The sequence below is a fragment of the Flavobacterium soyae genome, from assembly GCF_045348165.1.
GTDB lineage: Bacteria > Bacteroidota > Bacteroidia > Flavobacteriales > Flavobacteriaceae > Flavobacterium > Flavobacterium soyae.
Window position 1 is genome coordinate 1441786 of sequence record NZ_CP150845.1, and the last position, 115343, is coordinate 1557128.

General features: G+C 33.3%; 99 protein-coding genes, 4 tRNA genes and 1 pseudogene (2 of these 104 only partly in view). 43 read left to right on the forward strand and 61 right to left on the reverse strand.

Going from position 1 to position 115343, the window contains the following annotated elements:
* From AABD74_RS06390 to AABD74_RS06400, 3 genes are all read left to right on the forward strand, one after another.
* Positions 1 to 1448, forward strand: partial view of a bifunctional UDP-N-acetylmuramoyl-tripeptide:D-alanyl-D-alanine ligase/alanine racemase gene (locus AABD74_RS06390; protein WP_406845011.1) — the 3' portion only. 1021 nt of this gene lie to the left of the window's left edge; 1448 of the gene's 2469 nt are visible here — the last part of the coding sequence; its start codon lies beyond the left edge, outside the window; the stop codon is at positions 1446 to 1448.
* A gap of 69 nt (positions 1449 to 1517) precedes the next feature.
* Positions 1518 to 1895 carry a large conductance mechanosensitive channel protein MscL gene (gene mscL, locus AABD74_RS06395; protein ID WP_232677521.1) on the forward strand — a complete coding sequence of 126 codons (378 nt, stop codon included), beginning with the start codon at positions 1518 to 1520 and terminating at the stop codon, positions 1893 to 1895.
* 172 nt (positions 1896 to 2067) lie between these two features.
* Positions 2068 to 3057 carry an aspartate-semialdehyde dehydrogenase gene (locus AABD74_RS06400; RefSeq protein ID WP_406845012.1) on the forward strand — a complete coding sequence of 330 codons (990 nt, stop codon included), beginning with the start codon at positions 2068 to 2070 and terminating at the stop codon, positions 3055 to 3057.
* Positions 3058 to 3241: 184 nt separating this feature from the next.
* Here the strand turns inward: AABD74_RS06400 and AABD74_RS06405 are convergent, their stop codons facing one another.
* The 4 genes from AABD74_RS06405 to AABD74_RS06420 all read right to left on the reverse strand — a co-directional run bounded on the left by AABD74_RS06405 (position 3242) and on the right by AABD74_RS06420 (position 5747).
* Positions 3242 to 3559: a 2Fe-2S iron-sulfur cluster-binding protein gene (locus AABD74_RS06405; RefSeq protein ID WP_232677515.1), complete on the reverse strand. Its 318-nt coding sequence runs from the start codon at positions 3557 to 3559 to the stop codon at positions 3242 to 3244.
* Between the two features lie 56 nt (positions 3560 to 3615).
* Entirely contained in the window at positions 3616 to 4095 is a 480-nt protein-coding gene (locus AABD74_RS06410; protein ID WP_232677513.1) for a hypothetical protein, read from the reverse strand.
* 214 nt (positions 4096 to 4309) lie between these two features.
* A complete protein-coding gene (locus AABD74_RS06415) occupies positions 4310 to 4549 on the reverse strand; it encodes a NifU family protein (RefSeq protein WP_053469915.1) in 240 nt (79 codons plus the stop codon).
* Positions 4550 to 4616: 67 nt separating this feature from the next.
* Positions 4617 to 5747, reverse strand: coding sequence for an Mrp/NBP35 family ATP-binding protein (locus AABD74_RS06420; RefSeq protein WP_232677511.1), 1131 nt, complete (start codon positions 5745 to 5747; stop codon positions 4617 to 4619).
* 419 nt (positions 5748 to 6166) lie between these two features.
* On the opposite strand from AABD74_RS06420, the gene AABD74_RS06425 reads away from it, so the two are divergent.
* Positions 6167 to 7786, forward strand: coding sequence for a murein L,D-transpeptidase (locus AABD74_RS06425; protein ID WP_232677509.1), 1620 nt, complete (start codon positions 6167 to 6169; stop codon positions 7784 to 7786).
* 63 nt (positions 7787 to 7849) lie between these two features.
* Here the strand turns inward: AABD74_RS06425 and AABD74_RS06430 are convergent, their stop codons facing one another.
* The 3 genes from AABD74_RS06430 to AABD74_RS06440 all read right to left on the reverse strand — a co-directional run bounded on the left by AABD74_RS06430 (position 7850) and on the right by AABD74_RS06440 (position 12573).
* On the reverse strand, positions 7850 to 10285 hold the full coding sequence (locus tag AABD74_RS06430) for an ABC transporter permease (protein ID WP_406845013.1): 2436 nt from the start codon (positions 10283 to 10285) through the stop codon (positions 7850 to 7852).
* A 137-nt stretch (positions 10286 to 10422) separates the two neighbouring features.
* On the reverse strand, positions 10423 to 11130 hold the full coding sequence (locus AABD74_RS06435; protein ID WP_232677500.1) for an ABC transporter ATP-binding protein: 708 nt from the start codon (positions 11128 to 11130) through the stop codon (positions 10423 to 10425).
* 198 nt (positions 11131 to 11328) lie between these two features.
* The gene (locus AABD74_RS06440; protein WP_406845014.1) at positions 11329 to 12573 is read right to left on the reverse strand and encodes an efflux RND transporter periplasmic adaptor subunit; all 1245 of its coding nucleotides are present in this window, start codon (positions 12571 to 12573) and stop codon (positions 11329 to 11331) included.
* A 157-nt stretch (positions 12574 to 12730) separates the two neighbouring features.
* Here AABD74_RS06440 and AABD74_RS06445 point away from each other — a divergent pair, with 157 nt between their 5' ends.
* Positions 12731 to 14074, forward strand: a complete 1344-nt coding sequence (locus tag AABD74_RS06445; RefSeq protein WP_232677487.1) for a sigma-54 dependent transcriptional regulator — start codon at positions 12731 to 12733, stop codon at positions 14072 to 14074.
* 218 nt (positions 14075 to 14292) lie between these two features.
* A complete protein-coding gene (locus tag AABD74_RS06450; RefSeq protein WP_406845015.1) occupies positions 14293 to 15618 on the forward strand; it encodes a sensor histidine kinase in 1326 nt (441 codons plus the stop codon).
* A 214-nt stretch (positions 15619 to 15832) separates the two neighbouring features.
* Here the strand turns inward: AABD74_RS06450 and AABD74_RS06455 are convergent, their stop codons facing one another.
* The 5 genes from AABD74_RS06455 to AABD74_RS06475 all read right to left on the reverse strand — a co-directional run bounded on the left by AABD74_RS06455 (position 15833) and on the right by AABD74_RS06475 (position 20250).
* Complete coding sequence (locus AABD74_RS06455; protein ID WP_232677468.1) at positions 15833 to 16159, reverse strand: MGMT family protein; 327 nt, start codon at positions 16157 to 16159, stop codon at positions 15833 to 15835.
* Positions 16160 to 16359: 200 nt separating this feature from the next.
* Complete coding sequence (locus tag AABD74_RS06460) at positions 16360 to 16998, reverse strand: LysE family transporter (protein WP_232677466.1); 639 nt, start codon at positions 16996 to 16998, stop codon at positions 16360 to 16362.
* Positions 16999 to 17039: 41 nt separating this feature from the next.
* Positions 17040 to 17717, reverse strand: a complete 678-nt coding sequence (gene trmB / locus AABD74_RS06465) for a tRNA (guanosine(46)-N7)-methyltransferase TrmB (protein ID WP_232677457.1) — start codon at positions 17715 to 17717, stop codon at positions 17040 to 17042.
* A 399-nt stretch (positions 17718 to 18116) separates the two neighbouring features.
* Entirely contained in the window at positions 18117 to 19499 is a 1383-nt protein-coding gene (locus AABD74_RS06470; RefSeq protein WP_406845016.1) for an ammonium transporter, read from the reverse strand.
* A 262-nt stretch (positions 19500 to 19761) separates the two neighbouring features.
* Entirely contained in the window at positions 19762 to 20250 is a 489-nt protein-coding gene (locus tag AABD74_RS06475) for a nuclear transport factor 2 family protein (RefSeq protein ID WP_232677443.1), read from the reverse strand.
* 242 nt (positions 20251 to 20492) lie between these two features.
* On the opposite strand from AABD74_RS06475, the gene AABD74_RS06480 reads away from it, so the two are divergent.
* The gene (locus AABD74_RS06480) at positions 20493 to 21170 is read left to right on the forward strand and encodes a hypothetical protein (protein WP_406845017.1); all 678 of its coding nucleotides are present in this window, start codon (positions 20493 to 20495) and stop codon (positions 21168 to 21170) included.
* A 138-nt stretch (positions 21171 to 21308) separates the two neighbouring features.
* Here AABD74_RS06480 and AABD74_RS06485 read toward each other — a convergent pair whose 3' ends face one another.
* Positions 21309 to 21623, reverse strand: a complete 315-nt coding sequence (locus AABD74_RS06485) for an HPF/RaiA family ribosome-associated protein (RefSeq protein WP_053469929.1) — start codon at positions 21621 to 21623, stop codon at positions 21309 to 21311.
* 347 nt (positions 21624 to 21970) lie between these two features.
* Between AABD74_RS06485 and AABD74_RS06490 the strand changes: the two genes are divergently transcribed.
* On the forward strand, positions 21971 to 22207 hold the full coding sequence (locus AABD74_RS06490) for a hypothetical protein (RefSeq protein WP_406845018.1): 237 nt from the start codon (positions 21971 to 21973) through the stop codon (positions 22205 to 22207).
* A gap of 33 nt (positions 22208 to 22240) precedes the next feature.
* Here AABD74_RS06490 and AABD74_RS06495 read toward each other — a convergent pair whose 3' ends face one another.
* The 6 genes from AABD74_RS06495 to AABD74_RS06520 all read right to left on the reverse strand — a co-directional run bounded on the left by AABD74_RS06495 (position 22241) and on the right by AABD74_RS06520 (position 29982).
* Positions 22241 to 22666: a very short patch repair endonuclease gene (locus AABD74_RS06495; protein WP_406845019.1), complete on the reverse strand. Its 426-nt coding sequence runs from the start codon at positions 22664 to 22666 to the stop codon at positions 22241 to 22243.
* A 99-nt stretch (positions 22667 to 22765) separates the two neighbouring features.
* Positions 22766 to 23170, reverse strand: coding sequence for a hypothetical protein (locus tag AABD74_RS06500; RefSeq protein ID WP_406845020.1), 405 nt, complete (start codon positions 23168 to 23170; stop codon positions 22766 to 22768).
* An 8-nt stretch (positions 23171 to 23178) separates the two neighbouring features.
* Positions 23179 to 25830 (reverse strand): ATP-binding protein, encoded by a 2652-nt coding sequence (locus AABD74_RS06505; RefSeq protein WP_406845021.1) that lies wholly within the window; start codon positions 25828 to 25830, stop codon positions 23179 to 23181.
* Positions 25830 to 27419 carry a DNA cytosine methyltransferase gene (locus AABD74_RS06510; RefSeq protein WP_406845022.1) on the reverse strand — a complete coding sequence of 530 codons (1590 nt, stop codon included), beginning with the start codon at positions 27417 to 27419 and terminating at the stop codon, positions 25830 to 25832. The genes AABD74_RS06505 and AABD74_RS06510 overlap by 1 nt, the downstream gene beginning before the upstream one ends.
* A 99-nt stretch (positions 27420 to 27518) precedes the next feature.
* Entirely contained in the window at positions 27519 to 28430 is a 912-nt protein-coding gene (locus tag AABD74_RS06515; RefSeq protein WP_406845023.1) for an AsmA-like C-terminal region-containing protein, read from the reverse strand.
* Positions 28369 to 29982: an AsmA family protein gene (locus AABD74_RS06520; protein ID WP_406845024.1), complete on the reverse strand. Its 1614-nt coding sequence runs from the start codon at positions 29980 to 29982 to the stop codon at positions 28369 to 28371. The genes AABD74_RS06515 and AABD74_RS06520 overlap by 62 nt, the downstream gene beginning before the upstream one ends.
* Before the next feature lie 237 nt (positions 29983 to 30219).
* Between AABD74_RS06520 and trxA the strand changes: the two genes are divergently transcribed.
* The 7 genes and pseudogenes from trxA (at position 30220) to AABD74_RS06555 (ending at position 36519) form a co-directional block, all read left to right on the forward strand.
* Positions 30220 to 30537 (forward strand): thioredoxin, encoded by a 318-nt coding sequence (gene trxA / locus AABD74_RS06525; RefSeq protein WP_012023423.1) that lies wholly within the window; start codon positions 30220 to 30222, stop codon positions 30535 to 30537.
* Positions 30538 to 30762: 225 nt separating this feature from the next.
* A complete protein-coding gene (locus AABD74_RS06530) occupies positions 30763 to 33336 on the forward strand; it encodes a M1 family aminopeptidase (RefSeq protein ID WP_406845025.1) in 2574 nt (857 codons plus the stop codon).
* The gene (locus AABD74_RS06535; protein WP_406845026.1) at positions 33333 to 34259 is read left to right on the forward strand and encodes a DUF58 domain-containing protein; all 927 of its coding nucleotides are present in this window, start codon (positions 33333 to 33335) and stop codon (positions 34257 to 34259) included. Before AABD74_RS06530 ends, AABD74_RS06535 begins: the two co-directional genes overlap by 4 nt.
* Before the next feature lie 86 nt (positions 34260 to 34345).
* A tRNA-Asp gene (locus AABD74_RS06540) sits at positions 34346 to 34419 on the forward strand.
* A 548-nt stretch (positions 34420 to 34967) separates the two neighbouring features.
* Positions 34968 to 35041 (forward strand) — tRNA-Asp (locus AABD74_RS06545).
* 365 nt (positions 35042 to 35406) lie between these two features.
* Positions 35407 to 35934: pseudogene (locus tag AABD74_RS06550) on the forward strand (HAD family hydrolase); the annotation flags it as partial.
* A gap of 351 nt (positions 35935 to 36285) precedes the next feature.
* Entirely contained in the window at positions 36286 to 36519 is a 234-nt protein-coding gene (locus tag AABD74_RS06555) for a hypothetical protein (protein WP_406845027.1), read from the forward strand.
* A 426-nt stretch (positions 36520 to 36945) separates the two neighbouring features.
* Here the strand turns inward: AABD74_RS06555 and AABD74_RS06560 are convergent, their stop codons facing one another.
* The 4 genes from AABD74_RS06560 to AABD74_RS06575 form a co-directional block, all read right to left on the reverse strand.
* Complete coding sequence (locus AABD74_RS06560; protein ID WP_406845028.1) at positions 36946 to 37791, reverse strand: class I SAM-dependent methyltransferase; 846 nt, start codon at positions 37789 to 37791, stop codon at positions 36946 to 36948.
* Between the two features lie 184 nt (positions 37792 to 37975).
* Positions 37976 to 38539 carry a hypothetical protein gene (locus AABD74_RS06565; RefSeq protein WP_406845029.1) on the reverse strand — a complete coding sequence of 188 codons (564 nt, stop codon included), beginning with the start codon at positions 38537 to 38539 and terminating at the stop codon, positions 37976 to 37978.
* A 322-nt stretch (positions 38540 to 38861) separates the two neighbouring features.
* Positions 38862 to 39323: a hypothetical protein gene (locus tag AABD74_RS06570; protein WP_406845030.1), complete on the reverse strand. Its 462-nt coding sequence runs from the start codon at positions 39321 to 39323 to the stop codon at positions 38862 to 38864.
* 156 nt (positions 39324 to 39479) lie between these two features.
* Positions 39480 to 39561, reverse strand: a tRNA-Leu gene (locus tag AABD74_RS06575).
* 109 nt (positions 39562 to 39670) lie between these two features.
* On the opposite strand from AABD74_RS06575, the gene AABD74_RS06580 reads away from it, so the two are divergent.
* The 3 genes from AABD74_RS06580 (at position 39671) to AABD74_RS06590 (ending at position 43333) form a co-directional block, all read left to right on the forward strand.
* Entirely contained in the window at positions 39671 to 41059 is a 1389-nt protein-coding gene (locus AABD74_RS06580; RefSeq protein WP_232677380.1) for a dipeptidase, read from the forward strand.
* Between the two features lie 490 nt (positions 41060 to 41549).
* Positions 41550 to 41921, forward strand: coding sequence for a BlaI/MecI/CopY family transcriptional regulator (locus AABD74_RS06585; RefSeq protein WP_406845031.1), 372 nt, complete (start codon positions 41550 to 41552; stop codon positions 41919 to 41921).
* Positions 41918 to 43333: an N-acetylmuramoyl-L-alanine amidase gene (locus AABD74_RS06590; RefSeq protein ID WP_406845032.1), complete on the forward strand. Its 1416-nt coding sequence runs from the start codon at positions 41918 to 41920 to the stop codon at positions 43331 to 43333. Before AABD74_RS06585 ends, AABD74_RS06590 begins: the two co-directional genes overlap by 4 nt.
* 119 nt (positions 43334 to 43452) lie before the next feature.
* Here the strand turns inward: AABD74_RS06590 and AABD74_RS06595 are convergent, their stop codons facing one another.
* Entirely contained in the window at positions 43453 to 44817 is a 1365-nt protein-coding gene (locus tag AABD74_RS06595; protein WP_406845033.1) for a saccharopine dehydrogenase family protein, read from the reverse strand.
* Positions 44818 to 45004: 187 nt separating this feature from the next.
* Between AABD74_RS06595 and AABD74_RS06600 the strand changes: the two genes are divergently transcribed.
* Together AABD74_RS06600 and pckA are read left to right on the forward strand one after the other, a co-directional pair.
* Complete coding sequence (locus AABD74_RS06600; protein ID WP_232677372.1) at positions 45005 to 45391, forward strand: DUF423 domain-containing protein; 387 nt, start codon at positions 45005 to 45007, stop codon at positions 45389 to 45391.
* Positions 45392 to 45597: 206 nt separating this feature from the next.
* Positions 45598 to 47202: a phosphoenolpyruvate carboxykinase (ATP) gene (pckA, locus tag AABD74_RS06605; RefSeq protein ID WP_406845034.1), complete on the forward strand. Its 1605-nt coding sequence runs from the start codon at positions 45598 to 45600 to the stop codon at positions 47200 to 47202.
* A gap of 209 nt (positions 47203 to 47411) precedes the next feature.
* Here the strand turns inward: pckA and AABD74_RS06610 are convergent, their stop codons facing one another.
* Together AABD74_RS06610 and AABD74_RS06615 are read right to left on the reverse strand one after the other, a co-directional pair.
* Positions 47412 to 48479, reverse strand: a complete 1068-nt coding sequence (locus tag AABD74_RS06610) for a phytase (RefSeq protein WP_406845035.1) — start codon at positions 48477 to 48479, stop codon at positions 47412 to 47414.
* 75 nt (positions 48480 to 48554) lie between these two features.
* Positions 48555 to 51365 (reverse strand): TonB-dependent receptor, encoded by a 2811-nt coding sequence (locus AABD74_RS06615; RefSeq protein WP_406845036.1) that lies wholly within the window; start codon positions 51363 to 51365, stop codon positions 48555 to 48557.
* A 263-nt stretch (positions 51366 to 51628) separates the two neighbouring features.
* Here AABD74_RS06615 and AABD74_RS06620 point away from each other — a divergent pair, with 263 nt between their 5' ends.
* The gene (locus tag AABD74_RS06620) at positions 51629 to 52729 is read left to right on the forward strand and encodes a DUF4407 domain-containing protein (protein ID WP_406845037.1); all 1101 of its coding nucleotides are present in this window, start codon (positions 51629 to 51631) and stop codon (positions 52727 to 52729) included.
* A gap of 138 nt (positions 52730 to 52867) precedes the next feature.
* Here the strand turns inward: AABD74_RS06620 and AABD74_RS06625 are convergent, their stop codons facing one another.
* From AABD74_RS06625 to ruvC, 7 genes are all read right to left on the reverse strand, one after another.
* Positions 52868 to 53575 (reverse strand): PH domain-containing protein, encoded by a 708-nt coding sequence (locus AABD74_RS06625; protein WP_232677330.1) that lies wholly within the window; start codon positions 53573 to 53575, stop codon positions 52868 to 52870.
* A gap of 109 nt (positions 53576 to 53684) precedes the next feature.
* On the reverse strand, positions 53685 to 54053 hold the full coding sequence (locus AABD74_RS06630) for an MmcQ/YjbR family DNA-binding protein (RefSeq protein ID WP_232677317.1): 369 nt from the start codon (positions 54051 to 54053) through the stop codon (positions 53685 to 53687).
* A gap of 8 nt (positions 54054 to 54061) precedes the next feature.
* On the reverse strand, positions 54062 to 54412 hold the full coding sequence (locus AABD74_RS06635; RefSeq protein WP_406845630.1) for a DUF4260 domain-containing protein: 351 nt from the start codon (positions 54410 to 54412) through the stop codon (positions 54062 to 54064).
* On the reverse strand, positions 54412 to 54810 hold the full coding sequence (locus AABD74_RS06640; protein ID WP_406845038.1) for a GNAT family N-acetyltransferase: 399 nt from the start codon (positions 54808 to 54810) through the stop codon (positions 54412 to 54414). Before AABD74_RS06640 ends, AABD74_RS06635 begins: the two co-directional genes overlap by 1 nt.
* Before the next feature lie 188 nt (positions 54811 to 54998).
* Positions 54999 to 55760 carry a cyclase family protein gene (locus AABD74_RS06645; protein ID WP_406845039.1) on the reverse strand — a complete coding sequence of 254 codons (762 nt, stop codon included), beginning with the start codon at positions 55758 to 55760 and terminating at the stop codon, positions 54999 to 55001.
* A gap of 78 nt (positions 55761 to 55838) precedes the next feature.
* A complete protein-coding gene (gene hemW, locus AABD74_RS06650; protein WP_406845040.1) occupies positions 55839 to 56990 on the reverse strand; it encodes a radical SAM family heme chaperone HemW in 1152 nt (383 codons plus the stop codon).
* A gap of 80 nt (positions 56991 to 57070) precedes the next feature.
* A complete protein-coding gene (gene ruvC / locus AABD74_RS06655) occupies positions 57071 to 57625 on the reverse strand; it encodes a crossover junction endodeoxyribonuclease RuvC (protein WP_053469969.1) in 555 nt (184 codons plus the stop codon).
* Between the two features lie 139 nt (positions 57626 to 57764).
* Here ruvC and AABD74_RS06660 point away from each other — a divergent pair, with 139 nt between their 5' ends.
* Positions 57765 to 58709, forward strand: a complete 945-nt coding sequence (locus AABD74_RS06660) for a lysylphosphatidylglycerol synthase domain-containing protein (RefSeq protein ID WP_406845041.1) — start codon at positions 57765 to 57767, stop codon at positions 58707 to 58709.
* Complete coding sequence (locus AABD74_RS06665; RefSeq protein ID WP_406845042.1) at positions 58706 to 59809, forward strand: glycosyltransferase; 1104 nt, start codon at positions 58706 to 58708, stop codon at positions 59807 to 59809. Before AABD74_RS06660 ends, AABD74_RS06665 begins: the two co-directional genes overlap by 4 nt.
* A gap of 122 nt (positions 59810 to 59931) precedes the next feature.
* Here AABD74_RS06665 and AABD74_RS06670 read toward each other — a convergent pair whose 3' ends face one another.
* Together AABD74_RS06670 and AABD74_RS06675 are read right to left on the reverse strand one after the other, a co-directional pair.
* On the reverse strand, positions 59932 to 60411 hold the full coding sequence (locus AABD74_RS06670; protein WP_406845043.1) for a hypothetical protein: 480 nt from the start codon (positions 60409 to 60411) through the stop codon (positions 59932 to 59934).
* A 48-nt stretch (positions 60412 to 60459) separates the two neighbouring features.
* Positions 60460 to 60840 carry a hypothetical protein gene (locus AABD74_RS06675; protein ID WP_406845044.1) on the reverse strand — a complete coding sequence of 127 codons (381 nt, stop codon included), beginning with the start codon at positions 60838 to 60840 and terminating at the stop codon, positions 60460 to 60462.
* Between the two features lie 45 nt (positions 60841 to 60885).
* On the opposite strand from AABD74_RS06675, the gene AABD74_RS06680 reads away from it, so the two are divergent.
* Together AABD74_RS06680 and AABD74_RS06685 are read left to right on the forward strand one after the other, a co-directional pair.
* On the forward strand, positions 60886 to 61386 hold the full coding sequence (locus AABD74_RS06680; RefSeq protein WP_406845045.1) for a DUF456 domain-containing protein: 501 nt from the start codon (positions 60886 to 60888) through the stop codon (positions 61384 to 61386).
* Between the two features lie 283 nt (positions 61387 to 61669).
* Positions 61670 to 62272, forward strand: a complete 603-nt coding sequence (locus AABD74_RS06685; RefSeq protein WP_232677255.1) for a DUF937 domain-containing protein — start codon at positions 61670 to 61672, stop codon at positions 62270 to 62272.
* 66 nt (positions 62273 to 62338) lie between these two features.
* Here AABD74_RS06685 and AABD74_RS06690 read toward each other — a convergent pair whose 3' ends face one another.
* From AABD74_RS06690 to AABD74_RS06720, 7 genes are all read right to left on the reverse strand, one after another.
* Positions 62339 to 63247 (reverse strand): pseudouridine synthase, encoded by a 909-nt coding sequence (locus tag AABD74_RS06690; RefSeq protein ID WP_053469976.1) that lies wholly within the window; start codon positions 63245 to 63247, stop codon positions 62339 to 62341.
* Between the two features lie 238 nt (positions 63248 to 63485).
* Positions 63486 to 64442: a geranylgeranylglycerol-phosphate geranylgeranyltransferase gene (locus tag AABD74_RS06695; RefSeq protein ID WP_406845046.1), complete on the reverse strand. Its 957-nt coding sequence runs from the start codon at positions 64440 to 64442 to the stop codon at positions 63486 to 63488.
* A gap of 61 nt (positions 64443 to 64503) precedes the next feature.
* A complete protein-coding gene (locus AABD74_RS06700; RefSeq protein WP_232677223.1) occupies positions 64504 to 65094 on the reverse strand; it encodes a DUF502 domain-containing protein in 591 nt (196 codons plus the stop codon).
* A 65-nt stretch (positions 65095 to 65159) separates the two neighbouring features.
* Positions 65160 to 66098, reverse strand: a complete 939-nt coding sequence (locus AABD74_RS06705; RefSeq protein ID WP_232677203.1) for a mevalonate kinase — start codon at positions 66096 to 66098, stop codon at positions 65160 to 65162.
* 15 nt (positions 66099 to 66113) lie between these two features.
* Positions 66114 to 66407, reverse strand: a complete 294-nt coding sequence (locus tag AABD74_RS06710; RefSeq protein ID WP_406845047.1) for a type II toxin-antitoxin system RelE/ParE family toxin — start codon at positions 66405 to 66407, stop codon at positions 66114 to 66116.
* On the reverse strand, positions 66407 to 66625 hold the full coding sequence (locus tag AABD74_RS06715; RefSeq protein ID WP_232677182.1) for a hypothetical protein: 219 nt from the start codon (positions 66623 to 66625) through the stop codon (positions 66407 to 66409). The genes AABD74_RS06710 and AABD74_RS06715 overlap by 1 nt, the downstream gene beginning before the upstream one ends.
* A gap of 31 nt (positions 66626 to 66656) precedes the next feature.
* Positions 66657 to 67739 carry a diphosphomevalonate/mevalonate 3,5-bisphosphate decarboxylase family protein gene (locus tag AABD74_RS06720; RefSeq protein ID WP_406845048.1) on the reverse strand — a complete coding sequence of 361 codons (1083 nt, stop codon included), beginning with the start codon at positions 67737 to 67739 and terminating at the stop codon, positions 66657 to 66659.
* Between the two features lie 151 nt (positions 67740 to 67890).
* Here AABD74_RS06720 and AABD74_RS06725 point away from each other — a divergent pair, with 151 nt between their 5' ends.
* The gene (locus AABD74_RS06725) at positions 67891 to 68367 is read left to right on the forward strand and encodes a TspO/MBR family protein (protein ID WP_406845049.1); all 477 of its coding nucleotides are present in this window, start codon (positions 67891 to 67893) and stop codon (positions 68365 to 68367) included.
* A 17-nt stretch (positions 68368 to 68384) separates the two neighbouring features.
* Here the strand turns inward: AABD74_RS06725 and AABD74_RS06730 are convergent, their stop codons facing one another.
* The 12 genes from AABD74_RS06730 to AABD74_RS06785 all read right to left on the reverse strand — a co-directional run bounded on the left by AABD74_RS06730 (position 68385) and on the right by AABD74_RS06785 (position 84636).
* Positions 68385 to 69050 (reverse strand): MBL fold metallo-hydrolase, encoded by a 666-nt coding sequence (locus AABD74_RS06730; RefSeq protein WP_406845050.1) that lies wholly within the window; start codon positions 69048 to 69050, stop codon positions 68385 to 68387.
* Positions 69051 to 69111: 61 nt separating this feature from the next.
* Positions 69112 to 69684 carry a Crp/Fnr family transcriptional regulator gene (locus AABD74_RS06735; RefSeq protein ID WP_406845051.1) on the reverse strand — a complete coding sequence of 191 codons (573 nt, stop codon included), beginning with the start codon at positions 69682 to 69684 and terminating at the stop codon, positions 69112 to 69114.
* 1 nt (position 69685) lies between these two features.
* Positions 69686 to 70333 carry an HAD family hydrolase gene (locus tag AABD74_RS06740; RefSeq protein WP_232677169.1) on the reverse strand — a complete coding sequence of 216 codons (648 nt, stop codon included), beginning with the start codon at positions 70331 to 70333 and terminating at the stop codon, positions 69686 to 69688.
* A 6-nt stretch (positions 70334 to 70339) separates the two neighbouring features.
* Complete coding sequence (locus AABD74_RS06745) at positions 70340 to 71548, reverse strand: NAD(P)/FAD-dependent oxidoreductase (protein ID WP_406845052.1); 1209 nt, start codon at positions 71546 to 71548, stop codon at positions 70340 to 70342.
* Between the two features lie 200 nt (positions 71549 to 71748).
* Positions 71749 to 72426: a glycerophosphodiester phosphodiesterase gene (locus AABD74_RS06750; RefSeq protein ID WP_406845053.1), complete on the reverse strand. Its 678-nt coding sequence runs from the start codon at positions 72424 to 72426 to the stop codon at positions 71749 to 71751.
* A 251-nt stretch (positions 72427 to 72677) separates the two neighbouring features.
* Entirely contained in the window at positions 72678 to 74339 is a 1662-nt protein-coding gene (locus tag AABD74_RS06755) for an alpha-amylase family glycosyl hydrolase (protein WP_406845054.1), read from the reverse strand.
* A 199-nt stretch (positions 74340 to 74538) separates the two neighbouring features.
* Positions 74539 to 76404 (reverse strand): glycoside hydrolase family 13 protein, encoded by a 1866-nt coding sequence (locus tag AABD74_RS06760; protein WP_406845055.1) that lies wholly within the window; start codon positions 76402 to 76404, stop codon positions 74539 to 74541.
* A gap of 221 nt (positions 76405 to 76625) precedes the next feature.
* Positions 76626 to 78740, reverse strand: a complete 2115-nt coding sequence (locus tag AABD74_RS06765) for a glycoside hydrolase family 97 protein (RefSeq protein ID WP_406845056.1) — start codon at positions 78738 to 78740, stop codon at positions 76626 to 76628.
* Between the two features lie 219 nt (positions 78741 to 78959).
* On the reverse strand, positions 78960 to 81263 hold the full coding sequence (locus AABD74_RS06770; protein ID WP_406845057.1) for a glycoside hydrolase family 65 protein: 2304 nt from the start codon (positions 81261 to 81263) through the stop codon (positions 78960 to 78962).
* A 138-nt stretch (positions 81264 to 81401) separates the two neighbouring features.
* Positions 81402 to 82055, reverse strand: a complete 654-nt coding sequence (pgmB, locus tag AABD74_RS06775) for a beta-phosphoglucomutase (RefSeq protein WP_160780788.1) — start codon at positions 82053 to 82055, stop codon at positions 81402 to 81404.
* 18 nt (positions 82056 to 82073) lie between these two features.
* Positions 82074 to 83429 (reverse strand): MFS transporter, encoded by a 1356-nt coding sequence (locus tag AABD74_RS06780; protein ID WP_111379555.1) that lies wholly within the window; start codon positions 83427 to 83429, stop codon positions 82074 to 82076.
* A gap of 175 nt (positions 83430 to 83604) precedes the next feature.
* Positions 83605 to 84636, reverse strand: a complete 1032-nt coding sequence (locus AABD74_RS06785) for a LacI family DNA-binding transcriptional regulator (RefSeq protein WP_232677132.1) — start codon at positions 84634 to 84636, stop codon at positions 83605 to 83607.
* A 235-nt stretch (positions 84637 to 84871) separates the two neighbouring features.
* On the opposite strand from AABD74_RS06785, the gene AABD74_RS06790 reads away from it, so the two are divergent.
* The 4 genes from AABD74_RS06790 (at position 84872) to AABD74_RS06805 (ending at position 93280) form a co-directional block, all read left to right on the forward strand.
* A complete protein-coding gene (locus tag AABD74_RS06790; protein WP_232677129.1) occupies positions 84872 to 87850 on the forward strand; it encodes a TonB-dependent receptor in 2979 nt (992 codons plus the stop codon).
* A gap of 37 nt (positions 87851 to 87887) precedes the next feature.
* The gene (locus tag AABD74_RS06795) at positions 87888 to 89495 is read left to right on the forward strand and encodes a RagB/SusD family nutrient uptake outer membrane protein (protein WP_406845058.1); all 1608 of its coding nucleotides are present in this window, start codon (positions 87888 to 87890) and stop codon (positions 89493 to 89495) included.
* Between the two features lie 23 nt (positions 89496 to 89518).
* A complete protein-coding gene (locus tag AABD74_RS06800; protein WP_232677106.1) occupies positions 89519 to 90334 on the forward strand; it encodes a SusE domain-containing protein in 816 nt (271 codons plus the stop codon).
* A gap of 72 nt (positions 90335 to 90406) precedes the next feature.
* Complete coding sequence (locus tag AABD74_RS06805; RefSeq protein WP_406845059.1) at positions 90407 to 93280, forward strand: alpha-amylase family glycosyl hydrolase; 2874 nt, start codon at positions 90407 to 90409, stop codon at positions 93278 to 93280.
* A 113-nt stretch (positions 93281 to 93393) separates the two neighbouring features.
* Here AABD74_RS06805 and AABD74_RS06810 read toward each other — a convergent pair whose 3' ends face one another.
* The 3 genes from AABD74_RS06810 to AABD74_RS06820 all read right to left on the reverse strand — a co-directional run bounded on the left by AABD74_RS06810 (position 93394) and on the right by AABD74_RS06820 (position 96069).
* Positions 93394 to 93621, reverse strand: a complete 228-nt coding sequence (locus AABD74_RS06810) for a DUF6814 family protein (RefSeq protein ID WP_232677085.1) — start codon at positions 93619 to 93621, stop codon at positions 93394 to 93396.
* Positions 93622 to 93632: 11 nt separating this feature from the next.
* Positions 93633 to 95129, reverse strand: coding sequence for an MFS transporter (locus AABD74_RS06815; RefSeq protein WP_406845060.1), 1497 nt, complete (start codon positions 95127 to 95129; stop codon positions 93633 to 93635).
* Between the two features lie 864 nt (positions 95130 to 95993).
* A tRNA-Phe gene (locus AABD74_RS06820) sits at positions 95994 to 96069 on the reverse strand.
* 104 nt (positions 96070 to 96173) lie between these two features.
* On the opposite strand from AABD74_RS06820, the gene AABD74_RS06825 reads away from it, so the two are divergent.
* The 7 genes from AABD74_RS06825 to AABD74_RS06855 all read left to right on the forward strand — a co-directional run bounded on the left by AABD74_RS06825 (position 96174) and on the right by AABD74_RS06855 (position 103130).
* Complete coding sequence (locus AABD74_RS06825) at positions 96174 to 96908, forward strand: type III pantothenate kinase (RefSeq protein WP_232677071.1); 735 nt, start codon at positions 96174 to 96176, stop codon at positions 96906 to 96908.
* The gene (locus AABD74_RS06830; protein ID WP_406845061.1) at positions 96901 to 98127 is read left to right on the forward strand and encodes a hypothetical protein; all 1227 of its coding nucleotides are present in this window, start codon (positions 96901 to 96903) and stop codon (positions 98125 to 98127) included. Before AABD74_RS06825 ends, AABD74_RS06830 begins: the two co-directional genes overlap by 8 nt.
* Before the next feature lie 52 nt (positions 98128 to 98179).
* Positions 98180 to 98740 carry an LPS export ABC transporter periplasmic protein LptC gene (gene lptC, locus AABD74_RS06835; protein ID WP_232677055.1) on the forward strand — a complete coding sequence of 187 codons (561 nt, stop codon included), beginning with the start codon at positions 98180 to 98182 and terminating at the stop codon, positions 98738 to 98740.
* Positions 98741 to 98743: 3 nt separating this feature from the next.
* Positions 98744 to 98938 (forward strand): hypothetical protein, encoded by a 195-nt coding sequence (locus AABD74_RS06840; RefSeq protein WP_232677042.1) that lies wholly within the window; start codon positions 98744 to 98746, stop codon positions 98936 to 98938.
* Between the two features lie 2 nt (positions 98939 to 98940).
* Positions 98941 to 100200, forward strand: a complete 1260-nt coding sequence (locus AABD74_RS06845; RefSeq protein ID WP_406845062.1) for a hemolysin family protein — start codon at positions 98941 to 98943, stop codon at positions 100198 to 100200.
* Positions 100201 to 100308: 108 nt separating this feature from the next.
* Positions 100309 to 102408, forward strand: a complete 2100-nt coding sequence (locus AABD74_RS06850; protein WP_406845063.1) for a peptidylprolyl isomerase — start codon at positions 100309 to 100311, stop codon at positions 102406 to 102408.
* A gap of 317 nt (positions 102409 to 102725) precedes the next feature.
* Positions 102726 to 103130: a hypothetical protein gene (locus AABD74_RS06855; protein ID WP_232677015.1), complete on the forward strand. Its 405-nt coding sequence runs from the start codon at positions 102726 to 102728 to the stop codon at positions 103128 to 103130.
* A gap of 22 nt (positions 103131 to 103152) precedes the next feature.
* Here the strand turns inward: AABD74_RS06855 and AABD74_RS06860 are convergent, their stop codons facing one another.
* Both AABD74_RS06860 and AABD74_RS06865 read right to left on the reverse strand, forming a co-directional pair.
* Complete coding sequence (locus AABD74_RS06860; RefSeq protein ID WP_406845064.1) at positions 103153 to 104067, reverse strand: GYDIA family GHMP kinase; 915 nt, start codon at positions 104065 to 104067, stop codon at positions 103153 to 103155.
* Between the two features lie 115 nt (positions 104068 to 104182).
* On the reverse strand, positions 104183 to 105496 hold the full coding sequence (locus AABD74_RS06865) for a hydroxymethylglutaryl-CoA reductase, degradative (RefSeq protein WP_232677011.1): 1314 nt from the start codon (positions 105494 to 105496) through the stop codon (positions 104183 to 104185).
* Between the two features lie 180 nt (positions 105497 to 105676).
* On the opposite strand from AABD74_RS06865, the gene AABD74_RS06870 reads away from it, so the two are divergent.
* The 6 genes from AABD74_RS06870 (at position 105677) to AABD74_RS06895 (ending at position 112964) form a co-directional block, all read left to right on the forward strand.
* On the forward strand, positions 105677 to 107848 hold the full coding sequence (locus AABD74_RS06870) for a S9 family peptidase (protein ID WP_406845065.1): 2172 nt from the start codon (positions 105677 to 105679) through the stop codon (positions 107846 to 107848).
* 35 nt (positions 107849 to 107883) lie between these two features.
* Positions 107884 to 109560: a peptide MFS transporter gene (locus AABD74_RS06875; protein ID WP_232676989.1), complete on the forward strand. Its 1677-nt coding sequence runs from the start codon at positions 107884 to 107886 to the stop codon at positions 109558 to 109560.
* 1 nt (position 109561) lies between these two features.
* The gene (locus AABD74_RS06880) at positions 109562 to 111046 is read left to right on the forward strand and encodes a peptide MFS transporter (RefSeq protein ID WP_406845066.1); all 1485 of its coding nucleotides are present in this window, start codon (positions 109562 to 109564) and stop codon (positions 111044 to 111046) included.
* Between the two features lie 52 nt (positions 111047 to 111098).
* Positions 111099 to 111566, forward strand: a complete 468-nt coding sequence (locus AABD74_RS06885) for a thioredoxin family protein (RefSeq protein WP_232676965.1) — start codon at positions 111099 to 111101, stop codon at positions 111564 to 111566.
* A gap of 228 nt (positions 111567 to 111794) precedes the next feature.
* Positions 111795 to 112247, forward strand: a complete 453-nt coding sequence (locus tag AABD74_RS06890; RefSeq protein WP_232676951.1) for a thioredoxin family protein — start codon at positions 111795 to 111797, stop codon at positions 112245 to 112247.
* Positions 112248 to 112514: 267 nt separating this feature from the next.
* Positions 112515 to 112964, forward strand: a complete 450-nt coding sequence (locus tag AABD74_RS06895) for a thioredoxin family protein (RefSeq protein WP_232676949.1) — start codon at positions 112515 to 112517, stop codon at positions 112962 to 112964.
* Positions 112965 to 112971: 7 nt separating this feature from the next.
* Here AABD74_RS06895 and AABD74_RS06900 read toward each other — a convergent pair whose 3' ends face one another.
* Positions 112972 to 115008 carry a ComEC/Rec2 family competence protein gene (locus AABD74_RS06900; protein ID WP_406845067.1) on the reverse strand — a complete coding sequence of 679 codons (2037 nt, stop codon included), beginning with the start codon at positions 115006 to 115008 and terminating at the stop codon, positions 112972 to 112974.
* Between the two features lie 44 nt (positions 115009 to 115052).
* Positions 115053 to 115343, reverse strand: partial view of a C40 family peptidase gene (locus AABD74_RS06905; RefSeq protein ID WP_406845068.1) — the 3' portion only. 195 nt of this gene lie beyond the right edge of the window; only the last 291 of its 486 coding nucleotides appear in the window; the start codon falls outside the window, past its right edge; its stop codon occupies positions 115053 to 115055.

Sequence of the window (115343 nt, forward strand, 5' to 3'; positions counted from 1 at the left end):
ACAGCTCAGATTTTCAATCGCTGAAAATTGCTTTGGATTTTCTGGAAAGCCAAAAAAAGAACGCTTCAAAAACGGTTATTTTGTCGGATATTTTTCAAAGCGGATTTTCAAATGAAGAACTCTATTCAAAAGTTGCTCAGTTAATTTCAGATAATAAAATCAATCGCATAATTGGTGTCGGGGCAACTATTTCATCTTTTGCAGCCAAGTTTCCAAACAGTACCATGTTTCAAAATACTGCCGAATTTATTGATGCAGTCGAGGACCTGAATTTCAATAACGAAACTATTTTAATAAAAGGTGCACGATCATTTCAGTTTGAGGAAATAGTTTCGCTGCTTGAAGAAAAAACACATGAAACGGTTCTTGAAATTAACCTTGATGCCATAAATCATAATTTAAATTACTTTAAATCAAAACTGGCCGACGATGTAAAAATCATGGTTATGGTTAAAGCTTTTGGTTACGGAAACGGCGGACTTGAAATTGCAAAATTACTCGAACATAATAAGGTTAATTATTTAGGTGTGGCTTTCGCCGATGAAGGAATTTCGCTGAAAAACGGCGGAATCAAACTGCCAATTATGGTTTTAAATCCAGAATCGACCAGTTTTCCGTCCATCATTCAATATAAATTAGAACCTGAAATTTACAGTATAAAAGGATTAAATGCCTTCTTGAAAATTGCCAGAGAAAAGAATTTGAAAGATTTTCCTATTCATATAAAACTCGATACAGGAATGCATCGTTTGGGGTTTGAAGATGATACTATAGATGAATTGATTGCAACCTTAAAAGGAAATTCGACCGTTCGTGTTCAGAGTATTTTATCGCATTTGGCGACGAGCGACGATTTGAATCATTATGATTTTGTCATTTCGCAGATTAATTTATTCGAGAAATTATCTTCAAAATTAATGATGGAATTAAATATAAAACCAATTCGTCATATTTTAAATACTTCCGGAATCAGCAATTTCCCAGATGCACAATATAATATGGTTCGTTTGGGAATTGGTTTATATGGCGTTTCCAATGACCCGCTAGAACAAAAATATCTGGAAAATGTAGGCACGTTAAAATCGATTATTTCGCAGGTTCGTACCATTTCAGTAGGCGACAGCGTAGGTTACGGGCGTCGTTTCATGGCCGAAAAAGAAACAAAAATTGCCACAATCCCAATTGGATATGCAGACGGAATTTCGAGATTATGGGGCAATCAGGTTGGTTTTGTAACCATTAAAAATCAAAAAGCCTATATCGTAGGAAGCGTCTGTATGGATATGCTAATGGTTGATGTAAGTCATATCGACTGCAAAGAAGGCGATTCGGTAATTATTTTCGGCGAAAGCCCAACAGTTATTGAAATGGCCGATGCTTTAAAAACCATTCCGTATGAGATTATGACGAGTATTTCGCAGCGTGTGAAACGAGTATTTTTTAGGTAGATTTAAGAAACTTTCAGGTAATTTACGTATTTTCGTATTAAATTATTTATAAATATAAACAAGTCAATTATGGGATTTTTTTCAGAATTTAAGGAATTTGCAATGAAAGGCAACGTTGTTGATCTGGCTGTCGGTGTGATTATTGGAGCTGCTTTTGGTAAAATTGTGAGCTCATTTATAGAAGATGTTATTACACCACTGCTATTAAAACCGGCTTTAGATGCTGCACATTTATCAACTATCGAAGAACTAACAGCATTTGGGGGTGTTAAGTACGGTTTGTTTGTTTCGGCAGTAATTAACTTTATAATTGTTGCTTTTGTTTTGTTTCTGATAATTAAAGCAATAAACCATGCAAAAAAGAAAGGTGCTGCACCGCCGCCGCCAGCAGGACCGACACAAGAAGAATTGCTTACACAAATTAGAGATTTATTAAAAAATAAATAAAAATATACCGCTGCACTAATTCTAACTTAACCGCTTCTTGATTGGAGCGGTTTTTTTAATGAATTGTTTAATTTGTAACATTTTGTTATTTTTTGTGAAGCATGTTGTTTTCGTTTTTATTATAACTATTTTTGCAGAGTAAATTAGATTAATTGATATTAAAAATATAAAAATGAGAATAGCGGTTGTAGGTGCTACCGGAATGGTTGGCGAGATAATGCTTAAAGTTTTAGCAGAAAGAAATTTTCCTGTTACAGAATTAATTCCTGTTGCATCTGAAAAATCAATTGGAAAAGAAATTGAATTTAAAGGGACAAAATATAAAGTTGTTGGAATGCAGACTGCTGTAGATATGAAAGCAGATATCGCAGTTTTCTCTGCAGGTGGAGATACTTCATTAGAATGGGCTCCAAAATTTGCTGCAGCCGGAACAACTGTTATCGACAACTCATCGGCATGGAGAATGGACCCAACTAAGAAATTAGTAGTTCCAGAAATCAATGCATCTGTATTAACAAAAGAAGATAAAATTATTGCAAACCCAAACTGCTCTACTATTCAAATGGTATTGGCTTTGGCTCCTTTACATAAAAAATACAACATTAAAAGAATCATTGTTTCTACTTACCAATCTATCACAGGAACTGGTGTAAAAGCAGTGAAACAATTAGAAAATGAGTATGCAGGAATTCAGGGTGATATGGCTTACAAATATCCAATTCATAGAAATGCAATCCCGCACTGCGATAGTTTTGAAGAAAATGGGTACACTAAAGAAGAAATGAAATTAGTTCGCGAAACTCAAAAAATCCTTGGTGATAACACTATTAGAGTTACAGCTACCGCAGTTCGTGTACCGGTTGTTGGTGGACACAGTGAAGCAGTAAATGTTGAGTTTACAAATGATTTCGATGTAAACGAAGTTCGCGAAATTTTACACAATACTGATGGAGTAGTGGTACAGGATAATTTAGATACATTCACTTACCCAATGCCATTATATGCAGAAGGTAAAAATGATGTTTTTGTTGGAAGAATTCGTCGTGACGAGAGCCAGCCAAATACATTAAACATGTGGATAGTTGCTGATAACTTAAGAAAAGGCGCAGCAACAAATACAATTCAAATTGCTGAATATTTAATCGCAGCAGGTTTGGTATAACTAGAGATTAAAGAAAATTGTTATAAAGAAAAAGCCGTAATTGCAGCAATGTAATTACGGCTTTTTTGATGCCTTCTATTTGTATATTGTAAACAGAAACCCTACAGGTTTTAAAACCCTGTAGGGTTTAAATCGTAACGATAAAAAAAAGCGAGAACCAATTTGATTCTCGCTTTTGTATTTTTTAATATTCCGGAGCCAGTTCTAATTCGAGTCCTTCTAATTCTTCAGTAATTGGGATCTGACAGCCTAAACGGCTATTAGATTTAACATAAAACGCTTCCGAAAGCATAGCCTCTTCTTCATCTCCCATTTCTGGTAATGCAATATCATTTAGAACATAACACTGGCAGGAGGCACACATTGCCATTCCTCCACAGGTTCCTTCAACAGGAAGTTCGTATGCTTTGCATAACTCCATTATATTCATTGCCATATCAGTCGGAGCCTGTAATTCGTGTATAACTCCTTCTCGATCTTTAATTTTTATTAATACATCCATTTATTATGGGAATTTTATGATAGGATTTTATAACGTGAAAAAATCCTTTATTTATACTAACTTGCAGGTTTTGTACTAAATGCGTATTCTTTTCCATTGCTTTCTTTAAGACGCATTTTTACGCCTAAAATACTATCGTTTTTTTCAAGAATAGTAATAATTGCAACTACTGAATAATAATCTCTATCAGATTGAAAAGTTAATGTGCCTTCGTAAGTAGAGTTTAAAACTCCTTGTTTATCTGTTGTTGCAGAAACCTTTCTTGGATTCAAAAACTGAGCGGAACTGTAGGTTGCTTTGTTTGCAAATTTTCCTTTTCCATCGACAAAATCGTATAAGAAATCATAATTTCCAATACTTAAAGTTCCAGGTACATCAGCAGGGTTAATTGAAAATACAATTTTTCCAGCGTACGTAAAATCTGACCATTCTTCAGCTTCGCTTATCCATGCTTTGTCAACAACAATTGTTTTATTTTGCGCATAAATGCCTGACGCAAAAAGCATTAATAAAAATAGAACGTAAAATTTCTTCATAAAATATAAGATTAAGGGTTATGTCACAAATTTAAGTTAAAAATGCAACAAATAGTTAACTAAAACTCTTAAATCTTTACATTGTTTTTTATGAAATCCTCAAAAAACAGCAATAATAAAGCTGATTTATTGATATTTTACAAACATTAACACTTAAAGCCTATTATTCTTGTTAATTCAGTAAAACAAAACAGGACGATAAATATCCTTTTTATTACATAATATTTACCACAGTCTCAATTTGCGGTGCATATTTTTTTATAGTTGTTTCTACTCCGGCTTTAAGTGTCATTTGATTTACGCTGCAGCTTATGCAAGCACCCTCAAGACGAACTTTTACATGTTTATCGTCATCTATAGAGATTAGCGAAATATCTCCGCCGTCAGACTTTAAGAATGGCCTGATTTCGTCTAAGGCCAATAAAACATTATTTGTTAATTCTTCTGTTGTCATAATTAATGTGTCAATTGTGAAAATGTGTCAATTAGATAATTATCTAATTGTCGTATTATCTCATTATCTAGTTCTTTTTTACTGCAGAACATCCTGCCATGGTTGTAATTTTAATTGCTTCAGTAGCAGGAAGGCTTTCGTTTCTGTTTACTACTTCCTGAACTACGTTTCTGGTGATTTCTTCAAAAACGGCTTCAATAGGTGATGCTGTCTGCAAAGCAGCAGGACGTCCGTAATCGCCTGCTTCACGAATAGACTGTACAATTGGAACTTCTCCTAAAAACGGAACATTTAAATCTGCAGCAAGATTTTTTGCTCCTTCTTGTCCAAAGATATAATATTTATTATTTGGCAGTTCTTCAGGCGTAAAATAAGCCATGTTTTCGATGATTCCCAAAACAGGAACATTAATATTATCCTGCATAAACATCGAAACTCCTTTTTTAGCATCGGCAAGAGCCACAGCCTGTGGTGTACTTACTACAACAGCTCCCGTAATTGGTAAAGACTGCATGATAGAAAGGTGAATATCTCCGGTTCCCGGAGGTAAATCAAGAAGCATAAAATCTAATTCTCCCCAGTCTGCATCAAAAATCATCTGGTTTAATGCTTTTGCAGCCATTGGTCCTCTCCAGATTACTGCCTGGCTTGGTGCTGTAAAAAATCCAATAGAAAGCATTTTAATTTCATAACTTTCGATTGGTTTCATTTTCGATTTTCCGTCAATTGTAATTGAAACCGGTTTTTCATTTTCAACATCAAACATAATCGGCATCGAAGGACCGTAAATATCGGCATCTAAAACTCCAACTTTAAAACCCATTTTTGCAAGCGTAACGGCAAGATTTGCAGTAACAGTCGATTTTCCAACTCCTCCTTTTCCGGAAGCAACGGCGATAATATTTTTGATTCCCGGAATTGCACGACCTTTAATTTCGACTTTTTCAGGAGTTTCTACTTTAATATTTACTTTAATTTTTGCATCAGCAGATATTAATTCGTGAATCGTTTTTTTAATATCATCCTCAGCCCTTTTTTTGATATGCATGGCTGGCGTGTGCAATACTAAATCGACTACAACTTCGTCGCCAAAAGTAAGTACGTTAGCAACCGCACCGCTTTCGACCATATTTTTTCCTTCTCCCGCTATAGTGATTGTTTCTAAAGCTTTAAGAATTTCTTTTCTATCTAATTTCATTTTATTGTACTATTATGTATGGAAAGAAATCGATTTAAAATTCTATATTAATTTAAACTGATTTCAGACTGCAAAGATAACAGATTAAGTTCGGATTTGAACTTTTTTAAATTGTATTTATTGATATTGAGATTAGTCAAAATGATGAATACAAAATTTTAAAAGTATCGAAATAAGATTGAGATGTTTTGAAATCTTTTTTTGTTATGATTTTTTTAAAATAAGATTTGTTTAAAAATGTATGAAATTTATGATAATAAATATAAGAATTGTCGATTATCTTGATTAAATTTGAGTGCCTTAAATCTAAGATTTCCAAACAGTACAAAAAAGTATGAAAACTTATTTTTGGAGCTTCTTTATGAGTTTTCGATATTTTTTGAAACGATTTTTATTTTAAAAATTTAAACTTTAAAAATATGCGAAATTTTACTTCCCTTTCTGTAATTATTGCTTGTAGCTTTTTAATGTTTTCTATTAATGCGGCAAGCCATACTCCGAACATTAAAAATGAAAATTCAAAACTTGAAAACGTTTTTAAATTTAAAAACAAGTTTGTTTTAGGTACAATTGATGCCGCTTCAATAAACAGCTTTTATGCGAAGTACCCCAAGCTGAAAAAATATCAAAAAGATGTAGAAGATCTTTATAAAAAGAAAGATTATAATACGATTTGGTATGATGATAAAAGTGTCAGCGAATTTGGGGCTTTATTATATCATAAAGTAAGTCTGTTGGAAGAACAAGGCATAGACGCCGAAATGCCTTATATGAACTTGGTCGATGATGTTTTTAATGAAAATGTTTCTAATAAACTTCCACAGATTGATATAGAACTGCTGTTGTCTAATATGTATGTATTTTATGCAAGTAATGTATATTCTGGCGTAGATGCACAGACTTTGAAAAAAATTGGCTGGTATCTTCCAACCAAAACAATTTCGTATGATCGAATTTTAGACTCCTTAATGGGTGATCCAAGTCGATTGAATAAGGATGAAAACCTTCTTTTCAGCCAATATTATAAACTTCAGGATGTATTACAAAGATATCGAAATATTGAAAAAAAGGGCCTTTGGAAAAAAATAGCGATTGACGAAGCAAATTTCAAAGAGTTAAAACCTCTTGACAGCGGAAAAGTTATCCAGCAAATAAGAGAACGTTTGTTTGTGGTTGGCGATTTAAAAGAAGATTCTAAAAGCCAATATTATGATCAGGAAATGATGGACGCCGTTTTAAAATACAAAAAACGATACGGACTTAAACTGAATTATACTTTTACAAAAGAACAAATCGACCAGATGAACGAACCAATTGGAAACCGAATCCGCACTATTATGCTGAATATGGAGCGCTGCAGATGGATTCCAACAAAACTGGCAAAAGCTGATGAATATGTAATGGTAAATATTCCGTCGTTTAGATTGGTTTATGTAAAGAATGGAAAATATGATTTGGTGTCTGATGTTTTTGTAGGGACACGTATGACCGAAACGGTGATTTTTAGCGGTAATATCGACCGAATTGTTTTTAGCCCGTATTGGTATGTTCCAACAAGCATTATTCAAAATGAACTAAAGTTAAAAATGGCCGAGGATAAAAACTATCTCGCAGATCATAATATGGAATGGAATGGAGGCCATGTAAGACAAAAACCAGGCCCGGAAAATTCTTTGGGATTAGTCAAGTTTTTGTTTCCAAATCCAAATGATATTTACCTGCACGACACACCTGCAAAAAGTTTATTTGAATTTGAAAAACGTATTTTCAGCCACGGCTGTATTAATGTAAAAGAAGCCAAACAACTGGCAATTGAGATCTTAAAAGATGATCCTGACTGGCCGGTTGATAAAATTAACCAGGCGATGAGCGGAGAAAAAGAAACTACTTGCATGCTCAAAAATAAAATCCCGATTTATATAGGATATTTTACCGCCTGGGTAAACGATGACGGAGAAATTGGTTTTTATCCAGATGTTTATGATCGCGATAAACGTTTAGATAAACTGCTCTATTCGGATTCTGTTGCATTAAAATAAAAACAAATCCCCGTCAAGATTCTCATATCTGACGGGGATTCTTTAAAAAAATGGTCTACAAGCTTATTCGTATTTTAAATATTTTAGAACGTCTATTTTAGTAACCTGATACGCTTTTGCCAAAACAATCAGCAAAGTAAGAACTAACAGCGAAACAAGTGCAATACTAAAAGGAACGGTGGAAACATTGATTCTGAAAGCAAAATCTTCCAGCCATTTCTGCAATAAAATATAAGCCGGAACAATACCAATTGCAAATCCTGTAAAACAGAAAATAATGTATTGTTTGGATAATTCTTTCAATAAAACATCTGTTTCTGCACCAAGCGTTTTTCTAATTGCGATTTCCTTTAATCTTCTCTCCATCGAAAATGATGCCAAAGCAAACAATCCAAAAATGGCAATTGTAATAACAACCAGATTCAGGATAAAAAATAAATCTTTTTGTTTGACTTGCTGCTCATAAGTTTTTGCAAATCCTTTGTTTACAAATTCATAATCAAAAGGATAATCAGGGTTTACATTTTTCTCCCAATATATTTTTAATTTATCTAATGTTTCAGATAAATTATTTGGAGAAACTTTTAAATAAACATTATTAAAATTGTTCCATTTTAAAGTTTTAAGATTGACAAAAACCATTGGCGGTACCTTATCCTGCAATCCAGTAATATGAAAATCTTTTACAACCCCCACGATTTTTAATTTCAAATTTCCTTGCTTTTCGTCTCCAAACCCAGATGTTATAACCGTATTTATTGGATTTTTTAGGTTTAAAGTTTTAACCAGGGTTTCATTTATCAGCATATTACTAACCGTGTCTGATGCAAATTGCGGTGACAAATCACGACCCTGAACAATTTTAATCTTCATCATTTCAAGAAAACCAAAATCCATTTCAACATTTCTGGGCTGAACCATAATACCATTATGATTAAATCCTGAACTTGAGTTTGTACTGTTTCCAAAAGTTCCGGCGAAAGTAGAGATATTTTGAACGCCAGATATTTTAAGGATTTCCTGCTTCATGGCAAGATATTTATCTGTTCTTTGTTTGCGTTCAGGATAATTAAAAGGAATTCTAATTACCTGATCACCGCTAAAACCAAGATCTTTCTTCATCATATAGTCTACCTGAGAATTTACAATCAAAGCACCAATGATAAAAAATGCAGCAATACCAAACTGAAAAATAAGCATCGAATTTCGAATCCAGATTCCGCTTTTGCTTCTGGAGAAATTACCTTTTAAAACTTTTAATGTTTCAAAATTAGAGATATAAATGGCAGGGAATATACCCGCAAGAATGATTACTAATCCAAAAATCAAAATGAGCTGCAGGTAAAATTCGCTGCCATTCATAGTCAAAGTTTTCTTCAAAAAAGTGTTGTAATAAGGCAGAGAAAGTTCTACAATTGCTAAAGCAAAAATTATAGCAAGAGCAACAATTATCGCAGTTTCAAAAATAAATTGAGAAATAATCTGACCTTTACTGGCACCTACAATTTTGCGGACACCCACTTCTTTAGCTCTTTTTATAGCCGATGCTGTTGCGAGATTAATATAATTTACTAATGATAAAACCAAGATTAAAATGGACAAACCAACCATGATATAAAGCAATTGCAAATTGCCTTTACCTTCAGGAAAATTAATTCCTTGCGAAGATTTTGTTCCATGTAAACGAGCCGTTTTTAATTGATCGATTATAACAATTGTTTCGCCATTTTCCTTAAGGAATTTTTCAACTGTCTGACCACTTTCTTTCGCATCTTTTAATGTTCTGTTGACAAAATTTACATTTTGCATTTTCTTTAAAAGAACAGCAGGATCTGTTCCTTTTTTGGCTTTTACCATAAGCCCATAATTGAAATTTCCCCAACTTGTTTTGTCACCTTCACGTCTAACACCGCCAAAAACGTAATTAGGCTCAATAGATGATGGTCTCATTAAACGATAAACAGCCTTTACAGTATAATATTTAGTGTTATAATTAATTGATTTACCAATTGGGTCTTCATCCTTAAAAAGTAATTTTGCAGCTTCTTCAGATATAGCAACGCTGCTATCTTCTTTTAAAATATTGGTTTTAGCACCTTGTATAATCGGAAACGGAAAAACATCAAAAAAACCATTATCAGCAACTGTGATTTTATCAGCCATTAATTTTTTATTCCCGTATTTTATTGGCGCGTTGTCATACCAGGTATTGTTAAAAAAACAAATAGATTCAATTTCAGGAATTGTAGCTTTACAGGTTTCTCCAAAGGGTATTGAATTTGATGCCCATGTATTGCCAGTCATTCCAATTTTGTTTAGAACCTGATACGTGTTTTCCTTTTCGGGATTCCATTGATCGTAAGCGTGTTCATTATTCCAGTATAAAATGGCAAAAATCACGCTGGCAACCCCAATGCTTAATCCTAAAACATTTAAAAGCGAAAACAATTTGCTTTGCCTTAAATGATAAATAAATATTTTAAACCAGTTAAAAATCATGGTATAAGTTTTATAATTACATTAATTATTTTTTGGTCTAAAGGCTGGTTTTGCCTTTTATAGAAGAGTAAAAATTTTGCAAACAAATCCCACCAGAACTAAGATTGCAGTAATAACAAATTTTATCATTTTTTCGATTATTTAGCGTCCATAAAAACATCAACATTTCTCTGATTTAGTTTTTCAGAGAATATAACACCGTCTTTCATATGAATCGTTCTTTGCGAAAAAGAAGCATCATAATCAGAGTGGGTAACCATCAAAATTGTGGCACCTTTAGCATGTAAATCAGTTAAAAGTTCCATTACCTCATTACCGTTTTTACTGTCCAGATTTCCTGTTGGTTCATCGGCCAGAATAATTTTCGGATCATTAACCAAAGCTCTTGCAACCGCAACCCTTTGCTGCTGACCTCCCGAAAGCTGCTGCGGAAAATGTTTTAAACGGTGCGAAATATTTAATTTCTCGGCAATAGCCTCAATTTTTTGTTTTCTGTCTGATGCTTTTACATTGTTATAAAGCAAAGGCAGTTCGATATTATCATAAACTGAAAGCTCATCGATCAAGTTGAAATTCTGAAAAATAAAACCAATATTTTCTTTGCGAACTGCAGCTCTTCCTTTCTCTTTTAAGTTAATCATTTCCTGATTCAGCAATTTGTAACTCCCGTCAGTAGCGCTGTCTAAAAGTCCGATAATATTTAGTAAAGTAGATTTCCCGCAGCCGGAAGGCCCCATAATCGTTAAAAAATCTCCTTTTTTAATTTCTACATTAATACCGCTTAAAGCAGCAGTTTCAACTTCTTCGGTTCTAAATACTTTGGTTAAATTTTGTATCGTTATCATATTTTAAAGATTAGTTATTAATTACGTTTTTTGATTGATGATTGATGTTTTTATATTTTTTGTTTCGCCACGAATTTCACGAATTTTCACGAATGAATATTTTTCGTAATGCTCATAATAATTAGTGCAAATTCGTGGCAGACTTTTTTTATTAAACCGCGACTGAACACTAAAATCTGAACACTGATTACTTAAAAATTACTGCGACTGAATCGATAATTCCTCAATATCTTTATAATCTGAATAAGAAGAAATAATCACAGATTCACCTTCTTTCAAACCTTCCAGAACTTCATAATACGAAGGATTTTCTCTTCCTAATTTTATATTTCTTCTTTCGGCTTTATTTCCTTTTACTACAAAAATCCATTTCCCTGCAGTTTCCTGGTTAAAGCTTCCTTTTTGTACTACCAGTATTTTGTTTTTCTCAGATAAAATCAATTTAACTCCAAAACTTAAACCGTCTTGTAAAGCAATATCTTCTTTAGAAGTAAAAGCTAATTCTACAATAAAATGCCCGTTTTTAACTTCCGGAATTACTTTAGTAACCACAACTTCAAGTGTTTTTCCTTTAAATTCAACCTGACCTTTTAAACCTTCGCGAATTTTCTCTAAATAAAACTCATCAACATCGGCAGATAATTTATATCCTTTTTTAGAATCAATTTTCCCGATGCTTTCCCCAGCCTGAAACGTTTTTCCTAAAACAGGTTCAAAAGAAGTCAATCGGCCAGATTCTGGAGCAGTAATCAAGAAATTCTTTTTGTTATTTCTTAAAATATCCAAGCTTTTTTCCATCGTTTGAATCGAACGGTTAATTTGAGAAATCTGCAATTGATTCGATTGTTTTTCCTTTTGAATACTTTGCTGAATCGTTTTTTTACGCTCTTCCTGAAAACGAAGACTTTCCTTAAAAGTATTCCAGTCGTTTTTTGAAATCACATCTTTGGCAAACAATTTTGCATTCAAATCATATAACCTTTTGGCGTCGTTATAATCGTGTTCAATTAAAACTAAATCTTTGGTCAAATTCAATTCCTGATTTCTAATGTTTAGTTTTCCTGTATTCAAATTGTTGATCTGTTCGATAATTGCTGTTTCCTGAGTCAAATAATTCAATTCAGTATTCGGGTTGTACAAACGAGCCAGCGATTGCCCTTTTGTAACCATTGCACCGTTTTCTACAAAAATCTCTTTTACAGATCCTCCTTCTGTAACGTTTACAAGCATTACATTTAACGGCTCAACTTTTGCCTGGAAAACCACAAAATCTTCAAAAAAAGCTTTTTCAACTTTATGTATCGAAAGTTCCTCTGCTTTTACATTTAAACTTCTTTTTGAATTAAAAGAAAAAAAGAGAATTGCAGCCAAAACTAAAAAAACTACAATTGCTATTGTGAGATATCTAAATTTTCTATTTTTACGAGGAATTATCGTGTCCATTTTTTAAATAATTTACTGATAATCAATAGGTAAATTCTGTGCCATAAAATTTATTTTTTGCAAAGCCCTGATTTTAAAGAGGCTTTAAAAAACATCCAAAAAAAGAGTGTTCGATAATGAACAGTTGACCGTTCAAAATCGGACGAAAAAATACAGCATGAGAAAAAAACAAGCCCAAATATTAGTTGTTGACGATCAGGAAGAAATTCTTTTTTCGGCAAAAATGATTCTCAAAAAACATTTTGAAACGATTTTTACGACAAACAGCCCTAAAAAAATCATTTCAATTTTGAGTGAAAATGAAATAAATGTTGTTTTGCTGGATATGAATTATAGAATTGGTTTTGAAGATGGACGAGAAGGAATTCATTGGCTCAAAGAAATAAAAACACTTTCACCAAACACAATTGTGATTTTGATGACCGCTTTCGGGAAAATTGATACAGCTGTTGAAGGAATAAAAATTGGCGCTTTTGATTATGTTTTAAAACCCTGGCACAACGAAAAATTACTCGAAATAATTGATAAGGCTGTCGCCGAAAGCCGAAAAAACAGCAAAAAACAAGTTGTTGAAAAAACAGAGAAACGGTATTTTGTAGGCACATCTCAAAAAATAAAACAAGCTTATTCTATTGCAGAGAAAGTAGCCAAAACAGATGCAAACGTTTTGATTTTAGGAGAAAACGGAACCGGAAAATATGTTTTTGCGGAGTTTATCCACCAAAATTCAGCCAGAAAAAAAGAACCTTTTATTCATGTAGATTTAGGCTCCTTAAGTGATAATTTATTCGAAAGCGAACTTTTTGGATACGCAAAAGGCGCTTTTACAGATGCCAAAACCGATACGCCCGGAAGATTTGAAATGGCGCAAAACGGAACCATTTTTCTGGATGAAATTGGGAATATTCCGCTTCATCTGCAATCAAAATTATTGCACGTTTTGCAGACTAAAACCGTTACACGCTTGGGAGAAAGCAAAGCAAGACCTTTAAATGTCAGAATAATTTCGGCAACAAATAACGATATCAAAGCTGAGGTAAAAAGTAAAACCTTTAGAGAAGATTTGCTTTATAGAATTAATACGATGGAAATAAATCTGCCGTCGCTTCGGGAACGAAAAGATGATATTGTTCCGATGGCTAATTTTATTTTAGAAAGTATTGCCGAAAAATACAATCAGGAAAACTGGCGTTTTGAAGAAAATGCTGCACCATATTTAGAAAAATATCCATGGAAAGGAAATGTTCGTGAAATGGAAAATAAAATTGAACGCGCTCTTATTTTAGCCGAAAACAATACCATTTCTGTAACCGATTTAGATATTCTGGATTTTGAAGAAATTCAGGAAAATGATGATAATCCATTATCTGAAATGGAAAAAACAGCAATCGAGAAAGCACTTTTTAAACATCACGGAAACATCTCAAAAACTGCCGAAGAATTAGGATTATCAAGAGCCGCTTTGTACAGGAGGATTGAAAAATACGATTTAAAAAACTAAGATAATTTATGCCACAGATTAAAAGGATTAAAAAGATTTTTTTATCTGCTTAAATCTGTAGAATCTGCGTGAAACTAAAATAATTAGGACCACAGATTTCACGGATTAAAATGATTTTCCTCTTGTATTTGAAATTTAGTTTCACACAGATTTGAAAAAAAATCTTTTTAATCCTTTTAATCTGTGGCAAAAAATAATCTGTGGCTAAAAAACATTAAATGAAAAACTGGAAATTTTATAACGCCTTGTTCGTAAGAGTCTTGTTTGTCATGATTCTCTTTTTTATTTGCGTTTTTTTAATCTATAAAATGTTCTATTACAACGCACTTTTAGTTGGCTTTTTTGCTTTTATATTCTTAGCCGAAATGTATTTTTATGTAAAAAATGAACTCCAGTTTTACGACAGAACACTGCTTTCGATTCTTCAGAATGATTTTTCTACCAATTTTCCCGAAGAGAATAAAAAAGACAATTTTAAAAACCTCTATCTTTTATATGAAAATTTAAAAGTGCAGCAGCAAGAACAGACATCAAAAGAAATGATTTACCGTTCGCTTTTAAATAATATTGACACAGCAGCGTTAATCCTTGAAAGAGAAAACGAAGATTGGGATATATTTTTGATGAATGACTGTTTCTCTGATTTATTTAAAGTTCCAAAAGTAAGCCATTGGAAATATCTTAAAAATTACCTGCGATCACTTTGTAATGAAATTGAAAAAACAGATTTCAGCGAATTAAAATCGGCAATTTCGATTAAAATAGAAGAGGAGGATCTGCAGACTTTTATGCTGCAGACTTCCCGAACACAAACATATAACAAAGAATATTTTATTATTTTGTTAGACAGTATCCAGCGTGTTATTGAGAAAAAAGAAAAAGAAGCGTGGATTAATTTGATGAAAATTATTTCGCATGAATTAATGAATTCCTTGACGCCAATTCGTGCGCTTTCGCAGAATTTACTCCATATTGTCGATCAGGAAAGTTTAGAAGAAGACGATTTTGACGACATTAAAAGCAGTATTTCGACTATAATAAACCGAAGTGATCATTTGCAGGTTTTTGTAGAGAATTACCGTAAACTCGCCATGCTGCCAACGCCGACGAAACAAATGACGCCAATAAATGCTCTTTTCGAAGACTGCCTCCGAATTATGAGTCCGATTTTGAAAGCAGAAAATATCGAATTGATAAACGATATTCACAGTTCACGTTCTATTATGATTGATAAAAACCAAATGGAACAGGTAATTATTAATTTGATTACCAATAGTGTTTATGCTTTAAAAGAGAAAAACGAAAAGAAAATGTATGTTTCGAGTTACACCGAAAACAATCGCTTTTTCATTTCAATTTCGGATAACGGAAAAGGAATCGATCCAGAAATTCAGGACAAAATATTCCTTCCTTTCTTCACCACCAGAAAAGACGGCGCCGGAATTGGACTTACGCTTTCTAAAAACATTATCGAAGCGCACGGCGGCTACTTAAGCTACCAAACAGATGAAGATAAAACAAGTTTTGTAATCTGCTTGATTTAAAATGAACCATATAAGTTATATAAGTTCATTTAAAAAGTATTAGTATTCAATTTTTAAAAAGTTTCATTCGGGTCTCCTGCAAGGTTTCCAAAACCTTGTAGGTATTTTTATAGTTACCAATTATAGATTATTTGAAAGAATTTATGCCTGCAAGGTTTTAAAAACCTTACAGGAAGCTCTAAAATGAACTTATATGACTTATATGGTGAAACATTTAATACTGTACTTCAGGTTTCCAAAAGTGTTTTTCGAAATCGACGATTTGATTGTTTACTACTTTAATCCCTTCGTTTTCTAAAAGCTGCTGCATTAAATTAGTTCCGTCAAAATGATGTTTTCCAGTTAAAAGCCCTTTTTGATTTACAACCCTGTGTGCCGGAACGTCATCCATATTATGGCATGCATTCATTGCCCAGCCCACCATTCGTGCTGAACGTGCAGTTCCTAAAGCCTTTGCAATTGCTCCATAAGAAGTTACTCTTCCAAACGGAATTTGTCTGGCAACGATATAAACTCTTTCGAAAAAATTTTCCTCAGCCATAATTATTTTTTTTGCCACAGATTACAAGGATTTTTTACTTTCTCTATAAAATTTAAGTTTCCCGCAGATTTTGGAGATTTAAACAGATTAATATTAAATAAAAAAATCCTTTTAGATATGCTAAATAAATCCGTGTAAAACATTTAACCACAAAGTAAAAAAATCATTTTAATCCGTATAATCTGTGGCCTATAAAATTTTTACCCGAAATAATAATTCAAAATATTAAAAAGCGTTACAATGGCAACTAACCCTGTAATACTTCCAATAATAGTATTCATGTTTCGCATTAAGTAATCGGTTTTCTTTTCTATCTTTCCAAAGAAAGCGATATAACTGTACAAAACAGCAAACGAACCCAAAACAGATCCTAAAACAAAAGTGAAAATAATGCTGTTTTCAAATACAAAAAGATTGTAAGACGCCAAAGTTACACTTACTACAACATAATACGGAATGGGAAAAAAGTTTAGTGCAGAAAGCAGGATTCCCAAGAAGAAACGACTTTTTTTACTACTCTTTTTAATCTTCGATTTCTTTTTGGTTTTTGGCTCTTTGGCAATAAACAAAAAGTATATTGTTAAAATCGAAAAAATAACAAAACCTATTTCACGTAACAAAGTAACAACATCTGGACGATTGTCGATTACCTGTGCAAATAAAACCGCAACATAAACCTGACAAAAAATCACCAAAACTGCACCGATAACAAACCATAAAGCATTCTTTTTTCCTTCTTTAAGGTTTGTTTTGGCTGCCGTCATATTGATTAATCCCGGCGGAATAATACCAATTGCAGCGGCAATAAAGCCTGAAAGTAATGGAGTAAGATATACCATTCAGTTGTTTAAGCGATTAAAAGATGTTTTTCAAAATTAAATTAGTCTTTAATTTTAAAACGAATATACGTAATTGCCTTGTTAATTTCTAAATATTGTTTTTCATAAAATGTTTGAAAAGCAGTAACTTCCTCCGGGCTTCCTTCATTTCTGTATACATTATGGTTGGCATACAAAACTTCATGGCCTTCTCCGTGAAGCAGTCCAAGCGTATAACCGTGCATAAATTCGCTGTCGGTTTTAAGGTTTACGACACCGTCTTTTTTAAGGATTTTTTTATACAATTTCAAGAACTCAGAATTCGTCATTCTGTGTTTTGTTCTTTTGTATTTTATCTGCGGATCCGGAAAAGTAATCCAGATTTCATCCACTTCATTTTCATCAAAAATATGATTGATAAGTTCGATTTGAGTACGAACAAAAGCAACATTATGAAGACCGGTTTCCACGGCAGTTTTAGCACCACGCCAGAAACGAGCACCTTTAATGTCAATTCCGATAAAATTTTTGTTGGGATATTTTTCTGCTAATCCAACTGAGTATTCACCTTTTCCACATCCTAATTCTAAAACCAGAGGATTATCATTTTTAAAGAAATCCGAATTCCATTTTCCTCTCAAAGGCATTAAATTGCCTACAACTTCTTCTCTTGTTGGTTGAAAAACGTTTTGAAATGTTTCGTTTTCTCTGAATCTTTTTAGTTTATTTTTACTTCCCACTTTTTACAAAAATTTTCAGCAAAATTAAGCAATATAAACGAATGAAAATAGTGCAATTGGGTTTTAAAGTTTTTTGCCACAGATTTTAAGGATTAAAAAGATTTTTCTAAACATTAATCTGTGTTGTCCCGTAGGGACAACTTCAAGATGCAGATTATTTGTTTTTACCAATATTCAATCTCTACGAGATACTTCTTAGTCGTGAAATATTGTTTTAAATATACTCCGTTAGGAGTAAAATATCGGTAGAAAAAAAATGGATATCGATAAAAATGTCCCCTAGGGACTATATGTTTTTAAATTGTTTGCCACGAATTACTAATTTCCACGAATTAATTTAATCGGTATGAGTGAAAAAGATTCGTGGAAATTCGTGTAATTTGTGGTAAAACTTTATTTTCAACCGTAATGCGGTTCTGTAATTGGTTTTAATTTTGGATCTAATGTTTCGTCGTGCTGCGATAAATCCAATCCGATATGTTCGTTTTCTTCAGAAACACGAAGCGGAATAATGAAATTTGTTACTTTAAATAAGAAATAAGCTCCGAAGAAAGTAAAGATTGAAACCAGAACTAAGGCAATCATATGATGTGCAAATACATTCCAGCCTCCGTGTAATAAACTTGCATTTTCACCATGCGCAAAAATTGCGGTTAAAATCATCCCCATAATTCCTCCAACACCGTGACAGGCAAAAACATCAAGAGTATCATCAAATCTTTTTGATAAACGGCAATTTACAACAGAGTTTGAAACCAAAGCCGTAACGAATCCGAAGAACATACTTTCAGGAACTGAAACAAATCCTGCGGCTGGAGTAATCGCTACCAAACCTACAACAGCTCCAATACAAGCTCCAAGAGCAGAAACTTTTCTTCCGTTCATTCTATCGAAGAAAACCCAGGTTAACATGGCTGCTGCCGATGATGTTGTAGTCGTTGCAAAAGCCATAGCAGCAGTTCCGTTGGCTGCAAGCGCAGAACCAGCGTTGAATCCGAACCAGCCAAACCATAACATTCCCGTTCCTAATAATACAAACGGAATATTGGTTGGAATATGCTGACTGTTTTTTCTTTTTCCTAAAACCAAAACTCCCGCTAAAGCTGCAAAACCAGAACTCATATGAACTACGGTTCCTCCAGCGAAATCTTTAACTCCAAAATAACTTCCTAAAATACCTGTAGGATACCAAACCGAATGACACAAAGGCGCATAAATAAAAATGGTAAACAAACTGATGAAAAGTAAATACGATATAAAACGAACACGTTCTGCAAACGAACCCGTAATAATTGCAGGAGCGATAATGGCAAACTTCATTTGGAACAATGCAAACAACATAAACGGAATTGTATTCGCTAATTGCTTATGAGGCAAGATGTTTACATAATCCATAAAAGCAAAAGTGGCTGGATTTCCGAAAAAACTATAAAAGTGATCTCCAGAACCAAAACCTACAGGTTCTCCAAATGCAAGACTAAAAGCCACAACAACCCATAAAAGTGTAACAACACCAAGACAGATAAAACTTTGTAGCATTGTCGAAATCACATTTTTGCGGCCTACCATTCCGCCATAAAAAAAAGACAATCCTGGTGTCATGATTAAAACCAGGCAACAAGAAGTCAGCATCCAGGCAACATCCGCAGGAACGATATGATCGGTTGTGTCAAATTCAGATAATACATAACTGTTTTCGGTAACAGTTGGCCAAAATGCGCCAATAATACAAACAATGCTAATAATGATAAAGGAAATGATCCAGCGCTTTTCTATTTTCATTTTTCAAATACTTTATTTAACCCTATTTTTTTTGGGGTCAAAGTTAAAAAAAATTAAATATTTAGATTTTAGGGGCTGTTAAAATAGTGGTTGTGTTTTAATTTTGGTTGAATTTGTAAAATATTGATCGCTTTTTTAATAGTTTTTCATTTTATGATTCCAAAACACACCTAATATTATCAATTATATTATAATTAATTTAATAGCGATGCTAATAAAGCCTTATAAAAGTTATGTTTATAAGAATAAAGCATAAAAATGTTTATTTTTTTTGAAGCTTCGCAATCAAAATATCTTCAATTGGTGCTTTTATTTTGGTTACGGCATCAACTTCATTATTCGGAATTGTCATTGATAATACATAATGCTGAATTTTCCATTCTTTCCCCACTTTTACCAAAACTCCAGAACCGCGGCAGATTTTCATTTGTGTATCCAATAATTCATCAAACCAAGCTGTTTTTCCTGATTTGTCAAAAAAGATATGACGTTCAAGCGCTTTAAAATTCCAGGTTGTCCCTTTGTCGAAAAACGGTTTTGCCCAAATTTGAAATTCTTTTTTTGTCCAGTTTTCGGTTGCATCAGTTCCTATGTAAATCGCATCATTGGCCAAAGTATTAAAATAAGCATCAAATTTTACCTCGCCGGCAGCTTTGTGCCACGCATCAAGAGTTTGATTGATTTTGTCTTTGTCGGTTTGAGCATTTGCAAAAGAAGCAACGAATAAAAGTAGTAGAATTGTTTTTTTCATGGAATATAGTATTTTATTTTAAAGGTAAGGAATTTTTAAACCGTTGTGTAATGGCACACGGATTTTGCGGGTTTAAACAGATTAAACGCAGATAAATTTTTCAATAACCTGCCTAATCTGTGAAATCTGTGGGCAAAAAAGCTTTACGATATTGTGAGACCTAAAACTTAAATTATCTTACATAACTTATATGGTTTAATCTCAAAAAGTGATTATATTTGAGTGCTTTAAATATCCCAAATATGAATCCGAAAATCTTTATAAGCTCACTCGCTATAACCTCATTACTTTTTGTTTCCTGCAAAAAGGAATTGGAACCACAGGAAAGTACTGCAACATCTGAATTGGTAAGACTTGGACTTGCAAAAGATACAACGAAAACGCCTTCAGTAGTTCAGCAGACTCAGGCTTCACCTTCAAATCCGAATACCGTTTTAAGCGATACAAAAGGATTAAATCCGGCTCACGGACAGCCGGGACACCGCTGTGATATTGCAGTTGGAGCACCTTTAAATTCTGCGCCAACACAACAAGTGCAGCAAGTACAACAAGTTCCAGCGCAAGCAGGACAGACAGTACAAGTAAATCCGAATCAAAAAAATGTGGTTACTACTACAGTAGCTACGCCTGTAAAAGTTGGAAAAGGAATGAATCCATCGCACGGACAGCCGGGGCATAGATGTGATATTCCGGTTGGAGCGCCTTTAAATTCTCCAGTAGCGGCTAAAACTACTCCTGCAGCTTCGACACCACAAGGCGGAACAATGACACAAAATGTAACCGTTCCTGCAGGAAATCCAGTTCCGGCTCTATTAAGCACAGATGCCAATAAAACAGTTGCAGAAGGAATGAATCCGGCACACGGACAACCAGGCCATCGCTGCGATATCGCCGTAGGAGCTCCGCTGCCAAAATCATAAGAAGAGTTGCAAAGATGCAAAGTGACAAAGGTGCAAAGTAAAACAAGCGCAAAGAAAACTTTGAACCTTTGTACCTTTTCAAAATACATAAAAAAAGACGTTTCAATCTGAAACGTCTTTTTTTATGTATTTTGAAATTTAGTGTGCTTTCAGTTTTTCGAAAGTTGTAGTAAGTGTTTTTTTAGCTTTGCTCAAAGCACCGTTAAAAGCTTTTTCAAGAGTTTCGGCATGTTCAGTTACAGTGATTGGCTGTAATTTTGCTGTACGAACTTCAAGAACACATTTTTTATCATTCAGGCTGAATTTCTCGCCATTTTCATCTCCAAAATGTACTTCAATGCGTGTGATTTTATCCTCAAAACGGGCTAAACCTTTTTCTAATTCTTCAGAGAAATATTTTTCTAATCTTTGGTGTCCTTCGATGTTTTTGTCGGTATTGATTTGAATTTTCATAACGGTTTATATTTAATGTTTGTTTCTCAAATCTATTTATTTTAGAAAGAAAAGCCAAGCGAGTTAATAAAACATTATGAAATTTTTAGTGTTAATTTTTTATTCTGAAGAAGGAAGAATCGCACTAGAAACTCCACAACAACGAGTAAACTAAATTGTAAGAAAACCACATAATTCACTCGGGTTTTTTGATATATTTGCAATTCCTAAAATGCAAAAAATATGAACTTGAAAAATCTTCTTGCCCGTGTGGTATGGTGGCGGTATTGGAAACAACCGCAGCGCTCTTTTTGCAGCGTAGGACACCTATAGCTATGCGGGTTTTATATTTCCTAAAATGCAAAAAAATGAGTACAAACACCCTTTCCAAAGAAACCGAATCTCGTTTAACAGATTTCTTCAACCAAACAGTTGATCCAGAAAGTCTGGCAAAAGCTATTCGACAAATCAATTATTTAATTGCTTTAAGTATAATTCGGGATTGCGAAACCTTTCAGACGGAAAAAATAAATCTTGAAAAAGGTTATTATTGGCTGAATGAATTAGCCGAGATTTTGAATCCTTATTTTGAGGTTGAAGATTAAGAAAATGTAAAAAGCCACTGCGAAGTGGCTTTTTTATTTTGTGGATTGTCTTCCGTTTATTGCGTTTTGAATTTCGAGAATACACGCATCTAAATTCTTTTTGATATCGTTGCTCCAGAATCGTAAAATCTTCCAGTTTTGAGATTCTAAATAGGTGTTTACTTCGATATCTCTTTGCATGTTTCGTTCGATTTTTTTGATCCAGAATTCGCTATTTGTTTTAATACGATTTCTGTCAATATCCCAGTTTTTTCCATGGAAAAATTCTCCGTCAACAAAGATCGCTAATTTGATTTTTTTGAATGTGAAATCGGGTCTTCCAAAAACTGTTTTATTATTTCGACGATATCGATATCCTAATGCCCATAAAGCTTTTGCTAAACGAACTTCGTCTTTTGTATTGGTGCTTCGAATAGCACTCATTAGTTTGGATCGTTGTTCGGGAGTTAGGAAGTCCATAATGAGTAAATTTTAATTACAATTTACTCATTATTAATGAAATATAAACGCAAGTTATGTTTTAAATTTTATTTTCTTATTTTGGTATGAATTTGATATTTAGATGATTTCCTCTTCAAGCAATTCTCTCAATTTAGACATAAGATTTGGTCTATATACGCAGTAAGTAAAGTTATCTTCATTAGCTAATAATTCTCTTAATTCAGTTTGGTTTAATTTAGCACTATAAAAAACAATTTTGCAGTTTGGATTCACTGATCGGATGTTTTGAATAACTTGGTCTCCATCTATTCCATGACCTTCATTTTTTAGATTATAATCTACACAAAATAATAATTCACTAGGTATATTAGATGCTATATTCGAAAATTCATTAGAATCGTTCTTTTCTGTAATACTTAATTTTACTTTAAATTCCTTTTCCAATTCTTTAATCTCATCTTCTACTGAAGGAAGGTATTCGATTTTGTCTTCAACCCAAATAATATCAATTACTCTAATCATACGTTACTTTATTTTTTAAATGTTAAAATTAATTCTACTCCTTTTTTTATTTTATTATTCACAGTTATATTCATGTTTTCCGAAGATTCAATAATACTATTAACATGGAAAAGGCCTAAGCCGGAACCTGATGTAGTTGTAAAGCCCAAGTCAAATATATTTTTTACAGATTCTTCGGGTATGCCAATTCCGTCATCTCTGAAATTAACATTTAAATTTTCTTTTGTAATTTCATAATCGACGGTCATTCTTGTTGATTTGGCTCTTATTGAATTACTGACAAGATTGTCAATTATTATAGTAATTTCAATTGGCTTAAAAGTACAAATAAATGAATTTTGATTAGAGTTCAGATTATTCGAGATAATCTCAATGTCTTCCGATCTTATAGGTATAACAATATTTTTAAGATATTCATGAATAAATTCAAGTATATCTCCTTCAACTTCTTCTGCATAAAGTTTAAAATTAGCCTTTGTTGCAAATTGAGAAATAGCTAAGATTTTTCTGTTTTCTAAACTCATTTGCCTTAATTTATTTCCAATAACTTCATTAGGAATTTTTTCTCTTCTATTAATCCTTTTGTGTAAACCAGAAATGTAATTATTTAAAATGTCGGCTGAAATACCAATACTGTGCATGAAACTTACTATTTCGTCAAGTTCTTGTGACTTCACAGATTTTAAAAACAGGTTTTGAGATTCTTTTTCTTTTAAAGAATTTTCTGCTTCTTTACGTTTATTTTCCTCATCTATGGCTTTTTTTTCAGCTTCTTTCCTTCTGTTTTCTTCATCTATGGCTTTTTTTTCAGCTTCTTTCCTTCTCTTGATTTCTTTTTTATAATCACTTTCTTGATTGTCAATAATTAATAATCCTTTTTTATCATTTGCGCGAATTGCAATTTCTCTAAGGGTATCAAATTGGGGTAAATTTTGTTCTTCGACATTCTCTGTAATATAATTTATTAGCTCATCAGAATATTCTATTAGTTGAATATTTTTTTTGCCCGCTATGTTTTTAACAAAATCTAACACTTGATTTTTAGCAGTAAGATCTAGTGTTTCTTGATTGTCGCCAACCCTTTTACTTATTTTCCATAAAATTGGAGCTACAAAGCTCTCTAATTTTTTTAATGATTCAATAAAAAAATCACGTAGTTCTTCTGTACCAGGGCTATTAAGCAGACCACCATCGCGACTTGAAGTTTCTTGAAATTGTTCGGTGTTTTCTGAAATTGAAACTTGCCCAATTAACTCTCGGGTTCCTAGAAATCTCGCATAACCTTGAGCTTTTCTTTCATTTATATTAAAGGGATCATTGTTCGGTTCACCAAAAGGTAATACTCTGAATCCATTATTAAAAAGGAATATCGAACCAAATTCAGCGGAAGTTATGCCCATTGTTTTTGTGAAACTTGACTTGGCATGTGTATTTAAATAAAAAAGTAAAATATTTGATTTGGAAGGAATGTGCTTATATTTATTAGGTTCTTTTATCTTATATATTAGATTTCCTCTATCTATTAAGGTTGTTTCGATAAAATCTTCATCTTCCATAATAGAAACTTTGATTTGAGTTGTAGCGATATTTAATGCTTCGAAAACAAAGTTTTTTACTTCTCCGTTCACAATATCAATTGAATTAGCGGATTCAAGATCCTTTTTTAATTCTCTTTGACTAATAAATTCAATAGAAAATTCATTCTGAAGAGTAAATGGGTTAATTAATTTGGCCAAGGATTTTTTGAGATCAAGAATTTTTTTTCTCGGCCATACATTTCGAAGATTTGAAATTTCTAATATTAATCCATTTTCAAAATTTTTAAATTTTGTGGAATTAGCATTACTGTATTTAATTTCGATATCTCCAAATTCATCTAAAGCATCATTTTCATATTCATCCCAGTCAAACTTTAAGTTCCAATAAATTGAATCATTTATCTTTTTTGTTGTCATCTCTAGTGTTGAACCTAGTCGATCGCTACCCATTCTTCCGATGCCCTTTTGACCAGCATAGCTTCTGTTTGGATTTATTCTATCTCTATAGGATTTGTTTTTGTCTTCTTCAAATTCTACATCTTCAATACCTTCATTTTTTGCAGAATACGCAATAAAGAGCCATTTGTCGATAATATCTCTCCTGTTCATTCCTTTCCCATCATCCCAGATCGTAATTTTATCTTGATCGAAAATTATTTTTACTTTTTTTGCATGTGCATCAAACGAATTTTTTACTAGTTCAAAAACAGCAACAAAGTCATCTGTTATTAAGTTTTTCCCTAATATGGTTTTTAACTGAGAACTTATTCTAAATTTAAATTCATCAAAAAGTTCCCTTTCTTTAATTATTCTATTTTTTTCTGGAGAAATTTTTATTTCAGAGTTTTTTTCTTCCCAAATTTCTGGAATTAAGGAATTGTAATTTTTTCGACCAGATTTATTTGTTACATATGCTCTAAAACCTAATAGTTGATTTTCAACTGAACGAACAGTTCTGTTTAGTTCATTTGCTAGAATATGAATTTTTGGATTGTTTTCATGAATTCCTTTTCCATCTATTTCAATATATAACTCACATATTTTTTCAAGCTCTTTTTTATTAAAAGGCTGCCCAGTTAGGTCATTCTTTTCTCCGCCAGGAATTCTTTCATATTTTGCCATTATAAAATTTCTTTTAAATGTTTTTGAATGGTTTCTCCAATAACTTTTGCTAATAATGGAGGGACTGCATTTCCTACTTGTGTATATTGAGGCACTTCAAATTTTCTCATATCTCCCCCTGTTGTTGTTTTAGATCTAAATTCATACCAATCCGGAAATGATTGAAATCTGGCCATTTCACGTACGGTTAATGTACGGGGTTCGCTTTGATCATAATGGCATAAGTCATCAGGGATAGTTAATTGTGCTGGTGCTGGTTCTGATCTTCTTAATGCCCTTTGTGAATGTTTACGAGTTGGAATAGATTTAATTAATGTTTCAATTGTTTCAATGTTGGCGGGAACTTTTGATATTTCTTTTCCATTTTCAATAAATAATAATTTATGCTTTGAAAATTCTGCTGTCAGTTTATTTAATAATTCTTTTGGAATGTCTTTACCTGTCAATAAATCAGTAGCTCCCTTTTTTAACCCGTTTTGAAATTGTTCAATAACTTGATAGAATCTAAATCTTGATTTTACCATAAAATTATGTTTTCTAACTTCGTGATTTTTGATGTAAATTGGATTGTCTACGCCTTTGGAAAATGCATTATTAATGAAGTTAACATATTTATTTTCAGTGTTGTTAAGTTTGTATTTGATGAATGTGTTTTTCAAATCTTCGATCGCATCGCTTGTGTTAATAAAGTTATTATTAGAATGAGAGATCTTTGGGAGAATTACACCATCAAATAAATTGGGATGATTTTCAATATCGTAATACTTAAATTCTTTTTCAGAAATGTTTTCTAAATTTTCCTTATTTTCAATTACTAAATCATAGAATTTTTTAGATGTTAAAAGAATTTCATTATTTGGGTAAAATTTTATTAGTTTATTAAATATGTCTTTCCTGTATGCCTGTAAAATAAATCGAGGTCTATTTTGAGGAACTCCAAAATATTTAGAGTTTAACATCATACAAACAGGAATGAATCCCTCTAAAACAAATGCTTTGGAAACTTCTAACCATGCATAGTATTTTTTTTTGTTTTCTGTAAATGGAGAAGTGATTCCTTTTACATTTTCTAATAAAACAGTTTTAGGTTGTACCATTCCTGCAAATTTTGCAAAAGAAAGAGGAAGAAGGTTTTTATCATTGTTTTTTTCTCTTCTACCTGCTAAACTAAAACTTTGACAGGGTGGCCCACCAGAAATTAGATCGATATTTTTTGCTTTAAGCTCTTTTACAATTTTTGGATTTTGAGAAAAAAAATCTAACAAATCATCAATATTTCCAATTAATAATTTTTCTTCTAAACTTGTATTTTTATTTAAATCCGAAAATTTTCCTTTTGAAGTTGAAAAGGGATTTTCACGTAATCTATTTTCTAAATCTTCTGAAATGTAATTACTTTTAATCCAAAGTGATCTACTTGCAGTTTTTTTTTGTTTTGAAAGAGAATGTAAATCTTCTTTTAATATATTATAAGCAAAAGTTTCTCCTGCCATAGGAGATAATTCATTAGCAAAAAACAATTCGAATCCAGCGGCTTCTAATCCTAGACTCATTCCTCCGCATCCTGCAAACAACTCAATATGTGTCAATGTAATATAATAATTTATTTTTAGAGATGTAAAGATAGTTTAAGATACTAACTTTTAAAAAAAAGTTTAAGTTTATTTTAATAACAAGAAAAAACTTATTTATCTCTCCTTCTTCCCCCACTTAATCTTCATTTTCCCATCATCATCAACAGCAAGTAAATGAAGCACAATTCCACGTTCCCGAACCGCATCGCGTTCGGCTTTGCTGGCGAGTTTCGCATCGTTTTTAGAATTTCTTAGTGGGATTGTGAGGGCGAGATTGGTTCCTCGGCTGAAAGAATAAATTCCGTCAACATCGATGTTTAGGACGTTTGAACTTATGGTTAGATTATTAATGTCAATTTGTTCGCCGCGCATATTAAGGTGACCGGATAAATCGCTGAAAGTTATATTATTGACATCGCGAAACGGAAAAGCAAATTTGCCAATTTTTACGATAGGCTCAAAGTTGAGTAACGCACCTTGATTGACTTTGAAATCTAGTTTTCCATGCATTGAATTGGTTAATAATTCGCCTTGACTGTTGATAAAACCGTTTACGTTTGCTGTGCTGGTCAATCTGCCTTTTATGCTATTTGGATTAAAAGATTTGATTCCGAAGTTGTTGAACGATTTTAAAAAACTCGCAATATCAACTCTGTTTACCTGAGCGTTTGAGCTAAAAGCATAATTTTTCCCGCTTGGTAAAAGCTCGCTGTTAAAAGTAATGCTTCCGCCAGAAGTTTGAAGCGAACCATTTTTTATAACCAACTTAGAATCCTGCATTGAGATCCTTGCAGTTGTGTTAGTTGCGGTTAGTTTGTTATAATTGATTTTATCTGCTTTAATATCAATTACAACAATACAATTTTCGATTACGTTTCGCAAATGACTTGAAATAGTTGTTTTTTTATTATTTTTTACAGCTGTTTTCTTTTTTTGAGAAGTTGCCAAAACACCAAGAAATTGTTTAAGATCGATATTGGGACAGTAAATGTTCCAGTTCACAACCATAACTTTCGGGTGCATCATAATATAAATTTAAGAAATTATCGATTTTTCCTTCTATAAAAATTGTATTCTTTTTGTGTTTGTAAGCGATTTGTTTAATAAGCAAAGCCTTCTCTGTAAAATCAAGATGAATGTTTGTTTTTACTGCGTGAACATTTTTCGGGATATAATGAAACGAAGCGTTATCGACATCGACATTTCCTATAAACTTTGGTTTTTTAATGTATAGATCAACAATATCAAACTGAAATTTTAAATTTGCTTTGGCGTGGCCTTCAGAGAAATGTATCCACTTTTCGTTGCTTACTTCGTTGAGTCTTTCGATATCAAAATCAGAACTTACGATTCCGGTTGCGATGGGCTTCTCGAGATTGCTAATTACAACTTGCGGAATTGAAAGCGGGATATTTTGATATTCTCCCGAAAATTGGGTTAAAATTACAGCCGAGTTTGGATCGTTAAACCCATTTTTTGGTTTGAAATTGTTTGTAAAAATTCCTCTGAAATTACATTTGTCAATTCGTCCGTCGGGAATGGTGAGTTCGTTGTTTTTGGCTACAGCCTGAACCACGATTTTAGGATCATCGTGAACATTTAAATCACCTTTCAGATCGCAGTTTACATTGATTGGTTTTTTCAAATCAAATCGATTCAATTTAGAACTAATATTTCCAGATAATAAATGTGAAGCGTTACTCCATAAAATACGCGTATTAATATTGATTCCGAAAAGGGAATTGGTTTTACCCACGTTAAAATAAGCCGCAATATCAAATGAATCAGAGCCAATTTTTAAGTTTTTGGTTGAAACATCGATTTTTTGTTTGTCGGCTTGATAAGAAACAGCCAGAGTTCCTTTGAGTTCTTTTTGTTTGGCAAAACTTCCGTGAACGGTATTAAAGGCTAAACTGTTTATTTGAGTATCTAAAAATAAATCGGTATTCCAGTCGTCTCCGTTATACTCAACTTTTGAGTTTAAATTATGAACACCAAAATCAAACAATTTATTTCCTAATTGATTATCAATAATAATATGAACATCATTGAGGTCAATTTCGTCGATTGTAGTTTCGGGTTTTGATTTATTTTTGGGAGATTTTTTCTTTTTTGGTTTAAAAATATCAGAGTTTGTGTAGCCATCTTTGGTTTTATAAATATAAATATCGGCGTCGTTAATCAGTATTTTATGAATGTTGATTTCTTTTCGCAGTAAATTCCAAACATTTAAACGTGCTTCAATTTCCTGTGCTTTTAGTAAAGTATGGTGATGGGTATCCCATTTGTTGTCTTTGAGTTCGACATCTTTTAAAGCTAAAGTGAAATTAGGTAAACCGGTTAGAAACTTATATTGAAAATCGCCAATATGAAACTTTCCGTTTATGTTTTCATTAATTTTTGTGTTTATTTTAGCTATAATTTCTGATTTATTTTGGTTGAAATATAAAGCTAATCCGCCGCAAGCCAGCAAAAGTATTCCAACTAAGGCAATGACAAAAATACCAAATCGTTTGGCGTATTTTTTAAACCCTGCCGATTGAAAAAATGTTGTTACGTTATGTAATGTTGTGTGCATTTTGATGAATTTCCTGCCCATTATAGATAAGATAAAATTGAGTAATTTCAAATATAAGTTAAAACTTACAATTATTTTAATTTTTAGCAATATAATTATTGACGATACTTTTATAATCAAAACTAATTTGCTTATGGTGTATGATTTGTTTTTAATTTTTAACTTTGTACCTCAGTTTTGCAAGTATTAAAAGTCTCCCGAGACGAAAGCTGAGAATAACTTTAAAGAAAAATAATTATGGCATTAGCAATAACAGATGCTACTTTTGACGAAGTGGTTTTAAAATCAGATAAACCAGTAATGGTAGATTTTTGGGCAGCATGGTGCGGTCCTTGTAGAATGGTTGGTCCAATCATTGACCAATTAAGCGATGAATATGCAGGTAAAGTTGTGGTTGGTAAAGTAGATGTAGATGCTAACCAGGAGTTTGCTGCTAAATATGGTGTGCGTAACATACCAACCGTTTTGGTGTTTCATAACGGTGAAGTAGTAGGAAAACAAGTAGGAGTTGCTCCGAAACAAACCTACGCTGACAGCTTAGACGCTTTGTTGTAATCGTAAGATTATAATTTATATAAAAAAGGTTTGACGAGAGTCAAGCCTTTCTTATTTTTTAAATATTTGAGATTTTTTTGCCGAGAATTTCACGAATTCCCACTAATTTTTTTATTTCAGATTTGATTGGTTTTTATCATTTCAGCCAATACTATAATTTGTAAAAATTCATGCAATTCGTGGTAAACTTTTTTTATTTTTAACGCGTCTTATATTCCTTTAAAAATGAAAATTCTATACACTTTTTTTTCTTTTATTATATTGATTTCAATTGGTTTTTCTCAATCAAAAGAAAAAGAAAGTGTGTTTTTAGAAAATGGGGTTTCAGAGCAATTGGCACAATTTCGAAAAAAACAGATTTCTGATATTCGATACGAATTGTCTTTTGAAATTCCGAATCAGAAAGAAGAAAACATTAATTCTCATTTGAATGTAAACTTGAAATTGTCTGATTTAAGCCAGCCTTTGCTTTTAGATTTTAAAGAGAAATTTCAAAACATAAAAACGCTTGAAGTAAACAGAAAAAGTATCGCAATTGTTTATGAAAAAGGGCATATTATAATTGCTTCTTCGGCTTTAGTTTTAGGAAAAAATACAGTCTCTGTTTCCTTCATCGCAGGCAATTTATCTTTAAACCGAAATGATGATTTTCTTTACACACTTTTAGTTCCTGATCGTGCGAGTACATTATTCCCTTGTTTTGACCAGCCAGATATAAAAGCGACTTATAAACTGAGTCTTTCTGTGCCAAAAGATTGGTCGGTTTTGGCTGGAGCCGATGTAAAAGAGAAAGTCGAAAAAGGTGATTTTACGAATTATGTTTTTGGGGAATCAGATAAAATGAGCACATATTTGTTTTCTTTCGTTGCCGGAAAATTTAAAAGCGTTACGAAAAAACCAGGTTTAGAGATGACAATGTTGTATCGCGAAAATAATCCTGAAAAGATAAAAACCAGTACTGATACTATTTTCGATCTGCATCAACAGTCTTTAGATTTTTTAGAAAAATATACCCATTATAAATTTTCGTTTCAAAAGTTAGATTTTGCTTCAATTCCCGTTTTTCAATATGGCGGAATGGAACATGTTGGCGCGATTCAATATAGAGAATCGACTTTATTTTTGGACAACAGCGCAACTGACAGTGAGAAATTAAACCGAGCGAAACTTATTGCTCACGAAACTTCTCACATGTGGTTTGGTGATTTGGTAACGATGAAATGGTTTGATGATGTTTGGATGAAAGAAGTTTTTGCCAATTTTATGGCCGATAAAATTATGAATCCAATTTTCCCGAAAGTCAATCATAATCTGCAATTTTTTACAGCGCATTATGCTAGTGCTTTCGCAGAAGATCGATCTTTGGGGACACATCCAATTAAACAGCATTTGGCAAATTTAAAAGATGCCGGTTCGCTTTATGGATCCATTATTTACAACAAAGCTCCAATTATGATGCGCCAGCTTGAAGCTTCGATGGGAAAAGAATCGTTTCAAAAAGGAATTGAAAAATACATTAAAAAATACGCCAACGACAATGCCGACTGGAATAATCTCGTAGAAATTCTGGATGTCGAAACGCCGCTTGATATGAAAAAATGGAGTGAAGTCTGGGTCAATAAATCAGGCAGGGCCGTTTTTACAGATAAGATTGAATACGATTCTAAAGACCGAATCAAAAAATTTGAAATTCAGCAAAACGCCGAAGATAAATCCAATAATATCTGGCCTCAGGTTTTTCAAATTGGTTTCGTTTATGATGATGATGTGAAAGTTTTAAACGTTAATATTAAAGACAAAGACCTTATTTTAAAAGAAGCTGCAGGACTTGAAAAGCCAAACACAATTATTTACAATTATAACGGTTTTGGATACGGGGTTTTTCCGCTTGACGGAAACAATTTAGATTATATTACTGCTTTAAAAGATGAGGTTGCGAGAGCTTCGGCTTACAGTAACCTTTATGAAAATATGCTGATTGGAAATGTTTCTGCGGATGAGACTTTTAATTGTTTTTTTAAAGGAATCCAATTCGAAGAAAATGAATTGGTTTTGCGAATTGTATCGAATAATCTGAGCTCTATTTACTGGAGATTTTTAACCCAAAAACAACAAGATAGAGTTCAAAATTTACTTAGTTATACTTTATACTCACGCCTGCAGACTAATTTATCTGCTAATATAAAAAAGACCTTATTTGGTTTGTTTAGTTCAACTGCGTATTCCGCTTCGGCGAAAGCTAAATTATATCAAATTTGGAATAAAGAAATCGTAATTCCGGGTTTAAAATTAAATGAAGACGATTTTACCAACATAGCGATGAATTTAGCGATTTTCAAACATGAAAAAGCAGATGAAATATTAGAAAAAACAAGAACAACTATTACAAATCCAGACAAACAAAAACGTTTTGAATTCCTGCTCCCGTCATTGTCAAAAGACGAATTGGTTCGCAATGCTTTTATGGAATCTTTAAAAGACGATAAAAACCGTGAAAAAGAATCGTGGGTTTCGGTTGGTTTAAGTAATATTCATCATCCGCTGCGTCAGGAAAGTGCGCAAAAGTATATTAGATTTTCATTAGATTTGGTTGATGAAATTCAGCGCACGGGAGATATTTTCTTTCCGAAAGACTGGCTGGATAATATCGTTGGGAAATATTCGTCGAAATTTGCTTTTGATGAAGTACAGCGATTCTTAAAAGAAAACCCTAATTTTAGTCCGATTCTGAAGAGAAAATTATTCCAGGCAGCAGATTTGCTTTATAAAGCACAAAATATTAAAAAAGAAACCGAATGAAAATCGAATCGGAAATAGAGAAAGTTTCAAGTTTTCAGCACCTCGAAATGCTGGCAAATCAAGTTGTAGAAGGTTTTATATCCGGAATGCACAAAAGTCCGTTTCATGGATTTTCGGCTGAATTTGCTGAACATAAAGTCTACAACGCAGGCGAAAGCACTAAACATATCGATTGGAAATTATTTGCCAAAACAGACCGTTTGTATACGAAACGTTTTGAAGAAGAAACCAATTTACGGTGTCATTTAATTGTAGATAATTCTTCGTCGATGCATTATCCTGAACTAAAAACGGATCAGCCATTTTATGAAAAGAAGATTGGTTTTGCAGTTTTGGCTTCGGCGGTTTTAATGAATATTTTAAAGAAACAGCGCGATGCCGTAGGTTTAAGTGTTTTCTCTGATAAATACGAATATTATGCTCCAGAAAAAGGAAGCGATCGTCACCACAGAATGCTTTTGAATAAACTGGAAGAATTATTAGTGCAGTCAAAAGTCAAAAAAACGACCGATACCATTACGTATTTACATCAGATTGCAGAGAAAATGCACCGTCGTTCGATGATTATTTTGTTTACAGATATGTTTCAGGCCGAAGATGACGAAAAGCTTTTTAACGCTCTACAGCATTTAAAACACAACAAACATAAAGTAGTTTTGTTTCATGTGGTTGATAATGAAACCGAATTGAAATTTGATTTTGATAATGCACCAAGAAAGTTTATCGACTTAGAATCGGGAGAAGAAGTTTCGATTTTTGCCGATAATGTTAAAGTTGAATATGAAAAAAGGGTAGAAGCTTACTTTAAAAACCTGGCTTTAACCTGCGCAAAGAATCAAATTAAGTACGTTCCGGTAAATGTTGGCGATAATTTTGAAAAAATATTGACTACATATTTGGTTGAAAAACAAAACTTTGGCTAAGAATTTAAAAATTTATTTCATTTTTTTTATCAAAACACTTGCAGAAACGAAATTCTGTACTATCTTTGCAACCGCAATAACGCAGAGGTTTGGTAGTTCAGTTGGTTAGAATACATGCCTGTCACGCATGGGGTCGCGGGTTCGAGTCCCGTCCAGACCGCAATATTGGGAGAAGCCTTTCTTAACAGAAAGGCTTTTTTGCCCAAATACGGTATCTAAGATTAGTTGTGTTGTTTTGCTGCGACTTTGTAACTCGCAGCTGGTTTAGTAGTTAGACCAATGAAAAGCTTTCCACTTTTGTGGATGGCTTTTTTGATTTAAGACATATTGAGTTTAACCGCAAAGAGCACTATAATTTACGCAAAGTCCGCAAAGTTTTTTTAAGCTTTGCGGATTTTTTGCTTATAATGATTTATTGAATTAGATTTTAAACATAGCCCGTGGTTTAACCACGGAAATACAAATTGTGATCATGATTGCGTCCCTGTGGTTGAACCACGAGCTATGTTTACAAGAATAAAAAGCACGAAAAATCTTTGTTTAAGCGATAGGCTTTGATGAAGATTGTCATTTTTAATTTGAATTTGGAATTTCATAAGATTGGAATTTATTTAAAATCAACCAATTAAAATTTTCTCAATTTTAATTCATCAAAACCCTTGCAGAATCCAAGTTCTGTTGTATTTTTGCATTCACAATAACGCAGTAGGTTTGGTAGTTCAGTTGGTTAGAATACATGCCTGTCACGCATGGGGTCGCGGGTTCGAGTCCCGTCCAGACCGCAATATTGGAAAAAGCCTTTCTTAACGGAAAGGCTTTTTTGTTTTAACTGCAAAAGAGCTAAGACTAAGATTTACACAAAGCCCACAAAGGTTATTTAAGTTTTGGGGGTTCTGTTTGGGATATTGTAGTTCAAATATAGTCCAAGGTTTCAACCTTAGACGTATTGTAATGATTTATATTGTGGCAATGCATTGCACTCCAATGATTGAAACCATTGGTTATGGTTTTAATAAAAACTTTGCGTTTGTGTGAACTTTGCGAGATTAAAAAAATTCTGCGAATCTTCGCAAAAAACCTTTGCGGATTACTGTGGAATAACGCTTTATTACCCTATCTTGCAGCCGTTAAAAAACAAAAATATAGAATGAAACAGCAATGTGTAATTTTTGATATGGATGGCGTGATTTCTCACACCAATCCGCATCATGTGAAGGCTTTTGAGGCGTTTTTCGATAAATATCAAATTCCTTATACCAACGAAGAATTTGAAGAACATATGTACGGAAAACATAATAGTTATATTATGACGCATTTCTTCAAGCGCCCAGTTGCGGGAGAAGAACTTCTAAAACTTGAAGACGAAAAAGAAGGAATGTTTCGTGAAATTTACAAAGACAAAGTCGATACGATTCCGCATTATTTGGATTTTTTAAGCGAATTAAAATCTCGCAGTTTTAAAACCGCTGTTGCAACATCGGCGCCGCGTGCGAATCTTGATTTGATTATAAATACATTACAAATTGCCTATAAAATGGATTCGATGATGTCCAGCGAAGATGTTAAGTTTCATAAACCAAATCCAGAAGTATATCTAAAATCGGCAGAGCGTGTAGGTGTTTCTCCGTCTGATTGTGTGGTTTTCGAGGATTCTTTTTCGGGCATTACAGCGGGATTAAATGCCGGAATGAAAGTAGTTGGCGTTTTGAGTACGCATACAAAAGAAGAGCTTCCTGTATGTGATTTTTATATTAATGATTATAGTGAAATTAATGCCGATAAAATTTTGGAATTATTAAACAGCTAAAATTTTAAGCCATATAAGAAATATAAGTTCATTTAAATAAATGAGTATAATTTGAATTGCCTCCTGCTTTAGCTGGAGGTTTTTTTGTGTTTGAAAAGGAAAGGCTTTAGCCGAAAATTTGATTTTCTATATGAAAAAAATAATTAGAATTGAAGGTATATTTGCCTATATAAAATAAATGTTCCTGATGATTTTTGCAATATTTTAAATTATAAAATTATGAGTACAAATCATTTTTCAGAAGAAATTGAAACAAGAATAAAAGACTTTTTAATTCATTCCATCGGACGAAAAGATTTAGCAAAAACAATACGACAGGTAAATTACGCTCTTTCGTTATGCTCAATGCGAGGTTGCGAAACCTTAGAATCTGAATTACCAAACATGGATGATAATTTTTATTGGCTAAATAGATTAGCAGAAGTTCTTGATCCTTATTTGGATGTTGATTAAATAAAAGATATTATTTTCATTTCGACGAAAGGAGAAACTAAAACAGCAAATCGACAAAAATTGAGATGTTTCCCAATAATTTTTTCATGTGTACAACCCGTCGTGGTGCTAAAATCTCCATTCGTCAAGATGATAATCTTTGTGGTTACTTTGTCTTCAATGGATTAATCCCGAAGCTTCGGGACGTTGCTGCAAAACAAATCATTCCTTTGGAATTTTATATAGCGTTCCGTAGGAACAAATTATATTATAGGGATGGATTTTAATCCATCTTCGCAATCATAATCGTCATTTTTTTGTCATTCCGAGGAACGAGGAATAGCACTAGTAACTCCGCAAAGAAAAGCGCCAATCTTTGTAGATCTGCGCGTGAGATTCCTCGGAATGACAAACTAGATGGATTTTGGATTGTTTATAGGTTATAAATCATTTCTCTGCTGCAATCACAAGTGCGTTCCCGTCGATAATGACATTTCCGTCAGGGAATTTTTCATTTACTAAAGTAAAAACTTCTTGTTTGATTTTTTCTTTCATCGAATCATCAGCATTGCTGAGCGCAGCAACAAAAGGTGCGGCAATTTCTGTGATCAGATTCCAATAAACGTCTGCAGTACCGCAATTTAATTTGCCAGTTAGTTCTGTTTCGGTAGTATTTTTAAATCCGGCCTGTTTAAAAATATCGGTCATTAAACCGCTTTTCGAACAGCGAAACATACCCGGAGCTTCGGGAGGCGGAGGAGTGAGCTGCATGTTTCTGTTAATTGTTCCGCCAACAGCAGTGACCCAAAAATTTTTCTCAGGACCGCTCCAAACTGCAGCTGCGATTTTGCCGCCAGGTTTCAGAACCCGATACATTTCTTTTGCCGCTAAAAGCATATCTGGAAAAAACATAAAACCCATTCGACAGCTTATGGCATCGAAGGTATTGTCGTAAAAAGGAAGTTCGCTTACATCGCAAGCAGTAAATTCAACATTTGTAATTCCTTTTCTAAAAGCATTTTCGCGGGCAATTGTAAGCATATCGTCAGCGAGATCTGTAATAACGACTTTTCCGTCAGAAAGCATCGTGGCAATGCTCAAACCCGGTTCGCCAGTTCCAGCCGCGACATCTAAAATTACGTCTGATTCTTTTGGGTTTATTGAACGAATGATTTCATCGGCAAAAGGCCTCATAAAATCCAGAATTTCATGATCCCATTTTTTCCAGCCTGGAGAAAATTTGTTCCAAGATGCTTTCTGCTGTTCTCGAATTTCTTGTAGTTGTGGTTCCATTTTGTTTATTGTTAGGTTGTTGAAAAATGAATTTTATAACCGAAACAAAATTTGGGGAATTTGTTCTGTAATAGGCAAAGAGAAGAGTTTTTTGGCAGATTTTTTTTGATTGGCAAAGATACGGAAGAAATCTTTTTGTTGGATTGGTTTTGGTGTTAATTGTTTTATTATTAGTATTTTGTGTTTATGTTGACACTTCGTTATTTTTTATTTTTCGAATAATTTCTTTAGAAACATCACTGATGTTTTCGCTGATTCGGAAAGTATAATTTTTTCCATCTAATCTGCATTTATGGCAATCTGCTGAATGATAACTATAATCATCTAAATCCATTGTTGTATCGCAAACAGGACAGTTAGGTTTTAAGTCGGTAATTTCAAATGATTGTCTGTGAGCCAACCATTTATAATCCCAGCTCCATTTTGAGTTTTTTACTCCAAAAATATCACTTTTATAATTTTTGTAATGATTATATGGAGTTTTGCTTTCGTGTGATTTTTCTGAAGTAAATCCACGTTTTAGTCTTAACTTTTCAAAACGAGTAATGATAATTAAAAAAAGCACTATCAAAATTGCAAAATATAAAGGGATTTGCATGTTGAAAATTTCCTTTAACCATCCAAAATTAAAAAAATTAGATTTTGAATCTTCTGGTAATTCGATATATAGCTTCAAGATAAAAAAGAAACTTGCTGTTATAAAACCTGCTAACCATTTATCGATAATCCATGAGTATATTTTTTTCATTTATTCTATGTTGAAATTCGTTATGTTATTATGTTTGGTAGTTAATTTGTGCTATGTACAAGTCTATAGAATTTTTTCCCCGTCTCAGTTACTACATATAAAGTGTTTGGTTGTCGACTAACTATATCGTAAGATTCTAACAATGCTAAAAATTTTGTAGAAACGTCTGAAGACTCTGCTGGGGAATATCCTTTTTGAATATAAAATATGATATTTTCATATTGTTTAAGCTCTTCAGGATTACTTTTTACTCTATCAGCAAAAAGAGATAGTTCATCTGAAGGGGTGATACTATTGTCTGTTTCAAGAAGTTTTTCTAAGGTTACAGTTGGTTCTTTTTTTGATATTCTTGTATTTGTAAATTCAGTTGTTTTATTTCGAGGTTTTTATCTTCTACGAGTTTGGCAAATCTTTCTTCTTGCTTAGAAATTTGTTCTCTTAATTCAATTGATTGTTCTATGCTTAACAATTGTTTTCCATCGACTAAATTTTTTTGGTCGACCCTCCATTTATTGAATTTTAATGAAAGCCAATATGCACCATTGGTTATAAAAGGAACCAGAGTTATAATGAAGATTGAAGAAAGTAGAGGGAAAATAAATATGTTTTTAAAAGCTGAAAAATTAGTGACTATGTAATCAATTTTGTCTTGGGAAACAAAAAAGGTCAGATATATAATTTTCCAGTTCCATAAACACCATGAAATTATAAAAGAACCATAAAACGGGCTAGTCGTTCTTTCGTATATAATTTGATCAAATGACTTTTTTAAATCGTCTATCATTTTTACGTTGTAAGTTAATTTTGAGAGTTTCAAAAATAAAAATAGAAACCAATAAAATGATATTGTAGTAAATTGCTTATCAACAATTTTAATAACAAAAAGTAAAATGCACCAAAAACAAAAAAGCTTCTGAAAAATCTTCAGAAGCTTTTTTAGTGCGGATAATAGGACTCGAACCTACACGCCTTGCGGCACCAGATCCTAAGTCTGGCATGTCTACCAATTTCACCATATCCGCGTAATTGTGGGTGCAAAGATAAGCATACTTTCGAATATTCAAAGAAAAATTTCAAAAAAAATATTAATTCTCTTTTTTGTACTTTTGGTTTTCTATAAAAATAATTTAAATGGAAAATATTAAGTCCTACGTTCAACAACATAAAGATCGGTTTATCAATGAATTGATCGAATTATTAAAGATTCCGTCGGTAAGTGCTGACACCGCATATTCTCAAGATGTTATTGACACAGCAGAGGCTGTAAAAGAAAGTTTATCAAAAGCAGGCTGCGATTTAGTTGAAGTTTGCGATACTCCGGGTTATCCAATTATTTATGGAGAAAAAATAATCGACCCAAATCTTCCAACAGTTTTAGTTTACGGACACTACGATGTTCAACCGCCAGATCCATTAGAATTATGGACTTCACCACCTTTTGAACCAGTTATAAAAACAACAGATATTCACCCGGAAGGTGCAATCTTCGCCCGTGGAGCGTGTGACGACAAAGGTCAGATGTTCATGCACGTAAAAGCACTTGAATATATGGTGCAGAACAATGTGTTGCCTTGTAACGTAAAATTCATGATTGAAGGTGAAGAAGAAGTAGGTTCTGCAAGTTTGGCCTGGTTCGTAGAACGCAATCAGGAAAAACTGAAAAATGACGTTATTTTGATTTCAGATACTGGAATGATTTCTAACCAGCAGCCATCGATTACGACAGGTTTAAGAGGTTTGAGTTATGTTGAGGTAGAAGTTACAGGTCCAAACCGCGATTTACATTCTGGTTTATACGGCGGGGCAGTGGCGAACCCAATTAATATTTTGGCAAAAATGATCGCTTCTCTTCACGACGAAAACAATCATATTACAATTCCGGGATTCTATGATAAAGTTCAGGAATTATCTGCAGAGGAAAGAGCTGAAATGGCAAAAGCGCCTTTTAGTTTAGAAAAATATAAAAACGCTTTAAACATTGCTGATGTTTATGGCGAAAAAGGTTATGTAACAAACGAGCGCAATTCAATCCGTCCGACTTTAGACGTAAACGGAATTTGGGGCGGTTATACTGGCGAAGGTGCTAAAACGGTTATTGCGAGTAAAGCGTTTGCTAAAATCTCGATGCGTTTGGTTCCAAATCAGGATTGGGTTGAGATTACAGAACTTTTTACAAAACATTTCACAAGTATTGCTCCGGCTGGAGTTAAGGTAAAAGTTACACCTCACCACGGCGGACAAGGTTATGTTACGCCAATTGACAGTATTGGATATCAGGCTGCAAATAAAGCGTATACAGAAACGTTTGGAGTTCCGGCAATTCCGGTTCGTTCTGGTGGAAGTATTCCAATTGTGGCTTTGTTTGAGAAAGAACTAAAAAGCAAAACGATTTTAATGGGATTTGGTTTGGACAGCGACGCAATTCACTCGCCAAATGAACATTTCGGAATCTTTAATTACTTAAAGGGAATTGAAACTATTCCATTGTTTTATAAATATTTTGTGGAGCTTTCTAAGTAGTTTTTAACCGCAAAGTTCGCTATGGTTTTTGCTCGCAATCCCGGTAGTTATCGGGAGCAAGGTCGCAAAGATTAATTTTTAAGATATAGAATCCGTTCAGAAATGAACGGATTTTTTTTGGAAAGAAACAAAGATTTTTTCAATTGCCTCCAGCTTTAGCTGGAGGTTTTAAAAGAGATTAGCATTGGCTTTAGCCGAATTATAAGTATTGTTTTTATATAAATGCAGTGGAAATTTGGCTAAAGCCTTTTTTCTTGTATTCCTTCTATACCTCCAGCTAAAGCTGGAGGCAATTGAAAAAATATCCTTTAAATCTCTGTTACTTTGAAACTTAAAAGAAATTTTTCTTAAAAAAATTTGCATATTAAAATTTTAACTCTACATTTGTAGAGCAAAATCTATGAATGTAGAACAATAAAGGATTGTTTAAATCCTAAGAGAAAAAAACTTAGAACCTTAGCAACTCAGAATCTTAGAACCTTAAAAAAAAATGCAGCTATCAAACTCAGAAGAACAATTAATGGAACATCTTTGGAAGCTTGAAAAAGCTTTTATGAAAGATTTACTGGGAGCGTATCCAAAACCAAAACCGGCAACAACAACCGTAGCAACGCTTTTAAAACGAATGATTGACAAAAAATTTGTTGCTTACAATGAATTTGGAAATTCGAGAGAATATTATCCTTTGGTAAAAAAAACAGATTATTTCTCAAAACATGTAAAAGGACTTATTAGCAATTTCTTTAATAATTCAGCTTCGCAGTTTGCTTCGTTTTTTACAACCGAAACAAATCTATCCGCTTCAGAATTAGAAGATCTTAGAAAAATTATCGATTCAGAAATTCAAAAAAAGAAAAAATGACAGACTTTCTAATAAAATCAGCAGTTAGCTTAAGCGTTCTTTTGGCTGTATATCATTTGTTCTTGAAAAAAGAAAAAATGTTTCGTTTCAACAGGTACTTTCTATTAGTCAGTTTATTGTTTTCAATAGTGATTCCTTTTATGTCTTTTGAAATTCAACAAGATATTCCTATTGTGTACAATAATGCAATTCCGTTTCCGACTAATACAGATCATCTTCCGATTCAAACAGAATTAATAAATATAAACACAGAAGAACAAACCAATTACTGGCTTTTACTATTACGGATAACTTATGGTTTAATTACTTTAATACTAAGTTATCGGTTTGTTCAAAATATTCATAAAATCACATCTAAGGCTAAAGTATCTAAAATCATTGTGCATCAAAACATAAGAATGGTGTTACTATTAGAGGAAACATTGCCTTATTCTTTTTGGAATTCCATTTACATGAATCAAAATGATTTTGAAAATGGACTAATAGAGCAAGAATTGTTTACGCATGAAATTGCCCATGTAAAGCAAAAACATACTCTTGATGTGATTTTTATAGAAGTTTTGAAAACGTTATTTTGGTTCAATCCTATCTTTATTTTTTACAAAAAAGCCATTCAGCTTAATCATGAGTTTTTGGCAGATGAAAATGTAATAGCATCACATAATGATGTTTATTTATATCAGAATCTTTTGCTCAACAAATTCAACATTTCCCAACCAATTTATTTAACTAGTAATTTAAATTTTTTATCAACAAAAAAACGACTTATTATGATGACAAAAATCACTTCAAAAACAAAAGCTTTAATGATGCAGTCTTTAGCTGTTTTAGGCCTTTTAACCATCTTTTTGATATTAGCTTTCAAACCATTGCCATTGAACAGCAAAAAAACTATAGTAATTGATGCCGGACATGGAGGAGAAGATATTGGAGCGCAAATTGGTGCCGAGCAAGAAAAGAAAATTGTAGAAAATATTGCGAATAAAATAAACTTATTGAATGGTAAAGATGAAATTGAAATTATTTTGCTTAGAAAAGATGACAGCTTTATTCAATTAAGCGAAAGAGTATCGAAAATAAATAAGATAAACCCAAGTTTGGTTATTTCTTTACATATAAATAGTTCAAAAAATTTGAATGAAAATGGGATAAATGCATATGTTTCAAAACAAAATGCTTTTTATGAAGAATCAAAGGAGAAGGCTGAAAATTTAGTTGATAAAATCTCAAATGGAAAACTTGCCAGAGGTGAGGTTAAAGATGCAAACTACTTTGTACTCAAAAATTCAAAATGCCCTGCATTATTAGTAGAAATTGGCTATTTGTCAAATGAAAATGACAGAACTTATCTGATTAGCGAAAATGGACAAAATGAAATTGCAAATAAAATCATTGAATTCATAAAAATATAAACGTCTGCCAAGAAACCCTATGGCTCTGTCCCTTTGAACCTAAAAAAAATCCGCTTCTAAAAAGATAGAAGCGGAAAAATAAACTAAAAAAAATTCTAAAAATAAAAGCGGGATCTAGATTAAAATAAATCAGGATTGTATCCAAAATAAGGTACAGTTTGTTCGTTAAAAATAACACCGTACTCCTCTAATTCCTTTAATATAGGTTCGTAAACTTCTTTTTTTATAGGAAGCTGAACGCCTGGAGTTGTGATTTTTCCGTTTAAAATAAGCAAAGTTGCCATCGCAACTGGAAGCCCGACTGTTTTTGCCATCGCTGTATAAGTCTGATCGTCGCCAATACAAACCATTTTTGAATCGATTTGTTTTTTCTCGCCATTTAATTCATAACCAAATTTATGATACATTACGATCATATCTTTATCATTTGGTTCCAGAGCCCAGCTGTCGGTTAAGATTTTTTCTAAAATTTGAGCCGGAGTTGCATTTGGCAGACCCACTTTTTTGTTTGGGTTGAATAAATCCAGTTCTAAAAGTTTATCCCACATAATGTCGTCCTGATCGATTTTAAGGATAAAGCGGGTTTTAATTTCAACAGAATCTGTTGGATGATAAGGAAGAAACGAATTCATGAATTGGCGATAACTCATGTTTTCAGAATCTTCGATAACATAACTGTCATCTGTCATTCCTAGCTGCACGAACATATTCCAGGCTTTCGAAAAACCAACTCTTCTAATTGTTCCTCTATATAAGGTCAGGACATTGTCAAGTCCGTAAATTGATTTGTATTTTAAAGAATCGCGGTTTGAATATGCTTCAAATTTTCCGTAACCTTCGACTTCAAGAAATTCAGTCCGGCGAAATAAAGCACTGTATGGAATATATTTATAAGTGCCTTCCTGAATAAATTTTGCTGCTCCGCCTTGTCCGGCCAAAACTACATTTCGCGGTGCCCAGGTAAATTTGTAATTCCATAAATTATTATCAGATTCGGGAGCAACTAAACCACCGCAAAATGATTCAAACAAAAGCATATTGCCGCCTTTTGAGGTAATTTCGTCAATAACTTTCATGGCACTCATATGGTCGATTCCAGGATCAAGACCAATTTCGTTCATGAAAATTAAGTCATTCTTTTTGGCGTCTTCATCCAAAGCCTGCATTGCATCACTTATATAGGATGCAGTTACAAGATGTTTTTTGAACCGCAGACAGTCTTTTGCAATTTCGATATGTAAATGTGCCGGAAGCATCGAAATTACAATCGAAGCGTTTTCGATTGCAGCACGTCTTTCTTCGGTATTAAATATATCTAAAGCAATTGGAGTTGCATTTGGATGTTTTTGTGTTTTTTTCTCGGCCAAAGCCAAAGATAAATCGGCAACAACAAGATGCAGGTTTTCAGTTTCTGATTTTGCCAGTAAATAGCGAATCAGCGAAGATGCTGATCTGCCGGCTCCAATTATTAAAACACTTCTCATAAACTCTAATATTTAACACAAACATATTAAAATGTTATAAATATAACAAATTTAATTTAAAAAATGATAATTATTTAATTCGTAAATTAATCAAAAAAGTCATTTTTAGGACTGAAATATTTTAAAAACTAAAATGAAAATTGAATAGGATGAAGTATTTTTGTTTTAAATTAAAAGTCTGGAAAATATGAAAAGAAGAATAGTTTTGACTGGAGCCTTTATAGGAATGCTGGCCATTATTTTTGGTGCTTTTGGAGCCCATTTATTAAAGAAATATCTGGCCGTCGAGGAGTTAAACACTTTTGAGGTTGGTGTTCGTTACCAAATGTACCACGCTCTTTTTTTACTTTTTCTTTCAACCCGAAAAGACATCGCTGAAAAAACCGTGAAAACAATCTATAATCTGGTTGTTGCAGGTGTTGTTCTCTTTAGCGGATCTATTTATTTATTAGCTACAAAAAGTCTTACAGTTTTTGATTCTAAGATTATCGTATTCGCAACACCTTTGGGCGGATTCTTATTAATTATTGGCTGGGCGGTATTATTTCTTACTATTTTGAGGAAAAAATCATAAAATCCAGAAAAAAAAATTCTGTGTAAAAATTAATCTTTAATTTTGTCTCATAATTAACATATAACGTTACTTATGTGAATTTTTATTGCTTTTTATCTGCTTTGATAAAAAATATAACAATTTGCAAACTTGGGTTTTACGCTTAAGAACTAGTAAAATTATATTTTGTTGCACCAAAAAATAACATACAACACAACATTAAATTTATGGACAATAACACACTTTTCGCGCAATCGATTTCGTTAAAAGAATTAGGGATAGAAAATGCAACGGTTCGTTACCAGTTATCAGCAGATGAACTGCATGCAATAACTGTGCAGTCAGGACAAGGTGTTGAGGCCTCTACAGGTGCTTTGGCAATTAATACAGGTGAATTTACAGGACGTTCTCCACAAGATCGTTTTATTGTAAAAGACAGCATTACAGAAGATAAAGTATGGTGGGGAAATGTAAATATCCCGTTTGCACCAGAAGCTTTTGAGAAATTATATAATAAGGTAACCAAGTTTTTATCAGACAAAGAGGTTTTTGTTCGTGATGCTTACGTTTGTTCTGATCCAAATTACAGACTAAACGTTCGTGTTGTTACCGAAACAGCATGGTCAAATTTGTTTTGCTACAATATGTTCTTAAGACCAGAAGAGTCTGAACTTGCTAACTTTACTCCAGAATGGACTGTAGTTTGTGCTCCAAGTTTTATGGCAGATCCTGCTGTAGACGGAACACGTCAGTCTAATTTTGCTATTTTAGATTTTACTAAAAAAGTAGCTTTAATTGGCGGAACTGGTTATACTGGAGAAATGAAAAAAGGAATTTTCTCTGCCTTAAACTTCATTTTACCGGTTTTTGAAAATACATTACCAATGCATTGCAGTGCCAATGTTGGTAAAAATGGAGATACTGCTATTTTCTTCGGATTATCCGGAACAGGAAAAACCACTTTATCTGCAGATCCGGAACGTAAATTAATCGGTGACGATGAACACGGATGGACTGCTGAAAACACAGTTTTTAACTTCGAAGGCGGATGCTACGCTAAAGTAATCAACTTAACAGAAGAAAATGAACCAGATATTTTTAGAGCGATTAAAAAAGGTGCGCTTTTAGAAAATGTTGTTTTTAAAGCTGGAACTAAAGAAGTAGATTATGATGATATTTCGATTACTCAAAACACTCGTGTAAGTTACCCAATAACACATATTGACAATATTCAGCCGGGTTCTATTGGCCATAACCCAAAAAATATATTTTTCCTTACAGCAGATTCTTTCGGAATCCTGCCTCCAATTTCAAGATTAACCCCTGGGCAGGCTGCTTACCACTTTATTTCTGGTTATACAGCAAAAGTTGCCGGAACTGAAGCCGGAGTTACAGAACCACAGCCTAATTTTTCTGCTTGTTTTGGAGCGCCTTTCATGCCTTTACATCCAACAAAATATGCTGAAATGTTAAGCAAAAAAATGAAAGATGCTGATGTAAAAGTTTGGTTAATCAACACAGGTTGGACAGGCGGTGCATACGGAACAGGAAATCGTATGAAACTAAAATACACACGTGCTATGATTACCGCTGCATTAAACGGAGAACTGGATAATGTAGAGTATGTAAACCACAAAGTATTTGGAATTGCAAAACCACAATCTTGTCCAAATGTTCCAAGTGAGATTTTAAATCCTAGAAATACTTGGGAAGACAAAGATTTATACGATAAAAAAGCGCTGGAATTAGCTCAGAAATTCAAAGCTAATTTTGCCAAATTTGAAGAGTTTGCCAATGCTGAAATCTTAGCCGGAGCACCGATTACAGAATAAAAGGAATTATTTAATTCAAATTAAAAAAGCTGTTCAGTTATGAACAGCTTTTTTTAGTATTCAGTGTTCAGATTTTTAGTGTTCAGTCACGGCTAAATGTCACCCTGAGCGAAGTCGAAGGGCTTTTACGTTGTTGGGCTTCGACTTCGCTCAGTCTGACAAAATTTATCGTCATTTTAAAAACTGATCACTAAAAAACTGACCACTGATCACTTTATTTCTTTCCCTTCATCAATACGTTTCTGAATCAAATCCCACGCATAATAATGAAACGTCATTCCGTTGCTCATGGCTATGAAAAGCCCGTTTTTGTATTTTGGGCCTAAGTTTACGCTTGTAACATCGGCACCATCGCATTCAATTGTTGACGTTGGAACTTCTGCCAATAAATTGTGCTTGTTTGGATTTCCTTTTACGCCTTCTCTCGGATAAACCATAAAAGAATTTGCCTGTTGGTTTGAAACTAGAATATATCCTGTAGAATCGGTTTTTTTGTAAATCGCAATTCCTTCGTGGTCTGACTTGAAATCTTTTTGACCAAAAAAAGCTAATTCTTTATTATCATTTAAAGCAGGATCAGCTTTGTATTTTCTAATGCCAACTTGTTCGTCGCAATAGTAAACAAAACCTAATTCGTTATCAACTGCAATTGCTTCAATTTCTTTTTTACCGCTGTAAGTTCCAAATTTACGGACCACTTTTGCAGCAGCAAATTTTCCGTTTCCAGAAGAAAGTTCATACTGCCATAAATAACTTCCTGTCGGACCCGTTTTTCTTCCCACAATAGCAAAAATCTTCTGATCGCCTGGGCGTGTGTATAAAGAAACTCCCATCGGATCTCTTTCTGCATCACCTTCAAAAACCGGAATTCCACCATTGTCAATCGGCTCTAAATCTGGCAGACTAAAGATTCTTATTTTGTTGGTTTCACGTTCTGTTGTAACGGCAATATCTATTTTTTTTCCGTCAATGATTAATCCGTAAGCGATATCAACATTGTTTGGACGTTGTAAAACAATTGATTTTTTAAGGATTTTTCCATTCAAATCAAAAGCATACAAACCGCCGTCGGTATCTTTGTCCGTTCCCACAATAATACTTTTTGAAGCATCGGCGGGGTTAATCCATATTGAAGGATCATCTGTATCGTGAGGCAACGCTTCAGTAACCGTTGTTGGTTTTACCGCATTTGGTTGGATTGGCGCTAATTTATCGTCTTTACAAGCTGTAAATGAAAGGCTTAAAAATAAAAAAGCAAGTATAGATTTGTTTTTCATTAGGTATTTTATTTTAAATAAAATTAGACAGAACGGTAAAGTCCTGTCTAATTTAAGAAATTTATAAATGGATTATTACAAGTCTAATTTCAACCCAAAATTGTAACGGGCTTGGTAATATTCTACTTGTTTTGTGTGCGTTTCAATTCCTTGGTAGTAACGCAATGGCTGATTTGTTAAGTTATTCGCTTCGGCAAAAAGACGAAGTTTTGGCGTAATCTTGAAAGCAACGTTTGCATCTAAAAAGAATTGTTTGTCATAATAACTGTCTTTATACGACTCAGAACCTAATTCATCTAAATAATCTGATGTAAAGTTGGTTGATATTCTTGCAGAAAAACGTTTGTTTTCCCAAGATAAAGACCCATTAAACATATGCGGAGTGGTTCCCGGAAGGCTGATGTCTTTTCTCTCGTTTCCATCTTCATCGGAAATTCCTTTTGCTTTAGATTTTGTGTACGTATAGTTTAAATAAACAGCAAAACCTTTTAAGAATTGACCCGGAAGGAAATCTAACTGACGTTGAAAAGCAACTTCAAATCCGTAAACATCAACAGTGTCACCATTTCGTGATTGTAAAAATGACCAATTTTCGCCAACCGGAATTGGGTTTGTCTGATTAGGGAAATCATTTGCAAATTTTACACTGTCGTATTCATTATCACTGTAGTTGTAAATGAAATCGTTTAATCTTTTGTAGAAAACTCCTCCCGAAATTAAACCAACAGATTTGAAATAATTCTCGGCCATGAAATCATAATTGTATGAGTATGTTGCATCAAGATCCGGGTTTCCGGCTGTAATCTCTTTATCTGAAGCAATATTGTTTACATAAGGAGCTAATGCATAATAGTTTGGTCTTGCTAAAGCCGTAGTTGCAGCAGCTCTTAAAACTAAATCTTTTGTAGCATTATATTGAAAAGAAATACTCGGCATTACATTAGTATAAGAGTTTGTTGTGTTGATTTTACTCTCTAATTCTTCTTCATCTAAAACTCGGTTTCCTGTATAATCAATATGAGTATTCTCTAAACGGAAACCTAAAACCATCGAAAGTTTATCGTTAAAATCCTGATCCCATCTTACATACGCAGCATAAATACTTTCTTTTGCATTATAGTTTACCGCTAAAAATTCTGATGGATCTGATTCTTTATCAAATAAAGCTGCATTATTTAAATCAAGATTTCCTAAAAAACTAGCCGAAGCAAAAGTTCCCGGTATATATTTAGTTCCCGGATTGAAATTTTTACCATCAAAAGAAGTTGTTTGGATTTCAGATAATAATCCCATTCCGTCGTTAATTGGTTCATAAGTAAAGAAAGTATTGTTTCTTTCTTTTTCTTTTAAACGAAGTCTAAGACCAGTTCTCAATCTTCCTTTTTGAGCCGGAATAATGGTAAAAGGAAAACGGATATTAACTTTTGCACCAAATTCGCTCTCGCTTGTTTCATCTGTATTTTCAGAAACCGAATCAAATTCGAATTGATCCAAAGCTTCTCCAGTTGTTGTAACCAATGGGAATTTTAAATCAGAAAAATTTTCAGTCATTTCTAAACCTGTCTGACGGTATTCGATATAACGCTCTCCCGGACGGTATTCTCTTGCTTTTGCATAATTGGCAGACCAGTCTAAATCTAATTTTGAGTTGATTAAATGCTCTCCGCGAATAGAATAATTTTGTACTCTTTGATCTTCAAGTCTTCTGTTTTTGTTGCGGCGGCTGTCAACACCGCCTTTAGTTTCACGCTTTACACGACCTTCAAATCCTGTAATTTGTTCACCATTGTAAATAGGTTCAATATCATCGTAAGTCGTTCTAAAACGATTTTCTCTATCATCTCTCCAGTTGTAAATTGCATTGGCGAAAATGGTGTTATTTTCATCAAATTTATAATCTAATGCAACAGAACCGCTGCGGCGAATACGCTGTACATTATATTTTCTAATTTCTGAAGCTTGTAAATATTCATTTCCAAAATCATCTTTTACCCATTCGTTTTCTACGTTATCAGACCCGTAATCAACATTATTATACGAGCCGCTAAAAACAGCACCTAATTTATTATCGAAAAAACGATTTCCGTATACAAAACCTGCCGTGTAACTTGCGTGTTCACGTATTGGTAAATAACCTCCCGCAAGCGTTGCAGAAATTCTTTCCCCATTTGGAGTTGCTCTTGTAATTAAGTTTACAGAACCTCCAATAGCATCTGCATCCATATCTGATGTCAAAGTTTTGTTTACTTCAATAGTCGAAATCATATCAGACGGAATCAAGTCCATTTGTACGTTTCTGTTATCACCTTCAGCAGAAGGAATACGGTCTCCATTTAAAGTAACTGAATTTAAGGATGGTGCCAAACCTCTAATAATAATATTACGGGCTTCGCCCTGGTCATTTTGCATTGTAATACCCGGAACACGTTTTAAAGCGTCTCCAACATTGGCATCTGGAAAACGTCCCATTTGATCTGATGAAATTACGTTTCCGATGTTTTTATTGTTTTTTTGCTGATTTAGCGCTTTTGCCTGACCTTTTAAGATATCTCCAACTACAACTTCGCTCAACTCTGTTCCTGAAGTTTTAAGGGCAAAATCTAAAACATTGTTTTTTCCTTGTTCAACTGTAATTTCGTGAGTAATTGCAGTATATCCAATATATTTTACTTCAACTTTATAAGTTCCGACATTAATATTTAATAATTCGAAACGACCATTGTAGTCAGAAACAGTGTATTTGTTTTCACCAATAATCTGGATCATCGCACCAGGCAAAGGAAGTTTATCATCTATATCAAGCACTTTTCCGGAAATTATGGCTTTTTGAGCATAACCAGAAAGAGCTAAAAATAAGAACATTAGTAATAAATGGATTTTTTTCATTGTAAGTTTAGTTTGATTCCTTGCGAAACTATACTCTTTGTATTACTAAAACCCTTTGAAAAAATTAACATAGTGTTATGATTAGTCAGTTATTCCTTATTCTTATTAATGTTTAACTAACATTTAAGTCTCAAATAATTGATTTGCAGCTAAAAACAAATCGATATTTTGAACGTAATTGAAAATTTGGCGTTAAATTTGCCGTAATCACACGAGCCTGAAAGGCGAACTGACGAAGTAATCACAATCAAAAATCATCAATCATGTTAAAACAATTTTTTATCCTTTGTTCCGGTGCTGACCGAGATTTATTAGAAGGATGTTCAGAAGGCGAACAAACCAAATATGTTGGTATTGGTGCCACCGTATTCTTTACCGCTGTAATGGCGTTTTTAGCCAGTGCCTATGCGCTTTTCACCGTTTTTGATTCTATTTATCCGGCTTTAATTTTTGGGTTTGTATGGAGTTTACTTATTTTTAATTTAGACCGATTTATCGTTTCTACAATTAAAAAGAGAGACCGCTTTATGGATGAATTCCTGCAGGCGACTCCACGTATTATGCTTGCGATTATTATTGCTATTGTAATTTCGAAACCTTTAGAAATTAAAATCTTTGAAAAAGAAATCAATACCGTTTTATTGAAAGAGAAAAACGAAATGGAATTGGCCAATAAAAAGCAAATTGGGACTTATTTCAAAACAGATTTAGATAAAAATAAAGCAGAAATAGCGGCTTTGAAAGCGGATATTGTAAAGAAAGAAAAAGAAGTAAATGCATTATATTCAACTTATATTACAGAGGCCGAAGGAACAGCCGGAACTAAAAAACTAGGAAAGGGTCCGGTTTATAAAGAAAAACGAGAAAAGCACGATGCTGCTTTAAAAGAATATGAAACTCTGAAAAAGACAAACGAAGCTAAAATTGCCGAGAAAGAAAAGGCTGGAAAACAACTTCAGGCCGATTTAGATAAAAAAGTTTCGCAGACACAGCCAATAATTGAAGGTTTCGACGGATTAATGGCACGTATAAATGCGTTAAACAAACTGCCATGGCTTCCGTCATTTTTTATAATGTTGTTGTTTCTGGCAATTGAAACTTCTCCAATTATAGCCAAATTATTAGCTCCAAAAGGGGAATTTGATTTTAAACAAGAAGAAGCCGAAACAGCAATGAAAGCTACTTTGGAACAAAATAAATACCAACGTGAATTATTAATGAAAACAAGTGCAGAAATGCATGACAGAGTATACGCTGATATTGCCGAAGATAAAGGTCTTTACGATTTGCAGCGAAAAAATGCAAAAGAGTTATTAGAACTGCAATCGCATAATTTTTTAGACAAACAGAAAGCTACGCTTTAGTCGAAAGTTGGAAAGTCGAAAGTCTTAAAGTCATATAAAAAAGTAAAAGCCAGAAATAGAATTTCTCTATTTTTGGCTTTTTTATTTTAGACAAAGTCAAAAACTTTAAGACTTTCAACTTTTGACTTTAAGACTTACTTACATGTAGCTTAAAATCTCTTTTTTGTAAGCATCATATTCTCCCTGCATGATTAAACCATTGTCAAGAAGTTTTTTGTAATTCTGTAATTTATCAAAAAGTTCTTCTTTAGATAATTCGCTTAATTTGCGTTCTCCGGTTGAAGGCTGTGCTGGCTGAATTGTTTCAAAAGTTTCAGTATATACTGGTGCTGCTGGTAAAATTTCAGCAAAGTTTGTTACCTCTTCAGTTTCAACTTCTTCAATTTCTTCTGTTTCCTCTTCAAAAACTGGTTCAACAACTTCCTGAACAGGAGTTCCTGCAGAAACTGGATTTTTTAATAAATCCAATTGCTCTTTAGCGTAAGTATAAATTTTTCTAGCCTGAATTTTTGGAATATAATCAATAGAAACAGCTAAATCTGTTTTTGTACCAAATGAAAATTCAGAACCTAAGATGTTTTCTTTTACAAAAGTGCTGGCAATATCATCCCAGGTATAATCTGTAAAATCCATAGAAAGACCTAAATTTTTAGGTTTACAGATAATGATACGTTTGTTTGTTAATACAATACTATCAGGAAAAACAGTAATTGCAGGCTTTTTTTGCACTGCGATGTATCCAACTTCTTCGCCTTTCATCAATAAATCGTTAAGTTTCGAAGTGATTTTTTCAATCGCTTTTGGATCCTGTTCTTCGTTTAGAAATTTTTTAAATTGTTCTTTCATGGTTGTATAAGTTGCTAAGTTATATAGTAACTAAGTTGCTAAGTTTTTTTTCTTATCGTGCAAATGTAATGCCTAATTTTCTAATTGCTCCGCCAGTTCGGTAAAAAATTTACCTCGGGTCGATAATTTCATTCTGAATTTTCTTTGTCAAACTTTTGAAAACCAATTCATATGAATGATCTATGAGTTCTTTGATAAATTTCACTGGGAGATTTCCGTTTAATGCAACCGTATTCCAATGCACTTTACTCATATGAAATCCTGGTTTTATCTCATCGTATTCAGCTCTGAGTTCCTGCGCGCGTTCTGGATCGCATTTTAAATTTACCGATGGTTCATTTTTTTCCCATTGTGATAAAGAGGATAAAGCAAACATTTTACCGCCCACTTTAAAAACCAAAGTATCTTCATCAAAAGGAAAATGCTCGCTCACACCTTTTTTCGAAAGACAATATTCGTAAAACGTTTCTAAATTCATATCATTTATTATTTACCAATTTCACCTAAATGCGTGTATTTAAAACCCTTTTCATATTTCAATCCGTAACCAAAAACACGATCCACTGCCGAATGTGAAAATAAAATAATTCCAGCTAATTGAATACTTTCAATACTCAAATAATATCCTAAAGCATAAATTAAAAGCGCAATTCCTTTATGATGAAAGAGGTTATACAGAAATGCACCTGTTTTATTGCCAAAAACATATCCAATCATAGATAAATCCGGAGCTAATATTAAAACCAAAAACCACCACCAGTCGTAATTTAAGCGGTTAAAAAGAAATATTCCGAGAATAAATAAAGCCGTTTCTTCGAGTTTAATAATTGTGTTCATCATATTATTTTTTCCATCATTTTTTCAGGATGATTCAGTTTTGTAAATCCAAATTTCTCGTATAAAAAGTGAGCATCCGTAGTTGCCAATCTCCAAATTTTAACATCTTTAAGTAAAGGGTCGTTCATCATCGTTTCAATTAAAATCGATGAATATCCTTTTCCTCGATGTTCTTCGGTTATAAAAACATCCATTAAATAAGCAAAAACAACATAATCTGTAATGACACGCGCAAAGCCAATTTGTTTGTCATTTAAATAAATTCCAAAACAAACGGAAGCATCAATTGTCGTTTGTACTTCTTCAACAGTTCTTCCCGCTGCCCAATAAATGTCTTTCAAAAAGTTTTGTATAAACGGAACGTCGAGTTTGGTTTTATCTGTTGAAACACTAATCATTTTAATTTTAGATTTTAGAGTTAAGATTTTAGATTTTTTGCCACGTATTACACAATTCTCACTAATTTCTTTTTTTATCTGCCACAGATTAAAAAGATTTACACAGATTTAATCATTTTTAATCCTTTAATCTGTGGCAAAAAAAGTAGGATTAATTTGTGAAAATTAGTGAAATTCGTGGCAAACTTTTAAATTTTATATAAAATCGGTTTGCTCGGACTTGCATCGTTTTCAAATGAAGCAATTTGAAGATTTAGTATATAATTTCCATCTTCAATTTCGTCTGGAACATAAATCATTTCGGTAATTGTCGCATTCAATCTTGCATCATTATTTAGATTATGCGTGTCTTTTACATTCCAAAACGCTTTATGTGCCAATAATTTACCTTCGTCATGTTCTTTATCAACACTTGGTAAATCGATCAATAAATGCTGAATTTCGCTTTCGCAGATAAAAACCGCAGCTTCTTCCGACAAATATGGCGGATTTGTATTGGAATATTTCCTTGATTTTTTTTCCTTTTCATTTGAAAGCGTTCGAATTACTAAAGCTGTCACGCTGAGCGAAGTCGAAGTGCTCAACGCCTTTTCAAGTAATTCTTTTGTAATCACTAAATCATCTCCAATTTCCTCTGGCTCAACCGTAATCAATTTAGCAAAAAAGAAAAACAGTTTCAACGATTGATTAATGCTGTAAAAATCATTGGTAATGTGTCCCAAACACTCCGTATGCGTTCCATGCCCATGCGGATTGAAGAAAATATTATTAAAATTCGTAGATGATTTTCCTTCCGAAACTTTCCCAATCCAATCGCCAAAAACTACTGGTTCAATAACCGGTTTTTCGATATACCAGGCAATAGGGTTTTCGTCTGTATTTGTTAATGGAATAGAGATATCAATAGGTTTTGATAAGTCGATTTCGAAGTCGTTGATTTTGGCTAACACAAGTTTAGGTTTTATGCCGCAAAGACGCTAAGTCACAAAGTTTAATTGATTTGTGCCTTTGTGCCTTCGTGGCTAATTTTAGTCTTCCAAATTTAGATAAAATAAATCTGAAGCAATTCCATCCGTTAAAAATTTTCCTTTTGGAGTTGGTTTTAGGATGTTGTTTTCGATGGAAAGTAAATCGTCATTTAAAAATTTCTGAGATTGTTTTTCTAGATAATTCAAATATTCCAAACCAAATTCGTTTTCAATTCTTTCTAGAGAAACGCCCCAAATCGTTCGTAAACCCGTCATAATATATTCATTATAACGATCTGAAACGGTTAAAACTTCAGTTTCTATTGGAAGTTCATTGTTTTGAATTGCTTTTAAATACAATGAATTATTTGCAATATTCCAGCCTCTTTTTATGCCATCATAACTGTGAGCTGAAGGCCCGATTCCGATATATTTTTTTCCTAACCAATAAGCCGAATTGTTTTTGGAGAAATAATTCTCTTTTCCAAAATTGGATAATTCGTAATGGATAAATCCATTTTTTTGAAGCCTTTCAACCAAAATCATAAAATGGTTTGAAGCTGCTTCGTCTTGTGGTTCAGCAATTTTTCCGGTTTGAATTAATTTGCTTAAAGCTGTTTTTGGTTCAACAGTCAAGGCATAACTCGAAATATGCGGAATACCAAAACTCAAAGCTGTTTCGATATTTTGTTTCCACATTTCATCGCTCATTCCCGGAATCCCGTAAATCAAATCAAGCGAAATATTATCAAAATACTTTGTCGCTTCTTCTAAACATTTTTTGGCTTCCGCCGAATTATGAGCGCGATTCATCATCTTCAAATCTTCTTCATAAAAAGACTGAATCCCAATACTTAATCTATTTATTGGACTTTTAGATAATTCCAAAATTCGTTCAGCAGATAAATCATCGGGATTTGCTTCCAATGTAATTTCCGGATTTTCTGAAACTTTATAATTTTTATAAACGTCTGAAATTAAAAACTTTATCTCGTCATTTGATAATACAGAAGGAGTTCCGCCGCCAAAATATATGGTTTCTATTTCGTTGTCACTTCGAGCGGAGTCGAGAAGCTCATTTTTACGCATGCCAATTTCTTTAGCCAAAGCCAAAACCATTTCGTCTTTCTTTTTCATTGAAGTAGAAAAATGAAAGTCGCAATAATGGCAAGCCTGTTTGCAAAATGGAATATGGATGTAGATACCGCTCATTTTTAATTAGATAATGTGTCAATTTGATAATTAGATAATGAAAACTAGTCTATAAGAAATTTTCTAATTGACTAATTTTCTCATTTCCTAATTTTATCCTCGTTCTGTTTCACAAAAGCATCCCAGCCTGTATAGCTTTTTCCAGCTACAATTTTCCCTGAATTAAAGAAATGACAAACTGCTGCCGCCAAACCATCGGTTGAATCCAGATTTTTAGGTAATTCTTTTAAGCCTAAAAGCTGCTGCAGCATTTTTGCAACCTGTTCTTTACTCGCATTTCCGTTGCCGGTAATTGCCATTTTTATCTTTTTTGGTTCGTATTCCGTAATCGGAATATCTCTTGAAAGTCCCGCAGCCATTGCAACGCCTTGTGCGCGGCCCAATTTCAACATCGACTGTACGTTTTTCCCAAAGAAAGGCGCTTCAATCGCAATTTCATCTGGATGATGCGTTTCAATTAATTCAATAGTACGTTCAAAAATGATTTTTAGTTTCTGGTAATGATTGTCGTATTTGGACAATTGCAATTCGTTTAACTGCAAAAATTCCATTTTTTTGTTGATGACCCTAATCAATCCAAAACCCATAATTGTGGTTCCGGGGTCAATTCCTAATATGATGCGTTCTTTTGTCATTCTTTGTTGGGTTACACAAAGTTTCGCTAAGTTATCACAGAGATTCACAAAGTTTTTATTATCTCCGTGTGTCTTTGCGATTTTTTCGTGAATCTTTGTGAAATAGCATTTTCGCAATACTTTTGCTTACTTTTGCAGCATGATTTCAATTCCTCACAAAGCTAAGCAATTCCTTGTTCTTCTAGTCAAACTTTTGATTGTAGGCGGTGCATTTTATTTTATTTACGATCAGCTGGCAAATAATGACAAACTTGACTGGCAGAAGTTCATTGCTTTGTTCCGAAAAAATCAATCGGTTTTAGGGATTTCTTTTATTCTGCTTTTGAGTGTTTTGAATCGTTATTTTGAGATTTTAAAATGGCAGAATCTTGCCAAAGTAATTCATGAGATTTCAGGTTATGAGGCCACAAAACAGGTTTTAGCAGCTTTAACCGCCGGAATTTTTACACCAAACGGAGTAGGAGAGTATGCCGGAAAAGCGTTATATTATCCAAAAGCTGAAACCAAAAAAGTAGTTTTCCTAAACTTAATCTGCAACGGAATTCAAATGATTCTGACCGTTATTTTCGGAATATTTGGATTGATGTATTTCAATGCTAAATACAATGTAATTACCTCAAAAACCGTAGCCATTTTGTTTGGTGGTTTTATTGTGATTTTGATTGTTTTATTTTCTCTGAAAAAGATCAAAATCAAGGGATATTCAATTGAAAAATTAATTCATAAAATCAATGAAATTCCAAAGTCAATTCATCAAAAAAATATTCTTTTAGGAGTTTTAAGATATTTAGTTTTTTCCCATCAGTATTACTTTTTGTTTTTAGCTTTTGATGTCGAACTGCCTTATTTTATTTTGATGGCAACTATTGCATCGGTTTATTTTTTAGCTTCCTCTTTGCCGACTTTTCAGTTTTTAGATTTTGCGGTAAAAGGGAGCGTTGCTATTTATTTCTTCGGAATTCTGGGTGTAAATGAATGGATTGTAGTTTTTATAAGCACCTTAATGTGGTTTCTAAATGTGGTTTTGCCAGTAGTTTTAGGAAGTTATTTTGTGCTGAATTTTAAAACCAAAAAAACAGCATGATTTTTGGTTTATTTGAAATATTGACCATATACATAATAAGTATCAGTTCACTTATTCAGGGCTTTTTTAAAGTGAAAAACTACCAAAATAAAGGTTTAAGTCCAAAGACGAGTTTTACAATTATAGTTCCGTTTCGAAATGAAGAAGAAAATCTTCCAAAACTTTTAAATAGCTTTTCAAACTTAAATTATCCCACAGATTTATTTGAAGTAATTTTAGTTGATGATAGTTCTAAAGAGAAATTCCAAATTTTAAATTCCAAATTCCAAATTTCGATAGTTGATAATGTTAGGAATTCAAATTCGCCTAAAAAAGATGCGATTACAACAGCAATGCAGCATGTGAAAACCAATTGGGTAATTACAACAGATGCCGATTGTATTGTTCCTGAAAACTGGCTTTTGACTTTCGATAATTATATTCAGGAAAATAAAGTTTCAATGCTTGTTGGTGCGGTTTCGTATGAAAGCGAAAATTCTTTTCTACACCATTTTCAACAATTAGATTTAACCAGTTTACAAGGTGCAACCATTGGAAGTTTTGGTTTAGGCAAAGGATTTATGTGTAACGGAGCTAATTTTGCCTATACGAAATCAATGTTTCAAAGTTTAAGCGGGTTTGATGGAAATGACAAAATTGCCAGCGGAGATGATGTTTTTTTACTGCAAAAAGCAGTGGAAAAATTTCTAAATGAAGTTCATTATTTAAAGGCTATAGAAGCAATTGTGCTCACAAAACCAACCGAAAACTGGAAATCATTATTCTATCAAAGAGTTCGCTGGGCGGCAAAAACAAGTTCTTATAAAAGCGCATTTGGAAAATTTTTAGGAATAATTGTTTTTTTTGGAAATTTGAGTTTTGTGATCGCGTTTTTCTTATTTCTTTTAAGAATCTGGCATTATCCATTTTTTGTCTTATTTGCTTTTTTAAAATTCGCAACAGACTTTATTCTGCTTTATAAAACCAATCAATTTTTGACAAAAACCAGAATCAAAAGCCTTTTATTAAGTAGTTTATTTTACCCGTTTTTCAGTTCAGCTGTAGCTTTGTATAGCTTATTTGGTTCATATGAATGGAAGGATCGCCGTTTTATAAAATAGTTTAAACCATATAAGTTATATAAGAGCTTTAAGTTAAAGCCAAATCTAATTATGTTTTGTTTTAAGTAAAATTTCACACCAAGTTTTAAATGAACTTATATCACTTATATGGTGAAAAAAAACTATTCTTTAGCTTTAATAATTACAGGCAGGGTAAACTGTGTTTTTACAGGAAGACCGCGTTTTATAGCCGGATTTACTTTAGGGAAATCAACTAAACGAGCATGTAGAACACTGTCAATTCTGATAGTGTCGTAAACAACAGAATCTTTTTGAAATTCAGGTTCGAATTTCATTTTTGAGTTAGGAAAAACAGTCACTTTTACCTGTATAGTGTCAAGATCAGGATATAAAATAGATAAGCTGTCAACGTTTAGTTTTTCCTGAATAAGCTGTGACATTACTTCAAAAAAGCATTTTTGGCGCTGTTTTTTATCGCTGATTGTTTCGCATTCAGCAACAGTTGGATACTCGTCAACCTCTTTCCAATTTATAGATTTTAATTCCTTTTGCAGTAATTCTTTTTCAGAAGGGACCTTCTTCTCAAAATATTGACAAGAATTTAAAAATAGTAAAAGAATAAAGATAGAAAACTGCTTCAAGGCTTTGATGTTGAATTGGATAAATTAAACTGAAGTATAAAAATACAATTATTTTTTTTGAGAATCTTTGTATTCTAAATAATCTTCATACCTTTCTGAAAGCCAATGTTCTTTGTTTTGTGCAGCAACTTCCTTTTGGTCAGGATATAATTTTGCAAGGCGGTCAGAAAAGGCTGCAATTTGAACCGTATAATTGTAAAACTCGGTTTTTGTTAAAAGAACATCCGGGTCATTTTTACGAGTAAAAAATTCAAAAAAAAGAGTATCAAATTCTTTCATAGAAAAGTTTAATATCTTCTTTTTGTTGCTTTTATAAATACTGTCTTGCAGTAATTGATCGTCGACGGAGAGTTTTTTGGTTTGCGCACATGCCGTATTGATTGAAAAAATCAAAGACAACAAAAGAATAAATTGCAAATAAGGACGCATTTTTAATTTTTATAAAAGTTTGTAAGGGCAAAATTACAAAAATATATGGATTTACTATTATTAACGTTAGGTTTTGTATGCATGATTGTGGGTATTTTAGGAAGTTTTTTACCTGTCTTACCCGGTCTTTCAAGTTGTTGGGTTGGCTTATTGCTGCTGTATTTAACAAAAGCAGTAGAAAATAATTACTGGTTTTTAGGAATAACGCTTTTACTCACTATAATAATTACGGTTTTAGATTATATAATTCCGGCAAAAGGCACCAAAAAGTTTGGTGGAAGCCCTTACGGTGTTTGGGGTACAAACATTGGGTTAATAGTTGGAATTCTGGCTCCAATACCATTTGGAGTTATAATTGGCCCTTTTGCCGGGGCTTTAATAGGTGAATTAATTTACGATTCAACAAATCATAAACGTGCAATTAAAGCTGCAACAGGCTCTCTTCTTGGTTTCCTGGCATCGAGTTTTATTAATTTCTTATTCTGTATTATATACTTCGGAATTTTTCTACACACAATATGGGAATATCGGAATATATTGTTTTAATTATATAACAAATAATTAGCTTTTTTCTTATTTTTTATTTTTTTTAAGAAAAACTTGAAAAAAATTAAGAAAATATTTAGCTTTTCTTTGATTACGAAAAGGTTATATTTACTGGTATTTAGAGTTTTTTCTGTTAAAGTGCTTATAATCTAACGTGTAAATTCTCCACTTATTTTTTGGATATGTTAAAATATTTTATATTTTTATCCTGATAAACGATAAAAAGCCCCACTTTATCGATTATTTTGAATGAGTATAAATTATTATCTAATAAGTTATGAGTATGACCCCAAACCTACAAATTGAGCTTAGACGTTTTATTTCTTCTAACGTTGTTTCAAAACTAAACAAATTTTATTTTGAAAATGATGCACTCCTGATAAAGGGAATTGATGTTTCGATCGGTACAGTTTTAATGGGTCTCTACAATAAGGCCGAAGAATCAGGCTTTTATAAAGAAATTGTTTCACTAATTGAAGATAATTCCGGTTTTTACCAGGAAGTCGATTTTGCTTCGGGCAGAATTTTATCAGTCGACGACTGTTATCGTATAGAAGGAAATGCACTGCTAAAAGAAATCTTCACTAATAAAAAAGGCAGAATTTCTGAAATGATTTCAAACGAAGTCGGAATTAAAAGCGAAACTGCCCGCGAAATACTTAACTTCTCTGCACTACTTGTAGTCTCTTATCTTAAAAACAATATACAATTACTTGACAGTTTAAAATTACTGCTGGAAGAACAAAAAAGAGACATTTTAAACAGCATTCAGCCAGGAATCAAAATCATCTTAGGATTTTCATGTTACGAATCTGTTGAAGACAAAAATCAAAACATCGGGAGATCAATCTTCACACTTTTTGGACATAACTTTTTTAGTTTCTGAATAAAAAAAATCCCATTTTACAACGTAAAACAGGATTAATATTTAAATCAAATTTGAAAAAATCTACTAAGAATTTTTCAAATTGATAACTTCTTGATCTGTTAAAAAGCGCCAGTTTCCTCTAGGAAGATTCTTCTTAGTTAAGCCAGCAAAAGCCACGCGGTCAATACGCAAAACATCATAATCAAAGTGTTCGAAAATGGCACGAACTACTTTTACATTAGATGATTTTAGTTTAAGACCAACTTCACTTTTTGCTTCTTTTTCAATGTAGCTGACTTCTTCAACAAACACACGATGCCCGTCAAGAACTAAACCTTTGCTGATTTTTTCTAAATCCTCAAATTTCAAATTTTTGTCTAAAGATACCTGATAAATTTTAGACGATTTCTGATTCGGTAAAGTAAACTTACGAATCATATCAGTATCGTTTGTAAACAACAATAATCCAGTTGTATTTTTGTCCATTCTTCCAACTGCAGCAATTTTTGCATTGGTAGAACCACGTACTAGTTCCAGAACGTTACGGTATTCCTGACCTTCGTCAAGCGCAGTTGTAAAGTTTTTAGGCTTGTTTAGTAAGATATATTCTTTCTTTTCAGGAGTTAAAACAACACCGTCAAAATTTACAACATCATTCAATTTTACTAAATAACCCATTTCAGTAACCGGAACACCATTTACTTTTACGTTTCCAGACTGAATATATATATCGGCATCACGACGAGAACAAACCCCAGAATTTGAGATGTATTTGTTCAAACGAATTTCGTCAGAAGCCTTTTGTCTCTTTGCCGGCTGATTTTGTTTTCTAATTTTTTCAGCTGCTGCTTCCTGCGCTGCCTTAACTTCAGGTTTCACTTTTTTAGGCCCTTGCGCACGCTTAGCCATAGGAGGTTTTGGCTTGCTTGAGTTTGATCTTGAGCTATTTGGTCTTGATCCGCCTCTTTTATTATTGCCTTCCTTATTGTTCATAAATTCTGTAATTTGTGCAAAGATAGTTTTTTCCTGCTAATAAATCTTAAGTTCAATGTTCTTAGATTGATAGCTTTCAAATTTAAGATAATCTGAAGCATCATAATTGGCTTTTTTAAAGATTTAGTTATTTCACAAAGCTTCTCAAAGTCAAGCACAAAGATGCACAAAAGAAAAATCGGCAAGAAATGAAATAACCAGCGAGAACCCGTTCAACCTATAAAATCAGCGGGTCAATTTAAAATGTAGAAATCAATTGACGTCCATGCCACAAAACACTCGGATTAATCAAAACGATACAGAAAACCCCCGAAACAATTAAAAATTTCAATACGTTATGCAGTAATAAAAATTGCTTTTTAGAATTCGATCTCCATAAATAAAGCAGGAAAAAAAGCAAAACAATAAAACATACATAAAAGTAAATATCCATATAACCTACATCATAAATGTTTACCAAAATATAAACCGGAATTACCGTTAAAAATGTCAAAACAGTAATAATTTGTTTTGAAACCTTTTCATTATAGGTAATGGGAATTGTATGATAATCATTTGCCAAATCGCCTTTTAAATTCTCCAAATCCTTTATCATTTCCCGAATCAAAAGCAATAAAAACAAAAACATGGCGTGTGCCGAAATTACAGCAAAATGACTTCTGTGATTTTCAATTTCTTCAAAAGAAATCGAATTATAGAAATATAATAAAATTGCAAAAAACGGAATTACAGCCATAAAAGCCGCAGTCAAATTCCCTACAATTGGATATTTCTTAATTTTATGAGAGTAAAACCAAATCAGGAAAATATAGGCCGAAAAGAATAAAAAAGCACGCCAGGAAACAATTGAAGCCATTAAAACCGCCAGAAAATTCAGGCTGAAATAAACTGTCAGTTTTGTTTTCTGACTCACCAATCTATCCAGCATAGATTTGTTAGGTCGATTGATTAAATCTTTCTGACTATCGTAAAAATTATTGATAATATAACCCGAAGCAATCGTAACCGCCGAAGCAAATACAATCAAAAACAAATAAAAATCCAGCAAGATATCCAACGCTCTTTTTTCTGGAGCCAGAATAAAAATTGCCGATAAATATTGTGCTAAAACAATAATAGGAATGTTGTAACCGCGTACCACAGAAAACAAACTAACAATTTTCATTACTAAAAGTTTGTGCTGTCTGCTTAACATAAATTATTGTGGTGTTGGATTAGATTAAGGGAAGTTAAAGGATATTTTTTAAACCTGAAATTTAGAGTCTGTTTTTTAACAATTCTTTAGAGCCATAACCTAGTTTTCGAATGCAGGCCAACGCTTCTTTTTGTGTTATATTAATTTCTTTAATGTCTTTTTTTTCTACAAAACAAACAGAACCACTCCACGGATTTGGCGCATTGGGAATAAAAACAGTAAAATTGTTTTCATTTATTTGTTCTATTAAAAAAGCAAATTGCCAGCCTGCATCTGTAGGAACTAAAATGACTTTTAAATCTTGTTTAGATTCAAGTCCCATAATATTTTCATTCATGTTTTTCATAAATGAATATCCGGGAACAAAACTTAAAATGCCATTTTCTAATTTTTGGATTATTTTTTTTGCACCGGCAGTTCTGGCTAGTAAACCCGCTGTAAAACAAATAAGAATTAAGATTATGGTTCCAACAAGTTCCTGAAGTGCAATTCCTAAAACGTGTACTCTTGGAAGGAAATTTACAAGCGGAAGTGTGATTTTTTGAATTATGCCGTATCCTTTTTCAAGAATAATAAGCAGTACGACTAAAGGTGCTAAAAATAGAATTCCTCCTAAAAAAGTTGCTTTGATTATTCTTAAAACACTTTTCATAATAAGTAACTTTTTAGGATTTAAAACTTATGAAAATATACTCAAATAACCTTAGTTTTTAAGAGTTAAAACTGATAAACTACTTCCAGTTTATAATCTTTTAATGAGGCTTTTGCACGTTCCAAGTCTTCAGTAAAGCCAAGGATATAACCACCTCCGCCAGAACCACAAAGTTTTAAGTAATAATCGTTTGTGTCAATTCCATTTTGCCATATTCCATGAAATTGTTCCGGAATCATTGGTTTAAAATTGTTTAAAACTACTTTTGAAAGTTTTTTAGTATTGGTAAACAAAGACTTCATGTCGCCATGTAAAAAGTTTTCTACACATGCGTCAGTATATTTTACGAATTGGTTTTTAAGCATAGTACGGAAACCTTTATCTTTTAGGTTTTCCATGAAAATGTTAACCATTGGAGCGGTTTCACCAACAATTCCAGAGTCTAATAAAAATACAGCACCTTTTCCGTCAAAACTCTGCGTCGGAATTCCGGTTGCTTCAATATTATCTTTAGAATTAATTAAAATCGGGATACTCAAATAGCTGTTTAACGGATCTAAACCAGAACTTTTTCCGTGGAAAAAACTCTCCATTTGAGAAAATATATTCTTTAACTGTAATAGTTTTTCACGTGTTAAATTCTCTAAAACCGTGATTTTATTATTTGCATATTTGTCATAAATAGCTGCCACAAGCGCGCCGCTGCTTCCAACTCCGTATCCTTGTGGAATGCTTGAATCGAAATACATTCCGGTTTCGACATCATTTTTAAGAGCTGCTAAATCAAAAGTAACCAATTCTGACTGCTGTGTCTGTAAGACTTCAAGATAAGAAGCAAAGCTTTTTAAGCTTTTGTTTGATACAATTGCTTCTGCCGAAGGCTCTTCAGACTTCTTTAAAGCACCATTATAAAAATTATAAGGAATAGAAAGTCCTTTAGAGTCGCGAATAATTCCGTATTCTCCAAAGAGTAATATTTTTGAGTAAAATAAGGGTCCTTTCATGATTTATTTTATGTCTTACTTTATTTTATTTGGGTTTTGTCTGGTGTCGAAAACATTATGAATTCTAATTTCATTTGCGCTAAAACTATATAATAGACTTGATTGTTTTGTTATAACACATTTTCGGTATTTCTTGTTTATGGATGATTTTGGAAAAATTTCTGGATTCATCACCATTATTGAAATTGCTTTATCAAATTTGATAATAAACATCTTTTTTGATTTTTCAGACCATCTTGCTTCAATGAACATTAAAACTGAATCTAAATTTTTCTCCGCTGTTTTTGAAAAACTTACTTTAAGATTCACTATTTGTATTTTTTCATCACATCCTCATAGCTCGTAAATTCTCCTCTTTCAAATTCTAATTCACTTTGAGCTATATCCTCTTTTTGTTGATCAGTCAAATCGTCCCACCAATCTTTTTTATTTTTTCTAAGCAATTTCGCAACTGCCATAATGATTGAAGGATCATCAGTTTTTTTCAACATCTCCATCGCTTCGCGTTTTTCTAATTGAATATCCATAACCAAAAATTTAAACTAAAGATACGGAAAATTATAATGCAATCGCACCGTGTCCAATTTTGTCGCAAATGTATTGACTATTCTGACAAAATACAACTAATTTGTCCTGAATAAATTGTAATACTTTTTCGCTAACGTTTTCGGGATAAAGGACATGCACATTTGCTCCGGCATCAAGGGTAAAACATACTGGAATTTGGGTTTCTTGCCTAAATTTCCAGATCGCATTTATGATTTCCAGCGTGTTTGGTTTCATCAAAATAAAATACGGCATTGATGTCATCATCATTGCGTGTAAAGTCAATGCTTCACTTTCTACAACTTTAATGAATTCGTCTAAATTTCCGTTTTCAAAAATGGCAATTAATTTATCAAGATTTTCGTGTGCCTGAGCAAAACGTCTTTCGGCATAAGGATGATTGTGCATTAAATCATGTCCAACAGTACTCGAAACTTGTTTTTCACCTTTATCAACTAATAAAATTGTATCCTGATAATTTTTGAAATTCTCATGAATCGTATACGGAAATTCAACTCCAAATAAATCAGTGCTTCCTTGAATATTTGCCTGATTTCCCCAAACAACAACATTTCCTTTTACACTTCGGCAGGCACTTCCTGAACCTAAACGAGCCAAAAATGAAGCTTTTTGATAGAAATAATCCTCTGTCATTTCTGGGTTTAGTTTTCTTTCTAAACTCATAAAATTCATTGCCAAAGCTGCCATTCCAGAAGCCGAAGATGCAATTCCCGAACTGTGCGGAAATGTATTCTGCGTATCAATCGTAAAATGATAATCTTTTAAAAACGGCAGATAAACTTCAACTCTTTCTAAAAACTTCTTAATCTTTGGTTTAAAGTCTTCTTTTGGTTTTCCTTCAAAAAGTAAATCAAAAGAAAAGCTTCCTTGATTTTCTTTTTTAGAAAAAGCCAATTTCGTAATCGTTTTACAATTATTCAAAGTAAAACTTACCGAAGGATTTGCCGGAATCTGGTTGTCTTTTTTCCCCCAATATTTAACCAATGCAATGTTGCTGGGAGCGCTCCATTCAAAGTTTCCGTTTTCGATTGTTGAAGTATATTTATTTGGAATAAAATCAGCTGCTGTAAACATGAAATATAAATTTTGGCAAAGATAGTTTTTAAAATATTTCACCATATAAGTTATATAAGAAATTATAAGTAAGCTTTGCTAAAATGAACTTATATGACTTATATGGTTTCCAAATATCTTTTGACTATTTTTGGATACAAAATTTGATAAAATGAACAAGACGGTAAAAATCATTATAGCTTTAATTATTTGTTTAGCAGTAGGATATTCTGCAAGTGTGGTAACAAGACCGAGTGTAGAAAGCTGGTATCCAACAATTGCGAAACCTGTTTTTAATCCGCCAAATTGGATTTTTATGCCCGTTTGGACTACGCTTTATATTTTTATGGCCATTGCGGCAGCGCTGGTTTGGAATAAAATAAAAGAACAAACCGAAAAAGTAAAAACGGCACTTCTTTTCTTTTTGATTCAATTAACCTTAAATGCGATTTGGTCGTATTTATTCTTCGGATTAAAAAATCCGCTTTTAGCTTTAATAGAAATAATTCTTTTATGGCTGATGATTTACGAAACTTATTTAAAATTTACCAGAATAAATAAAATTTCAGGTTATTTATTGATTCCGTATTTAGCATGGGTTGGATTTGCAACGGTTTTAAATGTGAGTATTTGGTGGTTGAATAAATAGTTTTAAAAAAAACTAAATCAAAACCTTTTGACTAGTTTCTTCAATTCACCTTTATCAAACAGAACAGGTCCGTGACCAAAGCACAATATTTTGGGTTGTAATGAAGCCAATTTTAGAATGGATTTTCTATTGGTTTCTTGGTTTGAAGTAAATAAATGAGGTGGTTTGTGTAGCCCAACTTTTGTAGTCAGCAAATTCATATTGGTCATAACATCACCGACAATTAATACGCCGTCTTTCTCTCTGAAAAACGACAAATGACCTCGTGAATGTCCTGGAGTTTCAACAACTGTAAATCCGCCGATTTTATCTCCTTCTTTTAAAGTTTGAGAAACCAAATGCCCTTTTCCAGCCCAGAAATTCTTCTGAAATTTTGAGATGACATGATTCGGATTTGGGTATTCTGTGGTTACATTTCCGTTTTCGGCGAATTCTTTTTCAGGTTCACTGCACAAAAGTGGAATGTTCAAAGTTTCACAGATTACTTTACTGCTTCCTTGATGATCTGCGTGTGCGTGTGTTAGTACGTGTTGGGTAATAGATTTGCCTTTTATTACTTTTAATATTTTATTGGCAGAAGTTCTAATTCCGGCATCAATTAAGACATCTTCAATCAAATAACAATTTATGGCATTTCTTGGAAATAACGGAATGTGGTAAACGTCTTTGGCGATATTGTTCATCTTTTCAAATTTTTATTTTGACAAAGATTCGAATTCGGTTTCTCAATTCACTTGATAAATGTTAAGAAATGCTTTGACGAATTCGGCTTAAAGATTCAGGAGTAATTCCGAGAAAGGAAGCGATATAAATTAAAGGCGTGCGCTGAATTATTTTGGCTGGAGCCGAAGCTAAAAAAGTCTGGTATTTTTCTTTGGCAGGAATCATTTGAAGTTTTAGAATTCTGTCTGCCATACAAAGATAATTCTGCTCTGCTAAAATTCTCCCGACACGTTCCCAATTCGGAATTTCGTTATATAGAAACTGCATTTTCTCAAAAGTAATCGAAAGAACTTCGCAATCTTCAATACACTGAATATTTTCAAAAGAAACGGATTGATTTATAAAACTGGAATATGAAGCGATAAAACCCTCATCACAACTTAAATAAGTGGTAATTTCTTTGCCATCTTTTAAGTAATAAACACGAGCCAAACCTTCAATAATAAAGAAAATCTTATTGCTGATTTTTTCCATTGATGAAAGATATTCTTTGGCATTAAACGTTTCATATTCAAAACAAGAAGCAATTGTCCCGATTTCATTTTCAGAAAAAGAGGCAATTGCTGTGATTTGTTTTTGTAATGAAAGATGCATTTTATAAAATCTCAATTAATTCTGAAGCCTTATTGACAACTAATTTTGCACCGCTGTTTTTCAATTCTTCTTCTGTTCTGTAACCCCAAGTAACGCCAACAGGAAACATATTGGCATTTACAGCTGTTTGCATATCGATATCAGAATCGCCGACAAAAAGGATTTCTTCGGGTTTTAAATTCCATTTCTTGCCAATTTCTAAGGCCTCAAACGGATTTGGTTTTTTAAGCGCTTCTGTGCTTAAACCAACTGTCGCATCGAAATGATTTGGGAATATTTCTGATGCTATTTTCTTCGTTAATTCATCGGCTTTGTTCGAGAAAACAGCCATTTTGATATTTTGTGAAGTCAGGTTTTCCAACAACTCAACAATTCCGTCATAAGGTTTTGTTTTCAACGTACAGATTTTAGTATATTCTTCAACCATACATTCAAAACAACTTTCGATTTCATCATCAGAACTGTTTGCAGCGGGTAAAGCTTTGCTAACTAGATTTCGTAAACCGCTCCCAATAAAATATTGATAAGTATCGTAAGTATGTGTGGGATAATTTAAAGCAGTAAGCACTTTATTCATTGCATCTGAGATATCATGTAATGAATCTACAAGCGTTCCGTCTAAATCGAAAATAATTCCTTTAAATTTCATTTTGTATTAAATATTTTGAGCCAGAATAAACCCGCTTGTCCAGGCATTCTGAAAATTAAATCCTCCTGTTATGGCATCAATATTGACAATTTCACCAGCAAAATAAAGGTTCTCGTGTATTTTGCTTTCCATTGTTTTAAAGTTGATTTCCTTCAAATCGATTCCGCCAGCTGTTACAAATTCCTCTTTAAAAGTGCTTTTTCCGTTGACTTTAAATTCGGCTTTTGTGAGTTGTGAAGTTAGGTTCTGCAATTGATTTTTAGATAGATCTGCCCATTTTGTTTCCGAATCAATTCCAGAAGCTAAAACTAAACTCTCCCATAAACGATTCGGAAAATCGAAAGGAGATTTTTTGGAAACTGCTTTTTTAGCGTGTTCTTGTTTTAAATCTTTTAGGATTTTTTCGGCGTCTTCAAAATCAACATCATTTAACCAATTCACAAAAATGGTAAACTGATAATTTTTGTCGTGCAGAATACGTGCGCCCCAAGCTGAAAGTTTTAAGATCGCTGGTCCGCTCATTCCCCAGTGCGTTATTAGTAAAGGTCCTGTCGATTCTAGTTTAGTGTCTTTTACATTAACCGTAACTTGCGCGGCAACACCTGGTAATTCTTTAATTCTGGAATCTTTGATGTTGAAAGTAAATAGGGAAGGAACAGGGCTTACAATTGCGTGTCCGTGTTCCTGAAGCATTTCCCAGATTTTAGGATTACTTCCTGTTGCCATTACTAATTTTTCGGCAGCGAAATTGTCGCTTTGTGTATCAATTTTCCAGTGATTTTCTTTTTTGAAAATGGATTGTACACTTTGTCCTGTCAATACTTTTATGCCTAATTTTTCGGTTGCTTTTAAGAAACAATCGATAATAGTTTGCGATGAATTAGAAACAGGAAACATTCTTCCGTCTTCTTCAATTTTTAATTCTACTCCATGTTTTTCAAACCATTCGATAGTATCGCCCGAACAAAATTGATGAAAAGGGCCTCGAAGTTCTTTTTCACCGCGAGGATAAAATTTTACCAGTTCGTTAGGTTCAAAACAAGCGTGCGTGACATTGCATCGTCCGCCTCCGGAAACGCGGACTTTAGAAAGTACTTCTTTTCCTCTTTCTAAAATGGCGATTTTCAGTTTTGGATTTTTCTCCGCAATATTAATTGCAGTAAAAAAACCTGCAGCGCCTCCGCCAACGATGATTATGTCGAAATTTTTGATCATATTTTTATCTTTTTGCCACGACTCGAGCGATAGCGAACTGGCGTAGCAATTCCACGAATTGGCACTAATTTTTCTGCCACAGATTAAAATGATTTACACAGATTTAAGCATGGATAAATTGATTCGTGAAAATTAGTGAAATTCGTGGCGAAAGAAAAATCCTTTTAATCCTAATAATCTGTGGCTGAAAATTTTAAACTTTATATTTTGTCTGGATTATCAGAGATAATTCCATCTACATTATGACTCTTTACTTTCTGAATTTCTTCTTCTGAGTTTACCGTCCAGGGTAAAACAAGAAATCCTTTTTCTTGCATTTGATGGACGTTCTCTTTATTCAATAATTGAAAATCTGGATGAATGGCTTTTGCTTTTATTTTTTTGGCGAAAGCCAAAGCTATATTTATATCTTCTTCTGTTAGAACACCAATCGGGATATTTGGATTTAGGCTTGATGTTTCCTCCAACATATTCCAATCGAAACTTGAAATGATGAAATGCTCGTATTTCCAGCCCTTTTCAGAAATATATTCTTCAATTAACGAGACAACTTTATTTGCAGTTCCTAAACCTTTTAATTCGATATTGATGAGACATTTTTTGTCAACCAGATCAAAAACCTCGTTTAAAGTTGGGATTTGGTATTTTTCGTCAATTAAAAATGACTTTAATTCTGCTAAAGTAAAATCATTTATAAGACCTTTTCCATTAGTAGTTCTGTCGATGGTTTCATCATGAATTACGATTATATGTCCGTCCAAACTCAGGTGAACGTCGAGTTCAATTCCGTCTGAATTTAAGTCTAAGGCTTTTTGAAAAGCTTGTAAAGTATTTTCAGGTTCGTAGGCTTTGGCGCCTCGATGTGCAATTTTTAGCATTTTGCAGTGTTTTTTCTAACCGCAAAGGTCGCAAAGTTTTACGCAATCCCGATAGCTATCGGGAGCAAATATTATAAAAAAAAATATTAGCCACAGATTATAAAGATTAAAAGGATTTTTTCTTTAGCCACGAATTACACCAATTTTCACAAATTCAAATAGAATAAATTAATTCGTGAAAATTGGTGTAATTCGTGGCAAACAAATCTGTGTTAATCTTTATAATCTGTGGCTAAAAAAAATCTTTGTGGTTAAATCAGTTCCAGTAAAACAATATCAAAATCATTGTCAATAACCACTTTTCCATCAACAACTTCAACTTCTTGATTTGAATAAGTATCTTTTAGTTTTGTTCCGTTTGGGAAGACGTCGCCAACAGGAAGTTCTTTTCTTCCTTTTGGTAAATCTACTCCCATAACTACTTTATCTGTAAAAGAACCTTTTGTAAATGTTCTGGAAAAAGTATAAGGATACGGATTAATTAATTTATGAATACCAGCTCCAACAGCAGGATGATTTCGTCTAAACTGACCTAATTTCTGCCAGTGTAAAAGTGTTTTTTGTGTTTCAGAATTGTTTTGAATATCTTCCCAATTCATATTAGAACGTAAGGTTGCGTCGCCCTGAGTGCCTTCAATAACTAAAGATCTAGCCGATTCATCTCCGTAATAAACCTGCGACATTCCTGGAGAAAGCAGTAATTTATTGGCGGTTTCAATGCTTTTGGTTCTATTGGCATCAAAAGGCTGTCCATCGTCATGAGAAGACATATAATTAAGGACAGAATATCCTTTTAAATCATTGTTTAAAGCGTTTGAATATTTAGAAAATAAACCTTCATAATCGTTTTGAGCGACATTCCATTTAAATTCAAAATTGATCATGCTGTTAAATCCATTTTGGAAATAATTTACTTTTCGGTCTCCAAAATCATAATCCTGTCCGCCGCTTATTCCGTAACCATAAACTTCGGCAATGGTATAAAATGGGTTTTGATCTAAAACTTCCAACGGATGATGTTTTTTCCAAGTTTCAAAAGCGTAATCACATTCTTTTTTGAAATCGGCCCAAACCTTTTCGTCGGTATGTTTTACGGTGTCACCTCTGTAGCCATCAATTCCGAATTCTAAAATATAATCGGTAAGCCATTTTATGATGTAATATTTCGGAGTTCTTGGGTAACCTGTTCTTTTAAAAAATTCGTCTAACGAAGCAATTTCTTTTTCATAACGTCCTTCTTTTTTCCATTTTTCAGCTAAAAAAGGAGGGAGCGCTACTTCTTGATTACTTTCAGTTCTAACATCCGGAAGATTGTCAACCAAAGTACACATGGTTGTATTTTCGAAAGATTTATAATCGCAGACAACACCAGTTCTAACCCAGTCAGAAGGCCAAACTGGATCTTCTGGAGTTACTGGCCCAGTGTGATTGATAACTCCGTCAAGAACTATTCTGATACCTCTTTCGTGTGCTTTTTTTACCAGATTTGCTAAGTCTTCTTTTGTTCCGAAGTTCGGATCAAGAGCTGTCCAGTCTTTTGCCCAATAGCCATGAAAGCCATAACTCAATCCAGTTCCTTCGTCAACGCCATCGTGAATCTGTTCTACAATCGGCGTAAGCCAAATGGCATTGATTCCTAATTTTTCAAAATACCCCGATTCTATTTTTTTAGTGATTCCGATGATGTCCCCGCCTTCAAATCCGCGGAGTTTTCCGGGAGTTTTGGTTCGGTTAAAATTGATGTCGTTTGAAGGATCTCCATTGTAAAAACGATCTGTAAGTAAAAAATAAACATTTGCTCCTTCCCAAACGAAAGGTGTTTTCGAAGTATTATTCATTGTAACTGATTTTGAGCCAGAACAACTCATTGTTAAGTATACTAAAGATAAAAAAAGGGAAGTGTATTTTTTCATTATTTAAGAGTTTTTTAGATAAACATCATGTTGAAAAAAATAGCCACAGATTACACAGATTAAAATGATTTTTTTCTTTTGCCACGAATTACACGAATCTCCACGAATTAATTTATCATATTTAAATTTGTGAAAATTAGTGAAATTCGTGGCAAACAAATCTGTGGCAAAAAGATCCTGCGAACTTCGCGGTTAAGCTTTATTCCAATTCTAAAACCAAAGCTGATTTTGGTTCTAAAGTAATTTCAGAAGTTAAGTCGAATGTTTTTCCTGAAATAACATCTTTTCCTGACTTGTAGTTTTTGATATTTTCTTTGAAACGATTTGTTTTTACAACCTGTTCTTTTGCATTGTTATTGAAAACTACCATAACCGTTTTAGCATCTGTATATCTAAAATATACATAAGTGTTGTTCTCAGGAATGTAATGCGTCATTTTTCCGAAATGAACCGCTTCGTTTGTTTTTCTCCAGTTGAATAATTTTGCACTGAAATCAAAGTAAGCCGTTTGTTCTGCAGTTCTTCCTTCTTTTGTAAACGCATTGTTTTTGTCGCCAGCCCATCCGCCTGGGAAATCCTGACGAATATCGGCATCTCCGCCTTTGCCTTTATCACCACCCATTCCTATTTCTGAACCGTAGTAAATTTGTGGAATTCCGCGAACTGTAGCCAATAAAGTCATAGCCAGTTTATATTTTGGCAAATCATATTTGAACTTTTCGTTCATACGATCTGTGTCATGATTTTCAGAAAAAACCAAAATATTATTGGTATTTGGATATAAAAAATCCATGGCAAAATTGTTGTAGAATTTAATAAGTCCATTGTCCCAGCTTGGCTCATTTTCGTTGAAAGCAGAAGTAATTTGGCTTTGAAGCGTAAAATCCATTACACTTGGAAGGTTTGAATTGTAATTTTCGATCGCACCAATTTTACTGTCTTTTTGCCAAAAAGCTAAATTTGCCTGATTGTGCATCCAGATTTCGCCCACAATATTAAAGTTTGGATACTCATCTGTAATAGATTTTGCCCAATTTGCCATGGCGGTTTTATCCGAATAGTTATAAGTGTCTACTCTGAATCCGTCAAGATTAGCGAATTCAATCCACCAGATTGCGTTTTGAGTTAAGTATTTTGCAACTAAAGGATTTCTTAAATTCAAATCTGGCATCGAAGGCACAAACCATCCATCAACACAAACTTCCTGATCTATTTTTGAGGCGTGAATATCTGTAATTACTTCACGACGGTGATGTGTTTGTGTAAAAGTTTCGAATTGATTGAACCATGTTTTGGTTGGAATATCCTTCATCATCCAGTGTGTAATTCCCCAGTGATTGGTTACATAATCCATAACCAGTTTCATGTTCTTTTTATGCATTTCTGCCGATAAACGAGCATAATCTTCGTTTGTTCCATAACGCGGATCAATTTTATAAACATCAGATTGCCCGTAAGTATGATACGAATGCTGTTTGTCATTGTCTTCGCATAAAGGCGTGCTCCAAATTGTAGTTGCACCAAGTGACGAAATATAATCTAGGTTTTTGATGATTCCTTCGATATCTCCGCCGTGACGTCCGCTTGGATCTTGACGGTTTCCTTTTTCAGTTAAAGAAACATCGCTGTCGTTTTTCGGATTTCCGTTAGCAAAACGATCTGGCATGATTAGGTAAATTAAATCAGAGGCATCGTAACTCTTTCTGTCCGCAGAATTGGCTCTTCTTTCTTTAAGAACATATTTTTGTTTAAAGGCAACTTTATTATTGTTTTTAAAAGAGAAAATCAATTCAGAAGCTTTTACATCTTTTGTATCAATAGTTACGAAAAGGTAGTTTGGATTTTCTGTTTTTTCTACATTTTTAATCACAACATTATTAGATACAGAAGCTTCGTATTGTGTAATATTTTTTCCGTAGAACATAATCTGCAGTTCCGAATTTTTCATTCCTGCGTACCAAAACGGTGGTTCTACTTTTTGGATTTGCGCTTTCGCGGAAGCGGAAAACAACAAAATAAACAACAGGATTAGTTTATAGATAAGTGATGTTTTTTGGTTTTTCATAGTTTGTATTTTTTCGATTTCCTGCAAGGTTTTTAAAACCTTGTAGGTATCAATGAGTAGAAGAGAAGTTATAAAAAACCTACAAGGTTTTGGAAACCTTGCAGGACTGTTGCCTTCATATAATATACCTAACAGGTTTTAAAAACCTGTTAGGATAAGCTTTTTGAAATTTAAAAAAAAGACAAGTAATCTATGGGGGAAATTACTTGTCTTTAAAAAAATTACTTTGTTTCAATAATGCTTATCGCATAACCTCCTCCCGGAGCAGAAAACTGAGATAATTTTGATTTGTTTGTTACAACAATTTTCTTGATTGTATAAGCTTGCGGATTAGTTTTGTAATGCGCATCTTTTGCATCAGCATAAATTGTTGCAGTGTATTTTTTACCTTTTTCAAGGAAGCTGAAATCGATGTTTGAAGTACGTGGAGTTTCTCCGTTTACGTTTCCAACGAACCAGTTGTTTGTTCCTTTTGCTTTACGAGCAACTGTAATGAAATCTCCTGGTTCAGCTTCAATATATTTGCTTTCAGACCAGTCTACAGCCACATCTTTAATGAATTGGAATGCATCTGGAAAACGGTTGTAGTTTTCTGGAGTATCAGCTGCCATTTGCAACGGACTGTACATTGTTATATATAATGCCAATTGATTTGCAATTGTACTGTTTACATGCGATTTGTTGTCAGGATTCATTTTACTGATATCCATTTCGAAGATTCCCGGAGTATAATCCATTGGACCACCGATTAAACGTGTAAATGGTAAAACCGTTACGTGATTTGATTTAGAACCTCCAAAAGCTTGGTATTCTGTTCCTCTTGCTGCTTCGTTTCCAATTAAGTTAGGATACGTTCTTGCAATTCCTGTTGGGCGAACTGCTTCGTGAGCATTCACCATAATTTTATAATCTGCTGCTTTTTCGATTGCATATTGGTAATGGTTTACAATCCATTGGCTGTAATGGTTTTCACCTCTTGGCAAGATATCACCTACGTAACCGCTTTTTACAGCATCGTATCCGTTATCATTCATGAACTTGTAAGCAGCATCCATGTGGCGCTCGTAGTTACGAACAGATCCTGAAGTTTCGTGGTGCATGATGATTTTTACACCTTTCGATTTTGCGTATTCGTGCAAACCTTTTACGTCGAAATCCGGGTAAGGAGTTAAGAAATCAAAAACATAATCTTTAGAATGTCCAAACCAGTCTTCCCAGCCTTCGTTCCAACCTTCAACTAAAACAGCGTCGAAACCATTTGCAGCAGCGAAATCAATGTATTTTTTTACGTTAGCATTGTTTGCACCATGCGTTCCGTTTGGTTTTGCTTTCGCGAAATCTGTAACCCCCAATTGAACTGTTGGATAATCATTTGTGTAAGACCAAGAGCTTTTTCCTGTAATCATTTCCCACCAAACACCAACGTATTTTACAGGTTTAATCCAAGAAGTATTGTCAATTTTTGATGGATCGTTTAAGTTGTAAGTCATTTTTGAAGCTAAGATTTCTCTAGCATCATCGCTCACGATAATCGTTCTCCAAGGCGAATGATTTGGCGCCTGCATGTGACCTTTGTCTCCTTTTGCATCTGGTGTTAACCAAGATTCGAAAACTAAGTTTTTATCGTCTAAATTCAAGTGCATACAAGAATAGTCGATCAAAGCCGCTTCGTGTAAGTTGATGTAGATTCCTTCATTCGTTTTCAACATTAAAGAAGTCTGAACTCCTGTTGGCGAAAAAGATTTTTGAGAAACGTTTGCCGTATATGCTTTTTGAGATAAACCTCTAATTTCAGATAATTTTGATTTTGTATAATCGTATTCCTGTGTGTCATAATCTCCCGGAATCCAGAAAGCAGTATGATCTCCAGTCATTGCAAATTGAGATCTTTCTTCTTTGATTACAAAATAAGTAAGATTTTTTTGTGCTGGAAACTCGTATCTGAATCCTAAACCGTCATCAAATAAACGGAAACGAATTACGATCTGTCTGTCTGTTCCTTTTTGGTTTAAAGTTACAGCCAATTCATTATAATGATTTCTGATGTGATCTACTTCTCCCCAAACTGGTTTCCAAGTTTCATCAAAAGTGGAAGTTTTTGTATCAGCAATTGTAAAGTCGTTCAACAAAGATTTTTTATCATCTTTAAGCTCAAGACCCAATTTACTGGTTTTTACAACTTCTTTGTTTTTGTATTTTAAATTGTACGTTGGAGTTCCGTCGTTTTGAAGAGAAAATTCCATTACGAACTTTCCTTCGGGTGATTTTAATTGCTGCGCTTTTGCAACAGTGCTGAACGCAAACAAAATTAAACTTGCGAAAAATAAGTTTTTCATGTTTTTTAGATTTTTAGTTTGTAGTAATGTGTTTTGGGCGTAATCATTTTAACACATAGAAACATAGATATTTATTTATAAAAAAAGAAGATAAAGAGAAAACTGTTTCTTTCACATAGCGCACTATGTTTATTTTAAATAAGTGAAACGCCTTTTTGAGTAATCTAAATCTATGTTTCTATGTGTTTATTTTTTTAAAATTATCCCGAATTTATTGTATTAATTTATTTGTACAAATTTACTTGCAATTACAGGATTTCCATTTACGATAATTGTTAAATCTTGATCGCCGTCTACAGTAAAAGTTGTTTCGTTGTGATTTACAGCTACTTTTAAAATTTGATTTCTGAAATTGATTTTAAAAGAATAACCATTCCATTCTTTCGGAATTTTTGGAGAGAAATGAAGCTGGTCATTTTTCACACGCATTCCTCCAAAGCCTTCCACGATACTCATCCAAGTTCCGGCCATTGACGTGATATGACAACCTTCTTCCACTTCTTTATTATAATCGTCCAAATCCAGACGAGAAGTTCTTAAATAAAATGTATATGCCATGTCCATTTTATCTAAAGCTGCTGCCTGTATCGAGTGAACGCAAGGAGAAAGTGAACTTTCATGAACCGTAAATGACTCATAGAATTCGAAATTGCGTTTTAATTCTTCTTTAGAAAAATGATCTTCGAAGAAATAAAAACCTTGTAAAACGTCAGCCTGTTTGATGTATGGTGAACGCAATACGCGATCCCAAGACCATTTTTGGTTAATCGGGCGCTGTGATTTATCTAAATCTTTTACAGGAACTAAATCTTTGTCTAAGAATCCGTCTTGCTGTAAGTAGATTCCAAGTTCTTCAGAAATAGGGAAGTACATGTCATCTGCTACTTTTTTCCATTCTTTAATCTCTTCTACAGAAAGATTTACTTTTTCAAGAATTCTTTTATGATCTGCAGGATATTCTGAAGCCACTTTTTCAATTTGTTCAGCAGCAAAATCAATACACCATTTTGCAATATAATTGGTATAGAAATTATTGTTGATATTGTTTTCGTATTCGTTTGGCCCTGTAACTCCAAGGATTACATACTGATTTTTATCTTTTGAGAAAGAAGCTCTTTGGTGCCAGAAACGCGCAATTCCGATTAAAACTTCTAATCCTTTTTCTGGAATATAAGAGTAATCTCCTGTATAACGGTTATAGTTGTAAATCGCAAAAGCAATCGCACCATTTCTGTGGATTTCTTCATGTGTGATTTCCCATTCGTTGTGGCATTCTTCACCGTTCATGGTCACCATTGGATACAACGCTGCGCCGTTTTTGAAACCTAAATTATCTTTAGCATTTTCAATCGCTTTGTCCAATTGATTGTAACGATACGTCAATAAGTTTCTCGCAACTTGCTGATCTTTTGTAGCCATATAAAACGGAATACAATAGGCCTCAGTGTCCCAATAAGTTGATCCGCCGTATTTTTCTCCGGTGAAACCTTTTGGTCCGATATTTAAACGAGAATCTTTTCCTGAATAGGTTTGGTTCAATTGGAAGATGTTGAAACGAATTCCCTGTTGTGCTTTTACATCGCCTTCAATTGTAATATCCGACATTTCCCAGATTTTTGCCCAAGCATCGATTTGGTTTTGAAGCAAGGTTTCGTAACCTAAAGCAACAGCAGATTTGATTACTTTTTCGGCTCCAGTCAAAGTATTTTCGTGGTTTAAAGAAACCGTGTAACCTCCAATTTTCTGAATTGTTGAGGTTTGTCCTTTTGCAATTATAGTTCCGTAAGTGTACTGAACTTTATCTACAGTTGAATCGATTGTCGATGGCGAAACATTTATATTTTCTCCATTTGCCAAAATCGTATTGTGCATGAAAGTTGTAACCTTAAAATGCGTTTTAAACGTTTGAGCGGTTACAAAAGCTTCGTTTGTACCTTTTTTAACTTCAAGCGGTTCCCAGAATTTTTCTTCCCAGTTGGCATCTTCATTAGTTACACCAGCATCGATGTAAGGTTTGTAAACGATTTTTGCATCTTTGTTTAAAGGTGTAATATCGTATTTGATAATTCCGGCTTCGTCTAAATCTAATGAAAGAAAACGACGAACGTTAACTGCGATTTCAGTTCCGTTTTTTAGAACAGCTTCAAAAGAACGATTGTACCATCCTTCTTTCATATTCAATTCTCTGCGGAAGTTTCTAACTTCGGTACACGTATTTAAATCAAGATTTTCCTCGTTGATTTCTATATCAATTCCAATCCAGTTTGGAGCGTTAAGTACTTTGGCAAAATATTTCGGATAACCGTTTTTCCACCAGCCCACTTTTGTTTTGTCTGGATAGTAAATTCCTGCGATGTAACTTCCCTGAAAAGTTTCTGCAGAGTAAGATTCTTCAAAATTCGCACGCTGTCCCATAGCGCCGTTCCCGATACTAAAAAGACTCTCAGAAGATTTTACTCTCTCTGCATCAAATCCTTCTTCAATAATAGACCAATTGTCTGGTTTTATATAATCTTGGTTCATCTTTTAAATTAGATAATTCGGCAATTTGGTAATTAGATAATTGCCTTGGTTTCTTATTAACTTTTTACATTCATTTGAGAAATTGTTGATTAGAATATTTGTCGATGAGCAACATTATCTCATTGACACATTTTCTAATTATCCAATTAACTCTTCAATAAAGCTTGTTTCGATTTGGGTAAAATCTTTAAAAATATGATCAGCTTCATGTAAAATTGTTTCCTCACCAATTCCCACACTTACCATTTCTGCGATGTTTGCTGCCTGGATTCCAGCAACAGAATCTTCAAATACAATTGAATTTTTTGGATCAATGTTTAATAATTGAGCCGCTTTTAAGAAAACTTCAGGGTCTGGTTTTGCATTGCTGACATCGTTTCCGTCAACAATAACATCGAAGTAAGACAGAACGCCTGTTTTTTCTAGAATTGGTCTTGCATTTTTACTGGCAGAACCCAATGCAATTCCTTGATTTTTATCTTTTAATAGTTTTAGAATTTTTAAAACTCCTGGAAGAACCTCACTTTCATCCATGTCAACTAAATAAGATAAGTAGTCTTCATTTTTTTGAATTAACCATTGATCTTTTTGTTCTTGAGTAGCCTGAACATTGCCTAACCCAAGTATAATGTCTAGCGAACGAACGCGGCTAACACCTTTTAGAAGTTCGTTATCTTCATGGGTAAAATTGATATTTAACGATTTGGCAATTTTCTGCCAAGCCAAAAAGTGGTATTTAGCGGTATCAACGATCACTCCGTCAAGATCGAATATGAATGCTTTTTTGCTCATTGTGTGGAAAATTCTTTATTATGATTTTTGAGTAAAGTCGTCTACGTCTTTTACTTTAGATACTAAAGCTGCGGCGATTAAGAAACTAACTCCGCTAGTAACTAAGGCATAAATTGCGTCTCCGTTGTAAAGGTATTTTACAATTGGACCACCAATTAGAGCATTTACAATTTGAGGAATAACAACAAAGAAGTTGAAGATTCCCATGTAAACTCCCATTTTTTTTGGTGTAATAGAACCCGCAAGAATTGCATAAGGCATGGCCAAAATACTTGCCCAAGCAACACCAATTAAAATCATTGGCAATACAACCCAGTCTTCATTTGGCATGAAATAGATAGAAATTAATCCAATTCCTCCAATGATTAATGAAAGTGAATGTGTCGCTTTTCTTCCGATTTTTTTAGCGATATAAGGCAAGAAAAACAAAGCGACAATGGCAGAAACTAAGTTGTAAACGCCAAATAGGATTCCGACCCAGTCACCAGCGTCTTGATATTGCTGGCTTGACGTATCTTCTAATGGTAAACCGTAAATGTGGTGTGCGATTGCCGGAGTGGTAAAAACCCACATTCCGAATAATCCGAACCAAGAGAAAAACTGCACCCAGCTTAACTGACGCATTGTAACAGGCATTTTTGCAAAATCGGTAAAGATGTCTGTGATTTTTGATTTTTCTTCAGAATCAGGAATTGCATCATTTTGTGGATCTTCAAATTTTGCTAATTCTTCTGGCGAATATTCTTTTGTTGTGAATAGCGTAACCAAGATTGAGCCGATTAAAACCGCCGCTCCGATAATAAAAGACAACGTTAGATTTAACGGAACGCTTCCAGGAACTGTGCTGTTTGGCACGCCAAAATATTTCGTAAGAATGTATGGCAATGCAGAACCAATTACGGCTCCAAAACCAATTAATGAAGTTTGAATACTAAATCCTGCAGTACGCTGGTCTGTTCTTAAATTGTCTCCGACAAGAGCACGGAAAGGTTCCATTGCAATGTTGAAAGAAGCGTCCATAATCATTAACATTCCAGCTCCAACCCATAAGGCTGGTAAAACAGAAATGAAAATGTTAGCCTGCGGCATTAGAATTAATCCAACCGAAGCTAAAACAGCTCCTACTAAAAAGAAAGGTTTTCGTCTGCCGAATCTTCCCCAGGTTTTGTCGCTGTAATGACCAATGATAGGCTGAACTATTAATCCCATAAGAGGAGCAATAATCCAGAACCACGAAAGTTCATGTACGTCGGCACCAAAAATTTGAAGAATTCTGCTGGCATTTGCATTCTGAAGTGCAAACCCCATTTGGATTCCTAAGAATCCGAAACTCATGTTCCAGATTTCCCAGAAACTTAATTTACGCTTTTCCATTATCGTAATTTGTGAAAATTATACGATAAGCGCTTTGCTTATCAAAACTTTGTTCCTTTCGAAGTAAAACTAAAAGCCTTGACGGGCGTAAAATTATAAATTATTTTTTTATATATGCTAATAAAAAAGTCATAAATATTTTTTATGGCTATAGAAAGTATTGATTTTAAGAAAATTAGTCAGTAGATTCTCTTTTAATAAGATGAGTTTCTATGACTTCTGTAATATAATTTTCATTGTGTTCTTCGTCGTCATCTTCTTCTGCTTCTATTCTTTCTATAAGCATTTTAGCGGCTTTATTCCCCATTTTTTCACCGTTTTGGCTTACAGTTGTAATACTTGGAGTTGAGTATTTTGAAATAATTCCATCGGTAAATGCAATTACGGCCAAATCTTCAGGAACTTTTAATCCCATTTTATTAGCTGTTTTGATAATAGTTACTGCAAAAAGCTCATTTACAGCAAAAACAGCATCAAAAGCACGATCGTGCAATAGCTGACTGATTGTAATTTCGCAGGTATCTACATCCTCAATTTTGATAATAAGATCCTCATTAAATGGCAGTCCATTATCTAGTAAGGCTTTTTCGTAACCATCAGTTCTAAGTTTTCCAACGCTTACATAATCAACTGTAGTTACCAAAGCAATCTTTTTGCGACCATTGTCAATTAAACTCTGAACAGCTTCGTATGCTGCAGATTTATCATCAATAATTACTTTATCACATAAAATGTCGTTGGTAACGCGGTCAAACATTACAACAGGCATCCCTTGATTTATAACTTCAGTGATATGATGAAAGTCGCCTTTAAATTGTGTTTCTTTAGAAAGGGACATGATAAAACCATCGATACTTCCGTTGGCCAACATCTCCATATTTAGAACTTCTTTATCAAAAGAATCGTCTGATACACAGATAACTACGCTATATCCGTATTCGTTTGCCACTTGTTCAACTCCATTAATGACAGTCGAGAAAAAATAATGTACAATTTCCGGAATAATAATGCCAATACTTTTGGTTTTTCGATTTTTTAAACTAAGGGCAATATTGTTTGGTTTATAGTTGTAAAACTTTGCAAAAGCCTGCACTTTTAATCGTGTTTCTTCTCCGATTTCAAGGCTGTTTCTAAGTGATTTTGAGACAGTTGAAATAGAGACATCGAGTTCCTTTGCGATCTGTTTTAAGGTTATTTTGCGTTTCATGGCGTGAATTGAAAAAAATCTAATTAATAATAAAGGTATCTGAAATTTTTATAATTGACAATTTTTGACTTAAAAGATTACAAAAAATAGAAAGTTTTCAACACTACCACGTTTTCGTAAACCAATAAAAATCGTGAGTGGTTGGTCGTGTTAATAAATTCCTAATTTTGAAATTCGAAGTAAAATTAAAAACTTAACTAACAATCACAAACTCAAACTAATTTAAACAAAAAGTATGAAAACAATTTACAAAAAGTTGTTATTTTTATTCCTATTGTTGCCGTTTACTGTGTTAGCTCAAAACACTCTAAATGGGACTGTTGTTGATAAAGCAACAGGTCAGCCAATACCAGGAGTAAATATTAATGTACAAGGTGCCCCAAGCGGTGCATCTACCGGATTTGATGGTAATTACCAGCTGTCAAATGTTAAAAATGGAAATAAAATAGTAGTTTCTTTTATTGGCTACAAAACACAAACCATTGATTATACCGGACAAAAAACTCTTAACGTTTCTTTAGAAGAAGATACGAATCAACTTAAAGAAGTTGTCGTACAGGTAGGTTATGGAACTGTTAAGAAAAAAGATGCAACAGGGTCAGTATCTCAAATTTCTGCTAAAGAATTTAACAAAGGTATCAACGTAACTCCAGAAAGTTTAATTAGTGGTCGTATCTCTGGTGTAAACGTAGTAGGCGGTGGAGCTCCTGGAGCAAAAGCTGATATCAGGATTCGTGGAGGATCTTCCTTAAGTGCTTCAAATGAGCCTTTAATCGTTTTAGACGGCCTTCCTTTAAGTAATGATGTACCTAGTGGAGCTACAAGTATTTTATCTACTATTGATCCTAACGATATTGAATCTTTTACAGTATTAAAAGATGCATCGGCTGCTGCAATTTATGGATCTCGTGCAGCGAGTGGTGTAATCGTTATTACGACTAAAAAAGGTTCAAAAGGTGGTGTAAAAGTTAATTTCAGTTCTCAAGTTGGTATTAATACAGTTGCAAATCAGGTTGATGTTTTAGATGCTGATCAATTTCGTGCGTTAGTTAACGAAAAAGGTTCAGCTGCTCAAAAATCTTTACTTGGAACAGCAAATACAAACTGGCAAGACGAAATTTTCCATACTGCTTTAACAACAAACAACAATATCTCTGTAAGTGGTGCTTTATTTAATAAATTACCTGTTAGATTATCTGTTGGTAATGTTGATAATCCTGGAATCTTAAGAAATACTTCTTTTGAAAGAACTACGACATCGATATCGTTAAATCCTGTTTTATTTGATAATCATTTAAAAATTGACATTAACGGAAATTTATCTTTTGGTAAAAACCAATTTCAGGACGAAGGAGCAGTTATTGGAAGTGCAATCGGATTTGATCCAACACAGCCAGTTTATGAAGCAGGTTCTCGATATGGAGGCTATTTTGAATGGTTAGAACCTACTGGAAATGTACCATTATTGCCAGCAAGAAACCCTGTTGCAAGATTAAACCAGGATCAAAGAAGAGCTACTTCAACAAGAAAATGGGGAAATGTTAGATTAGACTACAAATTCCATTTCTTCGAAGATTTAAGAGCTGTTGTTGAAGCTGGTATCGACAGATTTGACAGTAACGGAAATACTACAGTAAGTACAGAAAGTATTTTAGGGTATCAGCCAAAGCCATTTAATGGCCCTGATTATGTGAATTTAGGGAACTACTCTAAATACACAGATATGCTTCAAAATAAAAACTTGAATGCTTATTTTAATTATACTAAAGATTTAGGAAAATTTAAAGTTGATGCAACGGCTGGTTATAATTACCAATTATTTTCAAGAGAAAGATACCAGTCTGGGGAGTTAAGACAGCCAAATCCTAATGAAGATGTAAATACTAGTCCAGATATTAATTTACAGTCTTATTTTGGACGTGTTAATTTAGGATATGATAGTAGATACTTAGTAACTCTGAATTATAGAAGAGACGGAAGTTCTCGTTTTTCAGAAAAATACAGATGGGGAGATTTTGGTGGAGTTGCTTTAGCATGGAATGTTGCTGAAGAGGCTTTCTTAAAAGACAATTCAACATTATCAAGTCTTAAGTTAAGGTTTGGTTATGGATCAACTGGTCAGCAAGATGTTGCTAATGCCTCATATGATTATTTAAAAAGAGTAACGCTTGGAACTATTAATACACAGTATATTTTTGGTGGTCAGGTATATTCTACTGCAAGACCAGAAGGATATAATGAAAATATCAAATGGGAAGAGTTAACTGAGATGAATGTTGGTATTGATTTTGGATTTTTAAATGATAGAATTACTGGAACGGTAAACTATTTTGATAAAAAATCAAGTGATTTATTAGCAGATGTTGTGGTTCCTGATGGAGCTAATATCAGAAATCAGGGTACTTATAATATTGGTAGTGTAAGAACAAAAGGTATTGAGTTTAATATTCAATCTGATATTATTAAAAGTGATAATTTAACTTGGAACTTAGCTTTTAATACAACATATATTGATCAAAAGATTGATGATTTAGGTATTACAGTTCCTGGTTTTCAAGGTTATTTAACAGGAGACAATATTGCCGGAGGATCTGGAAATCAAATTCAGGTAAACTCTGTAGGGTATGCACCTAGATCATTCTTGGTATACGAACAATTATATGATGCCAATAAAAAACCAATCGCAGGTGCTTATGTAGATAGAAATGGTGATGGAAAAATTGACGCTTCAGATCGTTACAGATTCCATAAACCAGCTCCAGATTATACATTTGGTTTGTTCTCTACTTTAAACTACAAAAAGTTTGATTTTACAATGAACTGGAGAGCAAGTTTAGGAAATTATATTTTCGATAACGTAAGTTCTAATTTAGGATATTCTGATGCTGCATTAAGAAGAGATACAGATTTATCAAATGTGAGTGCAGATTATCTAAACACAGGTTTTAGATATGAAGATAATGGTACACAACGTTATTTATCTAACTACTACATAAAAGATGCTTCTTTTATAAAATTAGATAATATTACACTTGGTTATACTTTCGACAAATCATTAATCAAAGCTGCTTCTTTAAGATTTACAGCGGGAGTTCAAAATGTTTTTGTACTTACGAAATATAATGGTTTAGATCCTGAAAGATTCAACGGAATCGATAACAATGTGTATCCAAGAGCTAGAACTTTCTTGTTTGGAGTAAATGCAAGCTTCTAGTAGAATATTGAAAAAACAAATTTTAAAAACACACAAAATGAAAATATCATTTAAATATATATCTTATTTTTTCCTACTTGTTTTAGGATTAAATATGACGCTTACTTCATGTACGAGCGACTTGGATGTTACTCCGGGAGATGATGATGAATTTTTATCAGAGCAGTTCTTTCAGGATCCGGCATCATATAAACAAGTTCTAGCAAAATTATATGCAGGTTTGTATGTTGGAGGTAACGATGGTGATGGTCAGCCAGATATTTCTGGGATTGGAGGAGATTTCAGCAGTTATTTACGTTTACTTTTTGTAACACAGGAGTTCACTACAGATGAAGCTATTATTGCCTGGGCTGATGGAACATTACCTACGTTGAATTCTCAAACCTGGTCTCCGGCAAATGAATTTTTAGCAGGAACTTATTCAAGAGCATTCTATGAAATTAGTGTTGCTAATGAATTTTTGAGACAAACTACTGATGAAAAACTAACTGCAAGAGGTGTTGATGCTAATTTAAAAGCTGACATTGCTGCATTTAGAGCTGAAGCACGTTTTTTAAGAGCGTTTTCATACTATAATTTAATGGATTTGTTTGGAAATGTACCAATTACAACTGAAGCAGATCCAGTTGGTTTCTTTTATCCTGTACAAAAATCAAGAGCTGAAGTTTTTGCTTTTGTTGAAGCAGAATTAAAAGATTTAGATAATAGCCTGGCAGCTCCAAGAACAAATGAATACGGAAGAATTGATAAAACAGCGGCTAAGTTTTTATTAGCTCAGCTTTATTTAAATTCAAAAGTTTACACTGGAGTTGACAAATTTAATGATGCAGGTACTGTGTGTGCGGATATCATTAATAATTCAGGATACACATTTGCAAATGTTCCTTACAGTTATTTATTCTCTGCTGATAATGATGTGAATGGTGCTCAGTCTGAATTTATTTTCCCAGTTATCAGCGATGGAAATGCTATCAGAGCAACTGGAGGAGGAATGAGTTTTATCCTTCACGCTTCAATCGGTGGAAGTATGGATGCATCTTCTCGAGGTATGGATGGTGGATGGCAGGGAATCAGAACTCGTAGAGAGTTTGTGAATTTATTCCCTGATGAAACGGCAACTGGAGATAAAAGAGGAACATTCTACACTAATGGTCAATCTAAAGACATTAAAAATGTTGGAACATTTACAGACGGTTATGCTGTGACAAAATACATCAACAAAAAATCTGATGGATCTGCAGCACAAAGAAATGATATTCCTGATACTGATTTCCCAATGTTCAGATTGTCTGATGTGTACTTGATGTATGCAGAAGCAGCTGCTAGAGGAGCAGCATCTGCAAATACAGGAACTGCAGTTGGGTATATTAATCAACTTCGTACCAGAGCAAATGCAGCAACAATCAATGCATCTCAATTAACTCTTGATTTTATTTTAGATGAAAGAGGAAGAGAATTATTCTGGGAATGCCACAGAAGAACAGATTTAATTCGTTTTGGTAAATTTACTGGAGCCTCTAAAATCTGGCAATGGAAAGGTGGTTCTATAAATGGAATTGCTACAGAATCTTATAGAGATTTAATGCCAATTCCTTCTAGAATCATACAAGCAAACCCAACTTTAAAACAAAATCCAGGATACTAACTAACCTTATAAAAATATTAAAAATGAAAAATATACATAAAATCTTAATCGCTTTCATCGGTGTTTTAGCAGTTTCGTGTAACGCAGATGACGTAGAAGACAGACCAGTAATTGAAGCAGCGACTGCGCCGGTATTATTGACACCTAAATCTGATTTCACTATTGTACTTTCTAAAGAAACAGAAAATGAAGTGGCAACAACAGTTGTGTGGAATGACGCAGCATACAGCGGATCATCGACAGTTGTAAACTATACAGTAGAAGTTGCAAAAGCAGGAACAAGCTTTGCAGCACCTGTAACTGTTACAAATACAACTGAAAGATTTGTAGCTTTAACGGTATCTGAATTAAATTCAGCATTAGTTAACGGAGGATTTGTTGAAAAAGAAGCAAACAAAGTTGATATTCGTATTAAAGCTGTTGTAGGTGCTTCTGGACTTCCTCAATATTCTAATGTTTATACTATTACAGCTACTCCTTATCACGTACCATTAGCTAGCTCCCACTGGTTAGTTGGAGCTGCAACTCCAGGAGGATGGACATGGGCTGGTGATGCTGAAACTGAATTTCCATTAGTAGTTGGTACAACAAATGTTTATAAAGTAACTATCGTTCTTAAAAGCGGAGAAGCATTTAGAGAATTCTTAGGAAATAACTTTACAAGCGATGGTAACTGGGATTCTAGTCATAATTATACTTACTATTCAGGATTAGGATTTACAATCGATCCAGAGTTAGCAAATGCAGGAGATGGAGACAGTAACTTTAAATATACTGGACCAACAGGACCAAGAGTTTTAACAATTGATAATGGTGCAAAAACTATAACATTAGACTAGTTTTTAATGTAGTTACACAAAAGGGCTATCTCCAGATAGCCCTTTTTTAATAATTAACCTAACCGAATTATTATGAAAAAAACTTTACTATCAATATTTCTTTTATTGTCAGTGGCAGGTTTCGCACAATTGCAAACAGTCACTTACTCTATAAATCCATCAACTTTTGAAGATACTACACCAATTACGATAACAGTTAATGGTACAAGTATTAATGAAAGTACTTGGGGGGTAACGGGGAATGCATTGTATCTTTGGTCATGGTCTTATGATGTAAATGATGCAAGTCAAATGGATTCACCGTCTAATGGCTCTTGGACTGTTTCGGCTGAAGCTAGTAAATTTACCTATAATGCAGGAACAGATACTTACACAAAAACATTTACACCTTCGGTATATTTTAATAGAAACGGAATTGGAAGGATAGGATTTCTTATTAAAGCAAAAGACGGATCTGGTACAAAACAATCTCAGGACATTGTTGTTGAAGTTGGATCTTTTCAAGTAAATCTAACTTCTCCTGTAGAGAATAGTGCTGCAATTATTGCATCAGGATCTAACTTTAACATCACAGCGACAAACACAAACGGAAATGCAAGTTATTCTTTAAAAGCAAATGGAGCAGTTATTAATACAAATGCAAGTACTACAAGTTATTCGTATTCTCATACTAATATTGCCGATAATCAAAGCTATGAATTGAGTGTAACTCAGGGAGCCGTTACGATTGTAAAAAAGTTTTCGGTTGTAGTAGATCCTAATACAGTTTCTGCAGCGATGCCTGCAGGTTTGGTTGATGGAATTAATTATAATACTGCAGATGCTTCAAAAGCAACTTTGGTTTTAGATGCACCTTTAAAAGATTTTGTTTATGTAGCGGGAAGTTTCAATAACTGGCAGCCAACTTCGGCGTATGCCATGAAAAAAGATCCAACTTCTGGGAAATTTTGGCTGGAATTAACAGGCTTGATTTCTGGTGTAAATAATACATATCAATATTGGGTTGTAGATGCTACACCGCTTGCAAATTCACCTTCAATGGTAAAAACTGCCGATCCGTATTCAACTTTGGTTTTGTCTCCTTATGATGATCCGGGAATTCCTGCAGCCTCTTACCCAAATATTCCTTCTTATCCTGCAGGACAGCAATTTGAAGTTACGGTTCTTAAAACAGGTCAAACTCAGTATAATTGGCAGGTTGCAAATTTTACAAAACCAGAAAAAGAAAAATTAGTAGTTTATGAAGTTTTAGTTCGTGATTTTGATGCGGCTCGTAATTATCAAAGCTTAATAGATAAGATCGATTATTTTAAAAACCTTAAAATAAATGCTGTCGAGTTAATGCCGGTAATGGAATTTGAAGGCAATGAAAGCTGGGGGTATAATACTTCATTTCACATGGCTTTGGATAAATTTTATGGATCATCAGATAAATTAAAAGAATTGATCGATGTATTTCATCAAAACGGAATCGCGGTTATTCTTGACGTGGCGTTAAACCATGCTTTTGGAAGAAACCCAATGGTGAGAATGTGGATGAATGATCCTGATGGAGATGGTTTTGGATCTCCAACAGCTGAAAATCCTTATTTTAATATGGCTGCAAAACACAGTTATAGTGTTGGAGAAGACTTTAATCATCAGTCACTTAAAACGCAATATTATGTTAATCGTGTTATTAAGCAATGGATTGAAGAATATAAAATTGATGGTTTCCGTTGGGATTTAACGAAAGGATTTACGCAAGCTTGTACAGCATCTGATGAATCTTGTACAAACGGATATCAGCAGGATAGGGTTGATATTCTGAAAAAATATGCTGATTATTCATGGAGTTTAGATCCAACACATTATACCATTTTTGAACATTTAGGAACTGATGCTGAAGAACAGCAATGGGCTAATTATAGAATTGCAGAAACACCAAGTAAAGGTATTATGATGTGGGGAAAAATGACAGATCAGTACAATCAATTATCTATGGGATACGCTTCTGACAGCAATGTTTCAAGAATGTTAAGTTCAAATCGTGGTTTTACAGCAAACCGTTTAATGGGTTATGCAGAAAGCCATGATGAAGAAAGACTGATGTATAAAAATGTGCAGTACGGAGCTTCAAATGGTTCATACAATGTAAAAACATTAAATACAGCTTTGTCTAGAATGTCTGCTATTGGAGCAGTTTCTTTATTGGTTCCGGGGCCAAAAATGATTTGGCATTTTGGCGAATTAGGATGGGAAAAATCTATTTATACATGTAATGATGGGACTGTAAATGATGCTTCAGGAACAATATCTGGAGATTGTAAATTAGATACAAAACCACAGCCGCAATGGGTAAACAATTGGTTAGGAGATTCAAATCGTAATAAAATCTATAACGATTGGGCAAAAATGATTACGCTAAAAACTGTCGAGCCGGTTTTTTTAGGAACTGCAGCAATGACAAATGCTAATTCATTGACGGTAAACATTAAAATTACAAATGCCAGTTTAGTTTCAACACAATTAAAAGATGTTGTGATCTTAGCCAATTTTGATACTTCAGCACAAAATGTTGCAACAGGCTTCCCGTATACAGGAACATGGTACAATTTAATGGACAATACAACAATAAATGTTGCCGACGTAAATGCTGCGATAAATTTACCAGCAGGAGAATACAGAATTTATGGTAATAAAACGGCAAATCTTGCTATTGAAGATTTTGAAAAAGGAAATACAGTGAGTTTATACCCAAATCCGGTTTCAAATTACTTTACTTTAAATACGGCCTTTACAAAAGTTCAGGTTTATTCAATTTCTGGTCAATTAGTAAAAAGTTTTGCTTCAAATGGTAATGCTGATTTTCAATTTGGCGTAAGCGAATTACAAACAGGATTCTATATCGTAAAAGCTTCAGATGAAAATAACAAAGTTCAGGTAATGAAGTTTATCAAAAAATAAAACTTGGAAATATATCTAAAAGATTAAAAATTTGGTTTGGTTAGTAATGAGAAAGGGCTGTTCTATTGAAAAATAGACAGCCCTTTTCTGGTTTAGTTATTTATTGTTTTTGTTTATTTCTTTTTATCGTTGTATTCTCCAATCACGGCAAAATAACCAAAAGTGCCTAAGCCCAAAACGATAAGAGGCGTTAGAATAAAAAGAATAATAATACCAAAGACTAAATCATCTTGCTGGTCTGATAATAATTTAGGTAAGCCAAATTCAAACACGCAAAAATAAGCGGCTGCAACTGCTAAAATAACCCATAAAACGCCTAAAACTTGTTTGATTTTGTTCATGTTCTTAAATGTTAAAGATGATTAATTTTATTTTTGTTGTCTATGTAAATCATTCCAATCACAAAACAGACTGAAGCAATAATAATAGGATACCAAAGGCCGTCAAGATAAAAATCACTTTTTCCGGCTGCTTTTGCATGTGTTACAAAATAAGTTGAAATCGCCGGCAGCAAACCTCCAAAAATTCCATTTCCCACATGATAAGGAAGTGACATCGAAGTATACCTGATTTTAGTTGGAAACATCTCAACCAAAAACGCAGCAATCGGCCCATAAACCATTGTAACAAATATAACCTGAATGAAGACTAAAAAAATTAATGTCCATTCATCACTGGAATTGATGCTGATAATAATATTGCTTTGAGATTTCTTTTTATTAGCAAAATCTGTCTTCTTTTCTATATACTTAGTTCCATCAGTATAGATTTTTGAAACTGAGGTAACTGCATCATTGTTTTTTGCTGTTTCAACATTTTGAGTTCTTTTTTCTACGATTTCGGTTTTGTAATTAACATCAGTTGTGTTGTACATCATCTTATATATAGGCCTGTAAAACAAAATAGCGAGCAGCATTCCAGACATCATAATATATTTTCGGCCCACTTTATCACTCAGCCACCCAAAAACAATAAAAAAAGGAGTGCCTAATAACAATGCAATTCCGAGTAAACTGTCAACTTGAGAAGACTCAATATTCATTACAGTTTTCATAAAACTCATGGCATAGAACTGCCCGGTGTACCAAACAACACCTTGTCCCATTGTGGCACCAAATAGAGCCAGCAAAACAAATTTCAGATTATATCTGTTTCCAAAACTTTCCTTTAGCGGATTTGTACTTGTAGTTCCTTCCTTTTTTGCTTTTGCAAAAACAGGCGATTCATCCATATTTTTCCGAATCAAATAAGAAATCCCAACCATAACAATAGAAACCCAAAAAGGAACACGCCATCCCCAGGAATCAAAAGCCTCGCTTGAAAGTATATTTTTAGTAGCCAGAATTACCATTAAAGAAATAAATAAACCAACAGTTGCAGTGGTCTGAATCCAGGAAGTCCAATATCCTTTTTGGCCAACCGGAGCATGTTCGGCAACATAAGTAGCCGCGCCGCCATATTCTCCGCCAAGTGCCAAACCTTGCAATAAACGTAAAATCAAAACTAATAAAGGTGCAAGAAAACCAATGGTTTCATAACTTGGAATACAGCCTATTAAAAAAGTAGAACCTCCCATTAATAATAAAGTAGCCATGAAGGTGTATTTTCGGCCGATAATATCTCCCAATCGTCCAAAAAATAAAGCGCCAAAAGGTCTAACAACAAATCCAGCGGCAAATGTGGCTAATGTAGATAAAAATGCTGCTGTTGGATTATCACTCGGAAAGAATTTAGTTGAAATCACAACGGCCAAACTTCCAAAAATATAGAAATCATACCATTCAATCATAGTTCCCATAGAAGAGGCTGAAATTACTTTCCAAATGCCTTTAGTAGAAGTTTTACCCATAAAAAACGTTCTGTGTTTTTGATAATAAATAAAAAATTAAAATACGATTTCACGAATATAAAAGATATTTTGTTATTTAGTTGGTACTTTTTTAACAAAATATGTTTAATTATTAACTTTCTGTTTTTTTGGTAATTAAAAGTTTACAAAGAGAGAAGATAAAGGGAGGTAACCGCAAAGCACACAAAGAAAAAACGCAAACTTTTGCGTAAATCCTAGCGCTCTTTGCTGTTAAATTTCAGGAAAATATAAAAACAAAAGAGGTTGTATCAAAAGTCGACACAGCTCTTTTATAATTATTTTGTTTGTTTTTAGTGACTTAATTGATCACTTTTTGATATCCGATTTATCATTCCATAGGAATGTTTCATAGTAGAAAAAAAATAAAGATCAGCTGCATTTGCGTTCCGTAGAAACGTTTGATAGGTCAGATTCTTAAAAAACAATCTCAAAATCAAACGTTTCTACAGAACGTAAACCATTATAACATATAATTTTTCTACCAATGAAATGTTCCTACAGAATAAGGAAACATGTAAAACACCAAAGAGGCTGTCTCGATTTTTGATACAGCCTCTTTGGTGGTACCCCCAGTCCCGAGGCTTCGGGAGAACCAGTGGTACATTATGATTTTCTTTTAGATAAAATGTCTTTCAAAATAGAAGGGCCAGCTATTATTTTATTGTTAAAGAAGAAACATAGAATTTTTCCTTTTTAGGCTAACTAATATTTATGCGTAAATTTTATCAATCCACAGGTTTTTGTATTGATCCACAACTTGCCAGTCATTGGTAAAAATTTTTTTTTGCGAACCTTTGCGGTTAAAATATAAAACAAAAAACCCGAATATTGCTATTCGGGTTTTGGTGGTACCTCCAGGGATCGAACCAGGGACACATGGATTTTCAGTCCATTGCTCTACCATCTGAGCTAAGGTACCGTGTGGTGCTTATTGCGGGTGCAAAGATAGAATCATTTTTCGTTTATCCAAAACATTTTTTTAAAAAAATCAATTCGTATCTTCGCAATGGTAAAAAAATAAATATGACTTTAGCAGTTGATGTTGGAAACACTCGAATTAAAGCAGCTGTCTTTGAGGGAAGTACTGTTCTTGAGAATTTTGTTTTTGAGAAAAACGAACTCGAAAAAAAAATCACAAAAATTCTGGATAAATTTCAAAACTGCTCTGATTTGGTTGTCGCTTCAGTTGGGAATGTCGAAAAACAATCATTTTTGACTTTCGAAAATCAACTCAACATTCATTTTTTTACCCATGAAGATATTTTTCCCTTCACCAATAAATATGCAACGCCAAAAACGTTAGGAATCGACAGAATGATTTTGGCTGCCGGAGCAACTTTACAATTTCCGAAGCAAAATAGATTAGTAATTGATGCCGGAACTTGCATAACCTACGATTTTATCGACGAAAATGATAATTATCTGGGCGGTGCGATTTCTCCGGGACTTCGTTTGCGTTATGAATCTTTACATAATTTCACAGCCAGACTGCCTTTGTTAACTTTAGAAACGCCTGATTCCTATATAGGAAACTCGACTGCACAGGCCATTCATTCTGGAGTTGTTAATGGGTTCGTCTATGAGATTGACGGTTTTATCGATGAATATCGGGCAAACTTTTCAAATTTTATAATAATTTTAACGGGAGGCGATGCAGAATTTTTGGCTAAACGATTAAAAAATACCATATTTGCCAATTCAAATTTCCTTCTGGAAAGTTTGAACCAAACATTTCAATATAAAATCGACAATGATTAAAAAAATTATAATAAGCGCTTGTCTGCTTATCTCGTTCGTTTCATTTGCTCAGCAAGGTACTTCGTCGCCATATTCTTTTTACGGAATTGGGGATACAAGATTTAAAGGAACTCTTGAAAACAGAACCATGGCAGGAGTTGCGGTTGAACAGGATAGTATTCACCTGAATATTGAAAATCCGGCAAGTTATGCCAGTCTGGGTCAAACTACTTTTTCTGTTGGAGGAACTTTTGGAACTAATACGATAAAAAGCAGTACAGAATCTTCAAAAGCACAAAGATCAACTTTCGATTATTTGGCATTAGGAATACCTATGGGAAAGTTTGGAGCTGGTTTCGGTTTGGTTCCTTTATCATCAGTTGGTTATAAAATTACGGATATTAATACCGGAGAAAATGAAATTAGCAGCCAGCTTGAAGGAAAAGGCGGTGTTAATAAAGTATTTTTTGGGTTAGGATATAAAATTACGCCAAAGTGGAATATTGGAGCAGATTTACAGTACAATTTTGGTAAAATCACAACAACTACTATAGAGGCTGTAAGTGGTGTGCAAAATGCAACCAGAGAAACAAACACATCTGAATTATCTGGTGTGAATTTTAATATTGGTACAATGTATCAAACTAAAATTACTAAAAAGTTAAACATTTATACTAGTTTAAACTATACTTTCGGCAGTACATTAAATTCAGTTAGTACAAGAGTGACTGAGGTTGATGGAGATCCGGATGCAGTAACTGAAGATCCCGTAGACACAGAATTAAAACTTCCAAATAAATTAACTTTCGGAGCTGGTATCGGACAGGCAAGAAAATGGTTAGTAGGTACAACACTTGCTTTTCAGGGAACAGGACAGCTTGCTAATGATTACAACTCAAGCCCAAATGTTAGATATGAAAAATATACTAAATATGCTGTAGGGGGTTATTATATTCCAAACTATAGCTCATTTGCAAGTTATTTTAGCAGAATTACCTATAGAGCAGGTTTAAAATATGAAAAACTTGGTTTAATAGTCAATAACGAATCAATCAACGATGTTGGAATGTCATTAGGAGCAGGATTCCCAATAACAGGAACTTTTTCAAATGTAAATGTTGGAGTTGAATTTGGTAAAAGAGGAACAACTTCTGCAGGACTGGTTCAGGAAAACTATATGAACTTCAGCGTAAGCTTCTCGTTTAATGACAGATGGTTTGTGAAGAGTAAATTTAATTAAACTTAAATTTACATGGTTTTTTAACCTCGTCACAATTTATTACATTTGGCAGATGAATTTACCAAAGAGATATATTATAAACGTTGTCACAGTTATTGCTGTGACACTGTTTTTTGGATGCGAAAGTAATTTTAAGGATGTCCAAAAAATTAACTTCTCAGAGTTCGTTCCAGGAAGTGATGCAGATACCGTAAACATAAAATATACAGATTCAGGAAGAATAACCGGCGTTTTAATAAGTCCAAAAATGCTTGATTATTCTAATCTTGACTTTCCTTTTACAGAATTTCCTAAAGGACTCGATGTTACTTTATACGATAAAAAACAAAAGCGTACTTTTATAAGATCAAATTATGCTGTTTCATACAAAACTACCGGTATAATTGATTTGCAGGGAAAAGTTAAAATTACATCAGAAGCAGGTCAGGTTCTGGAAACAGAACAATTGTATTTTGATCAGAAAAATGAATGGTTTTACACCGAAAGAAAATTTAAGCTTACAGATGCAAAAGGGGTTTCTTACGGTCAGGGAATTGATTTTAGCAAAGATTTTAAAGTGATTAATTCACAGCGAATAAGCGGTGAAATCGAATCAAATGATGATAAAATATAAATTATGGGTTACTTAAAATATACACAATACGTTTACATAGCATTTGCAGTTTTCTTTATTTACGACGGTGTGACCAAGTTAAATGAAGGAAATGAAAATTATCCGTTAAGCTTTTTAATTGCAGGAATGGCAATTTTTATGTTTTTCTTTAGAAGAAGATTTACCAAGAGATTTGACGATCGTAATAAAAAACAATAAAAATGGAGATTAGTATTATAATATTATGTTTAATACTATCAGCTTTTTTTTCAGGAATGGAAATAGCTTTTATTTCCTCAAATAAAATTTATCTTGAAATTGAAAAAAAACAAGATAATTTTTTGTCCCAAATTCTAACTAAACTTACCGAAAATCCTTCAAAATTTATTGCGTCAATGCTTATTGGGAACAATGTAGCACTCGTAGTCTATGGATTTTATATGGGAGATGTTGTGCTTCACTGGATAATTGGTTTTGGGTTTCAATTTTCTTATTTAACGACAATTTTGGTTCAGACTTTAATTTCAACTTTTATAGTTTTAATAACGGCTGAATTTTTTCCGAAGGTATTTTTTCAAATTTATGCCAATTCATTAATTAAGGTTTTTGCAGTTCCGGCGTATCTTTTCTATCGGCTGTTTTACTATATCTCCACATTTTTTATCTGGATTTCAGATTTTGTTTTGAAGAAATTTTTCAAGACAGAAGGCGATCAGGTGCAATTATATTTCAGCAAAATAGAGTTAGGTAATTATATCACAGAGCAAATGAATTCTGTTGAAGATGATGACGAAGTCGATTCAGAAATACAGATTTTTCAAAATGCGTTAGAATTTTCTGGTGTAAAAGCGCGCGATATTATGACGCCGCGTACAGAGATTGTTTCGATAGATTTATTTGACACAGTATCAGATCTAAAAGAACTTTTTATTGAAACAGGATATTCTAAAATCGTGGTAAGTCAAAATTCTCTAGATGATATTGTGGGATATGTACATTCATTTGATTTATTTAAAAAGCCGAAAGCTATAAAATCGGTTTTAATGACTGTTGAATTTGTACCGCAAACCATTTTAATTAAAGATGCTTTAGATCTTTTAATTAAAAAACGAAAAAATGTTGCCGTAGTTTTAGATGAATACGGAGGAACTTCAGGAATTATAACCATAGAAGATATAGTTGAAGAGCTTTTTGGAGAAATCGAAGATGAGCACGATTTAGACGAAGAATTGATCGAACAGGAATTAGGAGAAGATAAGTATTTGTTTTCGACACGATTAGATGTTGAGTATTTAAACGAAACCTATAAATTGATGATTCCGGAAGAAGATTCTTACGGAACATTAGGAGGATTTATTGTAAATTCGACCAAAGAAATTCCGCAAAAGGGCGAAAAAATTGTAATTGGCAAGTATCATTTCGTGATAGAACAGGCGTCAAACAACAAAATTGAATTGGTCAGATTGACAATAAAAGAGTGAATTTTTAAATAATTAAAAAAAATTGTGTAAAATAAAACGCTAGTTGTATTGTTATTAACTAGATAATTGTATTTTCGCAAACTGAATATAAAATTAACGATAATTAAAATGGCAGTTTTAGCAAAAATTAGACAGCGTTCCGCTTTATTGATAGGAGTTATTGCACTTGCATTATTTGCATTTATAATACAAGATCTAATCGGTAAAGGAACATTTAGTCAAAGTTCAAAAGATGTAGGAAGCATCGATGGAAAAGATATTTCATTTGAAGACTTTAGAGTTAAAGTTAGTAATCTTGAAAAAAGTGGTCAAGGAATTACTTCCACTGAAGCTGCAAACAGAGTTTGGGATCAAGAAGTTTCAATCGCATTATTGTCAACTCAGTTTGATAAATTAGGATTGAGAGTTGGTGAAAAACACTTAATTGAAGTTTTAAAAGCAGATCCTAATATTGGAAAAGCTCCTATGTTTTTAAACGCAGCAGGAATGTTTGATGTTACAAAATTTAAAGACTATATCAAAACAAATCCTGAAGCGGCTCAATTTATTGCTGCAAAAGAAAAAGACGCTGAATTAAACGCAAAATTTCAAATTTACAATACTTTAATAAAATCTGGACTTTATACAACTGCTAGTGAAGGAAAGCTGAAGTATGAAATGGAAGCTAACAAAGTAAACTTTGCTTATGCCGGAGCTTTATATTCGTCTATTAAAGACAGCGAAGTAAAAATTTCTGATTCAGATATCGTAGATTATATGAAGAAAAACGAGAAAAAATTCAAAGCGGATGCAACTCGTGAAATTCAATACGTTTTAGTTGAAGATAAAGCTTCTAAACAAGACGAAGCTGATATTAAAGCTAAGATTACTGCTTTATTAAACGGTAGGGTAGAATACAATGCAAAAACAGGTAAAAACGATACATTACCAGGTTTTAAAAACGCAACTAATATTGCTGAATTCGTAAACGCAAATTCTGACGTTCCTTATGATTCTACATATGTTCCTAAAAATGCTTTACCAGCAGTAGATGCTGATAAATTATTCAGCTTACCTGCCGGAGCAATTTACGGGCCTTATGTATACGGAAAATATTATGCTATTTCTAAATCTTTAGGATTTAAAGCTGGTGTTAACGCAAAAGCAAGCCATATCTTAATTGCTTATGAAGGTTCTCAAACTCCATCTCCAAAAGAAAAAAGGACTAAAGAAGAAGCTAAAGCTAAAGCTGAAGAAATTTTAGCACAAGTTCAGGCTAATCCAGATAGTTTCATGATGCTTGCTTTCACAGCTTCTGATGATTCATCTGCACAGCAAGGAGGTGATTTAGGATACTTTGGTCAAGGCCAAATGGTAAAACCATTCAATGATTTTGTATTCAATAACGGTATTGGAAAAATTGGTTTAGTAGAAACTCCATTTGGTTTCCACATTATCAAAGTTACTGACAAACAAGACGGAATTCGTTTAGCTACAATTGCTCAAAAAATCGAGCCTTCTGAAGCTACTTCTGATAAAGTATTTACATTAGCAACTAAATTCGAAATGGAAGCTGCAGACAAAGATTTTGCTGCTACTGCAAAAGAATTAGGTTTAAAAGTTGCAGCGCCGGTTTCTGCAAAAGCTATGGATGAACAATTTGGACCATTAGGAAACCAAAGAAACATCATTAGATGGGCGTTTGATAAAGAAACAAGTACTGGAGACGTAAAACGTTTTGAATTAGCTAACATTGGCCATGTAATTGCTCAGTACAAAAGCGAAAACAAATCAGGTTTAGTATCTGTTACAATGGCAAGACCTTATGTTGAGCCAATCTTGAAAAACAAGAAAAAAGCTGAAATCTTAAAAGCGAAAATGACAGGTTCAACCATCGAAGCTATTGCAAAAAGTGCTGGTGTAGCGGTTCAGCAAGCGGCAAACGTAACTCTTGATAATCCGGTTTTACCTGGTGGTGTTGGACAAGAACCAAAAGTAGTAGGTAATGCATTTGCTTTAGCTGCAAACAAAATTTCTGCTCCAATTGAAGGAAACACTGGAGTTTATGTTGTGAAAAACATTAGCACAGTAAAAGCGCCTGCAATTGCAAATCATGCTGAATATGTTGCTAAAGTAAAAGCTCAAAGCGCATCAGATGCAAACAGAATTTTACCAGCGTTGAAAAACAATGCTAAAATTGAAGACAACAGATTACAATTCAATTACTAGTTTAGTAAAATAAAATTATATTCAAACCCGAAACATTCAACCGAATGTTTCGGGTTTTCTTTTTATAAGTATTTCTTATAACTGTTTTGTAGTAAATACTTTATGTGTTTTTCTTAACTATATGGGAATAATGGAAATATAGTTTAAAAAATTTGTGATATTCAAAATATTACAGTTAATTTGTCGGAATTTTAGTTGTAACAAGGTGTGTTTTGTTTACAAGATGTAAATAAAAACTGAGAGAGAATGATGAACAAATACTTTAAAAATTGGGGCATTTAATGTTTATGTTTAATCTATTGAGAAAAAAGCCTAAAGTGTATTCCAAAATTGAGAATCATATTTTTGGAATAATTACGGAACTTTTGAAAGTGAGCAGTACTGACATCAATGTTGATGAATTAGGAGGTAAGTATTATTTAAGCAATGAAGAACAGCATTTTAAAGTTACAATATTAAGTAACGATTATGTCATCAGGCTTACTAATACTCGCGATTCTGTGGCTGAAAAGTACGATAAGGTTTTTGTTGAAGATGTTTTAAAAGCAGTAAAAGAAGAAAAACATCGCAGAATGGAATTGGTTTATGATTCTATTACGAATAGTATAGAAAAAATGGCCGAACGCCTGCACAACACGCTTATCAAATCGAATGAACAGGAAAACGAAAAAGTTCGACGTCTGGAAGCAGAACATGTTAGTGATCAGAAAGTAAATTTTTAATTTTAGTTTTTGATAAAATTAATTACTCCTGTAAAATCATTTCATTGTACGTTAGAATTGTATCATAACCTTTTGATGCAAAATAATTTTTTGGATTTTCTTTAGAAATTACCATTACAAAATCTCCGCCCCATGCGCCAAGACTTTTAACTGTACCATTAAAATCAGGAAAAGCGATTTCTTTAATGGTTTGTATTTCCAGAATATTACTTAAATGTATTTCGTGTTTTTCTACAGCATGTGCAAACTCTTTTAGAGTTTTAGCATTCAAAATGGCATGTGTTATTTTATTGTTTTCAAAAACACTTTTAGCCAGATTTTGATGTTTGTGCTTGTTGTAAGCATGTATTGCTGCTTTGCTGTTTTGCTTTTTATTTAGATAAACAAAGAAAATATTTTTTGTAAAATCCGGATTAAAAGTAACAGGTTCAACAAAATTATTTTCTATTCTGTATATAATAGGAGTATTGTTTTGCGCGCAGGCTATGTCATAACCGCTTCCGCCGAAACTATTTCTAAGAAGTGTAAAAGCATTAATTTTTGTCCATTGCGCAATATTGTTAATCAAAGTCGACGATGTTCCTAATCCCCAATTTCTTGGAAAAGTTAGGTTTGTTGTAATTTTATATCCTTTAGACTGCTGAATAAAATCAGGATTTAAAACGTATGCTTCGTGAAGTATATTAATTAAGGTAGTTTTTACAGTTTCAATCTCAGAATCTGAATTATTAATAACTTCTTCAAATGAAATAGAAGTTTCAAACCAAAGATTGTTATCGTAGTCGTAGCTTTTCCATTCTATTATTTGGTTTTCGCCATTTTCAACAACTAAACTTTGACCAAATTTTGTTGGTAATGCAAATGCATCTGCACCATCTAAAACTAAATATTCTCCAGAGATGAATAGTTTTCCGTTACTATAAAAGGTTGTGTTCATACTTCAGTTTTAAAAAATCCAATCCCGAAATATCGGGATAAACTCCAAATTTCAAAGATTATTGGGATTTGGAATTTTACTTAAAGACTATATTTTTTTGGAATTTTTATTTATTTTATTTTCTTAAACTTTCAATAAATTCAACTACAGCACTATGTGAAACGGCAGTTTTCTTAAAGTGAGTTTTAATTAAATGACGTTCTTCGTCTGTAGCTTCAAACTGATTGATGATATTATTTAGGTGCATTTTCATATGTCCTTCCTGAATTCCAGTTGTGGTTAAAGAACGCAGCGCTGCAAAATTTTGCGCTAAACCGGCAACCGCAGTTATCTCCATTAATTCTCTTGCAGAAGGTTTTTCAAGCATATCTAAACATAATTTTACTAAAGGATGTAATGAGGTTAATCCGCCCACAGTTCCTAATGCTAAAGGAATTTCAAGCCAGAAAGTAAAAATTCCGTTTTCGATTTTAGCGTGCGATAAACTTGTGTACTGACCATTTTTTGAGGCATAAGCATGAACTCCGGCCTCAACCGCTCTAAAATCATTTCCTGTTGCTAAAACTACTGCATCAATACCATTCATGATGCCTTTATTGTGTGTTACAGCTCTAAAAGGTTCTACTTCGGCAATTTGAACAGCCTGAACAAAACGTTCTGCAAATTCCTGCGGATTTGTAATATGTTTTTCTGCTAATTCTTCAATTGGGCAGGAAACTTCGGCTCTTACGACACAATTGGGTACATAATTAGATAAAATACTCATAATTACAGTCAGCGTATCTTTTTCAGAAAATAAAGCAGAATCCAGAAATTCCTCTTTTAAAGTCGCTGCAAATTGTTCTAAACACGAATTAATAAAATTCGCACCCATGCTGTCTTTAGTTTCAAAAGTGGCATGAAGCTGATAGTAATTTTCGAGTAAATTACACTTGTCTTTTAACTGAATATCTAATATACCGCCGCCGCGTTCCTGCATGTTTTTGGTAATGCTTTGAGTATCAGAAAAGAATTTAGGTTTTATTTGTTGAAAGAATGATTGCAGTTTTTCGGCATCTCCATTGAAACTAAAATGAACCTGGCCAATTTTTTCTGTATCAATTATAGTGGCTTTAAAACCTCCTCGTGCAGCCCAAAACTTTGCTGCTTTTGATGCTGCTGCGACAACAGAGCTTTCCTCAATTGCCATTGGGATTGTTTTATATTTTCCGTTGATTAAAAAATTGGGTGCAACTCCAAGCGGGATATATAAATTGGTAATTGTGTTCTCAATAAATTCATCATGAAGCTGTTGGAGCTTTTCATCTGAATTCCAGTAATTTCTTATAATATTTAAAGCCTCTCCGGGAGTCGAAAAATATTCGTTGGCGATCCAGTCAATTTTTTCTTTTTTGGATAATTTAGAAAATCCGGCAACAGCGTTGTTCATTCTCAATATATTAAATAATAATGTTGCTGCAAAGATACTATTTTAAGAGTTTTGATTGTAATCTATTTCAAACATGGAGGTACGCAATCGTTATTTTTTTTAACATTTAACACTTAAAATGTGTATTATGTTTATTTTTTTCACTAAAATTGGGCTCTTTTTATATTTAAAATAATTATAATGAATACAAGTAAAATTAGTGTAGTACTTTTATTTATAGTTGCATCGGTTTTTGGGCAGCAAAAAATAACGGTCGAAAATATTTATGGCGGGGCATTTCGGACAAAAGGAATGGACGAATTGCAATCGTTAAAAAACACAAATCAATATACGGTCTTAAATGTTGATCAGGCCAGCAAGACAATGCAGATTGATTTATACGATTTTGCAACCCTAAAAAAAGTATCGAACCTTATTGATACTAAAAACCACGCAGCACTTCAAGACGGAATTGACAGCTATACCTTCGATGCTTCAGAAAAAAAGATTTTAATTGCTTGTAATTCTAATCAAATCTTCCGTCACTCTTTTACAGCAGACTATTTTTTATACGATATCGCTTCCAAATCATTAACAAAACTTGTTGATTTTCAAATTCAGGAGCCAACTTTTTCTCCAGATGGAACTAAGATTGCTTATGCTAAAGAAAACAATCTATATGTTTATGATGTAGCTTCAAAAAAATCAACAGCAGTTACTACTGATGGAAAGAAAAACGCAGTCATTAATGGTATTACGGACTGGGTTTACGAAGAAGAATTTGCTTTTGTCCGCGCATTTGACTGGAGTAAAGACAGTAAAAAATTAGCTTACATTCGTTTTGACGAAAGCCAGGTTCCTGAGTTTTCGATGTCAATCTTCAAAAAAGATTTATATCCAACAATCGAAACGTTTAAGTATCCTAAAGCCGGAGAAAAAAATTCTGAAGTTTCATTACATATTTATGATGCAGCAGGAAATGCGTCTAAAAAAGTAGATTTAGGAAATTATAATGATTTCTACATTGCAAGATTACAATGGACAAATGATGGCAATACATTGTCTGCACAGGTTTTAAACCGTCATCAGGATAATCTTGATTTGTTATTTATTGACGGAACTACAGCTGCTGCAAAAGTAGTTTTGAATGAAAAAGACAAAGCTTACGTAGATGTTACAGATAATTTGACTTTCTTAAAAGATAACAGTTTTATCTGGACAAGCGAAAAAGACGGTTTTAATCATATTTATGTGTATGATAAAACCGGAAAACTTAAAAATCAGGTTACAAAAGGAAACTGGGAAGTTGTTTCTTACTACGGTTTCGACGAAAAAACAAAAACTATTTTCTACCAATCTACAGAAAATGGTTCTATCAACAGAGATATTTACAGAATTGGTTTAGACGGAAAAAACAAAACCCGTTTAACTACAAAAGTGGGAACAAGCGCAGCAACTTTCAGCCCTAATTTTGAATATTTTATTACAACATTCTCAAGTAATTTAGTACCTACAACGTATACTTTAAACGAAGCAAAAACAGGAAAAGAAATTCAGGTTATCGAAAATAATCAGGCTCTTGCTGATAAATTAAAAACGTATAACCTTCCTGCAAAAGAATTCTTTGTTTTAAAAACGGCTAAAGGAAACGAATTGAACGCATGGATTTTAAAACCAAAAGATTTTGATCCTTCTAAAAAATATCCTGTTTTCATGTATCAGTATTCTGGTCCTGGTTCACAGCAGGTAAACAACGATTGGAACAACAGCGATGATTACTGGTTTTTATCTCTTACGCAGCAAGGTTACATCGTAGCTTGTGTTGACGGAAGAGGAACTGGTTTTAAAGGTGCTGATTTTAAAAAAGTAACACAGAAAGAATTAGGAAAATACGAAGTTGAAGATCAAATTGATGCTGCAAAAGTAATTGGAGCGTATCCTTATGTTGATGCTTCAAGAATTGGAATTTTCGGATGGAGTTATGGAGGTTTTATGGCTTCTAACTGTATTTTCCAGGGGAATGATGTATTTAAAATGGCAATCGCTGTTGCTCCGGTTACAAACTGGAGATTTTATGACAGTGTTTATACAGAAAGATACATGCAGACTCCGCAGGAAAACACAAGCGGGTACGATCAAAACTCTCCTATAAACCATGTTGATAAATTAAAAGGTAAGTTTTTATTGATTCATGGTTCTGGTGATGACAACGTTCATGTGCAGAACTCAATGCAAATGATGGAAGCATTAATCCAGGCTAATAAGCAATTTGAATCTCAAATATATCCAGATAAAAACCACGGTATTTATGGCGGAAAAACGAGAGTTCAGCTTTATAATAAAATGACTAATTTCATCAAAGAAAATTTATAATCTAAATATATTAACCTAAATAATTAATGAATAATATGGGAGAAACTCAAGTAAAAACTGCGCATCCAAAAGGACTTTGGGTATTGTTTGGAACGGAGATGTGGGAGAGATTCAATTTTTATGGAATGCGAGCTTTATTAACTTTATTTCTTGTGAATTCATTATTAATGAAGGAAGAAGAAGCGTCTTTAATTTATGGAGGTTTCCTTGGACTTTGTTATTTAACTCCAATGTTAGGAGGTTTTATTGCCGACCGTTTTTTAGGAAACAGAAATTGTATCCTGTTAGGCGGATTATTAATGGCAATTGGTCAAATGTTATTGTTTACCAGCGGAAGTGTTTTTGAATCTAATTTAGAAATGGCTAAAGCTATTATGTACTGTGGTTTAGGCGTAATTGTTTTTGGTAACGGATTTTTCAAACCAAATATTTCTAGTATGGTTGGAAGTTTGTATCCAAAACAGGAAAAAACTAAACTAGATACAGCTTTCACCATTTTCTATATGGGAATTAACATGGGAGCTTTCTTAGGGCAGTCTATTTGTCCTTTATTAGGAGATGTAAAAGATGCAGGAGGAGTTAGGGATATTCATGCTTTTAGATGGGGGTTCATGGCGGCTTCAGGAGCGATGCTTATTGGAACTGTTCTTTTCTATTTCTTGAAAAACAAATATGTGGTTTCTCCAGAAGGAAGACCATTGGGAGGTTTGCCTTCTAAAAATGTAGCAGAAGATTTTGAAGAAGGAGAAGCACAAAAAGCAAATTTCTCTTCTAAATCATTAGTAATTGCAGGAGCTGCATTTATCGCTTTAGGATTCTTTTTTCATTATGCAGTAGGTCAGAATTTAATTTACACTTTGATTTATTCCAGCGGTTTGGCATTAGCCGGATTAATTATTTCTGATACATCATTAACTAAAATTGAAAGAGACAGAATTATTGTAATTTATATCGTTTCGTTTTTTATCGTTTTCTTCTGGGCAGCGTTTGAACAAGCGGGTTCTTCATTGACTTTTATTGCTGATAATCAAACCGACAGACATTTCTTTGGCTGGCTGATGCCGCCATCGATGGTTCAGATTTTTAATGGACTTTTTGTTGTAGTAATGGCAGTTCCTTTTAGTGTTCTTTGGGATTTCTTAAGAGCAAGAGATAAAGAACCAATTTCGCCGGTAAAATTAGCTGCCGGATTAGTAATTATTTCAATAAGTTTCTTTATGATTGCTACTCAGGTATCATTCTTAGGAACTTCAGGATTATTACTTGTAAAATGGTTAATTTTATTATATTTCTTAAATACATGTGCTGAGTTGTGTTTATCTCCAATTGGTTTGTCTTTAGTTGGTAAATTGTCTCCAAAACGTTTTGCTTCGTTATTGTACGGAGTGTTTTTCTTATCAAACGCATCAGGTTATGCATTAGGAGGAACTTTAGGTTCTATTTTACCTGCAACCGGAGATAAATTTGCAAAAGCAAAAGAACTAGGTATTGATCTTCAGGCGGTTTTAGATAAAACAATTACGCCAACTGCTGAGCAGTTAGCATTATTAGATAAACATCAAATTAGTGCTCAAAACCCTATTTTTGCTGGATTTGAGATTCATAATTTATATGAGTTCTTTATGGTATTTGTTGTTCTTACAGGTATCGCGGCAATTGTATTATTTGCTTTGACTCCATTGTTGAAAAAAATGATGCACGGAGTAAGATAGTATGGAGCATAAAATCACTTTAGAGGAAATTCAAAATTTTAAAGGCAAGTACCCAAAACAATTGTGGTACTTGTTTTTGGTTGAAATGTGGGAACGTTTTTGTTTCTACGGAATGAGAGGGGTTTTAGCTTTTTTTATGGTAGATCAATTAGGTTTACTGGAAGGAAAAGCAAATTTACAATACGGAGCGATTCAGGCTTTTGTTTATGCGTTTACTTTTATTGGAGGTATTTTTGCCGATAAAATTTTAGGATTTAAAAAATCACTTTTTTTTGGAGGAATCGTAATGATTTTGGGGAATTTGCTGATTGCGGCTTCTCCGCATGATTTCTTTTATTACGGCATAACACTTTCTATTATTGGAACAGGTTTTTTTAAGCCGAATGTTTCGTCAATGGTAGGAGAGTTGTATCATGAAAATGACGGTCGTCGTGACGCAGGTTACGGGTTGTTTTACGCAGGAATTAATATTGGCGGAATGCTTGGCGGTGCAATTCCTATTTACTTAGGAAAGAACTATTCATGGAGCCTTTGTTTTCTTTCAGCGGCAATCGTTATGATTATTGGTGTCATAACTTTTCTTCTAACGAAAAAACATTTAGCGCCAATTGGAAATTCTCCGTTAGAAAATCATGCGCCTAAAAAACGTAATTTATATGAAATTGCAGTTTATGTGGGGTCTTTTGTCGTTGTTCCATTAGTATATATAATGGTTATCAACTCAGATTTTACAGAGTATTTTATGTACACTATGGGAATAGTTGCATTAGGATATTTTGCATATGAACTGATAATGTTAAAGGATGGAAAACAACAGCGAAAACTTTTGGCTGCATTTGTATTTATTTTTGGATATTTTATGTTTATGGCAATTTCAGAACAATCAGGAGGATCCTTGTCTTTGTTTGCAAAAGATAATTTGTCTAACAAAATGTTGTTTTTTTACATTGATCCAAATGTGGTAAATAATAGTATTAACTCATTGTATGTTGTTATTTTTAGTCCATTGGTAGGATTGTTATGGATATTTATGTACAAGCGAAAAATTGAGCCTAATACCGTTATTAAATTCGGATTGTCATTTATTTTGCTGGCTGCAGGATTCTTTATTTTTTACTGTGCAAGATTTTTTGTAAATGAAGATGGATTAAGTTCTTTGGATGTTTTTGCTTTAGGATATCTTGTATATACACTTGGAGAATTGTGTATCGGCCCGATCGGAATGTCGGTAATTACAAAATTATCGCCTAAACGTTTGTTTGGAATGATGATGGGATTATGGTTTCTTTCAAGTGCTTTCGGGCAATTTGCTGCCGGAAAATTAGGAGCCGAAATATCTGATGCAAATACAGGTACAACATTAATGTCTAAGCTTATTGCTTATACAGATGGATACTATCAATTAGCTGTATATTCGCTTATTGCGGGTATTGTATTGATTGTTTTGACTCCATTAATTAGAAGGTTAATGCAAGAAGTGAAATAAATAGATGTTTTTCAATTCATTTTTTGTTTAAATTTGCGAAAAATAATACGTTATGAAAAGAATATTATTAATAGCCTTTTTTATAGCTGGGGCATTTGCCAGCCAGGCTCAGGAACTAAAATGGTATACTGATGTTAAAGAAGCAATTACGATAAGTAATAAAGAACAAAAGCCAATGCTGATGTTTTTTACAGGAAGTGACTGGTGCGGATGGTGTATTCGTTTGCAGAACGAAGTTTTAAAAACTGCAGAATTTAAAAAATGGGCTGCTGATAATGTTGTTTTAGTCGAATTAGATTATCCAAGAAGCGTTCCGCAGACTCCGGAGCTTAAAAATCAAAATAATGAATTGCAGCAGGCTTTTGGGATACAGGGATTTCCAACTGTGTTTTTTACAAACGCACAAACAAAAGATGGGAAAGTTAATTTTACAGGCCTTGGTAAAACAGGGTATGTTGCCGGAGGTCCATCGGCTTGGTTAACAGTTGCAGAAGGAATTGTTCATCCTAAAAAATCGTAGAAAAATTTAATTTTTAAATCAAAAAGTTATATATAAAACTCCTTACAGTTATGTAAGGAGTTTTTTTGTTTAGTAAGAAAAGATTTTCATTTGTTAAGGCTAAATTATTATTTCAATATTTATTTATAAATAAAAAAACATATAATGTAATTTTTGGTATAATATAATTTGGATAATTAAAATATTGTGTTAATTTCGTCATGCTATACTAACCAAAACCGATATAATATGACTAAAAAATTACTTATCCTACTGTTTTTTTTAGGTTCATTTTTCATGCAGGCGCAAACTCTTGCATGGCGAACAAACATGACTGATGCAATTGCAATTAGTAATGAAGAAAGAAAACCCATGTTAATTTTGTTCACTGCCTCAGGTGTACCAGAAAATCTTCAAAATGAAGTATTTAAAACCCCGGACTTTGCAGTTTGGTCGCGTGATAATGTAATTCTTGTAAAATTAGATTTGTCAGACGCTACAGCTTCAGATGGAGATAAAGAACAGAACATTAAATTAAAAAATGCATTTGGAGTTGATGATCTGCCGCAAGTATGTTATGCAATGGCTTCGATAAGAAAAAACAAAACAACTTTTAGCGCCCTGGGAAAAATTGCATACAAACCAGGAGGTGCAAAAGCATGGATTGCAGAATCAAATAATATTCTGCATCCAAGTGAGTAATAAATTTAAATTAAGTTTCTTAGTTTAATTTGTAGAATCCCTTTTCAAGATAGTTGAAAAGGGATATTTTTTTTTAAACAAGTTAAAATGTAGATTATACATTTAATATTTTAAGGCCGCAAATTTTCCGTTTTTTTCAAATAAATAATCTTAAATAATTAAATTCATTTTAATGCATTTTTTTTATAACTATTTGTTTTAATGAAGATTGTTGGCAGTAGGTTTTGTATTAATTTAGTTTTATTAACAAGCCCAAAACCTATAATTATGACCCGAAAACTACTTATTCTACTATTTTTTTTAGTAACATTCTTAGCAAAATCCCAAAGTTTAGAATGGAAAACTGATATGGTTGATGCAATTACCTTAAGTAATGAGGAAAGAAAACCGCTTTTGATCTTATTTACTGCTGCAAATGCCCCGGAAAATCTACAAAATGAGGTGTTTAAAACATTAGATTTTGAAAAATGGTCGCGCAGGAATGTTATTTTAGTAAAACTTGACTTGTCTGATACAGGAATATCAAGTGAAGTCAGAGAACAAAACATTAAATTAAAAAATGCCTTTGGTGTAGCAGGTCTGCCAGAGGTTTGTTATGCGAAAGGTTCAATTGGAAATGGTAAAACTGCTTTTAGCTTATTAGGAAGGCTGCCGTATAGTTCAAATGGTGTGAAAGCTTTTATTACTGATTCTAATTTGATTTTAAATCCAGAATAAAGAAAGATTAGTTTAATCTATAAAATCCCTTTTCGGCAGTAGCATGAAAAGGGATATTTTTTTTCTCGCAGCTCAATTTCCACTTTTTTTGAATGGCATAAGTATTTGTGCCATCTGCAATAATAATTTTTGGACGTAGTTCGATTAAAATTCTATCCATGTTTATTTTAGGTGACTGAGTCAAAATCAAAATATCAGGCTGAATTTTATTTTCATAAACTCCGGTGCTGTCAATTATTGAGATTTTCTTTCCATTAAAAAACAAGACATTCCTGATTTGCTGCGATTTATTTAAAACACTAAAATTGCCAACTAAATAAGAATTAAAAGCATTGTTTTTTGAGCTTTTGTCCCCAGTTGTATCGTTTGTAAAAAGTGTGATATTGCTGCCGAATCTTTTTGAGATTAATGTACTTTTTTTGGTATTATAAACAATTAATTCTTTTTGATCTGCGGTTTCTTTTTTAGTGTAAATAAAAGAAAGCTGTAATAGAATTATTGATACAAATACAGCAATAAGTTTGCTGTAGCTAGGTTTCTTTGACCAAATTATCGCACTGATTATTACGAAGTAAAGCGTAACCAAATAATAAAAATTAAAACTGATATCCTGAATTACAAAAGATTCAAACGATGCTACATAATGAATCATTTGGTTTAAAATAAAAATACTTTTTTCAAAAAGGTACACTAATATTTCGGGTGGACTTTTAAAGACTGCAAAAATCATAACGATTATTCCGGCAATCATTATAAAAGATAAAACAGGAAGAATTATAATATTGGTAACAAAAAATAATCCGGGAAATTGGTGGAAATAATAAAGACACAAAGGTAAAGTACCAATTTGTGCAGCAAATGAAACCGTTAAGGCATCCCAGATATAAATTGAGATTTTGTTTTTTGGAGACCAGATTTTCTTCAGTATCGGCTGCAGCCAAACTATAAAAAACAACGCTAAATAACTTAACTGAAAACCAACATCAAATAAGAAATAAGGTTCAAAAAGCAAGATCAACAAAATAGAAACTAATAGTGTATGATATATGTTTCCGCTTCTGCGGAGATGATTTCCAATGGCAACAAAAGAAAACATGACAACCGAACGCAAAACTGATGGAGATAAACCAGATATAACCGCAAAACCTGCCAATGAAATTAAAATAGAAAACAATTTAATGGCAGAACCTTTTCGCGTATTGGGAACTGGTTTTAAAACAAACATGATAAAAAGCATTATAAAGCCAACGTGCAGCCCTGAAACCGAAAGAACATGCGTTGCTCCGGAATATTGATAATCCTTTATAATATCGGCTGAAATTTCCTGCTGCTGTCCCAAAATAAGAGCCAGCGCCACATTCATTTCATCTTTATTAAAATGAGCGCTTTCCAGATTTTTTAAAATAGTGGCATGGAGCCGGCCGGAGTAATACCAAATGTCTTTTTTGATAGTTTGACTAATTTTAATTTCTGATTTTTTGCAATAAACCTGTGCGTAAATCTGTTTGTCTGCTAAGTATTTAGCATAGTCAAATTGATTTGGGTTTTTACTCGAAGATGTTCTTTGTAAAGCAGTTTTTACTTTAATTATATTCCCAATTATCAATGGATTTTGAGTACTGTCTTTTTGAATATTGACAATGATTTTACCTGAATAAATCTTGTTGTTAATAGTATTTATAAGTCCGACATAACGATCGTTGTAATCGTTGCTTTTGAGTTTTTCCCGTAATGTAAAAGTCATAAATTGAGGTTTTTCAAAAGCTGTTTTGGAGTGTGTGTAATTAGTTTTATCAAAAGTATCAGTATGGATAAGCAAAACACTGATTCCTGTTGAAAACGAAATAAAAGCACTGCTTATTCCAAAAATTAGATTATTCTTTTTGTTTTTCTTCGAAAGGAAAAAACTAATGCAAAATAATACAGCACAAATTCCAAGAGAAATAAATGAGACTTGAATTGAAGGCAGACAATAATAAGAAACTAAAATGCCAAAAAGAAAACTAATTGTAATTTTAGCTAAAGGAAAATCTAATACTTTCATGGCTTAAAAGTATTAAAAATTTGTAAGAAAATAAATATATTTATTTATTCGATTACACGGTTTACTTGTTCGAATGAGTTTTTGTAATAAGTCTCTTTTGTAGAAGAAATGATAACGCCTTTTGAAGTAGAAGAATGTACAAATTTAATTTCATCTGAATTTACCTCGGTAATAAGGCCAACATGATTAATCTGCTTACTTTTATTCGTTTTAAAGAAAATCAAATCGCCTTTTTTGGCATCACTCAGCGGAATTACTTTTCCAATTTTTGCCTGTTCAAAAGAACTTCTTGGCAGTTTTATATTTTCAGATTCAAAAGTTGTATAAACTAATCC

Bases quoted from the DNA above. Each gene is read 5' to 3' on its own strand.
- mscL (WP_232677521.1), top strand. From the start codon at position 1,518: ATGGGATTTTTTTCAGAATTTAAGGAATTTGCAATGAAAGGCAACGTT.
- AABD74_RS06400 (WP_406845012.1), top strand. From the start codon at position 2,068: ATGAGAATAGCGGTTGTAGGTGCTACCGGAATGGTTGGCGAGATAATG.
- AABD74_RS06405 (WP_232677515.1), bottom strand. From the start codon at position 3,559: ATGGATGTATTAATAAAAATTAAAGATCGAGAAGGAGTTATACACGAA.
- AABD74_RS06410 (WP_232677513.1), bottom strand. From the start codon at position 4,095: ATGAAGAAATTTTACGTTCTATTTTTATTAATGCTTTTTGCGTCAGGC.
- AABD74_RS06415 (WP_053469915.1), bottom strand. From the start codon at position 4,549: ATGACAACAGAAGAATTAACAAATAATGTTTTATTGGCCTTAGACGAA.
- AABD74_RS06420 (WP_232677511.1), bottom strand. From the start codon at position 5,747: ATGAAATTAGATAGAAAAGAAATTCTTAAAGCTTTAGAAACAATCACT.
- AABD74_RS06425 (WP_232677509.1), top strand. From the start codon at position 6,167: ATGCGAAATTTTACTTCCCTTTCTGTAATTATTGCTTGTAGCTTTTTA.
- AABD74_RS06430 (WP_406845013.1), bottom strand. From the start codon at position 10,285: ATGATTTTTAACTGGTTTAAAATATTTATTTATCATTTAAGGCAAAGC.
- AABD74_RS06435 (WP_232677500.1), bottom strand. From the start codon at position 11,130: ATGATAACGATACAAAATTTAACCAAAGTATTTAGAACCGAAGAAGTT.
- AABD74_RS06440 (WP_406845014.1), bottom strand. From the start codon at position 12,573: ATGGACACGATAATTCCTCGTAAAAATAGAAAATTTAGATATCTCACA.
- AABD74_RS06445 (WP_232677487.1), top strand. From the start codon at position 12,731: ATGAGAAAAAAACAAGCCCAAATATTAGTTGTTGACGATCAGGAAGAA.
- AABD74_RS06450 (WP_406845015.1), top strand. From the start codon at position 14,293: ATGAAAAACTGGAAATTTTATAACGCCTTGTTCGTAAGAGTCTTGTTT.
- AABD74_RS06455 (WP_232677468.1), bottom strand. From the start codon at position 16,159: ATGGCTGAGGAAAATTTTTTCGAAAGAGTTTATATCGTTGCCAGACAA.
- AABD74_RS06460 (WP_232677466.1), bottom strand. From the start codon at position 16,998: ATGGTATATCTTACTCCATTACTTTCAGGCTTTATTGCCGCTGCAATT.
- AABD74_RS06470 (WP_406845016.1), bottom strand. From the start codon at position 19,499: ATGAAAATAGAAAAGCGCTGGATCATTTCCTTTATCATTATTAGCATT.
- AABD74_RS06475 (WP_232677443.1), bottom strand. From the start codon at position 20,250: ATGAAAAAAACAATTCTACTACTTTTATTCGTTGCTTCTTTTGCAAAT.
- AABD74_RS06480 (WP_406845017.1), top strand. From the start codon at position 20,493: ATGAATCCGAAAATCTTTATAAGCTCACTCGCTATAACCTCATTACTT.
- AABD74_RS06485 (WP_053469929.1), bottom strand. From the start codon at position 21,623: ATGAAAATTCAAATCAATACCGACAAAAACATCGAAGGACACCAAAGA.
- AABD74_RS06490 (WP_406845018.1), top strand. From the start codon at position 21,971: ATGAGTACAAACACCCTTTCCAAAGAAACCGAATCTCGTTTAACAGAT.
- AABD74_RS06495 (WP_406845019.1), bottom strand. From the start codon at position 22,666: ATGGACTTCCTAACTCCCGAACAACGATCCAAACTAATGAGTGCTATT.
- AABD74_RS06500 (WP_406845020.1), bottom strand. From the start codon at position 23,170: ATGATTAGAGTAATTGATATTATTTGGGTTGAAGACAAAATCGAATAC.
- AABD74_RS06505 (WP_406845021.1), bottom strand. From the start codon at position 25,830: ATGGCAAAATATGAAAGAATTCCTGGCGGAGAAAAGAATGACCTAACT.
- AABD74_RS06515 (WP_406845023.1), bottom strand. From the start codon at position 28,430: ATGATGCACCCGAAAGTTATGGTTGTGAACTGGAACATTTACTGTCCC.
- AABD74_RS06520 (WP_406845024.1), bottom strand. From the start codon at position 29,982: ATGCACACAACATTACATAACGTAACAACATTTTTTCAATCGGCAGGG.
- trxA (WP_012023423.1), top strand. From the start codon at position 30,220: ATGGCATTAGCAATAACAGATGCTACTTTTGACGAAGTGGTTTTAAAA.
- AABD74_RS06530 (WP_406845025.1), top strand. From the start codon at position 30,763: ATGAAAATTCTATACACTTTTTTTTCTTTTATTATATTGATTTCAATT.
- AABD74_RS06535 (WP_406845026.1), top strand. From the start codon at position 33,333: ATGAAAATCGAATCGGAAATAGAGAAAGTTTCAAGTTTTCAGCACCTC.
- AABD74_RS06555 (WP_406845027.1), top strand. From the start codon at position 36,286: ATGAGTACAAATCATTTTTCAGAAGAAATTGAAACAAGAATAAAAGAC.
- AABD74_RS06560 (WP_406845028.1), bottom strand. From the start codon at position 37,791: ATGGAACCACAACTACAAGAAATTCGAGAACAGCAGAAAGCATCTTGG.
- AABD74_RS06565 (WP_406845029.1), bottom strand. From the start codon at position 38,539: ATGAAAAAAATATACTCATGGATTATCGATAAATGGTTAGCAGGTTTT.
- AABD74_RS06570 (WP_406845030.1), bottom strand. From the start codon at position 39,323: ATGATAGACGATTTAAAAAAGTCATTTGATCAAATTATATACGAAAGA.
- AABD74_RS06580 (WP_232677380.1), top strand. From the start codon at position 39,671: ATGGAAAATATTAAGTCCTACGTTCAACAACATAAAGATCGGTTTATC.
- AABD74_RS06585 (WP_406845031.1), top strand. From the start codon at position 41,550: ATGCAGCTATCAAACTCAGAAGAACAATTAATGGAACATCTTTGGAAG.
- AABD74_RS06590 (WP_406845032.1), top strand. From the start codon at position 41,918: ATGACAGACTTTCTAATAAAATCAGCAGTTAGCTTAAGCGTTCTTTTG.
- AABD74_RS06595 (WP_406845033.1), bottom strand. From the start codon at position 44,817: ATGAGAAGTGTTTTAATAATTGGAGCCGGCAGATCAGCATCTTCGCTG.
- AABD74_RS06600 (WP_232677372.1), top strand. From the start codon at position 45,005: ATGAAAAGAAGAATAGTTTTGACTGGAGCCTTTATAGGAATGCTGGCC.
- pckA (WP_406845034.1), top strand. From the start codon at position 45,598: ATGGACAATAACACACTTTTCGCGCAATCGATTTCGTTAAAAGAATTA.
- AABD74_RS06610 (WP_406845035.1), bottom strand. From the start codon at position 48,479: ATGAAAAACAAATCTATACTTGCTTTTTTATTTTTAAGCCTTTCATTT.
- AABD74_RS06615 (WP_406845036.1), bottom strand. From the start codon at position 51,365: ATGAAAAAAATCCATTTATTACTAATGTTCTTATTTTTAGCTCTTTCT.
- AABD74_RS06620 (WP_406845037.1), top strand. From the start codon at position 51,629: ATGTTAAAACAATTTTTTATCCTTTGTTCCGGTGCTGACCGAGATTTA.
- AABD74_RS06625 (WP_232677330.1), bottom strand. From the start codon at position 53,575: ATGAAAGAACAATTTAAAAAATTTCTAAACGAAGAACAGGATCCAAAA.
- AABD74_RS06630 (WP_232677317.1), bottom strand. From the start codon at position 54,053: ATGAATTTAGAAACGTTTTACGAATATTGTCTTTCGAAAAAAGGTGTG.
- AABD74_RS06635 (WP_406845630.1), bottom strand. From the start codon at position 54,412: ATGAACACAATTATTAAACTCGAAGAAACGGCTTTATTTATTCTCGGA.
- AABD74_RS06640 (WP_406845038.1), bottom strand. From the start codon at position 54,810: ATGATTAGTGTTTCAACAGATAAAACCAAACTCGACGTTCCGTTTATA.
- hemW (WP_406845040.1), bottom strand. From the start codon at position 56,990: ATGAGCGGTATCTACATCCATATTCCATTTTGCAAACAGGCTTGCCAT.
- ruvC (WP_053469969.1), bottom strand. From the start codon at position 57,625: ATGACAAAAGAACGCATCATATTAGGAATTGACCCCGGAACCACAATT.
- AABD74_RS06660 (WP_406845041.1), top strand. From the start codon at position 57,765: ATGATTTCAATTCCTCACAAAGCTAAGCAATTCCTTGTTCTTCTAGTC.
- AABD74_RS06665 (WP_406845042.1), top strand. From the start codon at position 58,706: ATGATTTTTGGTTTATTTGAAATATTGACCATATACATAATAAGTATC.
- AABD74_RS06675 (WP_406845044.1), bottom strand. From the start codon at position 60,840: ATGCGTCCTTATTTGCAATTTATTCTTTTGTTGTCTTTGATTTTTTCA.
- AABD74_RS06680 (WP_406845045.1), top strand. From the start codon at position 60,886: ATGGATTTACTATTATTAACGTTAGGTTTTGTATGCATGATTGTGGGT.
- AABD74_RS06685 (WP_232677255.1), top strand. From the start codon at position 61,670: ATGACCCCAAACCTACAAATTGAGCTTAGACGTTTTATTTCTTCTAAC.
- AABD74_RS06690 (WP_053469976.1), bottom strand. From the start codon at position 63,247: ATGAACAATAAGGAAGGCAATAATAAAAGAGGCGGATCAAGACCAAAT.
- AABD74_RS06695 (WP_406845046.1), bottom strand. From the start codon at position 64,442: ATGTTAAGCAGACAGCACAAACTTTTAGTAATGAAAATTGTTAGTTTG.
- AABD74_RS06700 (WP_232677223.1), bottom strand. From the start codon at position 65,094: ATGAAAAGTGTTTTAAGAATAATCAAAGCAACTTTTTTAGGAGGAATT.
- AABD74_RS06705 (WP_232677203.1), bottom strand. From the start codon at position 66,098: ATGAAAGGACCCTTATTTTACTCAAAAATATTACTCTTTGGAGAATAC.
- AABD74_RS06715 (WP_232677182.1), bottom strand. From the start codon at position 66,625: ATGGATATTCAATTAGAAAAACGCGAAGCGATGGAGATGTTGAAAAAA.
- AABD74_RS06720 (WP_406845048.1), bottom strand. From the start codon at position 67,739: ATGTTTACAGCAGCTGATTTTATTCCAAATAAATATACTTCAACAATC.
- AABD74_RS06725 (WP_406845049.1), top strand. From the start codon at position 67,891: ATGAACAAGACGGTAAAAATCATTATAGCTTTAATTATTTGTTTAGCA.
- AABD74_RS06730 (WP_406845050.1), bottom strand. From the start codon at position 69,050: ATGAACAATATCGCCAAAGACGTTTACCACATTCCGTTATTTCCAAGA.
- AABD74_RS06735 (WP_406845051.1), bottom strand. From the start codon at position 69,684: ATGCATCTTTCATTACAAAAACAAATCACAGCAATTGCCTCTTTTTCT.
- AABD74_RS06740 (WP_232677169.1), bottom strand. From the start codon at position 70,333: ATGAAATTTAAAGGAATTATTTTCGATTTAGACGGAACGCTTGTAGAT.
- AABD74_RS06745 (WP_406845052.1), bottom strand. From the start codon at position 71,548: ATGATCAAAAATTTCGACATAATCATCGTTGGCGGAGGCGCTGCAGGT.
- AABD74_RS06750 (WP_406845053.1), bottom strand. From the start codon at position 72,426: ATGCTAAAAATTGCACATCGAGGCGCCAAAGCCTACGAACCTGAAAAT.
- AABD74_RS06755 (WP_406845054.1), bottom strand. From the start codon at position 74,339: ATGAAAAAATACACTTCCCTTTTTTTATCTTTAGTATACTTAACAATG.
- AABD74_RS06760 (WP_406845055.1), bottom strand. From the start codon at position 76,404: ATGAAAAACCAAAAAACATCACTTATCTATAAACTAATCCTGTTGTTT.
- AABD74_RS06765 (WP_406845056.1), bottom strand. From the start codon at position 78,740: ATGAAAAACTTATTTTTCGCAAGTTTAATTTTGTTTGCGTTCAGCACT.
- AABD74_RS06770 (WP_406845057.1), bottom strand. From the start codon at position 81,263: ATGAACCAAGATTATATAAAACCAGACAATTGGTCTATTATTGAAGAA.
- pgmB (WP_160780788.1), bottom strand. From the start codon at position 82,055: ATGAGCAAAAAAGCATTCATATTCGATCTTGACGGAGTGATCGTTGAT.
- AABD74_RS06780 (WP_111379555.1), bottom strand. From the start codon at position 83,429: ATGGAAAAGCGTAAATTAAGTTTCTGGGAAATCTGGAACATGAGTTTC.
- AABD74_RS06785 (WP_232677132.1), bottom strand. From the start codon at position 84,636: ATGAAACGCAAAATAACCTTAAAACAGATCGCAAAGGAACTCGATGTC.
- AABD74_RS06790 (WP_232677129.1), top strand. From the start codon at position 84,872: ATGAAAACAATTTACAAAAAGTTGTTATTTTTATTCCTATTGTTGCCG.
- AABD74_RS06795 (WP_406845058.1), top strand. From the start codon at position 87,888: ATGAAAATATCATTTAAATATATATCTTATTTTTTCCTACTTGTTTTA.
- AABD74_RS06800 (WP_232677106.1), top strand. From the start codon at position 89,519: ATGAAAAATATACATAAAATCTTAATCGCTTTCATCGGTGTTTTAGCA.
- AABD74_RS06805 (WP_406845059.1), top strand. From the start codon at position 90,407: ATGAAAAAAACTTTACTATCAATATTTCTTTTATTGTCAGTGGCAGGT.
- AABD74_RS06810 (WP_232677085.1), bottom strand. From the start codon at position 93,621: ATGAACAAAATCAAACAAGTTTTAGGCGTTTTATGGGTTATTTTAGCA.
- AABD74_RS06815 (WP_406845060.1), bottom strand. From the start codon at position 95,129: ATGGGTAAAACTTCTACTAAAGGCATTTGGAAAGTAATTTCAGCCTCT.
- AABD74_RS06825 (WP_232677071.1), top strand. From the start codon at position 96,174: ATGACTTTAGCAGTTGATGTTGGAAACACTCGAATTAAAGCAGCTGTC.
- AABD74_RS06830 (WP_406845061.1), top strand. From the start codon at position 96,901: ATGATTAAAAAAATTATAATAAGCGCTTGTCTGCTTATCTCGTTCGTT.
- lptC (WP_232677055.1), top strand. From the start codon at position 98,180: ATGAATTTACCAAAGAGATATATTATAAACGTTGTCACAGTTATTGCT.
- AABD74_RS06840 (WP_232677042.1), top strand. From the start codon at position 98,744: ATGGGTTACTTAAAATATACACAATACGTTTACATAGCATTTGCAGTT.
- AABD74_RS06845 (WP_406845062.1), top strand. From the start codon at position 98,941: ATGGAGATTAGTATTATAATATTATGTTTAATACTATCAGCTTTTTTT.
- AABD74_RS06850 (WP_406845063.1), top strand. From the start codon at position 100,309: ATGGCAGTTTTAGCAAAAATTAGACAGCGTTCCGCTTTATTGATAGGA.
- AABD74_RS06860 (WP_406845064.1), bottom strand. From the start codon at position 104,067: ATGAACACAACCTTTTATAGTAACGGAAAACTATTCATCTCTGGAGAA.
- AABD74_RS06865 (WP_232677011.1), bottom strand. From the start codon at position 105,496: ATGAACAACGCTGTTGCCGGATTTTCTAAATTATCCAAAAAAGAAAAA.
- AABD74_RS06870 (WP_406845065.1), top strand. From the start codon at position 105,677: ATGAATACAAGTAAAATTAGTGTAGTACTTTTATTTATAGTTGCATCG.
- AABD74_RS06875 (WP_232676989.1), top strand. From the start codon at position 107,884: ATGGGAGAAACTCAAGTAAAAACTGCGCATCCAAAAGGACTTTGGGTA.
- AABD74_RS06880 (WP_406845066.1), top strand. From the start codon at position 109,562: ATGGAGCATAAAATCACTTTAGAGGAAATTCAAAATTTTAAAGGCAAG.
- AABD74_RS06885 (WP_232676965.1), top strand. From the start codon at position 111,099: ATGAAAAGAATATTATTAATAGCCTTTTTTATAGCTGGGGCATTTGCC.
- AABD74_RS06890 (WP_232676951.1), top strand. From the start codon at position 111,795: ATGACTAAAAAATTACTTATCCTACTGTTTTTTTTAGGTTCATTTTTC.
- AABD74_RS06895 (WP_232676949.1), top strand. From the start codon at position 112,515: ATGACCCGAAAACTACTTATTCTACTATTTTTTTTAGTAACATTCTTA.
- AABD74_RS06900 (WP_406845067.1), bottom strand. From the start codon at position 115,008: ATGAAAGTATTAGATTTTCCTTTAGCTAAAATTACAATTAGTTTTCTT.